This is a genomic window from Nocardia puris (assembly GCF_036051655.1).
Lineage (GTDB): Bacteria > Actinomycetota > Actinomycetes > Mycobacteriales > Mycobacteriaceae > Nocardia > Nocardia puris.
In genome coordinates this window covers 516,503-631,158 of the sequence record NZ_CP107943.1, presented here as the reverse complement: position 1 = coordinate 631,158, position 114,656 = coordinate 516,503, and the positions used below count along the sequence as shown (strand labels likewise).

Genomic DNA, 114,656 nt, shown 5'->3' with positions numbered 1-114,656 from the left:
CGTGAAGAGGGCGCCCGGAAACAGCCGGGCCGCAGCCGATCTCCACGGGAGGTCGGCTTTTTCGTGTCGGTGTGCGCGAGCCGGGATCAGCTGTCGAAACCGTCGAACCCGTCGCCGTGGAAGGCCTCGTTCATGGACGCGTCCGCGTAACCGCGGCAGTAGTCCCAGGTGACGTACGCCTCCGGCGTCGGGTCGTAGGCGGGCTCGTGCGGGCGCACCGTGCCGTCGACCAGCAGTTGGAGCAGGTTGGCGCGCAACATGTCCCAATCGTGGTAGTGATCCTGCCTGCAGTCCTCGCAGCTCACGACGAGCCCGCGGATACCGCGGTGCGCCAATAGGGCCTCGTACACCGCGAGGTCGGCGAGATCCTCCTCGACCGCAAGGCGCTCGTGGGGATCCAGCGGTTCGCCGGGCTCGATGGCATCGAGTGCGGCGGACGGGTCGGAGGGGTCTCCGGCGAACGGATCCGGCGGCAAGCCAGGTGGTAGATGGTCACGCACACACCCACGGTACGCAGAACAGGGCGGTCTGCGCCAGCGATGGCGGGTGCCAGTTTCGCGAAGCGCCCGGCTCGGCCCGTCGTCGGCGGGGTTTGCGGGACAGATACCATGGACGGCAGGCGCCGGACAGTTCCCGACACGCTGACCTCGCCGCCACCGTCCATCCCATCAGTTGTGCGCGACGCCGGTTCGCCGGCGTCTCTCGCTTTCGACGTCCAGGAGGGGTCGATCCGAATGAGTAATCCCGTATCGGGCGAACGGCTCGCAGTCCGCCCCCCTACGGGTGGCGACGACCCGAACAAGGTCGCCATGCTCGGGCTCACGTTCGACGACGTGTTGTTGCTGCCCGCCGCCTCGGATCTGATCCCCAGCTCCGTGGAGACCTCGAGCCTGCTCACCAAGGAGATCCGGTTGCGGACCCCCCTGGTGAGTTCGGCGATGGACACCGTCACCGAGGCCAGGATGGCCATCGCGATGGCGCGCGCCGGCGGGATGGGCGTGCTGCACCGCAACCTGTCGGCGGCCGATCAGGCGGCCCAGGTGGAGACGGTGAAGCGGTCCGAGGCGGGCATGGTGACCGATCCGGTGACCTGTCGCCCCTCCGACACCCTCGCCGAGGTGGATGCGATGTGCGCCCGCTTCCGCATCTCCGGACTGCCGGTGGTGGACGAGACCGGCGCGCTGGTGGGCATCATCACCAACCGCGACATGCGCTTCGAGGTCGACCAAGAGCGCCGGGTCGCCGACGTGATGACCAAGGCCCCGCTGATCACCGCCCAGGAGGGCGTCACCGCGGAGGCCGCGCTGGGCTTGCTGCGCCGCCACAAGGTCGAGAAGCTGCCGATCGTGGACGGCAACGGCCGCCTGCGCGGGCTCATCACCGTCAAGGATTTCGTCAAGACCGACCAGTACCCCGACGCCACCAAGGACCGCGACGGCCGCCTGCTGGTCGGCGCCGCGGTCGGCGTGGGCGCGGACGCCTGGTCGCGCGCCATGTCGCTGGCCGACGCCGGTGTCGACGTGCTGGTGGTCGACACCGCGCACGGCCACCAGGCGCAGGTGCTGCAGATGGTCGCCAAGGTCAAGGCCGAGGTCGGCGACCGCATCCAGGTGGTGGGCGGCAATATCGCCACCCGCGCGGGTGCCGCGGCGCTGGTCGAGGCGGGCGCCGACGCGGTCAAGGTGGGTGTGGGCCCCGGCTCGATCTGCACCACCCGCGTGGTGGCCGGTGTCGGCGCGCCGCAGATCACCGCGATTCTCGAGGCCGTGGCCGCGTGCAAGCCGCACGGTGTGCCGGTCATCGCCGACGGCGGCATCCAGTTCTCCGGTGACATCGCCAAGGCCATCGCGGCGGGCGCGTCCACCGTCATGCTGGGTTCGCTGCTGGCGGGCACCGCCGAATCGCCGGGCGAGCTGATCCTGGTGGGCGGCAAGCAGTTCAAGAGCTACCGCGGCATGGGGTCGCTGGGCGCGATGCAGGGCCGCGGCCAGGCCAAGTCGTTCTCCAAGGACCGCTACTTCCAGGACGACGTGCTCGCCGAGGACAAGCTGGTCCCCGAGGGCATCGAGGGCCGGGTGCCGTTCCGCGGCCCGGTCAACCAGGTCATCCACCAGCTGGTCGGCGGCCTGCGCGCGGGCATGGGCTACACGGGCGCGCAGAGCATCGCCGACCTGCAGCAGGCGCAGTTCGTGCAGATCACGGCGGCGGGTCTCAAGGAGAGCCACCCGCACGACATCACGATGACCGTCGAGGCCCCGAACTACACCGGCCGCAACTGAGCGCGGGCCTGCGCGGGCCGGAGGACCCCGGCTCGCGCAGACCTGTGGCCCTTCTCCATCGGACGACAGGCGACTAGGTTCGTAGTCGGGTTTCCGCCTGCCCGGAACAGGGCCGATCTCCCATGACTTTCGCGTTCGGCGCACATCCGCCAGACGAACGCGTCCAACTCACCCGGGGCAGGGTGAACAACAGAACACATCGAACGCTCTCACCCTCGCCACCACGCACGGAGCGAGCCCGACGAGCGACCGTTCGCGGCCCGTCTCGTGGCCCGGCGATCGAAGCGCACGCGCGTCAGCGCGAGTCTCGATCGCCGGGACGCGAGACAGGAAGGGGCGCGAACACGCGCGCCCCGGCGCGCCAACCACACAGGAGGATCACGTGCGCGACATGGTCGAGATCGGCATGGGCCGGACGGCCCGGCGTACCTACGAACTGGACGACGTCGACATCGTGCCGTCGCGGCGGACCCGGTCGTCGAAGCAGGTGTCGCTGGCGTGGCAGCTGGACGCCTACCGCTTCGAGATCCCGTGCCTGGCCCATCCCACCGACGCGCTGGTCTCGCCGAAGTTCGCCATCGAGCTGGGGCGCCTCGGCGGCTTGGGCGTGATCAACGGCGAGGGCCTGTGGGCCAGGCACGCCGATGTGGAGTCCAAGATCGAGCAGCTGCTGGAGCTGGTCGGCAAGGGCGGTTACGAGCGCGCGGTGGCGCTGCTGCAGGAGCTGCACGCCGCGCCGATGCAGCCGGATCTGCTGGCGGCGGCGGTCGCGGAGGTGCGCGCGGCCGGGGTGACGGTGGCGGTGCGGGTGAGCCCGCAGAACGCGCGCGCCGTGACGCCCGGACTGTTGCAGGCGGGTGTGGACCTGCTGGTGGTGCACGGCACGATCATCTCCGCCGAGCACGTGGGCGACGGTGAGCCGCTGAATCTGAAGACGTTCATCGCCGAGCTGGACGTGCCCGTGGTGGCGGGCGGGGTGAGCGATCACCGCACCGCGCTGCACCTGATGCGCACGGGCGCGGCGGGCGTCATCGTGGGCTACGGCTCGTATCCCGGTGCGACCACCACCGGCGAGGTGCTGGGCATCGGGGTGCCGATGGCCACGGCGATCGCCGACGCGGCGGCCGCGCGCCGCGACTACTTGGACGAGACCGGCGGCCGCTACGTGCACGTCATCGCCGACGGCGATATCGCCACCTCGGGCCAGCTCGCGAAGGCCATCGCGTGCGGTGCCGACGCGGCGGTGCTCGGTGTGCCGCTCGCCGTATCGGCCGAGGCGCCCGGTCGTGGCTGGTACTGGCCGTCGGCCGCCGCGCACCCGTCGGTGCCGCGCGGCTCGCTGCTGCACGTGGCCGATCCGTGGGATCTGGGTGGCGAGCCCGTCGAGCAGGTGCGTCCGAGCCTGGAGCGCGTGCTGTATGGCCCGTCCGATGATCCGTTCGGCTCGCTGAACCTGGTCGGCGGCCTGCGCCGCTCGATGGCGAAGGCCGGGTACTCGGATCTGAAGGAGTTCCAGAAGGTCGGGCTCAGCGTCCGCGCCTGAGCGGCTGACCTGGTGCGCCGCAGTTTCGCTGGGGGAGCGGCTTCGGCGGGCACGGCCTGCGAGCCGACCCGCTCAGCGCACCCGCAGCGGTGACACCCGTTCGCGCAGGAATCGGCGGATGGTGTGGTTCACCGATTCCGCGTGGGTCATCGTGACGGCCAGGCGCGCGCCGTCGATCTCCGCGTAGGTCGAGTCGGTCAGGGCGTCGGCGAGCTGGGTGGTGCGGTCGCGGCCGATACCGCTGCGGGTGGCGTGGATGACCAGGGCCGGGCAAGTGATCTCGGCCAGCCGCTCGTGCACGGAGTCGCGGGCCAGCAGCGCGCCGGCGGCGGCGTCGAGGCCGCGGCGGTCGCTGGTCAGCCAGCGCCTGGTCCAGACGCCGCGGTGGTGTTCGTCGTCGCCGATGAGCCAGGTGGCCAGCCGGTGCACGGCGCGTTCCTTCGCGTCGTCGTCGCACCACTCGTCCAGGAACTGCTGGGTGGCGCTGGCCTGGTGCGGCGTGGGTCCGTGCGCCTCGGTGGAGATGAGGATGAGCGCGGCCACCCGCTCGGGCGCGATGAGCGCGGTGCGCAGCGCGGTGAACCCGCCCTGGGCGGTGCCGCCGACCACAGCCCGTTCGGCGCCGACGTGGTCGAGCACGGTGAGCGCGTCGCGCGCGGAGGTCCAGTAGGTGAAGGGCAGCCCCTGGTCGGTGGTGCGGCCGTGGCCGCGCGCGTCCCAGGCGACGACACGGAATTCCGGTGCCAGCGCGGCGATCTGTGAAGCGAACATGGTGTGGTCCATGAGAAATTCGTGCGCGAGTAGCACCACCGGTCCGCCGCCCCCGCTGTCCTCGTAGTGGATGTCGGCGTCTACCGCGTGGGCGAAGGGCACGAGCAAGAGGATAACCAGCGGTGGCGGGGTGCGAAGGGGGTTTGGCGGGCTCACTAGACTGTGGCGGTGGCAGAATCCCAGAGACCGGTCCTCGTCGTCGACTTCGGTGCCCAATACGCTCAGCTGATCGCCCGGCGCGTGCGCGAGGCGAGCGTGTACTCCGAGGTGATTCCGCATACCACCACGGTCGAGGAGATCGCGGCGCGCGAGCCGCTCGCGGTGATCCTGTCCGGCGGTCCGTCCAGCGTGTACGCCGAGGGCGCGCCGCAGCTGGACGCGCGGCTGTTCGATCTGGAACTGCCCGTCTTCGGCATCTGCTACGGCTTCCAGGCGATGGCCCAGGCGCTGGGCGGCACGGTCGCGCACACCGGCACCCGCGAATACGGCCGCACCGAACTGAACATCGACGGCGGTCTGCTGCACGGCGGCCTGCCCACCATCCAGCCGGTCTGGATGAGCCACGGCGACGCGGTGACCGACGCGCCCAAGGGTTTCGAGGTCACCGGCACCACGGCGGGCGCGCCGGTCGCCGCGTTCGAGGACAAGCGGCGCCGCCTGGCCGGCGTCCAGTACCACCCCGAGGTGCTGCACTCCCCGCACGGTCAGCAGGTGCTGAGCCGCTTCCTGCACGAGCTGGCGGGCATCCCGGCCACCTGGACGCCGGCGAGCATCGCCGAGTCGCTGGTGCAGCGGGTGCGCGAGCAGGTCGGTGACGGGCACGCGATCTGCGGACTGTCGGGCGGCGTGGACAGCGCCGTGGCCGCCGCGCTCGTGCAGCGCGCCATCGGCGACCGGTTGACCTGTGTGTTCGTCGATCACGGCCTGTTGCGTTCGGGCGAGCGCGAGCAGGTGCAGCAGGACTTCGTGGCCGCGACGGGCGCGAAGCTGGTGACCGTGGACGCGGTGGACAAGTTCCTGGGCGAGCTGAAGGGCGTCACCGACCCGGAGGAGAAGCGCAAGATCATCGGCCGGGAGTTCATCCGCTCCTTCGAGGACGCGGTGAGCGAGGTCGTGGCCGAGCACGGCGCCGAGGACGGCGCGGCGCCCGAGGTCGAGTTCCTGGTGCAGGGCACGCTCTACCCCGACGTGGTGGAGTCCGGCGGCGGCAGCGGTACCGCGAACATCAAGTCGCACCACAATGTCGGCGGCCTGCCGGAGGATCTCGAGTTCGAGTTGGTGGAGCCGCTGCGCCTGCTGTTCAAGGACGAGGTGCGCGCCGTCGGTCGCGAACTGGGCCTGCCCGAGGAAATCGTGGCCCGCCAACCTTTCCCGGGTCCGGGTCTGGCGATCCGCATCGTCGGCGAGGTGACCGCCGACCGTCTGGCCACGCTGCGCCAGGCCGACGCGATCGCCCGCGAGGAGCTCACCGCCGCCGGTCTGGACCGCCAGATCTGGCAGTGCCCGGTGGTGCTGCTGGCCGATGTCCGCAGCGTCGGCGTGCAGGGTGACGGCCGCACCTACGGCCACCCCATCGTGCTGCGCCCGGTCTCCAGCGAGGACGCCATGACCGCCGACTGGACCCGCTTGCCCTACGAAGTGCTGGAACGCATTTCGACGCGCATCACCAACGAGGTGGCGGAAGTGAACCGCGTGGTCCTCGACGTCACCAGCAAGCCGCCGGGCACCATCGAGTGGGAGTGAGCGGCGCGGGATGTCGCTGTGGCATGCCATGATTCGGCCATGTCCGCGCCCGCGGTGCTGTCCGGTTCCACGCTCTACCTCGACTGGGTGCGGGGTGCCGAGCCCGGTGCGGTAGCGCGCGCCGAGCGGGTCGTGGCCGAGATCGCGGACGGGTTGCGCCGCGGCGGGGAGAAGCCCGCCCGGTACGTGGGTGATATCGCGGCGTCGGCGCGCGGGCTGCCCGCCGGGCATCTGCCCTGGTTCTGGGACACGGTCGCACACCGGCTCGCCGCGAACGCGGACGGTTCCCGGCTGGGCGGGCGCTTCCGCAAGGCGGCGGGTGCGGCGTATTCCCGTGCGCGGCAAGCCGAACGGGAGCACGACCTGCCGATCGACGCGGATTTCCGCGTGCGCAACGCGCTGCTGATGGCCCGGCACGGGGCGATCCCGGTCAAAGAGCTGGCACCGCAGCAGAAATGGCTGGCCCAGCTATTTCCACCCGGCGACGCGCACACCGAGTTCGTGCGACTGCTCGAGGCGTGGTCGGCGGGTGGCGGACCGCTGGGCGCGGACTGGCACCGCCGGGTGCGGGCGTCGGCGAAGGCGGCCGGGCTGCCGGTGGACGAGGACGCCCGCGTGCTGGCGTCCGTCCTCGGCGTAGGCCGGGGCGGGGAGGTGCCCGACGGTCTACTCGACGGTGCCGCAGCCGTTTTCGCCTCGGCGAAGCCCGCGCCGGCCACCGGCCTGCTATCGCTGTTCCCGGAGACGAACACCGACGGCGGTGCGCTCCTGCGCATGCTGGACGCGGCGGGCACGGTCGACGCGATGGCCGATGCGGAGAGCACGCCCGACCTCGATCCCGCCGAGTGGTTGGGCAGGTTCTATCACCTGTACTGCTACCGGAAGGTCCCGTACGGCGGCATCATCGCACAGCCCATGCCCGCCGAGCTTTTCGACGCCGTGCGGCGCTGGGCGCCGAGACTGCGCGCGAATGGTGCGCCGGTTCGGTTGCGCGAGAGCCGATTCACGCACAGCCACGTGGACGCCGACCTGGCCGATGCCCTGCTCGCCGAGGGCATCCCGCTCGACACCGGACGGTCGAAACTGTCCTACCGGGGCGGTAACTCGCGCCGTGACCTGCACGCGCTCGCCGCGCACCCCGAGTACGGCCCGCAGCTCGAGCGCCTGATCCACGCCCACCGTGGCACGCACGGTTCGGCGATCGGAAAGCTGCCCGACAACCCCGGCATCGAGGCGAGTGTGCACGCGCGCGTACTCGCCGTCCTGGAGCGGGTCCGCGGCGGCGGACTGCTCACCGCCGAGCACGCGATCGAGGAATTGGACGGCCTGCTCGACGCGCCGACGGTGCGCGCGCTCGACGGTATCGACGGTGCGCTGGCCGGGCTGGACGGGACCGGGCCGCTGCTGCGCACGGTGCGCGCGGGCATCCCTGCCGAATTCCACTGGCCCGCACTGGAAGAAGCGCTCACCGAGGTGGGCGAGGTGGTCGGTGCGACGGCGACCTGGCCCGCGCTCACCGTGTTCGGTGTGGACCGCGCCGTCACCGTCGGTGCCGAGAAGGTGCTCGCGCGCACCGAGTTCCGGCTGCCGCCGGAGGCGGCGTGGCACCTGGTGCTCGGCGTCGGCGGCGATTTCCTCGTCGCGTACGCCACCGCTGGTTGGCGACACAGCGCGCCCTACGCGTTCTGGGCTTCGGCGCCGGGCGAGGTTTTCGAACCCGACGAGGACAATGGACTGATCTGTCGCGGTTCCGGCGGCGGCGCGCTCGGCTACCAGTTCGCCACCGGCGACGGCCGCCACGACGGCGATCACGTGCTGCGGCCCGGCGATCAGCACGGCGTCGGACGATACGACATGCAGCTCAGCGACGGTGTGCGCCTGTGGAGTGCGCAGTACAGCGTCGGGGGTAGGAACGAATGGTCGGAGGTCGATCCGGTCACCGGGGAACGCACCGATACCTTCTCGCTCCCCAAATTCTTCGCGCCCGACGACGTTCCGGAAGGGCGACAGCTCGCGTGGACGCAGCTGTCGTATGCGCCGCTGCCCGACGGGGTCGACTCCCCATTGGGTTCGGCGAACGGGCTCACCGGGTTTCGTGTCACGCGGGACCGTGCGTCGGAACGCGAGTATGTCCTCGAAGGGATGGACGGCCGGACCGCGACGTTCGCGGGCGGGGCGCACCGGGACCTACCGTGGGGTGTGGTCCGGATGCCGGGCGGCGATACCGGCGTGGTCGTCACTCACGACGTCGTCGATGTCTTCGCCCCGATGCGCGCGCACGTGGACGATTCGCCGCTGTGGGAGGTGCGTTCGTTCCCCGACCCGCGCGCGTACCGCGAGCCGGACCCGCTCGGGCGAGCGATGATGCCGCCGCCCGCGTTCTGGCACTTCCTCCGTCCGCGCGATCCCGCCGGTTCCCGGGCTTTGCGGCGGTTCGACAGCACCGCCGCGTCCGCGCTGATCAGCGACGGCGTGGTCCCCGCGGAGGTCACCGATCCCGTGCTCGCCGACGCGATCCGCGCCTTCGGTGCGCGAGCGGCGGCGGTGCTGCGGCACCGGGAACAGCTTTCCGTTCGGGTGGCGACGATGCGGTCGGAAGCGCGTTCGGATCGGGGATAGTTCGGACGGCCCCGCGCGGGAGGGGCGCGTGTGCTCGAACGCCGACGGCCGCACAGGAATTCGGGCTCCACGCGGCGGATGTCGTGCCCGGCCGAAAACGCCGAGAGGCCCGTCCGCGCGGACGGGCCTCTCGGCGTCACATCTTCAGGAGCGTTTGCGGGGCGAGATCACCAGGATCAGGCCGATGATGATCGCCGCGATCACCACCACCCAGCCGAAGGAGATGGCGCCGCCCAGCGTCGCCGCGGATCCGATCAGTCCCACGGTGCTCACCGTGAGTGCGAGCAGACCCACGATGAGCAGCGAGGCCGAGGGGCCGCGCTCCCGGGTGCGTTCGAGTTCACCATGCTCAGCCATGCCGCACCTCCACACTGCCCATCCGGACGTTCATATCGAGATCGAGCACCGGGGCGCCCGGGGTGTTGGGGCCGACCACGCCCTCCGGGCACAGGGCGTCGCCCATATTGGCGGTGCAGTCGGCGCGTACGGTCATGCCCTCGGGCACCAGCACGCGCCCTTCGCCGAGGTGCACGTCGACGGTCACCGCGCGGTTCTCGGTGAGGTTCAGCGAGCGCAGATCCAGCGTGCCCGAACCCATCGTCACGCGGTATTCGTCCTGCAGGTCGGCCATGGTGGCGGGCGTCCAGAGCTGTTCGCCCATGGTGGTGCGGTCGAACTCGATCGGGCCCACCATCGAGGCCAGCAGCACGAACCCGGCCAGCGGGGCGGTCACCACCAGCAGTCCGTATCCGCGCCGCAGGAACGCGCCGAGCACCAGTCCGAAGCCGACCACCGCCAGCGCCACCGCCGCGATCCGGCTCGCCGTCATCCACTCCGCGCCCGCCGCGGCGATCGCGCCCGCACCGGCCGCGGCCAGGATGGCCAGGCCGAGCACGACCGGCGTGAACCGGGAGCGCGGACGCTTCGGCGGGGGAGCGACCACCGTGTGGGTGGGTGTGGGCTCGGGCAGATCCCAGGCCAGCGGGGCCACACCGAGCGGGTCCCACGAGGGCGGGGTGCGGTCGGCGAACACGGAGACGGGCTTGTCCACGGACGGTTCCTTGGTCAGCGAGGTAGGAGCCTTCGCGGCATCGGACCTCGGGGATGCCACGGAGGCCGGGTCCGCCGCCCCGGGCTCGGACTTCGTGAACTCCGACGATGACCCGGCCGAGGCGGGCTCGGTCAGGGGGAACGACCGGGGCGATGACGAGGAGACGGCGGCTTCGGACACGGTCGCTGCGGCTTGGGACGAAGATGCGGGCGAGGCGGACCCGGCCGACGCGTCCGGTGACGAGGTCCGGAGCACGTCGGTGGGCTGATCGACCGGCACGTGCGGTGCCGGTACATACGCGTCGGGCAGCTTCGTGTACGGCGTGTACATGGTGTCGGGGTAGTAGCCCGCCGAGCGCACCGGACCGGTCGGGAACACCGCGCCGGGGTAGCCGGTGGCGGCGAGCCCGTCGGCGAAGCCGAGGTCGGCCGCGCTGGTGCCGGGCGGCGGCTGCGGGCACCGCATGAACAGCATCCACCAGCCTGCCAGCATCAGCGCCAGGCTGATCATCCCCGACCCGGCCAGCCCGACCCCGATCGGACCGACCGTGGTGAGCGCGATGGCCAGCGCCACCATCAGCACGACCGTCTTGGTCTGCGACTGCGAACTCTGCCCGCGCCCGAACAGCGATTCGGCGGCCGAGGACCGGTCGCCCGCCTCGTTGAACAGCAGCCAGGCGAGCAGGTACAGCACGATGCCGGCCCCACCGAAGAAGGTGGACACCACGAACGCCACCCGCACCAGCACCGGATCGACGTTGTAGCGCTGCCCGAATCCCGCGGCGACGCCCGCGATCGGGCCGTGCCGCGACAACCGCACCGGGCGGGTGTGCCACATCTGCTGAAGCTGCTCGCCGAAGCTCGTTCTCGTCATGGTTCCCATGGTGGGCCGGATCGGTGCCCCGGCGCATCGGGGGGAACCCTGAAAATCGACCCGATCATCGTGTCGGGGCCGCTCAGAGCACGAACGGATCCCCGAACACCGCGCCCTCGGCGGTCACGTCCATCGTGTCGACCGTGATCAGCGCGTACGCCTGCACGGTCAGCGGGCCTGCGCAGTCCTGGACCTGGATTCTCCGGTCCCGGCTGACGACGTATCCGGTGCTCCCGGGAAACAGCTCCCGCTCGCCGACCGGCACGTCGACCACCTCGCCCGGCGCCATCGACAGGTCGACGCCGACGCCCGCGCCCAGACTCGGGCCGATGCTCACATCGAGGCCGGGCAGCAGGCCCGCCGGGGTGAGCCCGACGTGCGCACCCGACCCGGCATCGATCCCGATCCCCGCGTCCACGTTCAGCGACGCCGACAGATCCACCGCGCACGCCACGAAGTACCCGGTCTTCAACCAGCCGGTGCCGTCGGAGACCTCCCCGTACACCGTGTTGTCGAGGTACACCACCCGGTTCGTCGGCATCCCGTTCGGCGATCCCACCGGCCGGGCCGCGTGCTCGGTGTGCCCGACCGTGTACTCCAGCCCGCCGGGCGCCGAGTAGGTCTTCTCGTGCCCGGCCCCGTCGACGGCCACCGCTTGCCCGGCCGCCGACACCCATCCCATGCCGATCGCGACAGCGACCAACCCGGACTTCCACATCATCGGGCTTCCCCCTCACTCACCCTCGCGCTCCCTACGCGAGGCCGCCGCGCACTGCCCGCGCGGCGATGGACTCATCCTGTCAAGAGGGACTGATAGGAACCTTGGAAAGTCCCTGCGGGGGACTGAGTTTCGGCGTTGAGTTCGGTGAGTCGCTGAGGGAGAGGGGAATTCAGTCGCAGGGCGGGGCGTAGGGAAGGCCGGGGAGGTGGCGCTGCCAGATCTCGGGGGTGAGCAGGTCGCCGGTGACGTCGCAGATTCGGGCGATCACGGTGTCCACGTTCAGATCCCAGAGATGGAGAGTGTCTCCTGAGATCAGGAGACCATCGCTACCGGGCAGGAGCTGCGCATTGAGGATCGCGTCGTAGGCGGGTACGGTCAATTCGGACCCGATGCGTCGTGGTGCTTCGGTGCTTCGCATGTCCCACAGCGATATTCGATTGTCGTGACCGACGATCACCGCCCTACCCGACTGCGCGGAATACCGGACGTGCTTGATCAGCGTGCTGTCCATGGCGACCGGATCGCTGAGGATCCGCATCCGTCGGGGGTCACCGACATCCCAGAATTGGGCGATCTCGTTGTTCGTCACCACCATGGTGTGGTCGTCCGCGAATACGAGGCTGTTCCTCCCGTTCGACAGCTGCGGGATCTCGGTGTCCAACCGGTACGGGCGTTCCGGGTCCTCGAGATCCCATAACTCCTGTGCGAAATCAGAGTTCTCGCCGTCGAGGAGGTAGGTCGTCACGACCAGGAGTCTGCCGTCGATACTGAACTGCATCCGCAGTGGTTGTCCATGCGGTTCAATCGGTTTCCCTTCGGGCTCGGGGTTGTCCGGATCGGACATGTCCCACAGCCGGACCACGGTGTCGTCGTTGGTGGCCGCGATCGTCCAATCGGAGGCTATGGCGAAGCTGTTGCCGCCGAGCGCTGTACGCCAATCGCCGAGGGGGCGCGGGGCACGCGGGTCCGTCAAGTCGAACGCCGCCAAGCTGAGGTCGTAGTGACCGATGGCCAACAGAGTGTTCCCATCCGGACTGAGCAGTGGCATCGTGCGGGTGGTGTTCACGGCGACAGCGCCGATCCGCTTCCAGGAGCCGGGTACGCCGGTATCGAAGAGGTCTACGCGGTCCGGGCTCGCGACGACGGCCATTCTCTTGCCGTGCGCGTCGAACAAGGGCGGTAAACCGTTCTCCACGGTGCTCGGTACGAGCGCGGGCGGCAACGACCATACTCGGAGGGCGCCATCCATTCCGCCGGCGTATAGGGCAGTCGTGTGGGGGTCGATAGCAAGGGAGGTGGGGCCGCCGCCGCAGGGGGTCGAGCTCTCGTAGATCGAACGGCACATGACCGGAGAGACGGCCAGCGGTGCGCCGATCTGCTCCGGCCGCGATGGTTCGTCGATATTCCACAGCGTTGCGCTGTCATCCGTACCGACCACCATGGTGCGGCCGTCCGCGCCGAACTCGAGCGACTCCAGCGCGGTCCGGCCCACGGTCACCGGACCGCTGATCGGTGTGGGTCCTTGTGCCGTAACACGCCACAGTTGCACGGTCGCCACGTGTGTCCTGCCGTCGGTGGAGACGGAGCCGTGTCCGCTTCCGATGGCCAGGATCTCGCCGTCCGGGCTGAACGTCGTGGCTTGGACCAGCTCTGTGGCAGCGCTCAGCGGCGGGCCGACCTGCGTGGCATTCTGGTGGCTGTCGATCTCCCACAGCTGTACCCACTCAGCCGCAGTCGAACTGTCGAACGTCGTGACGGCCAGCATCCTCCCGGCCGTGCTGAATCGCGGGTTGCTCGCCCTGTTTTCCCCTGCGGCCAGCGTCACCCCGGGTTTCGGCTCTTGCGGAGTGCTTACGTCCCAGAGGGTGATACCGCGATCCCCGCCTGCGGCCAGCACCCGGCCATCGGCGCTGATGCTGATGTTGTAGTGCGGCCCCTCGCCGGGTAGTGCGGACAAGGTCTTCGGTGCGTCGATATCGCGAATGTCCACCAAACGCACGTCGTCCCTGGACGATACGGCGAGGATTCCGTCTCCTGGTCCGAATTCCGCGTCGGCGACGACTCCTGGCAGGTCTGTGATCCGTGCCGGATGCAGCGGTGCCGAGGTATCCCACAGTGTCGCTCGGTCCTGGAAGTCGATTGTCAGAAGCAGTGTTCCACCGGGTTTGCGGACGACCTCCCGGATGGCTTCCGTGTGACCCGCGACGGATCTCGCCAGCGGCCAGCTCTGCGTCCCCAGCAGATTCGTATACACCGTCTCGTCCCCGGGTTTCATCCGTTCGGCGACCATGAGCAATTGGGCCGCCAGGGACGGGTCGCTCTCGCGCAACCGCTGCGCCTCCACCAGGACCGCCGCGAAATTCCGTTCGTTCCTTTGCTGTTCGGCGATCCGCGTCTGCGTGTACGCGGCGAGGCCGAACACGAGCAGGATCACCCCGGCCAGGGCGAGCAGGGCTTTCGTGGACGAGTTGCGCAGGCGGGAGCGGCGGTGGGCGGAGCGGGAGGCGTGCAGGAAGTCGTGCACCTGCCCTTCGGTGGCGGGGCCCGCGTGGTCGGCGGCCGTTTGCAGACGAGCGCCCCCGTACAGCAGCTCTGGATCGCGGCCAGCGGAATCCCATTCGGCGGCATCGCTTTCCAGGCGTTGGCGCACCAGATAGCCGACGCGGTTCTCCTCGATCCAGGTGCGCAGGCGCGGCCAGGCGTCGAGGACGATCTCGTGGGTGAGGAAGACCGAGTCGGCGTCCAGCGTGACCAGCCGGGCGCGCGAGAGCACCTCCAGCGCCGCCGCGGCCGCGTCCGGATCGCCGCCGCGTCGCAGCAGGGCCGGGCGGGAGGCGATGCGACGGGTGTCGCGCGAATCCTTCGCCACCGTGACCAATCCCAGCAGCAGGTCCTTGGCGGCTTCCTGCTGCGCGTCGGACAGTTCGCTCCACGCCTGTTCGGCGGTGGCGGCGACCGAACCCACCACGCCGCCGGCCTTGCGGTATCCGCCGAGGGTGAGTTTGCGGCGCTCCCGGTGCTGCCAGGTGGCGGCCATGACGTGGGAGAGCAGCGGCAGGGCGCCCGGGTCGTAGCTCTGGCGGGCTTCGTGATCGCCCAGGCCGCACAGTTCGGTGATCACGAGTTCGTCGAGCCCGGGTTCGAGTTCGAGGCCCGCGTGCTCGGCGGGACCCGTGACGGCGGCGGCCAATTCGTCGATCCGCATCGGGCCGAGCAGATAGCTGCGCTTCTCCAGCGACTCCTGCAGGACCGGGTAGTCGAGGCAGCGGGCGTAGAAGTCGGCGCGCAGCGCCAGGACGACCGCGCGGTCGGTGGCGAGGCGGTCGAGGTCGGCGAGGAAGGCGTCGCGCTCGTGTTCGTCGGCGCAGACGGTGAACAGTTCCTCGAACTGGTCCACGATCAGCAGCCGCGCGGTGCCCTCCTGCGCAGCCAGGGCCTCGGCCAGGGTGTCGCGTGGACGGCTGCCCGGCGTGATCGACAGCACGCCCCAGTTGTCCGGCGGCGCAGCGAGAGTCGCGGCGAGCCCGGCCGCCAGCAGCGAGGACTTCCCCGCCCCCGACGCGCCGACCAGGACCACGATGCCCTCGACGGTGCGGACCAGATCGACGAGTTCCTCGGTGGCGCGCCGCCTTCCGAAGAACGAGTCACGCTCGGTGCTCCGGTAGGGCTGCAATCCCGGGTAGGGGCAGGCGATGTCCTCGGGGTCGGCGGGTGTCCACGAGTTCGACGCGGTCCACAGCCGCCGCCACTCCTGCGGGTCGAGCAATACCGCGGGCGCGGCGTTCCCGCGCTTCTTGGTCAGGTCGGCGAGCGTGAGCACCACGGGCAGCAGGGATTCGAAGCGCGCGGGCACATTGCGCCCCGCCTTCCAATCGCTGATCCGCTGGGCGGACGGCGAATTCGGGTTCTTGCCCGCGGCGGCGCGCATCCGCTGTTCGGCGAGGGTGGCGACCCGGCGCAGGGTCGGGTTCCCCGCCGCCGCGTGGAGCTGGGCGAAACGTTCGGCGAAAACCGCACGCGGCGACCGGATCTCCCCCCGGCTCGCAGCCGTGACGTCCCCGCTCACCCCGTGTGCCCGCCGAATCCGGGCAATGCGAACACCCGCCCAATCTACCGCCCGCCCACCGGAAACGCGGTGGCGGTGCGGTTTTCGGCCGCACCGCCACCTCCCCTCCGTCACAGGAAGATCGGGTCCCCGTAGACCGCCTCCCTGCCGCTCACCTCCGGCGAATCGACCTCGAGGATCGTGTACGACCGGATGGTGAGAGGTCCTCCGCACCGGTGCACCGAGACGTGGAAGTCCCGGCTGACCAGATAGCCGGTGCCGCCCGGCGCCAGTTCCTTGACGCCCACCTCGAACGGCTGCACTTCGCCCGGCGCGATCGACAGATCGATCCCGGCGCCCGCGCTCAGGTCGGGGCCGAAGCCGGCGTGCAGGGTCGGCTCGGTCGCACCGCCGAGGCCGACCTGGAATCCGGCGTCGAAGCCGACGCCCGCGCCCAGGGTGATGCCGACGGTGAGGTCGACGGCGCACGCCACCAGGTAGCCGGCCTTCAGCGTGCCCGTGCCGCCGGCATCGACCCGGCCGTAGAAGGTGTCGTCGAGGAACACCTCGCGGTTGGTCGGCATGCCGTTGAGCGGCGCGATCGGACGGAACGCCTGATCGGTGTGCCCGACGGTGAAGGTGAACCCGGTGGGGGCCTGCACCGTCTTCTCGTGCGGCGCCATGGGAGCGGCGCCGGCCTGGGTGACGGCGGTGAGGCCGAGTGCGAGGGCGATGGTGCCCAGCGCCTTGCGGACTGTCGATGTGTTCATGCGTTCCTCCCCTGGATCTGCTGGCCGCCGGGTGGCGGGTGCCGGGCTGTCGGGGTCCGGCGGGGCGTTCTCGGCCCACCGAAAACGTAGGAGCGGGGCGGTGCCGCGGCCGAGCCGCCGGAGGGCTCGAATCGGGGAAAAGCCCTGGTGGAGCGGGGTGAGGGCAAATGTCCGGTCCGGCGGCGACCGGCCAGTTCCTCGGGGCCGGAGCGCGGCAGGTCCAGGATTCATCCGTGCAGTTCAGGAGGGTTTTCTGTCCGGACCGGACGGCGTTTCGCCGGTTGGGGGCGCTCCGGGGCGAGATCAGGGTGATTCCTGATGGCCGGGTGCGGGGGCAGCGTGCCAGTATCGAAAGCATGTACCCGACTGGCCCCGCGTTCGACGTCGCCCGTGGGCCCTCGGTCGCGCCGGGATTCACCGGCGGGCCCGGACTCGGCGGGCCCGCGCCCGTCCTCGACATCGGCCACCACCCCCGGCTGCGGCTGACCCGGCGGTCCGGTGGCCGGATCGTCGGCGGCGTCGCGGGCGGCTTGGCCGACCACCTCGGCGTCGACGTGTTCAAGGTGCGCATCGCGTTCGTGCTGCTGTCGGCGCTGGCGGGCACGGGCATCCTCGCCTACGGGCTGCTGTGGGTGTTCACCCCGGGCGGCGGCGACTCCACCGAGGCGTCCGCCGCCGAGCGCAGGCAGGCCATCGGCCTGGCGATGCTCGGGCTGGGGCTCGCGGTCGCGGTGTCCTGGTTGATGAACGGCACCGTGGCGGCCAAGGTGATCGTGCCGATCGTCGTCGTCGCGGTCGGCGCCGCGCTGGTCTGGCGCGAATACGACACCGACGGCCCGCGCTCGCTGCTCGGCCTGCCCGCCCGCCCGACGGTGGTGACGTGGGCGCGCATCGTCGCGGGCACCACGATGGTGGTGCTCGGGCTCGGCGTGGTGGTGCTGGCCAGGATCGACCTGGGTTCGCTGGGGTCGGCGCTGATCGCGGTCGCGGTCACGCTGGTCGGCGCGGGCCTGCTCACGGTGCCGCTGTGGTTGCGCATGATGCGCGCGCTGAACACCGAGCGTGCCGCCCGCATCCGCAACGAGGAGCGCGAGGAGATCGCCTCGCACCTGCACGATTCGGTGTTGCAGACGCTGGCCCTCATCCAGCGCCAGGCGCACGACCCGCAGGAGGTGACGCGCCTGGCCCGCAGCCAGGAGCGGGAACTGCGCCGCTGGCTGTTCGAAGACACCGGGCCCGCGCAGTCCAGCCTGGCCGCCGCCCTGCGCACCATCGCGGGCGAGGTGGAGGACCAGCACGGCGTGAAGGTCACACCGGTCACGGTGGGCGACGTGTCGATGGATGTCGACGACACCGGCGCGGGCCTGCCCAAGGAACATTTCACGGCGCTGCTCGGCGCGAGCCGGGAGGCGATGGTGAACGCCGCCAAACACGCGGGCGTGCCGACCGTGGATCTGTTCGCCGAAGTGGAACCGCACCAGGTGAGCGTCTTCGTGCGCGACCGGGGCGCGGGGTTCGACGTCGCCGCCGTCGCCGCCGACCGGCAGGGCCTGGCCAAGTCCATTCGCGGGCGCATCGAGCGCCGGGGCGGACAGGTGGAGATCATCTCGAATCCGGGGCGCGGGACCGAGGTGCGGATCGTCATGCCCCGCAACGACTCCGAGACCGAAGCCGTCGACGAGGCCGAGGAGGCCGACACCGAGGTGCTGCGGCAGTCGGTGTCGACGGGGAAGTAGGGGTGCGCGGGGTTGATGCGCGCGGTTCCGAGCGGGATCGGCGTGGCGGCGTTGGGCGCGGTGCCGGTTATCGGCGATGCGGGCGGCGTGCTCCGAGTCGGGAGGCGCGGGTTTCCCCTCCTCGATCGGTTCGCGGAACGGGCGCGCCCGAGGTGCGCGGCGTCCGGGGCACGGATGTGGTACCGATGGGGGACGGTCGGTGTGTACTCGAGGTCCACCGAGTGGTGAGGAGAAGTAGGTGAGCGTGCGGGTCTTTCTCGTCGATGATCACGCGGTGTTCCGGTCGGGGGTACGCGCGGAGCTGAGCAGGGAACCCGATATGGAGGTGGTCGGCGAGGCGGGCGGTGTCGCCGAGGCCATCGCCGGGATCAAGGCCGCGAAACCCGATGTGGTGCTGCTCGACGTGCACATGCCCGACGGGGGCGGCGTCGCGGTGCTGGCGGGGATCGAGGACGGCCCGGTGTGCTTGGCGCTCAGCGTCTCCGACGCCGCCGAGGACGTGATCGCCGTGATCCGAGCCGGCGCGCGCGGATACGTCACCAAGACGATCTCCGGCGCCGAACTGGCCGACGGCATCCGCCGCGTGGCGGGCGGCGACGCGGTGTTCAGCCCGCGGCTGGCCGGTTTCGTGCTCGACTCCTTCACCGGGCGCTCACCCGTGCCGGAACCGCCGCTGGACCCCGAACTCGACTCCCTCACCCCGCGCGAACTGGAGGTGCTGCGCCTGCTCGCCCGCGGCTACACCTACCGCGAGATCGCCGAAAACCTGTTCATCTCCGTGAAAACCGTGGAAACCCACGCCTCCAACGTCCTCCGCAAGACCCAGCAGTCCAATCGCAACGCGCTCACCCGCTGGGCGCACCGCCGCCGCATCGACTGAGAAGTGTTGCGGCGCAGCACTTCTCACATAGCGACGACGATGACCGCGATGATGATGAGCAACCCGATCAGCAGGCCGACGGCGATGGCGAGCGGGGCGTTGCTCGGCTGCTGGGGTGCGGGGCGCTGCGGGGCCGCGGGGGTGGCGACCGGGCCCGCGACGGGGCGGTGCGGGCGCGGCAGGGGCGCGGAGTGCGGGCTGCGCAGTCCGGCGGCGGAATTGCGGGCCGCCCAGGCGGGGATGGTGCCGTCCTCGGTGCGCACCGGTGCACCGAGGATGTAGGGGGCGGTGCCGGGACCGAAAGCGGCGGTGAGGATTTCGTCGCGCGCCTCGGCCATGGTCGGCCTGCGCTGCGGGGCGGGTTCCATCATGTGCAGCAGGGCGTTGGTGAGGGCGCCGCTGCGCTCCGGCGGGATGATCTGCGCCATCGCGGCCCGCTGCACCAGGATGTCGCTGTCCTCTTCCATGCCGAACGGCGGCTGCCCCTCGATGGCCGTGTAGAGCGTGGCGCCGAGGGAGAACACGTCGCTGGCCTCGGTGGGCTGCGCGCCGCGCGCCACCTCCGGCGGCAGGTAGGCGGGGGTGCCGGTGATGATGCCATCGGGCTCGTCGGAGGATTCGCCCGCGCCGCGCGAGATGCCGAAGTCGCTGAGTTTGGCCATGCCGACGGCGGGTCCACGGTCGGCGACCAGGATGTTGCCCGGCTTGATGTCGCGGTGCACGATGCCCGCGGCGTGCGCGGCGGCCAGCGCGTCGGCGACCTGCGCGCCGATCTGGGCGACCTCGATCACCGGCAGCGTGTCGGCCAGCGAGAGCGCCCGCGCGACGCTGCGCGAGGGTAAGTGCTCCATCACCAACCAGGGTTCGCCCGCCTCCAGCACCACGTCGTACACGGCGATGGCGTGCTCATGGGACAGTTTCGCGGCGACCCGCCCCTCGTGCAGGATCCGGTTGCGGATCTCGGTGGCCTCCGCCTCGGGCAGGCCCGCCGTGGAGAGCACCTGCTTGATGGCGACGTCTCTGTCCAGCAACCGGTCGTGCGCCAGCCACACCGCGCCCATACCGCCCCCGCCGATCTTCGACTGGAGACGGTAGCGGCCTGCGACCAGATAGTCCGGGCCGACGATGGGACGGGGGCGATCGATCATGCTGTGCAGGGTATCCGAATATCTCGCCACACCTCCGCGAACTCGATCGGCTCGAGGAGGTCTCCCAGCGAATCCCCCTGCGGCACTCGCCCGATCACGCGGAGGACGGTCGGCCGTGACGGGCAGCGTTCGGCCGAGGACTGGGACCGCTGGGTGGAGGGGGCGGTGCCGCTCGGGCTCGCGCCGACCGTGTTCGCCGATACGAGCCGGCCGGTCGACTGTGCGGCACTCGCGGCGCGGGTGAAGCGGGTGGCTGGGCCGCCACGCCGGGGGTGATCGACCGCGTCTTGACGGGGTTCGGGGGGCGGGGTCTACTGGAGCGACAATCGAACGTATATTCGATTGCAGATCGATAGCTGGATGGGTGCCGGGTCCGCTCGCTTCGCCTCGGAGTCGATCGCGGGAAGTAGGTGGTTGTGATGGGTTCGGACGTGTGGCCGGCGGCGGAAAAGCGGCGTGAGCTGGAGGAACTGCGCGCCGCGATGGCCGCCGTCCCGGCGCGGGGTGAACGTGCCGCGCGCTCCCCGCTCGCCGACGACCCCGGTCGCGCGCCGTTGCCGGTGCCCGCGCCGCTCGCCGAATTGCTGCCGGGCGGCGGGCTCGGCAAGGGGTCGGTGGTGGTGCACACGGGTGCGCGGTCGCTGCTGGCCGGCCTGCTCGCCAGCGTGACCGAGCGGGGCGGGCACGCGGCGCTGGTCGGGATGCCGGGGTTCGGCCTGCTCGCGGCGGCGGAGATGGGGGCCGCGCTGGAGCGGCTGGCCGTGGTCGCCGACCCCGGACCCGACCCCGTCGAGGTGGCCGCGGTCCTGCTGGACGGCCTCGACCTGGTGGTGCTCGGCCTGCGCGGCGCGGCGGTGCCCCCGGCGCGCACCCGGGTGCTCGCCGCCCGCGCCCGCGCGAAGGGCTCGGCGCTGGTGGTCACCGAGGGGTCCTGGCCCAACCCCACCCTGCGCGTGGATGCCCGCGTCACCGGGCAGGAGGGGCTCGGGCGCGGCCACGGGCGGTTGCGCTCGCTCGGGTTGGAGATCGCGGTGCGGCACCGAGCCGGCGCCGCCCGCCGCGCCCGCGTCGAACTGCGACCGGAGCGCGGGCGGGTGGAGTGGGTCGCCCCGGGTGCGGCGGTGAGTTCGATCGCGCGGGAGGTGGCGTCGTGAGCTGGGCGGGTTGTGCCGGTCGGCGGCGTCGGAGTGTGGCCTCGCCCGGCACGGTCGGCTGCCGGTGCTCCAGCGACATGCGCCGCGATCCGGCTGCGGCCGGGCATCGGGTTCGGGCGGTGATCACGCCGTTGGGTGCGGTCGTCAGGGTGCCCGGAGTTCATCAGCTGCCGACCGGTGTGTCGTGAAGCGGGGCGCGGCGCAGGGTGCCGGGCCGGCTGGTGTGTTCGGCCGGTGCCGGAATCCGCCGGCTGCGGACCCGTTCGGGGGCGCGGTGATGGGCCGGGTGTCCCGCTCGGCGGCGTGTCCGTCGGGCCCCGGCCATGCGCTGCCGGCCCGCGGGAGATGTGCGCCGTGAGCCGGTCGCGGAGCCGGGTGGTCGCGGTGTGGTGCCGGGACTGGCCCGCGGTCGCGGCGGCGGTGCTGGCGGAGTTGCCGTCGACGCGGCCGGTGGCGGTGCTGGCGGGGAGCCGGGTGGTGGCGAGTTCGGCGGTCGCGCGGTTCGAAGGGGTGCGGCGGGGCCTGCGGCGACGCGAGGCGCAGGCGGTGTGCCCGGATCTGTTTCTGGCGCAAGATGATCCGGATCGAGACGCCCGGCTGTTCGAACCGGTGGTCGCGGCGGTCGACGAGACGGTGCCCGGGGTGGAAGTGCTGCGCCCGGGGCTCTTGGTGCTCGGCGCGCGCGGTGCGGCGCGGTTCTTCGGCTCCGAGGAGGTGGCCGCCGAACGGCTCGTCGACGCGGTCGCGGCGCTGGGTGTGGAGGCGCAGATCGGTGTCGCCGACGAACTCGCCACGGCGGTGATCGCGGCCCGGCGCGGCGCGCTGGTCCCGCCCGGTGGCGACGCCCGCTTCCTCGCCCCGCTCCCGGTGGGCGAGCTGGCCCTCGAACCGGCACTCGCCCCGCCGGAACGTGAAGAACTCGCGGACCTGTTGCACCGCTTGGGATTGCGCCGCATCGGCGATTTCGCGGCGGTGTCCGCGGCCGACGTCGCCTCTCGTTTCGGCGCCGACGCCGTCGCCGCGCACCGCATCGCCCGCGCGCTGCCGGGCCGCCCGCCCTCGGCGCGCCGCCCCCCGCCCGACCTGGCGGTCGAGCAGCACTGCGACCCGCCCGTAGACCGCGTCGACGCCGCCGCTTTCGCGGGCCGCATGCTCGCCGTGCGCCTGCACGAACGGCTCGCCGCCGCCGGACTGGCCTGCACGCGTCTGGCGGTGTCGGCGAAAACCGAATCCGGCGAAGAACTCTCGCGGGTCTGGCGCTGCGCCGAACCCCTCACCCCCGACGGCACCGCCGACCGGGTGCGCTGGCAACTCGACGGTTGGCTGACCCACCGCGCTCGCCCCACCGCCCCCGTGACGCTGCTGCGCCTCGAGCCCGTCGAGGTGGTGCGGGCCGGTGCGCTCCAGCTCGGCCTGTGGGGCGGCGTCGGAGAGGGGGACGAACGCGCCCGCCGCGCCCTGATCCGGGTGCAGGGCCTGCTGGGCGGGGAAGCGGTGCGGGTGGGCGTGCTCAGCGGCGGTCGCGGCCCCGCCGAACGCGTCACCCTGGTCGCGCTCGGCGACGAACACGTCCCCACCGCCGACCCCGCTCTCCCGTGGCCGGGCCGCCTCCCCGAGCCCTCCCCGGTCGTCCTGTTTCCCGAGTATCCCCCCGTCTTCCTCGAAACCGCCGACGGCACAACGGTTTTCGTGGACGAGCGTGGCCTGTTCAGCGCCGACCCCGCCCTCCTGCGCTGGGGACGCCGCACCTGGCCCCTGCTCGGCTGGGCCGGCCCCTGGCCCGTGGACGACCACTGGTGGTCGCCGGGCGCCACCCCGGTCGCCCGCGTCCAAGTACACCTCGAATCCCCGGAAAGCCGCACCCTGCTCCTGCTGTACCGCGCCGAGGGCTGGCACGCCGAAGGGCTCTACGACTGAAGCGTTCTTCGCCTGGATCGCCTCGGACATGCGGGGCAGCGCGGCGCAGGTCGGGGACTGTGGGCGCGGGGCCGACGAACGCGTCCGCTACGGACTCACCAAGAACATCCGCGCGTTCAACCCGCCGGATCAACGCTCCGACCGGGCGATCGTGGCCCGTCCGTCCCGGGCACCCTGTGATCCTCCCGACAGACCCCGGGCGGGACCCCGGTGCCGGTCGGTACTCTCGAACATCGTGGATCTGACGTTTTCCGAGGTTACGGTGGGGGCGGTGCGGGTCGCCTACCGGGACTCGGGGGTGGCCGGGGGGACGCCCGTCGTGCTCGTGCACGGCATGGGCGGGGATGGGCATACGTGGAACCGGTTCGCGCGCAGGCTGATTCGGGACGGGCGGCGGGTGATCGTGCCGGACCTGCGCGGGCACGGCAAGAGTGCGCACACCGACTCGTACCTGTTCGGGGAGTTCGGGGAGGACGTGCTGCGGCTGTGTGAGCGGCTGGAGCTGGACCGGGTGGACCTGGTGGGGCATTCGCTCGGTGGGTACGCGGTGTCGTGTGTGGCGCAGGAGCGGCCCGATCTGGTGCGGCGGCTGGTCATCGAGGAGTGCCCGCTCCCATTGCGGTCCGGCACCGAAGAACTGCGGCTGACCAGGCGCTTCCCGACCGTCCCCGAACTGTGGCACGCCACGTCGAGCCTGATCCGTCACCCGCGCGCGGTACTCGCCTTCGACCGTTCCATGACCGGGACCGCGCTCGAACAGTTCCGCAAACCGAACCCGGAATGGTGGGACCGCCTCGCCGACATCACCGCACCCACCCTGATCCTGCGCGGCGGCCCCGGCGGCATGGTCGACCCGGACAAGCTCGCCGTGCTGCTCGACGCGATCCCCGACGTCACCGCCGTCCCGTTCACCTGCGGCCACAGCATCCACCGCGACCGCTACCGCGAGTTCGAGGCCACGGTCCTGCCGTTCCTCGCCGAACCGTGAGCGCCTTCGACGGACTGCCCTGCTCGACCGCCGCGGCCGAGGTGCCGCTGCCCGGGTCCGCGACCCGGATCGGCGCGTGGTTGTGCGTCGAACACCCCGGCGCGTGGGGGCGCGACGTGATCGGCGATGAAGTGCTCGGCCCGGAACTCACCGCCGAACTCGCGGCGCGCACGTCGGCGGCGAAGGTGCGCCCCACCCTGATCCGCAGGCCGGGACGGTACGAATTCACCGGCGCGCGAACGGTTCTGCTCGTCAACTCGCACGCCGAGGGCGGCTGGTGCGAACGCCTGGAGATCACCGACCTCGCCCAGCTCCTGGATCTGGACCCGCACCTGATCAACGGCGCGCCACCGGGTCTCGGTGAGCGCGTCGAGGAACCTCCGGTGCTGGTGTGCGCGCACGGCAAGCGCGATCAGTGCTGCGCGCGCCTCGGGCGGCCCATCGCGGCGACGCTGGCGCGGCGCTATCCGGGGCGGGTGTGGGAGTGCTCGCACACCGGTGGGCACCGGTTCGCGCCCGCCATGGTGGTGCTGCCCTCCGGGCTTACCTACGGTCGCGTGGACGCGGCGGAAGCGATCGCCGCTGTCGAAGCCGTTGCGCGCGAAGAGGTTTCCCTGGCCGGGCTGCGTGGACGCGCCGGTCGCAAACCCGTCGAGCAGGTCGCCGAACTCGCCGTGCGCGCCGAGATCACCGCGAACCTCGACGATCTCACCGTCCGTTCGGAGCACATCGACGCCACGGGCGACCCCACCTACGCCGGCGCGGCACTCGTCCACCACCGCGACGGTCGCGTCTGGCGCGTCACCGCCCGCACGGTGCCGTTCGCCCCGCGCCAAGCCAGCTGCGGCGCCGCGCCGAAACCCGCCACCGCCCTGGTCGCCGACAGTGTGGAGCAGCTGACCGCGCAAGCCGTCGGCGCCTGAGCGGCAGTTGGGCGTCCGAGCCCGTGCGATCCCGTCGGTGCGTGGCCGATTGCGGGCGCTGCGTGCTAGCAATAACTAGATGCGAGGCCGACCGCGGGCGCCGCGCTCCTCAGCCCAGCACCGCGCGCGGTTCGGGCAGGTAGATGCGGGCCTGGCTGCGCACCGCACCCCAGGTCGCCATGCCGACGAACGGCGTGTTGGAGGCGACGTGCAGTTGGCGCGTGCCGAGGTCGACGACGGCGGGGACGATCACCGAGCCGAAACTCATGGGCCGGTTCGTCACCGCTTGCAGGGCCGCCGGGTGCACGCGCGGCGCCACCAGGGCGGCGACGCCGAACGCGCCGCCCTTCACGATGAACGCGCTCTGCCTGCGCAGCGTTTTGGCGAACGCGTCGACGTGGCGGGGGAAGGCGTTGACCGCGTCGGGCGTGATCTCGTCCAGCGCCGTGACGCACACCGCCAGCTCGATGGGGTTCAACGCGTTCGCGATGACCGAACCCACGCCGATCAATCCCCACAGCGGGCCGAGCCAGTTCTGCGAGATCTGGAGCTGCCCCCGCATCATGTGGTGGGTGACGGCTGCCAGATAGCGCTGTGACAGTTCGTCTTTCGGGCTGCCCGGCTGGGGTGCGGCGGATTGTTGCGGGGCGCCGTGGTATTGGGGCGCGGCCTGCGGGTGCGGGGCGCTCGGGTGCTGTGGCGCAGCCGGATACGGGGCGTTCGGATACTGCGGAGCCGGGTACCCGGGATGCTGGGGAGCGGGGTAGTGCGGCTGCTGGGGATAGTGCGGCTGCTGCGGCGTACCCGGATACTGCGGTGGGTACTGGGGTCCACCACCGGGGTACTGCGGACCACCGGGATACTGCGGCCCACCCGGGTAATGCGCGCCGATCGGCGTCTGCGGTGCGAATGACGCTCCCGCCGAAGGACTCACGTGCCCGGGGTGCGCGCCGGGTGCCGGCGGAACGGCATGTCCTCCCGAGGCGCCCGGCACCTGTCCGCCCGCTCCGGCATGCGCTCCGCCCGCATACCCCGGCGAACCCGGATGCTGGGGCGAACCCCACGAAGGTGTCGACATCGGCGCTCCCTCCCTGACACGGCCGCGATTGTGGTGACCAGGGCACCCTACGCCCTCCGCCGGAATCACCGCGCGCCCGTGGCACCGGGTGCCGCCCGATGCAGGGGCTTGTCGTCCGTTCCGCGGCGGAGGATCGTGAAATCCGGCACCCCACCCGAGGAGGACCCGATGGTTCCCTACACCACCGCGCCGCCCGCTCCGGTCGACACCCTGCATCACGCGCACCTGTCCGGCGTGTTCACCCCGCAGCGCGAGGAGGTGGACGTGGACGGACTCGAGGTTGTCGGCGAACTGCCCGCCGACCTGAACGGCACCTACTACCGCAACGGTCCCAATCCGCGCTTCGACCCGATCGGGCGCTACCTGTACCCGATCGACGGCGACGCCATGGTGCATCGCGTCCACCTCGAGGACGGACGCGTCCGCTACACCAACCGCTTCGTCCGCACCCCGATGGTGCTGGCCGAGGAACGCGCCGGTCGCGCGCTGTGGGCGGGCGTCACCGACCCGTACACGCCCGGCGCGGACGAGGTGGGCCCCGAACTCGCGGGCACCACCCGCGAACTGCCCGACATCAACGTGGTGGCGCACGGCGGGAAACTCCTCGCCATGGCCGAGAGCGATCTGCCGTACCGGATCGACCCCGGCGATCTGGCGACCCTCGGCCGCGACGACTGCGGGGGCGCGATGGCGCTCGGCAGCACCGCGCACCCCAAGGTCGATCCGCGCACCGGCGAGCTGGTGCTGTTCACCTACCGGCTGGAACCGCCGTACCTGGCCTGGTCGGTGGTCGCTCCGGACGGCACCGAGCGTCGCGCCCCGACTCCGCTCGACGGTGTCGACGAACCCGTGATGGTGCACGACATGGCGCTCACCGCGCGCTGGATAGTGCTGTTCCTGTGCCCGCTGGTGTTCGACATCCCCGGTCTGCTGCGGGGCGGGTCGCTGCTGGACTGGCGCCCGGCGCGGGGGACCCGGATCGCGCTCATTCCCCGCGACGGCGGGCCGGTGCGCTGGACCGAGACCGACCCGTTCTGGGTGTGGCACTTCGCGAACGCCTTCGACGGGGAGCACGGCGAGGTTGTTGTGGACTATGTGCAGTGGGCGTACCCCGGCGGGCTCGCCGACGTCGACACCCCGCAGCGCGGCGCTCTGGTGCGCGCGGTCATCGACCCCGCGACCGGCGCGGCAGATCGCACCGATCTCGCGGTGGCCTCGATCGAGTTCCCCCGGATCGACGACCGCAGGCTCACGGGCGACCACGGCGTGATCGCCACCGTGGGCGGAACGGGTGCGTCCGGGCCGGGCAAGAACGCCCTGATGTTCCTCGACACCCACGCCGGTACCGAAACATGGTGGAACGCCGGAGAGTTCGCCGTCGGCGAGCCCGTCTTCCTCCCCGGAACCGACCGCGCCTACTGGGGCACCCTCGGCACCGACCCGACCGACATGACGTCCTGGTTCCACATCCTCCCCGCCGACGACCCCGCCTCGGGCCCCCTCGCCTCGATCCGCATGCCCCTCCGAGTCCCCGCCGGCCTCCACGGCACCTGGCTCCCCACCGACAGTGACCTGTTGTCGCCGCGCGAGTGAGCGAGGGAATCAGCGACGCGCTCCTCGTAGCGGCCGTTCCGGCCCGGAGTGTCAGTTCAGGACGGCGCCGGGTTCGGGTAGGTAGCGGTGGGCCTGGTCACGGGCCGGGCCCCATCACACTGTTGCTCGGCTGATTTCGTTGCTGCATGAGAAGCGGAACCGGCCGAGGTTCACCAATGGGTCCCCGGGACCCAGCGGGCGGCGCGGCGGAGGGCGGCGCCGGTGGCTTTGCGGACGGGGGATTGGGGGCGGGGTCGGGGTTGGGGGGCAACGGGTTTCGGGGGTTCCGTGGATTCGTCGCCCGGTTCGCCCTTGGCGGCGGGGGAGTCAGGGAGGGCGCGGTAGTAGCGGTGCAGGATGCGGTCGCGGATCTTCGGGGTGAGCAGCGCGCCGTATTCGGCGATGGTGCCGATCGGGACGTCGATGCGCTTGGGGCGCTCGGTGAGGGCGCGCACGATGGTGGCCGCCGCCCACTCCGGCGACTCCGCGGGCCCCTGATCGCCGCTGGGCGTGATCATCGGGGTGCGCACCAGCGGCATATGGATGGTCGTGAAGGTGACGCCGTCGGCGAGCGTCTCCACGGCCGCCACCTCGGTGAACTTGTCCAGCGCCGCCTTGCTGGCCAGGTAGGCGGAGAAGCGCGGCGTGGCGACCTGCACCCCCGCGCTGCTGATCTGCACGATGTGGCCGAACTTGCGCTCGCGCATCTGCGGCAGCAGCGCCAGCGTCATGCGCAGCGCGCCGAAGTAGTTCACCGCCATGGTGCGCTCGTAGTCGTGCAGGCGGTCGGTGGAGCGGTGGATGGCGCGGCGGATGGAACGGCCCGCGTTGTTCACCAGCATGTCCACGTGACCGTGCTCGTCGAGGATGGTCTTCACGGTGTGGTCGACGGAATCGGAATCGGTGACGTCGCACTGGTATCCGTACGCCGAACCGCCCGCCGCCCGGATCTCCGCGACCACGGCGTCGAGTTCCTCCCCGCGCCGCGCCAGCAGGAACACGGTGGCGCCCTTCTCGGCGACGGCGATCGCGGCGGCCCGGCCGATGCCGGAGGACGCGCCGGTGATGACGACGTGCCTGCCGGTGAGATCGCGACGGTCGCGCCGCCCGCGGGCGGCCTCGTCGGAAGCCTGGGTCATCTCGCTGCTCCTTCGGTCGGCGGCACTGCCCGGATGGCACGAACTTACTCCGAAGTAAGTTTACCTGCCAAGTGGCGATCGTCACATACTCGAGGGGTCATTCCGGTGTGCGAATCGACCTCGAAACAATCGAACATATGTGCGATACTCGTGCGCATGGCGGACGATCGGATGGCGGACATCTTTGCCGCGGTGCGGCTCGGCGGCGTGAACCCGGAAGCGGCCCGGCGGGCGCTGCGCGCGCTCTGGGACGAACTCGACCCCTCCGGTTACCCGCTACAGCGGTGCGTGGTGGCCCACCATCTGGCCGTCCTGCAAGAGAACGACGCGGAGGCGCTGGCCTGGGATCAGCGCGCGCTCGCCGCCGTCTTCGGCCCCGGTATCCCGCTCGACGAGGGGCTGCGCTGCTTCCTGCCCTCGCTCTACCTGAACCTGGCCGACAGTCACCGCAGGCTCGGCGAATTCGACTCGGCCCGCATGCAATTGGCGATCGCGCGCGGACACCTGCGGATCCTGGCCGACGACGCCTACGGCGAGATGATCCGCTCCGGCCTGGACCGGGTGGATGCGGCGGTCGGGAGCGGATCGACCGAGCGGTTCACCGATTGAGCGGAGGTGGCGACGCGTGGGCTGGGGCAACGGCCCGCCCTCCTGGGCGGAGATGGAACGGGTGCTCTCGGGCCGGCCGGGCCGGACGAACCCCGACATCATGTACCCCGGCGACGGCGGCGACAGTCCCGCGTGGACGCGCAAACGTGAACCGTACGAAGCGGATCCGGTGCGCCGCCCCGACGGCCCGGTCGTGCCCTACGCCGAGCTGCACGCCCATTCGGCCTACAGCTTCCTCGACGGCGCCTGTCAGCCGGAGGAGTTGGTGGAGGAGGCGGTGCGGCTCGGCCTGGAGGCGATCGCGCTCACCGATCACGACGGCTTCTACGGCACCGTGCGGTTCGCCGAGGCCGCGAAGGAATGGGGGATGCCGACGGTCTTCGGGGCGGAACTGTCACTGGGCGAGGGTGTTTCGGGGGAGCGCAAGGCCGGTGCGCAGAGCCGGTTCACCTCCGGTGTGAACAGTTCCGCCGCAACGGGTTTCCTGTCCGGTGGTCTCACCGATCTCGAGGTGCACGCCGCCGCGCCGGATTCCGCGCCGCGCACCGGCGAGCCCGACCCGTCCGGCCCGCACCTGCTGGTGCTGGCTCGCGGCCAGGAGGGGTATCGCCGTCTGTCCCGCGAGATCTCCGCCGCGCACCTGGCGGCGGGGGAGAAGGGCGTGCTGCGCTACGACCTGGACGCGCTCACCGCCGCCGCGGGCGGGCACTGGCACATCCTGACCGGTTGCCGCAAAGGACATCTGCGCCGGGCGCTGGCGCGGGACCTGGCCGAGGGCGCCGCCCGGTTGCCGCGCGCCGAGGCGGCGCTGCGCGAGCTCACCGAGCGGTTCGGCCTCGACCGCGTCGCGGTGGAACTCACCCACCACGGCATCCCCGAGGACGACGAACGCAACGCCCTGCTGCTCGCCCTGGCCGGGCGGCTCGGCCTGCCCACCGTCGCCACCACCGGCGCGCATTTCGCGAGTCCCGCGCAGCGCCGCCGCGCGATGGCGCTGGCCGCGATCCGGGCCCGGCGCGGCCTGGACGACATCGCGGGCTGGCTCGCGCCCACCGGCGGCGCGCACCTGCGGTCGGGCGCGGAGATGGCGCGGCTGTTCGCGGCCGCGCCGCACGCGGTGGCCGACGCCGCGGCCCTGGCCCGCGAATGCGCGTTCGATTTGCGGCTCATCGCGCCGCAGCTGCCGCCGTTCGACGTGCCGGAGGGGTACGACGAGGACTCCTGGCTGCGCGATCTCGCTTACAAGGGCGCGGCCCGTCGCTACGGACCGCCGTCCGGAAACCCCGTGGCCTACCGGCAGATCGACTACGAACTCCGCGTCATCGCCGAGCTCGGCTTCCCCGGCTACTTCCTGGTGGTGCACGACATCGTCGAGTTCTGCCGGGAGAACGACATCCTGTGCCAGGGCCGGGGTTCGGCGGCCAACTCCGCCGTCTGCTTCGCCATCGGCATCACCAACGTCGACCCGGTGCGCAACGAGCTGCTGTTCGAGCGGTTTCTCTCGCCCGAGCGCGACGGCCCGCCCGACATCGATATCGACATCGAATCCGACCGCCGGGAAGAAGCGATCCAGCACGTCTACGCCAAGTACGGCCGCGCCTACGCCGCGCAGGTGGCCAATGTGATCACCTATCGCGGTAAGTCCGCGGTGCGTGATGCCGCACGCGCACTGGGCTTTTCGCCCGGCCAGCAGGACGCGTGGAGCAAGCAGGTGAGTCGCTGGACCGGTGTCGAGACCGAGGCCGGCACCGACATCCCCACCCCGGTGCTCGAACTGGCCGCCGAATTGGAGGGCCTGCCAAGGCATCTCGGCATCCATTCGGGCGGCATGGTGATCTGTGACCGGCCCGTGGCCGATGTGTGCCCGGTGGAGTGGGCGCGCATGGCGGGGCGCAGCGTATTGCAGTGGGACAAGGACGATTGCGCCGCCGCGGGCCTGGTGAAGTTCGACCTGCTCGGGCTGGGCATGCTCTCCGCGCTGCACTACATGATCGATCTGGTGCGCGAGCACGAGGGCGTCGAGGTGGATCTGCACGCCCTCGACCTGGCCGAACCCGCTGTCTACGAGATGCTTTCGCGCGCCGATTCGGTGGGCGTGTTCCAGGTGGAGTCGCGCGCGCAGATGGCGACGTTGCCCCGGTTGCGGCCCACCAAGTTCTACGACTTGGTGGTGGAGGTGGCGCTGATCCGGCCGGGTCCGATCCAGGGCGGTTCGGTGCACCCCTACATCCGCCGCCTCAACAAACAGGAGAAGGTGCACTACGACCATCCGTCGCTGATCAACGCGCTCGGCCGCACCCTCGGCGTGCCGCTGTTCCAGGAGCAACTCATGCAGATCGCCGTCGACGTGGCCGGTTTCAGCGCCGCCGAAGCCGACCAGCTGCGCCGCGCCATGGGCTCCAAACGCTCGCCCGAACGCATGGAGCGGCTCAAAGCCCGCCTCTACGAAGGGATGAAGGAGCGGCACGGCATCGAAGGAGAGGTCGCCGACCGCATCTACGAGAAGCTCTATGCCTTCGCGAATTTCGGCTTCCCGGAAAGCCATTCGCAGAGCTTCGCCGCGCTGGTGTACTACTCGGCCTGGTTCAAACTGCACCATCCCGCCGCGTTCCTCGCCGGGCTGCTGCGCGCGCAGCCGATGGGGTTCTACTCGCCGCAGTCGCTGGTGGCCGACGCGCGCAGGCACGGGGTGGTGGTGCACGGCCCCGATATCAACGCCAGCCTCGCCGAGGCCACCCTCGAAGGGGGCGGGAAGCAGGTGCGGCTGGGACTTGCCGCCGTTCGTCACATCGGATCCGACCTGGCCGAACGCATTGTCGCGGCGCGCGACCGCAGCCTCTACACCTCGTTCCTCGACCTCACCGGACGCGTGGAACTCAGTGTCGCCCAAGCGGAATCGCTGGCCACGGCGGGCGCGCTCGGCAGCCTCGGCCTCACCCGGCGTGAGGCGCTGTGGGCGGCGGGCGCGGCCGCGGGGGAGCGCGCGGGCCTGCTGCCCGGCACCGGCGCCGCGACCACCGCGCCCACCCTGCCCGGCATGAGCGATCTGGAGATGGCCGCCGCCGACGTGTGGGCCACCGGCGTCTCCCCGGACAGCTATCCCACCGAATTCCTGCGCGCCCGCCTCGACGCGCTCGGCGTGGTGCCCGCGTCCGGACTGCTCGCGGTGCGCGACGGGTCCCGCGTGCTGGTCGGCGGCGCGGTCACGCACCGGCAGCGGCCCGCCACCGCCGCGGGCGTCACCTTCCTCAACCTGGAGGATGAGACCGGCATGGTGAACGTCGTCTGCTCGGTCGGCCTGTGGGCGCGCCACCGCCGCCTCGCCCAGCACGCCCCCGCCCTGCTCATCCGCGGCCGCGTCCAGAACGCCGAGGGCGCGGTGAGCGTCCTCGCCGAACACCTCCAGCCCCTCGACCTGCGCATCCACTCCAAATCTCGCGACTTCCAGTGATGCGGACGGGATTGCGCGCGGATCGGTGACCGGGTTCGCCGGGGCGGTTACCCTGCGAGTATGCGAACGCTTGCGGTGGTGTGTGCCGGACTGCTCGGGATGGGGCTGCTGGTCGGGTGCGGTGGGGACGACGAGCGGTCCGACGGGAGCGCGCCGGGGCTCGCCACGGTCGCGCCCGTCGCACCGCCCGGGTTGCGCGAGCAGGGGGTGCCGGACCAGCGGCAGCAGGCGCCCGAGACCGTGGACCGCAAGGAGGTGGTGAGCGGCAACGTCGAGATCACCTCGGGTGATCCGATCGGCGCCGCCGCGCAGGTGATCGACCAGGTGCGGCGGGCGGGCGGGCGAGTGGACAGCCGCACCGAACAGCCGGGCACCGACGACCTCGATCCCAGCGCCTCGCTCACCGTGCGCGTGCCCGCCGACAAGACCGACGAGTTCCTCGACGGGCTCGGCGGCCTCGGCACGCTCACCAGCGTGACCGTCAACCGCGACGACGTCACCATGCAGTGGGAAGATCTGGACGCCAGGATCGCCGCGCTGCGCGCCTCGGTGGACCGCTTGCGCGCCCTCATCGAAACCGCCGCCGACACCGCCGATCTCCTCGCCGCCGAGGAGGCGCTGTCGGATCGGCAGGGTGAACTCGACAGTCTCGTCGCGCAGAAGCGCCGCCTCGACGACCAGGTCGCGCTGTCCACCCTCACGATTCAGATCACCACCGACGCCGAGACCTCCTCCGACGATCCGAGCAACTTCTTCGAAGGCCTCGCCGCGGGCTGGAACTCGTTCGTGGACTGGGGCAAGGACGCGATCGTGTTCGTGGGCAAGGCGATTCCGTGGGTCGGTTTCCTCGCGGTCCTCGGCGCGATCGGGTACGCCCTCGTCCGCGTGATCCGCCGCAAGTCGCGGTCGTCGCGTGGTGCTCATGCGCAGGGTGCGGGCGCCCCGGCCTCCGCGCCCACCGAAACCGGTGCCCCTGCCGGATCAGGCACGGCGACGCCTACCGGGTCGGGGACCGCGCCTGCCGAGTCCGGCACCGCCCCCGCCGAATCCGGCACTGCCGCAGGTGATGCGGCGGGTTCCGGCGCGGACCAGGAGAACGGCGAGAACCGCACCGAAAAGTCTTGACGTGCCGAAGACGCCCCACCGGCACCGACGTGCCGACGCCGAAATCGCCACCATGCCGGTCGAATCCGGCAGCCGCACGGTCTGGCATGCCGCGGACGCGCACCACGCCAACGGCGGCGCCGACGCGGGCACACGGCGGTTCAGGCCGCTGCCCCGCCGGCCCGCCGACGCCGGCTTCGAGAAGGCGCCTCACCTGCCGGAGCACCGACCGCAACGGCGGCGACCGCACCGAAATGCGGACGCGCTGAATCACGGGCGCGCTGAATCACGGGCGCACCCGCCGATTCCCCCTGTGCGAGCACGAATCAAGGAGCCCCTGGTGCCGACCGTAGTGCGGGTGACGATCAAGCCGAACAGTCGCAAGGGTCCGCTGATCGAGACGCAACCCGACGGCACCCTCCAGCTCTATGTTCGCGCCCCGGCCGTGGAGGGCAAGGCCAACAAGGCCGCCATCGAACTCCTCGCCGAGCACTTCGGCGTGCCCAAGTCGTCCATCCGGCTCGCGGCGGGCGCCACCTCCCGCTTCAAACGTTTCGAGATCGCCGACTGACGGGCCCCCGGCGGGGCCGCCACAACCCGCGCGACGATGTCGAGTCCGGCTTTCGCGGAAGCCCTTGACGCGCGGCACCGGACCGGGCGGTAGAAGCCAGGCACCGTGCAGCGCACGAGGAGCACGCGTCGGGGCGACGGAGATCGTCCGCCGTTCACACCGCGCCGGGGAACCCGAACTGCCGCCACGCCTCGTACACGGCGACCGATGCGGCATTGGCCAGATTCATGGACCGCCGCCCCGGCAGCATCGGGATGCGCACTTCGTCGGTGATGTGCGGGTCGGCGAGCACGTGATCGGGCAGGCCGGAGGGCTCGGCGCCGAACAGCAGCACGTCACCGCGCCGGTAGGCGATATCGGTGTAGCGGGTCGTGGCCTTGGTGGTGAAGGCGAACACGCGGTCGGGGCGCAGCGCCGCCCACGCGGCCTCGAGGTCCTTGTGCACGGTGACCGAGGCCAGGTCGTGGTAGTCCAGGCCCGCGCGGCGCAGCTTCGACTCCGAGAGGTCGAACCCCAGCGGCTCCACCAGGTGCAACTCGCACCCGGTGCCCGCGGCCAGCCGGATCGCGTTACCGGTGTTGCCCGGGATGCACGGCTCGTGGAACATCAGCTTCAGCACAGCACATCAGCTTGTCATGCGGGGCGGGACGGGTCTCGGGTGGGCGTCTGCGAGAATCGGTGCCGTGACCGATCTCGACGCGCCGGCCGGGCGCAACACGGGCGGCGGACGGGCCGCGCACTTCCTGCGCTGTCACCTGCCGATGGTCGTGGTCTCGCTCGTCATCGTGGTCGCGATCGTCTTCGTCGCCTCCGACCGCTGGCGGCGCGGCGCGCTGTTCTTCGGCGGCGCGGCCCTGCTCGCCGCGGCCTTCCGGCTCTGCCTGCCGACCGTGCGGGTGGGCCTGCTCGCGGTGCGCAGCAAGCCCTTCGACGTGGCGGCTCTGAGCCTGCTCGGCTCTTCGATCGTCTTCCTCGCGGCGACGATCAACACTCTCGGCGTCGGCTGAATCCGGGCGTCAGCGCCCACGCCAGGTATCGCCACCCACCATCGGCGGGTACGTCGGTCTCGGGAAACCATCGTGCGCCGAACGGAACTCGCGCGACGAGCTGACGAAAACGTCCGGCGCTCAGCGGTTCTCGCGCGCCAGCCGCATGGTCTCGGTGAGCAGCTTCGACACGGCGGCGGCCTCGGTGAGGAATCCGTCGTGGCCGTCGCGGGAGTGCACCACCTCGAGGCCGGCGCAGCCGGGGAGCAGATCGGCCAGCTCCTGCTGGGTGTGCAGCGGGTAGAGGCGGTCGGAGTCGACACCGCCCACCACGCACGGCACGGGGGTGCCGGCGAGCGCGGTCTCGATACCGCCGCGCCCGCGCCCCACGTCGTGGCGGTTCATGGCCTCACTCAGCAACACGTAGGTGGCGGGATCGAAACGCCTGCACAGCTTTTCGGCCTGGTACTCCAGGTAGCTCTGCACCGCGTACCGGCCGCCCGCCAGGGGATCCTCCCCCTCCTGCGCCTGGTTGGCGAAGCGGTGGTCGAGCTCGCCCTCGGTGCGGTAGGTGAGGTGCGCGATGCGCCGCGCGATGCCCATACCGGTCGTCGGCGCGCGATCGGTGTGGTGGTAGTCGCCGCCCTGCCAGTCCGGATCGGCCTTGATGGCGGCGATCTGGGTGGTCTGGGTGCCGATCTGGTCGGCCGTGGCGCGCGCGCCGACGGCCAGCACCAGCGCGGCGGCCACGCGCTCGGGCGCGCCGATCATCCACTCCAGCACCCGCATCCCGCCCATCGAGCCGCCGACCACCGCGGCCAGCCGCTCGACGCCCAGCCGGTCCATGAGCGCCGCCTCGGCACGCACCTGATCGCGGATGGAGATGGACGGGAAACGCGAACCCCACGGAGTGCCGTCGGGCGCGAGCGAAGACGGGCCGGTGCTGCCCTTGCAGCCGCCCAGGACGTTCGCCGCGATGACGCACCACTCGCCGGTGTCCATGGGCGCGCCCGGCCCGACCATGCCGTCCCACCAGCCGGGCTGCTGGTGGACACCGCCGGGCGGGCCGACCACGTGCGAGTCACCGGTCAGGGCGTGCTCGACGAGCACCACGTTGTCCAGCGTGGGCGACAGCTCGCCCCACCGCTGCACCGCGAGATGCACATCGGGGATGACCGCGCCGCTCTCCAGCCGCACGTCCCCGATCTCGACGAGACCCAGCCTGCCGTCGGGCGGCGGCAGCAGTTCCGCACCCGAAGGCGCGGAACCGTCCGCCGGCCGCGACGGCCGGGCGTAGCCCTGATCGGTGCTCACGGTCACGTCGTGGCCGCTTCGAAACCGGCTCGCAGGTCGGCCAGGATGTCGTCGATCCCCTCGATGCCCACGGCCAGGCGCACCAGGCCGGGCGTGACGCCCGTGGTGACCTGCTCCTCGGGCGTGAGCTGGGAATGCGTGGTCGACGCCGGGTGGATCACCAGCGAGCGCACGTCGCCGATATTGGCGACGTGGCTGTGCAGGGTGAGCGCGTTGACGAACTTCTTGCCCGCGTCCACGCCGCCGCGCAGCTCGAACGACACGATCGAACCGACACCCTTGGGCGCCAGCTGCTGCCCGCGCTCGTACCACGGCGAGGACGGCAGGCCCGCGTAGTGGACCTTCTCCACGGCGGGGTGCTCGCTGAGGAACTCGGCCACGGCCTTGGCGTTCTGCACGTGGCGCTCGATGCGCAGGCTCAGCGTCTCGATGCCCTGGCTGATCAGGAAGGCGTTGAACGGCGACACGGCCGAACCCAGATCGCGCAGCAGCTGCACCCGCGCCTTGAGCGCGAACGCCGGCGCGCCGAGGTCGGCGAACACCACACCGTGGTAGCTGGGGTCGGCGGTGGTGAAGCCGGGGAAGCGGGCGTCGCCCTGCTCGTCGGTGACCGTCCAGTCGAAGGTGCCGCCGTCCACGATCACGCCCGCGATGGCCGTGCCGTGCCCGCCGAGGTACTTGGTGGCCGAGTGGACCACGATGTCGGCGCCGTGCTTCAGCGGCTGGATCAGGTACGGGGTGGCGGCGGTGTTGTCCACGATGAGCGGGATGCCCGCGGCGTGCGCGACACCGGCGATGCCGGGAATGTCGAGGACCGAGCTGCTCGGGTTGGCGACCGTCTCGCCGAAGAAGGCCTTGGTGTTCGGCCGGATCGCGGCCTTCCACTGCTCCAGATCATCGGGATCCTCGACGAAGGACACCTCGATGCCGAGCTTGGGCAGCGAGTAGTGGAAGAGGTTGTAGGTGCCGCCGTAGAGGTGCGGGCTGGAGACGATGTGGTCGCCCGAGTTCGCCAGGTTCAGGATGGCGAAGGTCTCCGCGGCCTGGCCGGAGGCCAGCAGCAGCGCCGCGACGCCGCCCTCGAGCGCGTTGATGCGCTGCTCCACCACGTCCTGGGTGGGGTTGACGATGCGGGTGTAGATGTTGCCCGGTTCGGCCAGGCCGAACAGCGCCGCCGCGTGATCGGTGTCGCGGAAGGTGTAGGACGTCGTCTGGTAGATCGGCAGCGCCCTGGCGTTGGTGGCGGCGTCGGGGGCCTGGCCCGCATGGATCTGCTTGGTCTCGAAGGACCACTGGGCAGGGTCGAACTCGGCCGATGCGTTGTCGGTCATGGTGTTGGTCTCCACGGAGTTTCGCCGGAATTCAAGGGAATCGAGGATGCGGTCTATCGACTACAGCAACACATTTCCGGGAACCTCCTGCTGGTGCGCTTGCCACCCGGCCGTCGGGTGGCCAGGTCCTCACCCGGAGCACCCCACCGCAGCTGGAGGGTTGCCGGCCAACGAGCCGGGGCTTGGCGTTGGCACTCATGACCTGACCGACATGTTAGCTGGCGCCCGCCGTCGGCCGAAATCCCTCCCCGGAGAGGCCGCGCACCGGCCGCACCCGCGACGCGCAGGTCGCGGCCGGATGTCATGATGGTGAAAGTGGTGCGGATCACAGGTGATCCGCGGGTCGGAGGTTCGTCACAGTCCGCACAACGGGCCCTCCCCGAGCGGTGAGGACTCCGACAGCAGTACGCTTGTCTTGTTTGCACCACGCGTCCCGCAAACACCGCGGGGCATATACGTTGTCTGTTGAACAGCTGGGGTCCGCTCACAAGCGTGTTCGCCTGGCCGTGCAATGAGGGCACCATCCTAGGAGGACACGAAGATCCATGTCCAAGATCAAGGTTGAAGGCACCGTCGTAGAACTCGACGGCGACGAGATGACCCGGATCATCTGGCAGTTCATCAAGGACAAGCTGATCCACCCGTACCTCGACGTGAACCTCGAGTACTACGACCTGGGGATCGAGTACCGGGACAAGACAGACGACCAGGTCACCATCGATGCGGCCGAGGCCATCAAGCGCCACGGCGTGGGCGTCAAGTGCGCCACCATCACCCCGGACGAGGCCAGGGTCGAGGAATTCGGCCTCAAGAAGATGTGGCGCTCGCCCAACGGCACCATCCGCAACATTCTCGGCGGGACCATCTTCCGCGCGCCGATCATCATCTCGAACGTGCCGCGCCTGGTGCCCGGATGGACCAAGCCGATCATCATCGGTCGTCACGCCTTCGGCGACCAGTACCGCGCCACCGACTTCAAGGTGTTCCAGGCCGGCACGGTCACGCTGACCTTCACCCCCGAGGACGGCAGCGAGCCGATCGTGCACGAGGTCGTGAAGATGCCCGAGGACGGCGGCGTCGTCATGGGCATGTACAACTTCAAGAAGTCGATCGTGGACTTCGCGCGGGCGTCGTTCAACTACGGCCTGCAGCAGAACTACCCGGTCTACATGTCGACCAAGAACACCATCCTGAAGGCCTACGACGGCATGTTCAAGGACACCTTCCAGGAGATCTTCGACGCCGAGTTCAAGACCCAGTTCGACGCCGCGGGCCTGACCTACGAGCACCGCCTCATCGACGACATGGTCGCCTCCTCCATGAAGTGGGAGGGCGGCTACGTGTGGGCCTGCAAGAACTACGACGGCGACGTGCAGTCGGACACGGTCGCGCAGGGCTTCGGCTCGCTGGGCCTGATGACCTCGGTGCTGCTCACCCCGGACGGCAAGACCTGTGAGGCGGAGGCCGCGCACGGCACCGTCACCCGGCACTACCGCCAGCACCAGCAGGGCAAGCCCACCTCGACCAACCCGATCGCGTCGATCTTCGCCTGGACCCGCGGTCTCGAGCACCGCGGCAAGCTGGACAACACCCCCGAGGTGATCGGCTTCGCGCAGACGCTCGAGGACGTTGTCATCAAGACCGTCGAGGGCGGCCAGATGACCAAGGACCTCGCGCTGCTCGTCGGCGGCGACCAGGGGTACCTGACCACCGAGGAGTTCCTCGGCGCGCTCGACGCGAACCTGGCGCGCGCACTGCGCTGATCTGTGCACCGGGGCCGGGCCGTGCGCCCGACCCCGGGTGAACCGGGCACCCGCCCGCCCTTGCGGCGAACGGGTGCCCGACGTGTTTTCGGGGGTGGAGCGGTTGCCGGTTGATCAGAGTGCGGGGTGGACGCCGATGCGGTGGTCCGGGTCGATGGTGTTCGCGATATCGCGCAGGCGGGCGTGGTTACCGGCCAGATAGCGGTGCGCGGGGTGGCCCACTTCCGGGTAGTTGAGGTATCCGCCCGCCGAGTGGGGGCCGACTCTGTGATGCGCTCGCGCTATCCATTCGGTGGCCGCGGCGTGGTCGGTGGGGTTGTAGACGATCCACTGGACCAGGGCGGTGTGGGTGCGCCAAGGGAAGGCGGTGGCGTTCGCCGGAATGTCGCGGACCGCGCCGTCGAGGGGGTCGACCAGCGCGCCGCCGGAGCCGCCGGTGCGGGAGCGGTCGGTCACGGCGGCGACGAGAGCGTCCGCCGCGTCGGGGGTGAGGTCGGTCAGGACGTCCGATCCGGCGGCGAGGCTGGTGCGCGACGGGGTGCGGGTGCCGCCGGCCAATTCGAGTGCGGTGGCCGCGTGTTCGAGGGTGCGCGTTTCGGCGGTAGTCGGCTGGGCACCGATCGCTCGGGCCAGGCCCGCCGCCGCGCCGGAGCCCGTTCCCGCTGGGCCGACCAGCAGGACGACACACGCCACGCCGCCGTGCCCGTCGGCGCGGACCTCCACGTTGGCCCACTGTGCGCGGCTCGCCGTCGCGAGCCAGTTCGCCCAGCCGAGCAGCGTCCGCGCGGCCGCTTCACCCGGAAAGCTCAGGCGCGTCAGGTCTTTCGATTCGGCGGGATGGGTGGCGACGGTGAGTTCGGTGACGACTGCGCAGCGGCCGCCGCCGCGCAACGCCCAGAACAGGTCAGGATGGTCGGTCGCGGACACCTCGGCCTTGGTCCCGTCGGGTAGTACCACCCGCGCGCCGAGCAGTCGGTCGCAGGTGAGGCCGCGCGCCCGGGAATCGACGCCGATGCCGCCGCCGAGCGCCAGCCCGGTCACGCCGACCGTCGGGCAGGTGCCGAGCGGGATCGTGCGCCCGTGCGCGCCGAGGGCGTCCTGCGCCTGGGCGATGAGCGCGCCGCCGCCGAGGTGCGCGTTCCCGGAGTCGAGACGAACGGCGTTCAGGTCACGCAGGTCGAGGACGAGCGTCCGGTCGGCGGCCGACGCGCCCACATACGAGTGGCCGCCGCCGCGCGGCGCGACCGTGAGGTGGTGGGCGGCGGCGAAGGATACGGCCGCCGACACGTCATCCTCGTCGGCAGCGCGCACGACGGCGGCGGGCAGCATGGCGTCGAATCGGGTGTCGTGCAGCAGTTTCGCGGGGAAGTAGTCCGGCTCCCACGGCAGCAGCAACCGTCCACGCAGTCCGCGCCGCAGGCCCTCCCAGTCCGGCATGCCGCCCGACCCGGAGGTGACCGGATCGCCCGCCGCGGGCGCGCCGAGCACCGAGCCGACCGCCGTGGCCGCCCCGGCTCCGAGCGCCGCGCGCAGGAACACGCCGCGAGAGAATCGAGTGACGATGGGCGGGAGTCTAGGGGCGCGCGGCGCAGGATCGCGTCATTCCGAGGGGAATCCGGAGGGGTGTCCGGTCGGTGAGGGTGGATTCTTGTGTGGGGGCACGGAGCGTGGGGCGGCGCGGATACGGGCCCGTCGGCCCGGATGCTGGAAACCGTGCCCGCCGTGGTGTGCCGATGTCGTCGAGTCGCCTCGACGGTTCAGCTGGGTTGGGAGTGGCCGCCGGCGGTGGCCGACAGTGTCGCGGTCTCGTCCGGTTTGCCGGATATGTCGGTGAGCTGCGGGAATGATCTTGGTCGGCGGTGTCGGAACTCACGTCGATCCGGGGATGCGGACGCGAGGGCGGGGTGGTTGTAAGAACCCGTGACGAGTCCGGCAGCCACCACCCAGCCCACCGCCCCGCCCGAGCTCGAGCGCACCTCCTGGCACATCCCCGCGATGCTGGCGTTGGCGCTCGGCGGCTTCGGCATCGGCACCACCGAGTTCGTCACCATGGGTTTGCTGCCGGATATCGCGTCGGCCATGAGCGTCTCCGAGCCCACCGCGGGGCATGCCGTCTCCGCGTACGCGCTGGGCGTGGTGATCGGCGCGCCGCTGCTGGCCGCGCTGTGCGCGCGGGTGCCGCGCAAGCGGTTGCTGATCGCACTGATGGTGGCGTTCACCCTGGGTAACGCGGCCACCGTGCTGGCCCCGACGTTCGAGTCCCTCATCGCGGCGCGGTTCGTCTCCGGGCTGCCGCACGGCGCGTACTTCGGTGTCGCCTCCCTGGCTGCGGCCTCTCTGGCACCGGCGGGTCAGCGCGCGAAAGCGGTTGCCGCGGTTATGCTGGGGTTGAGCGCCGCCAACGTTGTCGGCGTTCCCGCCGCCACCTGGCTCGGTCAGCACCTCGGCTGGCGGGACGCGTTCGTGGTGGTCGCGGTGATCGGCGTCGCCACGGTAGCGGCGCTCGTTCGCTACGTGCCCGACCTCACCGGCCTGCGTACTTCCGACCCGCGCACCGAACTCGGCGCGCTGCGCCGCCCGCAGGTGCTGCTCACCCTGGGCGTCGGCGCCATCGGCTTCGGCGGCATGTTCGCCGTGTACACCTACATCACCACCACCCTCACCGATGTGGCGGGCATGTCCCTCGGCTTGGTGCCGGTGGTGCTCATGCTGTTCGGGCTGGGCATGGTCGCGGGCAATATCGTCGGCGGCGTGCTGGCCGACCGCGGCGTCGACCGCGCGGTGTTCTACGCCATGATCGCCATGGCCGTGGTGCTCGCCGGCTTCATCGCCGCCGCGCACCACCCGGTCACCGCCGGGATCGGCGCGTTCCTGGTGGGCGCGACCGGCGCGTCGCTCGCGCCGGGGTTGCAGACCCGTCTGATGGACGTGGCCGCCGATGCCCAGACCCTTGCCGCCGCGCTCAACCACGCCGCCCTCAATATCGCCAACGCGGCAGGGGCCTGGCTGGGCGGCGTGGTGATCGCCGCCGGACTCGGCTACACCGCGCCCGCCGCCGTGGGCGCCGCTCTGGCGGTGGCCGGGCTGGCGCTGTTCGCCGTGACCGTGCTGGCCGCGCGCCGCCCAACACATACAGCTGTGCATGTAAGCGTAGAATCGTCGGAATGACCAGGACCGCGGCGGACCGGCCGCAGCGCCGGACCCAGGAGCAGCGCAGCAGCGAGATGCGCACGCGCCTGCTCGACGCCACCATCGACTGCCTGGTCGAGTACGGATACGCGGGCACCACCACGCCGCGCGTGGCCGAACGCGCCGGCGTCACCCGCGGTGCCCAGGTGCACCATTTCGGTTCCAAGACCGACCTGGTGATCGCCGCCATCAGCCACCTCGCGCAGCGGCGCGCGGAATCCGCGATGCGCGAGATGTCGCGGGTGCAGGACGGCGCCGACCCGGTGGGCGCGGCACTGGACTTCCTGTGGGAACTGCACCAGGGGCCCTTGTACATCGCGACGGTCGAGCTGTGGGTGGCGGGCCGAACCGACCCGGCGCTCGCCTCGGCGATGGAGAAGGTCGAGCCGTTCGTCAATAACGCGGTGCTCATGGCGGTCGCCCGGTTCGTCCCCGACGAGGTGCGCCGCAAGGACGCCCGCGACTTCGTGTACACCGCCATGGACGCCCTGCGCGGCATCCTCATCTCCAACTTCATCGAACCCGATCCCGACCGCGCCCGCCGCCGCTGGTCCCGCGCCTGCGCCAACCTCCGCGCGGCCGCCGACGCGGCCTTCGTCCGGGTGACGGACTGAGCTACCACTCGCTGCTGCCCGCCGGCTCGGGTTGCCTGTCCCGCCCGATCGGGCGGGCGCTTCCGCCGCATCGGGCAGATCGCCGAAGTTCGGCATCCCGGCGTGGATCGTGATCGAGTCCGATCGAGGCAGGCCCGAGATCGGTTGCGGCCTTTCGTGATTCGTTCGATGCTCTGACCCGGCATCGAGGAGTACCTCTCGACCGAGTACATCGCGCTGACCTGATCTCGCCCGCGAAATGGAAGAACCGGCCCGGAGAACTTCACCCGGCCGCAGCGGACGCCCTTGCGCGCGGTGGCCCCGCAGCTGATGGACGCCCTCTGCGCCCGGTCGCACCGGATCCGGCGGTGGGCGCTCCGGTGCGCGCGGGATAGCGCTCGGCCGAGCCCATTCCTGAACGCGTACGTGATGCGGGTGCCCGTCGCTGGAACGTGCCGGCCGCGTCCACGGCCATGTGTGCGCGACGGTACCTGTCGATCCCTCCGCCCCGTCGACGAACTCGGTGCCATCGCGCACGGAAGCCGATTCCGTCGACGATCTCGGCGCAAGCCTCGAGGATGCGGGACATAGTGCAACGGTGGCCGTACCGGCCCACCGGGACTCGGACGCTCGGGCGAAATCTGCTTCGGGAGTGGGCCGGGCGGGTGGCGAGATGCGGACGGCGGCGTCCTGCGCCTGAGCCTGCGCCCGCGAGGACTCGCCCCGCGGGCGATCGGCGCGGCGGCGGTTTCGATTGCGGCGAGCGTCGCGCGCGTCGCAGGGGTCGCGAGTCGGGGCCGTGGTGGAAGCCGGTGGCGCCCGGCTGAAGGTCGCATCCGGTCGGCGCGTTGCTTGACTCCGGCCGATGGTTTCCAGAACAAGGTCATCTGTACGTCGTGTCGGTCCAGCAACTCGCAGGATGCTCGCGATCTCGGGCGTGTGTCGGCCGCGCACCCTTGCGCACTTACATACATCTCCGTATGTTTGTTTTCAGTCGATCCGGTCGGGATCGGGCAGCGATCTCCGCCTGCGGCAGGGCGCGCGGGCGGGAAATGAGGAGTTCGATGGCGAACAAGGTCTACGTCGTCGGCGTCGGCATGACGAAGTTCGAGAAGCCGGGCCGCCGCAAGAACGAGGACGGCAGCGACTGGGACTACCCGGATATGGCGCGCGAGTCGGGGACCAAGGCCCTGGCCGACGCGGGCATCGACTATCGCGAGGTGGAACAGGCCTACGTCGGGTACGTCTACGGTGAGTCCACCTCCGGGCAGCGCGCCGTCTACGAGCTGGGCATGACCGGCATCCCCGTGGTGAACGTGAACAACAACTGTTCCACCGGATCCACCGCGCTCTATCTCGCGGCGCAGGCCGTGCGCGGCGGGCTCGCCGACTGCACGCTGGCGCTCGGTTTCGAGAAGATGCAGCCAGGGTCGCTCGGGTCCACCTGGGACGACCGAGAACAGCCGATGGCCAAGCACATCATGGCGCTGGCCGAGATCTCCGAGGTGCTGTTCCCCGTGGCGCCGTGGATGTTCGGCGCGGCGGGCCGCGAGCATATGAAGGAATTCGGCACCACCGCCGAGCATTTCGCCAAGATCGGGTTCAAGAACCACAAGCATTCGGTGAACAATCCGTACTCGCAGTTCCAGGACGAGTACAGCCTCGACGACATCCTCGGCTCGCGGATGATCTACGACCCGCTCACCAAGCTGCAGTGCTCGCCCACCTCGGACGGATCGGGCGCGGTGATCCTCGCGAGCGAGGCCTTCGTGGACCGGCACGGCCTGGCCGGGCAGGCCGTGGAGATCGTCGGACAGACGATGACCACCGACTTCGGCTCCACCTTCGACGGTACCGCCAAGAACCTCATCGGCTACGACATGAACGTCCAGGCCGCGCGCAAGGTCTACGACCAGGCCGGCCTCGGCCCCGAGGACTTCCAGGTCATCGAGCTGCACGACTGCTTCTCCGCCAACGAGCTGCTGCTCTACGAGGCGCTGGGCCTGTGCGCCGAGGGCGAGGCCGGCAAGCTCATCGACGAGGGGCAGACCACCTACGGCGGCCGCTGGGTCGTCAACCCGTCCGGCGGGCTCATCTCCAAGGGGCACCCGCTCGGCGCGACGGGCCTGGCCCAGTGCAGCGAACTCACCTGGCAGCTGCGCGGCGCCGCGGACAAGCGGCAGGTCGAGGGCGTCACCGCCGCGCTCCAGCACAACATCGGCCTCGGCGGCGCCGCCGTCGTCACCGCCTACCAGCGCGCCGAGCGCTGAAACCTCCAGTACCCCAGCATCGTTCGACACAGGAGTCACGCCATGGGACACATCGAAGCCACCAAGGACGTCAGCGCCACCCCCGAGGCCCTGTGGGCCGTCGTCGCCGACCCGCAGACCTGGGACAAGTGGTTCACCATCCACGAACGGTTCATGGAGGAGCCGCCCGCCACGCTCACCGAGGGCTCGAAGCTGGTCGCCAAGATCGTGATGCTCGGAATGGCCAACAAGCTGGAGTGGACCATCAAGTCGGTGGACGCGCCGAGCAAGCTGACCCTCGGCGGCACCGGCATGGCCGGGGTGAAGACCGAATTCACCTTCGATATCCAGCCCAAGGGCGACGGCAGCGTGATCGTGGTGTCCGGCGACTTCGAGGGCGCCCTCATCAAGGGCGCGCTCGGCAAGGCGGTCGAGAAGGACGGCATCCGGCAGCTGGACCGCTCGCTCGAGCAACTCGACGCGCTGGCCTCGGCGTAGGGGCGCGCGATGACCGCCGAAACCACCGCCCGCGTCGTCGAATTCGACGACGCGGGATTGAACACCTGGTCCGACGACGAGAGTTTCGAGGTGACCGCCGAGCGCATCGCCGAATACGCCGCCGCCACCAACGACCCGATCGAGGCGCACCGCGCGGGCGCGATCGCCTCCCCGGTGTTCGCGATCGTCCCGGTCTTCGAGGCCATGATGATGCCGGTGATCGAGGTCGCGCCGATGGACATCTTCGGCCGGGTCGTGCACGGCGAGCAGGACTTCCATTTCCACCGCCCGATCCGGCCCGGTGACAAGCTGGTGTCGCGGGCCAGGGCCATCGGCTACGCGGCGCGGTCCAACGGCAGCACCATCACCATCCACATCGAATGCCGCGCCGAGGACGGCGAACTCGTCAACGAGCAGTACCTCACGGCGTTCTTCCGCGGGATCGACGCGGGCAAGTCCGTCGGCGAGGCCGCACCGCCGCACAAGTTCGACGAGGCGCTGCGGGAGCGGGAACCGCTCGCCGCGGTGGCCCAGCACGTGGACGACGACCAGACGTTCCGGTACTCGCCCGCCTCGGGCGATCCGGTGCCGATCCACCTGGACGAGCAGGTCGCCAAGGACGCCGGGCTGCCCGGCATCATCGCGCACGGGCTGTGCACCATGGCGTTCGCGTCGTGGGCGGTGCTCACCGAGGTGGCCGGGTCCGACGTGTCCAGGCTGCGCCGGTTCACGGTGCGCTTCGCCGGCCTGGTCTTCCCCGGTGACGATCTCGAGACCCGCGTGTGGCGGGCGGGCTCGGCCGACGGCGTGACCACCTACGCCTTCGAGACCGTGCGCGGCACGGACGTGGTCCTGAGCGACGGACTCGCCGAGATCGCCGACTGACCGGGCCGGGCCCGACGGCGGTAGTGCGGCGTGACCACACAGGGCCCCCGACCTTCCCCCGTTCCGCTCCGCTCGTCGCGCGGAGGGCGGACAGTAGACAGCACAAGAGGAGCAACACACATGGGCGCATTGGCAGGACGTGTCGCCGTCATCACGGGCGCGGGCCGCGGCATCGGACGCGAGCACGCCCTTCTGTTCGCGCGGGAGGGCGCCTCGGTCGTGGTCAACGACCTGGGCGGCAGCAACGCGGGGGAGGGGGCGGACAGCGGCCCGGCGCAGGAGGTGGTGGACGAGATCAGGGCCGCGGGCGGCACCGCGGTGGCCAACACCGACAACGTCGCCACCTGGGAGGGCGCGCGGAACCTGGTGCAGCAGGCCGTCTCCGACCTGGGCGGGCTCGACGTGGTGGTGAACAACGCGGGCATCCTGCGCGACGCGTTCATCGCCGGTATGGACGAAGCCCAATGGGACGCGGTGATCGCCGTGCACCTCAAGGGTCACGCCGCGGTGCTGCACCATGCCGCCGCCTACTGGAAGGCGCAGAGCAAGGCGGGCAACCAGCCCGACGCGTCGGTGATCAACACCGCCTCGGCCTCCGGCACCACCATCCCCAACGCGGGCCAGGCCAACTACGGCGCCGCCAAGGCGGGCATCGCCGCGCTGACCCTGGTGGCCGCCGACGAGCTCGCCCGCTACGGCGTGCGGGTGAACGCGATCGCGCCGATCGCGCGGACCCGGCTCACGTTGGCCACGCCCGGTATGGGCGAGATGATGGCGGCCGAGGCCGAGTCGGTGGACGAGGGCGGGTTCGACGCGTTCAGCCCGGCCAACATCTCCCCGCTGGTGGCCTACCTGGCCGGCGCCAAGTGCGAGATCACCGGCAAGGTGTTCGCCGTGCAGGGCGGCGCCATCTCCGAACTGGCCGGCTGGCACGACGTGAAGACCATCGAGACCGAAGGGCCGTGGGAGATCGACGACATCGCCGCGCGGCTGCCCTGATCGTCCGGAAAGGCTGGGAGGACAACGATGTTCGAATGGTCCGAAACCGATGTGATGATCCGCGACGCGGTGCAGGCGTTCATCGACAAGGAGGTCCGGCCGCACCTGGACGCCCTCGACAGCGGTGAGATGCTGCCGTACCCGATCATCCGGAAGCTGTTCGCGGAGTTCGGGATCGACGCCCTCGGCGCGGAAGCGGTGGAGAAACTGCTGGCGCGCAAACGCGCCAAGGAGGCGGGGGAGCCGCGCGCGGAGAAGAAGGAGAAGTCTTCCGGCGCCAGCCCGTTCGCGGGCCAGGAATCGCTGATGGCGGTGCTGGTCGGCGAATTGTCCGGCGTGTGTATGGGTTTGGTCACCGCGATGGGCGTGAGCATCGGTCTCGGCGCCACCACCATCCTCTCGCGCGGCACGCTCGCGCAGCAGGAGCGGTGGCTCGCCGACATCGTGACGATGAAGAAGGTCGCCGCCTGGGCGATCACCGAACCCGATTCGGGCTCGGACGCGTTCGGCGGCATGAAGACCTACGTGCGGCGCGACGGTGAGGATTACATCCTCAACGGCCAGAAGACCTTCATCACCAACGGCCCGTACGCGGACGTGATGATCGTGTACGCGAAGCTGGACGAGGGCGACGGCGCCGACAAGCGCGAGCGCAAGGTGCTGACCTTCGTGCTGGACAAGGGCCTGGAGGGGCTCACCCAGGGCAAGCCGTTCAAGAAGATGGGCCTGCACGCCTCGCCGACCGGCGAGCTGTTCTTCGACAACGTCCGCCTCGGCCGCGACCGGCTGCTCGGCGAGACCGAGGAGCACAAGGGCGGTGACGGGCGCGAGAGCGCGCGGTCGAGTTTCACCGCCGAGCGCATCGGTGTGGCGTTCATGGCGCTGGGCATCATCAACGAATGTCACCGGCTCTGCGTGGAGTACGCGAAGAGCCGCAAGCTGTGGGGGCAGGAGATCGGTCGCTTCCAGTTGGTGCAGCTGAAGCTGGCCGAGATGGAGATCGCGCGGATCAACGTGCAGAACATGGTCTTCAACGCCCTCGAGCGTGGCCGCGCGGGCAAACCGCCCACGCTGGCCGAGGCGTCGGCGATGAAGCTGTACTGCTCGGAGGCCGCGACCGACGTGGCGATGGAGGCGGTGCAGCTGTTCGGCGGCAACGGCTACATGACCGAGTACCGCGTGGAGCAGCTGGCCCGCGACGCGAAGTCGCTGATGATCTACGCGGGCAGCAACGAGATCCAGGTCACCCACATCGCCAAAGCGCTGCTGGCCTAGCCGACGTGCGCCCAGGTGGGCGGGGTGGCGCGCCGGGAGCGCGGCCCGTGGCCGGGACGGCACCCGTACGGACGTTCGCGGACCGTGCGGGTGCCGCTCGTCTGTGCTGGTCATGCCACCGACGGTAGGCCGCCGCGACCGCGGCGATGCCCGCCCGACCGGCGGATGTGGACAACTCGCGGCCTGGGGATAACAGCCGGTCGGGGCCGTGCGCGACTCAGTGGACTTTCAGGTGCGGTCGTTAGGCTCGGGCGAATGGACGCACAAGCGGACACGCTGATCACGGTCGCCGACGACCTCGACGCGGTGACCACGCGCGGGCACGAGGACGAGCCCGCCGCGGCCGGGTTGGACCGGGCCGGGGTCGAGGCGGTGTGGGAATCCGTGCGGGACTGGTACCGGCTGGGGACCACCCCGGCGATCCAGCTCTGCGTACGGCGCGACGGGGCGGTCGTCCTGAACCGCGCCATCGGGCACGGGTGGGGTAACGCGCCCGGTGACGGGCCGGAGACCGAGAAGGTGCTCGCCACGCCCGATACGCCGTTCTGCGGCTTCTCCACCGCCAAGGGCGTCTCCGCGACGGTGCTGGCGATGCTCGCCGAACAGGGCGCGTTCGGCATGAACGACCCTGTGTGCGAGTATATCCCGGAGTTCGCGGCCAACGGCAAGGCCGCGATCACCATCGGCGACGTGCTCTCGCACTCGGCGGGCATCCCGTTTCTGCCACCGCCCTACCGGGCGCTCGACGTGATCACCGACGAGGAGTTGGCGGTGCGGGCGCTGGCCGACCTGAAACCCAGCTGGCCGCCGCGCCGCTTCCGCGTCTACCACGCGCTCACGGGCGGGCTCATCCAGCGCTCGCTGGTCCGCCGGGCCACCGGCAAACCCCTGCGCGCGCACCTGGCCGAACAGGTCCTCGAGCCACTCGGCTTCCGCTGGAACAACTTCGGCGTCCGGCCCGAGGACGTGGACAAGGTGATCCCGAGCGTCAAGACCGGCCCCGGTCCCTCGCGGATCTCGAAGTTCTTGGCGCGCAAGGCGCTCGGCGGCGGCATGGGCCGAGCCATGTCCGACGAGGCGCTGACGGCATTCCTCACCGCGGAACTCCCGTCCGGGAACCTGGTGACCACGGCCGCCGAGCTCTCCCGCTTCTACGAAATACTCGCGCGCGGAGGCGAACTGGACGGCGTACGGATCCTCTCACCCGAAGCGCTGCGCGACGCGGTGGCACCGGCGCCGCGCATCCCCGGTGCGGCGGGGCGGGTCTCGCGCGCCGGCTTCGAATTGGGCGGGCGCCGCTCGAAATTCGGCCGCGACACCCGCGCGCACTTCGGTCGCAGCGGCCTCACCACGCAGTACGGCTGGGCCGACCAGGAAAGGGGCCTGTCGGGCGCGGTACTCACCAGCGGCAAGGCGACCATCGACACCGACCGACCCTGGCGGCTCGTCGCCCAGATCTCCGACCTCACCCGCCGGACATGATTCCGCGGGCCGAATACCCGATCGACGGCGCACTTGATCGATGGAGCGCCCCCGGCGAGCTGATCACCTCGGGCCGCCCGATGAGGCTACCGGCTACCGGCTACCGGCCGCCGGACGTGACAACGGGACGACTATCCGCCCGGTGACCGAGTCCGGTCTCGGAGATCCGAGGTGCACGCAGCTGTCCGGGCGGTGGAACTTCCGCCCACGTACTGGCGGTACTTCTCCGCCGACGGCGTGGCGTTCTCCAGGAGACAGTCCGACACGATCACGCGGCGTCCGAACTCCGTGCTCGATCGGCGTTGCGGTGCAACGACTTCCCTACACCGCGCGCAAGCGGGTGCGGCTGGCGTAGACGTGTTCGGCGATGAGCGTCGCGATCCGGTCGGGGGCCTCGAGCATCGGCACGTGGCCGACGCCGTTGACCAGGATGCGGTCGGCGGAGTCGGGGAGTTCGCGCAGGTAGCGGCGAGCGTAGACGCGGTTGGGGATGATGCGGTCGGTTTCGGCGAGCAGCAGGCGGACCGGGGTGGTGAGGGTGGACAGGTCCGGCATGGCGTCGGCGAACAGGCCGCCGACGATCAGCGGCAGCATGGCCTGGCAGTGCAGGGCGGCGCGAATGGTGGTGGCGGCCTCGTGGCGCGGCACCGCCGACGCGTTCTTGTTCAGCAGGAACAACACCAGCCGCCGCACGGCCGGATTGTCGGTGGCGAACGAGCCCAGCCGTTTCCCCAGCTCGACGGCCGGCACCAGGGACAGGAACTTCGCCCCGATGCGGAACTGGGCGAACGACGGACAATGCCAGCCGCCCGCGGGCGCGATCAACGTCAGCGTGCGCGCCCGGCCGCGGCGCGCCAGCTCCACGCCGATCCAGCCGCCGAGCGAGTTGCCCGCGATATGGCAGGTGCGCCAACCCATTTCGTCGAGCTGCCGCTCGATCGCGTCGGCGAGGGCATGGGGGTCGGTGGTGCGGCCGGTGAGCGGTGCGCCACCCCAATGTCCCGGCAGCGCGGGCGCGTACACCTCGCAGTGCGAGGCGAGCCGGGCGGCCGTGCGCTCCCAGACATGCGGCGACAGCATGAACGGGTGCAGCAACAGCAGCGGATCACCGGAACCCAGGTGCAGGGCGCGGGTCGGCCGGGCGACTTCGGCCGGGGCGCGGTGTGCGCGGGCGGCCGGGGACTTGGAGGCGTCGGACTTCATCGTCGGCACCCCTTCCTGGACGGCGGTGTCCGGGGGCGGTATGTCTGACCAGCATTGTACGGTCGATACGTGCCGCACATCATCTCTACAGTGAACGTCAACGGCGTCCGCGCCGCCGCGGGGAAGGGCATGCTCGCCTGGCTCGCGGACACCGAGGCCGACGTCGTCTGCGTGCAGGAGACCCGCGCGACCGACGACCAGACCCGTGCCGCGCTGGCTCCCGCGCTCGCCGACGGCTGGTTTCTGACCAACGCCGAACCGGAGTCGAAGGGCCGCGCCGGTGTCGCGCTGCTCTCGCGGCGCGAACCCACCGCCGTGCGAATCGGATTCGGCAGCAAGGAGTTCGACGCCGCGGGCCGCTACGTGGAGGCCGAATTCGGCGAGGTGACCGTGGCCAGCGTCTACGTGCACTCCGGTGACGCGGGCACGCCGCGCCAGGACGAGAAGTACCGGTTCATGGCCGAACTCGGCGCCTACCTGAAGGCGCGCCCCGGCGACGTCGTGGTGTGTGGCGACTGGAACATCGCCCACACCGAACTCGATCTGAAGAACTGGAAGGGCAACCTGAAGTCGGCGGGTTTCCTGCCCGAGGAGCGCGCCTGGATCGATGAATTGCTGGCCGCGGGCTACGCCGACGTGGTGCGGCGGTTGCACCCCGGCGTGGACGGTCCGTACAGCTGGTGGTCCTACCGCGGCCGCGCCTTCGACAACGATTCGGGCTGGCGCATCGATTACCACCTGGCGCGCGGTGCGATCGCGGACCGGGCCAAGCAGGCGGTGGTGGAGCGGGCCGCCTCCTACGATCAGCGCTGGTCCGACCACGCGCCCGTCACGGTGCAGTACCGATGAGCCCGAAGACCTGGCGGCTGGTGTCCGCCCTCGGCGTCCTGGTGGTGGCGGTGGTCGCCGGGCTGCTGTTCGGCCGCGGGGACTCCGGCACGGACACGGCCGCGCCGACTACCGCGAAACCGGCCGCCACCTCTGCGCCCCGCCCCGCCGACAGTCCCGCCGCCACCCCGACCAAGGTCGCGGGCGTACCCGATCGCGCCTGGGCCACGCTCGCCGAGATCGATGCGGGCCGCTGGCCGGATTCGGCGAACTCGCCGGGCACCAAGGGTGGTGAGCGCTGGATGAACCGCGACGGCGACCTGCCGCGCACCGACAGCTCCGGCAGGCAGATCACCTATCAGGAGTGGGACGTCAATCCCAAGCAGCGCAACCGCTCCCGCGACGCCGAACGCATCGTCACCGGCAGCGACGGCTCGGCTTGGTACACCGGCGACCACTACGAGACCTTCACGAGGATGCGCTGATGACCCGCACGGTTCCGCTCTCGCAGTTCTTGGCCCGCGAAACGGCGCCGGAGGCGCCCGCCGCCCCGGCCGACGCCGTCGTCGGCGCGCTGCCGGTCGCCGCGCCGGAGCTGAGCGAGGTGCGTTACCGTGCGCCCACCGGGTACGTGGTGCGGGAATTGCGCGGGCCGAAGATGCGCGACACCGCGGGGGTCTTCGACGAATGGGCCGCCGCCTTCCAGTTCCCGTACTACTTCGGCGCGAACAAGGACGCGTTCGACGAATGCCTGCGCGACCTGGACGATTTCGTCGGCGACGCGGCCGGATACGTGGCGGTGATCCGTGATTCGGCGGATCTGCTCACCGAACAGCCAGACGAGCGCGGCTGGTTCACCGAAGCCATGCGCGACTGCGCGGACTACTGGCGCCGCCGCGACGTGCTGTTCCGCGTGGTCTGCCAGGGGCCCGCGGCCTCGCCGCATGTGGTGCCGCTGAGCCTGGACTGAGCCCTTCGCGACCGCGGCCGAGCTGGTCAGCATCCACGGCAGGCGGCGTGACCGGCTTCGCGCGCGACGACGCGCTGGGCGACCACGCCCTGGACGGTCGCCGCGAATGTCTACGCCCTCGCGCATGGGCCGAGAGGGCTCCGACTCCACTCCACGAGGCGACCCTGCACCGGTCCTGCTCCAAGCACTGGGAACTCGCCCGCCACCTCAGCCCAGCCGGCGCGCCAGATCCTCGCCCAGCAGCACGAAGACGTCCGTCGTGTGCTCGACCAGTTCGTCTCGCGTGAGCGGTAATTCGCCCTGGACCCAGCTGGTGAGGGTCTGGACGAGGCCGCCCACCAGGTAGGTGGCGCGGAAGTCGATGGCGGGATCGGGCTGCTCGTCGGTGATGCCGTAGAAGTCGATGCCCTCGGCGGCGACCATGCGTGCGAAGGCGCGGATGGTGTCGGTGGTGCGGGTGCGCAGTTCCGGCGTCGCCATGCCCGCGACGAGCGCGACCTTCGCCTTGCGCGGATCGTCGGTGAGCACGTGGATGCCCGCGGAGATGGCGGCGTGCGCCATGCCCCGGGAATCGGCGGGCGCGGTGCGCAGCGCGTCGACGATGGCGGCCGCCAGTTCCTCGGCGATCCGGTCGACCAGCCCGGCGAGCACCGCCTCCCGGCTGTCGAAACTCTCGTAGTAGTAGCGCTCGTTGAGTCCCGCCGCCGCGCACAGCCCGGAGACGGTGAGCTTGGGCAGGCCGTCGGTGCCGATGATGTCCAGCGCGGCGTCCAGCAGCGCGGTCCGGCGCTGCGCCTTGCGTTCGTCGGCGGAGATGCCGCCGTAGGTCCGCTGCGCTGTCACACCGACGATTCTGGCACGGTCTGAATTCTGACATGGGGTGTTGCCAGAAAGAAGAATCTGGTGGATGCTGTTGCCAGATGATCCGAACCGGTCGCGACCGGCCCGTGAGCAGGGAGACAACGATGTCCGGATACTTCGCCGACGACTCCGTCGTGCGGCGCGTGATGCGCAAGCGGGCGGTGGGAGTCACCTACGGTCAGCGCGCGCTGGTCATAGGCGCCGTGCATCCGCGCCTCTATGTCGGGACCGCCGAGAACACCGAACACCGGGCGACGCCATACACCCGGCTCGCGCTCACCGGAAAGCTCTTCGAAGCCGTCTTCCTCGGCACCAAAGAAGAAGCCGATCGGGCGTTGGCGTTCACCGCGAAGAAGCACGCGACGGTTCGCGGCGCGCTCCCGGAGGACGCCGGGCCGCACCACCCCGCGGGCACGCCGTACTCTGCGTTCGATCCGCACCTGATGTTCATGACCATGGCCTTCACCTTCGATTCCGCCGAGGTCATGCACGACTTGCTCGTTCGTCCGCTCACCGCGGGGGAGCGTGCGGGCCTGTACGGCGACTACGTCCGCTGGGCTGAGCTGTTCGGCATGCCGCGCGAGGCCGCGCCCGCCGATTACCCCGCCTTCCGTGCGTATTTCGACGCCTACCTCGGCTCGGACGAACTGTTCCTCACCGACGAGGCGAAGCTGGTGGGCTCCTACCTCGCCGGACAGCGCGTGCCCTATCCGCAGCGGATGCCCCTGCGGCATGTCACTTCGGCGTACTACCTGCTCATCCAGGGCAGCCTGCCGCCGAGGATCCGCGAGATGTACGGAATCCGCTGGGGCGCGGCCGAAGAACTCGCCTTCCGCACTCTGGCGCGCGGCGTGCGCACCGCCCACCTCGCGCCGCCGCTGGCGCCCCGTGTCCTGCGCGACAAGCTCGCCGGGCCCAGCGCGCCGCTGTACCGGCTGGTCTCCGACCGCGAACGCGCCCTCGCGCGCACCGGCCGGCCCAGCATGCCCGGTGTGGACACCCGGGCGCGGGCGGCACGGAAATCCGTTTGAACGGCATGGAAAGATCGGGGGCATGTCGAGCCCCGCACCAGCCCCGGCCGCCGAACGCAAGCAGCGCGTGCTGTCCGGGATCCAGCCCACCAGCTCCTCGTTCCACCTCGGCAATTACCTGGGGGCGCTGCAGTACTGGGTGACGATGCAGGACGACTACGACGCCCTCTATTTCATCCCCGACATGCACGCCATCACCGTGTCGCAGGACCCCAAGCAACTGCGCCAGCGCACCAAGGCGGCCGCTGCCCAGTTGCTGGCGCTGGGCATAGACCCGAAGAAGTCGACGCTGTTCGTGCAGAGCCAGGTGCCCGAACACGCGGAGCTGGCGTGGGTGCTCAGCTGCATCACCGGCTTCGGCGAGGCGAGCCGGATGACGCAGTTCAAGGACAAGTCCGCCAAGCAGGGCGCGGAGAACGCGACCGTCGGCCTGTTCACCTACCCGGTGCTGATGGCCGCCGACATCCTGCTCTACCGCCCGCACCAGGTGCCGGTCGGCGAGGATCAGCGCCAGCACCTCGAGCTCACGCGAAACCTGGCGCAGCGCTTCAACACCCGCTTCAAGAAGACCTTCGTGGTGCCCGAGCCGCACATTGTGAAGGGCACCGCCAAGATCTACGACCTGCAGGATCCGACCGCGAAGATGAGCAAGTCCGCGTCCACCGACGCGGGCCTGATCAACCTGCTCGACGATCCGAAGATCACGGCGAAGAAGATCCGCTCGGCGGTCACCGACACCGAGCGCGAGATCCGCTACGACCCGGAGGCCAAACCGGGCATCAGCAACCTTCTGGTGATCCTCAGCTCGCTGACCGGCACGCCGATCGTCACGCTCGAGCGGGATTACGCCGGTAAGGGCTACGGCGACCTGAAAGCCGATGTGGCCGACGCGCTGGTGGAATTTGTCACGCCTTTGCGCACGAAGGTGGAAGAGTATCTCGCGGATCAAGGCGAACTCGACCGCATCCTCGCCGCCGGGGCCGAGCGTGCGCGGGAGATCGCCGGCAACACTCTCGCACAGGTTTACGACCGGGTGGGTTTCCTGACCCGCTAGGCCGGGTACGACGCGTGCGGGGGCAGGCGTCGAAGGGGCGAGCGGGTGCAGGTGATCGACAACATCAAAGCGGCGGTCGAGCGGCGGGTGCAGGCCCGCCCGTGGCTGGATCACCTGGTCCGCGCCGGCGGGCGCTACCAGAGTCAGCGCGGTGACTACTACGCGGCGGGCATCACGTATTTCACCGTGCTCTCCCTGTTCCCGCTGCTCATGGTGGCCTTCGCGATCGCGGGTTTCGTGCTGGCCGGTAACCCCGAGCTGTTCCGGGAGTTGCAGGACAAGATCGTCGAGCTCATCCCGGGCGAGTTCGGCGATCAGGTCAACCAGCTCGTGGACCAGGCCGTCAGTTCTCGCGGCACGGTCGGCGTGCTGGGCCTGCTCGGCGGCCTCTACACCGGGCTCGGGTGGATGGCGAACCTGCGGGCCGCCCTCACCGAACAGTGGGAGCAGAAGACCGAGGACGGCAACTGGTTCGTCACCAAGCTCTCCGACCTCGGCGCGCTCCTCGGTCTCGGCGTGGCGTTCGTGGTGTCGTTCGGGCTCTCGGCGGTGGGCTCGAGCACCTTGGGCGCGCGGCTGCTCGTCTCCCTCGGACTGTCGGGCATGCCCGGCGCGCGCGTGCTGCTGACGGTGCTGTCCATCGTGCTCGCGGTGATCGCGACCTGGGCGGTGTTCGCGTGGATCATCGCGCGGCTGCCCCGCGAACCCGTCACGCTGGCCAGCGCCGCGAAGGCCGCGCTGCTGGCGGCGGTGGCGTTCGAGGTGTTCAAGTACCTCGCGTCGTTCTATTTGCAGACGGTGCTGCGCAGCCCGGCGGGCGCCACCTTCGGCTCCATCATCGGCCTGATGGTGTTCAGCTACATCACCTATCGGATCCTGCTGTTCGCGACGGCGTGGGCGGCGACGGCGTCGGACAACCTGCGCGCGGCCGAGGTCGAGCCGCCCCCGCCCGCCGTCATCCAGCCGCGCGTGGTGACGCAGGCGGCGTCGTTCGGTTCGGCGGCCACGTACTTCGGCGCGGGCGCATTGGCGGCGCTGGGGCTGGGCCTGTTCCGCCGCCGGCACTGACAGGCCGGAAGACTCGCCGAACTTCGTGGAACCGGAGCGCACCTCGCCGCGTCCTATATGTTGACGCGACATCACCGCTGGGTGCGGGTGTCGGGTCGGGGATCGCGACGCGATCCATCGTGGCGGCCGCCCGGTGCCCAGCGAGGGGTGGGCACCGGCGTCGCGTCAGCGCTTGCGCCGGTTGACCGAGCGCGCGCCCAGCAGGAGAACCAGGATCGCGATGATGCCGCCCACCACCAGCATGGTGCGCAGGCCCGCGTGCTCGCGCTCCCGCGGCGGGCCGGCCAGGATGTCGGCGGTGTCCTTCGGCGGGGGAGAGGCCAGCACCACGTCGGCCTCGGTGGGTGCGTCGGGCCCCGGCAGGGTCCCCACCGAGGTCGCCGCCGGGAGGGCAAAGGCGTAGTCGAGGAGGTCGGCGGCCTGGCGCCACGGGCGCGACGGCTCCACCTCGGCCTGCAACAGGGTGACCACCAGCCTGCGCCCGTCGCGCTGCGCGGCGGCCACGAAGGTCTGTCTGGCGTCGTCGGTGAACCCGGTCTTGCCGCCCAGCGCGCCCTCGTAGTTGTACAGCAGCTGGTTGTCGTTGCCGATGGGAAAACCCGGGTGGTCGGTGTCGTCGAGGATGGTGGGGTTCTTCGGATAGCCGGGGAAGTCGACCTGCTCGGTGCGGATCAGTTCGGCGAACAGCGGCAGGGTCATGGCGTCGCGGAACAGCACCGCCAGGTCGTAGGCCGAGGTGCTCATGCCGGGCCCGTCCAGTCCCGACGGGGTCGCGGCGCGGGTGTCCAGCGCCGACAGCGACTTCGCCCGCTCGTTCATCAGCCGCACGGTCGCCTCGTCGCCGCCGAGCTGCGCGGCGATCGCGTGCGCGGCGTCGTTGCCCGACGCCATGATCAGGGCCTGCATGAGCTGGCGATTCGTGTAGCGCCCGCCGGGGCCGATGCCCACCCGGGTGCCCTCCATATCGGCGTCGGCCTGGGTGCCGACGACCTCGGTATTCATATCGAGTTCCCGCAAGGCCACCGCCGCCAGCAGCACCTTGATCGTGCTCGCCGGGCGGTAGCGCCCGTGCGGGTCCTTGGCCGCGAGCACTTCGCCGGTGTCCAGATCGGCCACCAGCCACGCGGTCGCGGACAGGTCGCGCGGCGCGGACGGCGCGCCGTCGGGCAGCACCACGCCGCACTCGCCCATCCGCGGGCCGCCGATCGGCGTGGCCGGAACGGGCAGCGGACTCGGCGTCGGCTGCCCGGGGCGCGGCACCTCGGAGGAGTCGACCGGCGCGGGTGGCTGGGTGCGCTGCGGGCACGCGTCGGTGTTCGGCGTGGTGAACGGCGTCGTGGTGGTGGTCGACGGCGTCGCGAAGGCGGGCGCGGCGCCGCCGAGCACGGCGACGACGGCGAGCACGCTCGCGAGGCGGCGCGCCGTGCGGCGGTGCGTGGGCGGGATCGTCATCACCGGCGAGCCTAACGGGCGCGCCGTTGTATCACGCTGTGAGTCAAGCGATCTTGGTGTCGCGCAGCGCACGCAAGGGGGTGTCGTCGTCCATGGACTCGAAGAATCCGCCGATCACGTCCTCGATCTGGGCGATCGACTCCGCGCAGTACAGCACCGGTTGATAGTGGGTGATGTCGTAGACGGCGGTGCCCATCGCGACCACGTCCAGCGGGCGCAGCTCCGCGTGGCGGAACTCCTCGATCTCGCCGTAGGAGGACAGCAGGCCCGCGCCGTAGCAGCGGACCTCACCGCCCTCGCGCACCACACCGAACTCCAAGGAGAACCAGAAGACGTCGGCGAGGAACTTCAACGCCGTCTCCGTGGTGAGCCGGGTGACGGCGTTGCCCACCGTCTCGTAGAGGGCGGCGAAGCGCGGGCTGGCGATCTGGTTCGCGTGGCCCACGATCTCGTGGATGGCATCCGGCTCCGGGGTGTACAGCGGCGCGGAGTGGTGCCGGATGTATTGGGTGGAGTGGAACACCCGCTCGGCGAACGAACCGAAGAACTCGCGCAGCGGCACCAGGCCGGCGGCGGGCACGTAGCGGAAGCCGGTCAGCGGGGCCAGCGCCGCCGACACCTCGTCCAGCTGCGGGATGCGGTCGGCGGGCAGGGCGAGCCGCTCGGCGGCCGCCAGCACCTCGGCACACGCGTACTCGCGATGTTTGCGGGCGAGTTCGGCGGACGCGATGCGCCACACCCGCTGTTCGTCGTCGGTGTAGGCGATCCTCGGCGCGGGTTCGCCCGGCGTGTAGGCCAGCGCCATGGCGGCGATCGCGTTGCGGCGAGCGCGGTACGCGGAGTCGTGCACGCCGGGATGCTCGTCGCTCAGGTGCACCGTCACGTCGCCGTCGACGCGGCGGGTCACCGGCGAATACAACTGCGCCTCGGTGAACATACTTCGATGCAAGCACCGCCGGTCCGATTCGACAACGAAGGCGCGCCCAGCTGCGCAAACTGCCTAGCTGACCGGCCGGCTCCGGCCCTCATCCGGCGCCGTGGCCGGAAACCCGGGCACGGCCGCGCGAGTGCCGAGAACGCGATTTGCCGGACATGAGCCAGGGTCATGACGCAAGATGGCGAAAGCGTGAAGGAGGACGCATGCGAACCGTGCGGATCGATCTCGACCAGAAACTGCTGGCGGCCGCCGCCGCGATCATGGGGACGTCCACCAGCAACGCCACCGTGAACGAGGCGCTGCGCCGCATCGTCGTGCACGAGCGGCAGCTGCACCACATCGAGAAACTGGCCGCGGGCGCCCTGGTCGGGCTGCCCGCCCCGGTCATCGACGCCGACCGCTGACCGGCCTAGCGATCACGGTGTCGCGCAGCGGGTGTCGGACGGCAGGGTGAGCTCGACCAGGTAGTCGAGTACCGGTTCGTCCACGCAGGTGAGCCCCAGGAACGACACACCGTGCTGGGTGCCCTCCACGGTGATCAGCGGGGAGTCGAACGACCGGGCCAGCCGCACCCCGCCCTCGTACGGTGTGGCGGGATCGCCCGTCGAGGCGACGACCACGACCTTCGGCAGACCGGGCGTCTCGGGCACGTGCGGCTGCCAGTTGGGCGGCACCGGCCAGAACGCGCACTCGTCGAGCGCCTTGGTGTCGAACTCCGGGCCGGGATCGAAGATCGGCGCCGCCTCCCGGCCGCGGCGTTCCCGCGCGGCGGCCACGGCCCGGTCGGTGACGCGCGTGTCTTCCAGACAGCGCACCGCCTGGTACACATCCCAGCTCACGCCCTCGTCGTAGTCGTCGGACAGCGTGGTCACCCCTGCCATGCCCGTGGCGCCGCCGTCGCGCAACGTGGTGAGCGCCGCGGTGAGGTCGGGCCAGTAGAGCGGGGAGTACAGCGCGGCCGTCACGGCCGACGTCACGGTGGCGTAGTCGGCGAGGCCACGCGCGGGGTCGCGCAGGATCGGCCGCACCAGCGCCAGGTAGTTCTCGGTGGCGCGGGACGGGTCGGTGCCGAGCGGGCAGTCCGGCGCGCGGGCGCAGTCGGTGGCGTACTCCTCGAACGCGCGCTGGAACGCGGCGTTGCTCGCCACCGGGTCGTCGATGTCGGAGGCGGGGTCGATCGGGCCGTCGAGCACCATGGCGCGCACCCGGTCGGGGAACATCTGGGCGAAGGTGGAGCCGAGCCGGGTGCCGTAGGAGAAGCCCAGGTAAGTCAGCTTCTCGTCGCCCAGCACCGCGCGGATGACGTCGAAATCCCTGGCCACGTCGACGGTGCCGATATTGGCGAGCAGCGTGCGCCCGGACCCGTGCACGCAGGACATGGCGTAGTCCTCGCTCTCCTCCTCGAGCTGGTCGACCTCCCCGAACACCCAGGTGGAGCTCGCGCCGATCGCGTCCTCGCGCATCTGCTCCTCCGACCGGCACACCAGGCGCGGCGAGGAGGCGCCGACACCGCGCACGTCCACGCCGATCACGTCGAAGTGCCGCGGCAGCGGGGTGTCCTTCAGCGTGCTCGGCAGCGACAGCCCGGCGCCGCCGGGGCCGCCGGGATTGGTGAGCAGCGAGCCGAGGCGCGCGCCCTCGGCGGGCAGCCGCGAGATCGCGATGCGCGCGACCTCGCCGTCGGGGTCGGCGTAGTCGAGCGGGACGTCGATCCGCGCGCAGTCCAGACCCTCGGCCGACAGTCCCTCGCCGCCGGCGTAGTCGTCGCAGCTCTCCCACGTGACCTGCTGCGCGTAGAACCGGTCGAGCGTGGGCGCGGGCGGGGCGGCGGGTTCCGCGCCGCCGCACCCCGCGATCGCCAGCAGTAGCGCGGCAATCGCCGCGCCCCTCCCGCGCCGGCCGTCGATTCTCCTGCGCTCCAGCACCATTCGCCTCCCCGTGATCCGGCTCGCGACCAGTCTGCCCGATGGCCCCGTCGCGGCGCGCGCCGGTGGGTCGCGTTCGTCCGGTTCACCCGGCCTGTCGGTGGCCACTGGCATGATTCGGGGACCACACCGCACGCGAGGGGGACTGATGCCGGTATCGATCGCCGAGCTGCCCGTCGGCCAGCGTCCGAGGGAGCGGCTGCTCTCCCTCGGACCGCACGCGTTGAGCGACAGCGAGCTGCTCGCGTTGCTGTTGCGGCATGGGCGGCGCGGCACCAGCGCGCTGGACGTGGCCGCCGAACTGCTCGCCGAACACGGCGGTGTCGCGGGGCTGGCGGCGGCGCGCCCCGAGGAACTGTCGCGCTGGGCCGGGGTGGGTGTGGCCAAGGCGGCCGCCATCATCGCGGCCTTCCAGCTGGCCAGTCGGGCCGACAGCGTGCGCGACGCGCCGCCGCTGCTGTCCCGCTCCGCCGATGTGGCGCGGGTGGCGCGGCCCCTGTTCGCGGGCGCGCGGTCCGAACGGCTGCTGGTGCTGGTGTGCGATGCGGGAAACCGGGTGCGCCGCAGCGTCTTCGTGGCCGAGGGCGCGGTGGACCGGGTGGCGGTCCCGGTGCGGGAGATCCTCAACACCGTGCTGCGCCACGACGGCCGCGCCTTCGCCCTGGTGCACAACCACCCGTCCGGCGGTGCCGACCCGAGTCCGGCCGACCGGGCGGCCACCGCCCTGGTGCGCGCCGCGGCCGACACCGTGGGCCTGCGGTTCCTCGACCATGTCGTCGTCGCGGGCGCGCGGTGGTCGGTCGCCGACCCATACGACTGAGCGGCGTGAACGACGCAGGCCGCCCGCGTCTTTCGACGGGGCGGCCTGCGCGGGAACCGGGTGGGTCAGCGGGTGAAGAGCAGGGCCCGCTTGACTTCCTGGATGGCCTTGGTGACCTCGATGCCACGGGGGCACGCGTCGGTGCAGTTGAAGGTGGTGCGGCAGCGCCACACGCCCTCCATGTCGTTGAGGATGTCCAGGCGCTCCCTGGCGCCCTCGTCGCGGCTGTCGAAGATGAAGCGGTGCGCGTTCACGATCGCGGCCGGGCCGAAGTAGCTGCCGTCGGCCCAGTACACCGGGCACGAGGTGGTGCAGCAGGCGCACAGGATGCACTTGGTGGTGTCGTCGAACCGCGCGCGGTCGGACTGGCTCTGGATGCGCTCGCGGGTCGGTTCGTTGCCGGAGGTGATCAGGTACGGCTTCACCGCGCGGAACGCGTCGAAGAACGGCTCCATGTTCACCACGAGGTCCTTCTCCACGGGCAGGCCGCGGATCGGCTCGACGGTGACGGTGAGCTCCTTGTCGCCCTTGGGCAGCATGTCCTTCATCAGGAGCTTGCAGGCCAGCCGGTTCACACCGTTGATGCGCATCGCGTCCGACCCACACACGCCGTGTGCGCAGGACCGGCGGAAGGTGAGCGTGCCGTCCAGGTAGGACTTGATGTACATCAGCACGTTCAGGAACCGGTCGGTGGGCAGCACGGGCACCTGGAACGACTCCCAGTGCTGGCCCAGCTCGTCCTCCGGGTTGAACCGCGCGATCTTGACCGTGATCATGGTCGAGCCCTCGGGGACCGGTGCGGCCTTCTGGGGCGTTTCGGCAACGGCAGTCATCAGTACTTACGCTCCATCGGCTCGTAACGGGTCTGCACGACCGGCTTGTAGTCGAGGCGGATGTCGGAGTTGAGCTCCGGTCCCGTCTTGTACGCCATGGTGTGGCGCATGTAGTTGACGTCGTCGCGGTCCGGGTAGTCCTCGCGGGCGTGGCCGCCGCGCGATTCCTTCCGGTTCAGCGCGCCCGCCACCGTGACCTCCGCCAGCTCCAGCAGGAAGCCGAGCTCGACGGCCTCGAGCAGATCGCTGTTGTAGCGACGGCCCTTGTCCTGCACCGTGATCCGCGAGTACCGCTCCTTGAGCACGTGGATCTCGGTGAGCATCTCCTTGAGGCTGTCCTCGGTGCGGTACACACCGGCCTTGTCGTCCATCGCGGCCTGCAGCTCGGTGCGGATGTCGGCGACGCGCTCGTTGCCGTGATCCGACAGGATCAGCGCCAGCCAGTCCTGCACCATCCGCGCCGGGTTCTCCGGCATCTCCACGAACTCGGCGCGCTGCGCGTACTCGGCGGCGGCGATGCCCGCGCGGCGGCCGAACACGTTGATGTCGAGCAGCGAGTTGGTGCCGAGGCGGTTCGCGCCGTGCACCGACACGCACGCGCACTCGCCCGCGGCGTACAGACCGGGGACGATGTCGGTGTTGTTGCGCAGCACCTCACCGCGGATGCGGGTCGGGATGCCACCCATGACGTAGTGACAGGTCGGCATCACCGGCACCGGCTCCACCACCGGGTCCACGCCCAGGTAGGTGCGGGAGAACTCGGTGATGTCGGGCAGCTTCTCTTCGAGCACGTCCTCGCCGAGGTGGGTCACGTCGATGAGCACGTAGTCCTTGTTCGGACCGGCGCCGCGGCCCTCGCGCACCTCCTGGACCATCGAGCGGGCGACGATGTCGCGCGGCGCGAGGTCCTTGATGGTGGGGGCGTAGCGCTCCATGAACCGCTCGCCGTCGGCGTTGCGCAGGATGCCGCCCTCGCCGCGGACCGCCTCGGAGATGAGGATGCCCAGGCCGGCCAGGCCCGTCGGATGGAACTGGTGGAACTCCATGTCCTCGAGCGGCAGGCCCTTGCGGAACACGATGGCCATGCCGTCACCGGTCAGGGTGTGGGCGTTGGAGGTGGTCTTGTACATCCGGCCCGAGCCGCCCGTCGCGAAGACGATCGACTTGGCGTGGAAGACGTGCAGCTCACCGGTGGCCAGCTCGTAGGCGACCACGCCGGTGGCGACCGGACCGCGCTCGGTCTCGGTGAGCACCAGGTCCAGGACGTAGAACTCGTTGAAGAACTCCACGTCGTGCTTGACGCAGTTCTGGTACAGCGTCTGCAGGATCATGTGGCCGGTGCGGTCGGCGGCGTAGCACGCGCGCCGGACCGGGGCCTTGCCGTGGTCGCGGGTGTGGCCGCCGAAGCGCCGCTGGTCGATGCGGCCCTCGGGCGTGCGGTTGAACGGCAGACCCATCTTCTCCAGGTCGAGCACCGCGTCGATGGCCTCCTTGGCCATGATCTCGGCGGCGTCCTGGTCGACGATGTAGTCACCACCCTTGACGGTGTCGAAGGTGTGCCACTCCCAGTTGTCCTCTTCCACGTTCGCCAGCGCGGCGCACATGCCGCCCTGGGCCGCGCCGGTGTGGCTGCGGGTGGGGTAGAGCTTGGTCAGCACGGCGGTTCGCACCCGGGGACCCGCCTCGATCGCGGCGCGCATCCCCGCGCCGCCGGCACCGACGATCACGACGTCGTAGCGATGCTCTTGAATCGGTCGAGAGTCACTCATCGAGGTCGCCTGTTCCTAACTGATGTTGGGGTCGAAGGTGAAGATGACGTAGGTGCCGACGCCCATGACCAGGATCATCGAGATGACCAGCGCGGTCTTGAGCCAGAACCGGGTCGAGTCCTTGCGGGAGTAGTCATCGATGATGGTGCGCAGGCCGTTGCCGCCGTGCAGCTGGGCCAGCCACAGCATGGTGAGGTCCCAGATCTGCCAGAAGGGGCTGGCCCAGCGACCGGCCACGAAGGCGAAGTTGAGGCGCTTCACGCCGCCGTCGAGCAGCAGCATGATCGTCATGTGGCCGAGCACGAGCACGATCAGCAGCAGGCCGGAGAAGCGCATGAACAGCCACGCGTACTTCTCGAAGTTGTTATTGGACCTGGCGCGCGGAGTGCGGGGCAGATCCAGGCTGGCGGGCCGATCGTAGGACTTGCCGAGAACGGGTGCAGACATAGGGATCAGTGCTCCGTCAGCAGGTAGAAGAACATGCGGCCGATGGCGCCCGCGGCGACGACCGCGGTGATGGCGAGGACGATCCACAGCATCAGGCGCTGGTGGCGCGGGCCCTCGGACCAGAAGTCGACGAGGATCACGCGGACGCCGTTGAGCGCGTGGAACAGGACGGCGACGACCAGGCCCATCTCCATCAGCGCGACGACGGGGGTCTTGTAGACCTCGATGACCTGGTCGTACATGTCCGGACTGACGCGGACCAGCGCGGTGTCCAGAACGTGCACGAAAAGGAAGAAGAAGAGGGTGGCGCCGGTGATCCGGTGCAGGGCCCAGGACCACATTCCGGGGTCGCCTCGGTACAGCGTCTTCCGCTTCGGCTGGGCCGGAGCTTCGATCGTGGTCATAGAGTGCGGTGCCTCCAACGTCGTTGATGGACCCGGTGTCAGGTCCTGGGCCGACCGCATGGAGGTGGCGAATGCCCAGGTGGCTGTGCTGAGCTGTTCCATCGACCCGCCGCCGGGAACCTGAACCGATCTGTTGTGGACTCTAATCCCCTCGCATTCGCGGAACTAATTCGGCGTGCCGTGCGTTGCGCGACAATGGGCCGGGTTAGGTTTACCTTTCTCGACGCGAAAAGGGGTGTGCGGTGGGTTCCGCACGGCCCGGTGACGGTGCTGGCGCGGAAGGTGCGCGATGTCGGAAATTGATTGGAAAGACCTGCGCGACAACGCTATTCGTGTTATGCGCAATGCCTATGCTCCGTACTCGCGCTTCCCGGTGGGCGCCGCTGCTCTCACCGCGGAAGGCGCCATTGTGAGCGGGTGCAATGTGGAGAATGTCTCACTCGGATTAGGCCTCTGCGCCGAAACTGTACTCGTCGGTAACCTATTCGCGCGTGGTGGCGGGCGTCTGCTCGCGGTCTCCGTCAGCGATTCCCGCGGCGAAATCCTGATGCCCTGCGGCCGCTGTCGCCAGGTCCTCTACGAACACGGCGGACCCGGACTCCTCGTCGACCACCGGTCGGGCCCCACCACCCTGAGCGCACTGCTGCCCGACGCCTTCGGCCCCGACGACCTCGCCGCCGGGCAGCGGTAGGGCCTCAGCAGTCGGCTTCGAACGACTCGTCGATCTCGGCCTCGGTGGGCATCGCGACGGCGCCGACCGTGATGGGTGGTAGTCCCAGGTGCCGCATGATCTGAGCGATGCCATAGCCGAGGGTCGTGTTCTGCTCGGCCAGGCGGGTGGTGAAGATCGTGACCCGCCTGATGTCGCGGAGCACGGTCTCTTCGAAATCGGACACCGGGTGCTCGAGTTTCGTGAGGTGGCGGTCGAGGCCGGTGACGCGATGGTCGATGCCGAGGTAGCTCATGATTCCCTCTTGCTTCGAATGATGCCGCGAGGCTATCGGAAGGTTCCGACAGGAACCAGGGACGACGGAGTGTCGTGACAGACTTGCCGATGTGACGGCACTGGACGCGGTTTCGATCATCAGGGCCAAGCGTGACGGCGGGGAGCTGTCGGACGCGCAGATCGACTGGGTGGTGGACGCGTTCACCCGCGGCGCGGTGGCCGACGAGCAGATGGCGGCGCTGGCCATGGCGGTGGTGTGGCGGGGGATGTCGCGGCGCGAGACGGCCCGGTGGACGGCGGCCATGATCGCCTCGGGGCGGCGGATGGACTTCACCGATCTGCCGCGGCCGACGGTGGACAAGCATTCGACGGGCGGGGTGGGCGACAAGATCACCTTGCCGCTCGCGCCGCTGGTGGCGGCGTGCGGCGCGGCGGTGCCGCAGCTGTCCGGGCGCGGGCTCGGCCACACCGGCGGCACCCTGGACAAGCTGGAGTCCCTGGCGGGCTGGCGGGCCGACGTGCCGGTGGACCGGATGCGCGAGATCCTGGCCGACCCCGCGATCGGCGCGGTGGTGTGCGCGGCGGGCGCCGACCTCGCGCCCGCCGACAAGCGGCTCTACGCGCTGCGCGATGTGACCGGGACGGTCGAATCGATCCCGCTCATCGCCAGTTCGATCATGAGCAAGAAGATCGCCGAGGGCACGGCGGCGCTGGTGCTGGACGTGAAGGTGGGTGCGGGCGCGTTCATGAAGGACGCGGCCGCGGCGCGCGAACTGGCCGCCGCCATGGTCGATCTGGGCGCCGACGCGGGGGTGCGCACCGTCGCGCTGCTCACCGCGATGGACACCCCGCTCGGGCGCACCGCGGGCAACGCGCTCGAGGTGGCGGAGTCGGTGGAGGTGCTGGCCGGCGGCGGCCCGGCCGACGTCGTGGAGCTCACGCTCGCGCTGGCGCGGGAGATGGTGGCGCTGGCGGGCGTGGACGCCGACCCAGCGCGGGTGCTGGCCGACGGGCGCGCCATGGACCACTGGCGCGCGATGGTCCGGGCGCAGGGCGGCGATCCGGACGCACCGCTGCCGCGCGCCGAGCACACCGAGATCGTTCGCGCTTCCGCCGACGGTGTGGTCACCCGCCTCGACGCGATGGGCGTGGGCCTGGCGGCCTGGCGCCTCGGTGCCGGTCGCGCCCGCCAAGGCGACCCGGTGCAGGCCGGGGCGGGCGTCGAGATGCACGCCAAACCCGGCGATCCGGTCCGCGCGGGCGAACCGCTGCTCACCCTGCACACCGACACCCCGGGGGCCTTCGCGCCCGCGCTCGCCGCGCTGGAGGACGCGGTGGAGATCGGCGCCGTGGCGCCACCGCCCGCGCCGCTGATTCTCGACCGCATCGGCTGAGCGACCTGGGAACCACACGGCGGGCGGGCGTGCCACACGCACGCCCCGAGGAGGCGGCGGTCACTCGCACGGTGCGGAGGACGAAGGGGCCGCGGTGACCACGCCCGAATAGAAGTTCGGCCATTTCCGACGGGAGAACCGCGCGAACCGGGTGATCAATGTGGGCGTATTTCTTTGCATCGCAGTGTATTTCGCTGAATGCGCCCGATGCACCGCGCCACCCCGAGTGACTCGCCCGCGACGGATTCTGGACCGTTCGGTGGTGGTTCGGCAACGAGATGGTTGCCACGGGGAGAGTCCCCTGCCGATTCGGCGCGGCGCGGCTAACGTGTGGTCATGACAGGACCGATGCCCCTCACTCTCGCCTCGATCCGCCAGGCTCCCAAGGCGCTGCTGCACGACCACCTCGACGGTGGCCTGCGGCCCGCGACCGTGCTGGAGCTAGCCGCCGACTGCGGTTACGACGACCTACCCGCCGCCGACGAGGCCGCGCTGGCGGCGTGGTTCCGCGACGCCGCCGACAGCGGATCGCTGGAGCTCTACCTGGAGACCTTCGCCCACACCGTCGCCGTCATGCAGACGCCGGAGGGGCTGCGCCGGGTGGCGCGCGAATGCGCCCAGGACCTCGCCGCCGACGGTGTGGTCTACGCCGAGGTGCGCTTCGCGCCGGAACAGCACCTCGAGCGCGGGCTCACGCTGGACGAGGTGGTCGAGCACACCCTCGCCGGTTTCCGGGAGGGCGAGGCCGCCGCCGCGGCGGCAGGGCACCCGATCCTGGTGACCTGCCTGCTCACCGCCATGCGGCACGCCGCGCGCTCGCGCGAGATCGCCGAACTCGCGGTGCGCTGGCGCGACCGCGGCGTCGGCGGCTTCGACATCGCGGGCGCCGAGGCGGGCTTCCCGCCCAGCAGGCACTTGGACGCCTTCGAATACATGCGCGCCAGCAGCGCCCACTTCACCATCCACGCGGGGGAGGCGTTCGGGCTGCCGTCGATCCACGAGGCGCTGGCCTTCTGCGGCGCCGACCGCCTCGGCCACGGCGTGCGCATCACCGACGACATCGTGGTGCCCGGCGCGGTGGAGGATGCCCAGCTCGGCTTGGTCGCGAACTACGTGCGGGACATGCGGATCCCGCTGGAGCTGTGTCCGTCGTCGAACGTGCAGACCGGCGCGGTGCCCTCGCTGGACAAACATCCGTTCGACCTGCTGGCCCGGCTGCGCTTCCGCGTCACCGTCAACACCGACAACCGCCTGATGAGCGACACCTCCATGAGCGAGGAGATGCTCAAGCTGGTGGAGACCTTCGGGTACGGGTGGAGCGATCTGGAGCGTTTCACCATCAACGCGATGAAGTCGGCGTTCATCCCGTTCCCCGACCGGCTGCGCATCATCGACGACATCATCAAGCCGGGCTACGCCGTGCTGCTCGGCTGACCGGCCGGATTATCGTGGGATCTTGTGACGATTGTGCAGATCCCCGCCCGCTTCAACGGCCCGCCCGACTCCGGCAACGGAGGTTACGTGGCGGGCCGCGTCGCGGCAGCGCGCGACGAACCCGAGGTCACCGTGATGCTGCGCAGCCCGGTGCCGTTGGAGACGTCGCTGCGGTTACACGAGGGGCGACTTTTCGACGGTGAGCGCCTGATCGCGGAGTCGCGACCCGGCACGTTCGAGCGGGAGGCGCCGAAGCCGGTCGCGCTCGACGTCGCGAAACGCGCGGCGGGCACCTACGAGACCAACGACATGTTCGCGCACTGCTTCGTGTGCGGCAACGCCCGCCCCGACGGACTGCGCATCGAACCGGGACGCGTCGCCGAAGGTGTGGTGGCCTCGCCGTGGACCCCGGACGCCTCGCTGCCGGTGGACGCCACGCTGCTCTGGGCGGCGCTGGACTGCCCCGGCGGCTGGGCCGTGCCCGGGATGCTGGAGTCGCCCGCGCTGCTCGGGTCGATCACCGGCGCCGTCTACGCGCTGCCGGAGGTGGGGGAGACCTGCGTCGTGGTGGGCGAGAGTCACGGCACGCAGGGGCGTAAGCGCTACTCGTCGACCGCGGTGTACGGCGCGGACGAGCGGCTGCTGGGGCGCGCCGAGCACATCTGGATCCAGCTGCGCTGAAAAGCCTTGGGGCCGTGCGGAACACGGCCCCAAGGGGAATCGCTACTGCGGAGTGAGCCGCGCTTCGAAGGCGCGTTCCAGTTCCCGCCAGGACTGGGCCTCCGCCTGGAACGGCGGGTTCGGCGCCATCCGCGCCGGGTCCGGCTCCAGCAGGTAGGAGACGTACCAGCCGAGCGGGGTGGACTTGGCCAGCGCCACCTCCACACCGTCGTCCTCGGCGTAGTCGGCGGCGTCGGTGAACAGCTCGACCGCCAGGTCCAGCTGTTCGGTGTCCACCGCCTCGGGGCCCTCGGCCAAGTCGTCGGCGAGGCCGGGCAGCACGTAGACGTTCTCGTCGTCGACCTCGATCTCGAGCGAACCGTCCACGGCGGCGGTCTGCACCTCGCCGTAGGTGCTCACCCGGGCCAGGTCGTGGTCGTGATCGTCGGCCAGGTAGCGGGCCAGCGCGCGCTCGGAGGTGAACACCGTGATCTCGCCGTCGGAGCCGAGGAAGACCGGCTCGTCGTCGAGGTAGCAGCGCAGCGTGAAGAAGGTGCCGTCGGAGGTGATGATCTTGACGGGGTCGATGCCGACCTCGTGCCAGAACGACTCGTCCTCTTCCTCCTCGTCGTCCTCGTCCAGGTCGACGGGCTCGAACTCGTCCTCGTCGCTCTCGGCCGCGTCGTCGGCGTCGACCACGTTCTCCTCGGCCGCCAGCAGCTCGGCCTCGGCCACCGAGACGGCCGCCGCGTCCACCTCGGGCGTGGCGACCACGCCGTCGATGGCGTCGATGACGGCGTCCCAGTCCTTGGCGATGGCCGCGCCGATCTGGTCCCACAGCTCCTCGCCGTCCCGGCCGACGAACGCGCTCACCCCGCCGGGCAGCGCGCCGAGCACCGGATGCGAGCCGAAAAACTTGGTGACGACCTCCAGCTCGCACACCTCGCCGATATTGCGCACCATGCCGAGGGTGTCCTCGAGCTCGGCGATGGTGTCGACATCGGGATCGCCCGCCGCCAGCTCGGGCACGCCGATCAGGTCGAAGGTGAAGTTCTCCTCCGGCTCCAGCTCCACCGCCGACAGACCCACGACGACCTTCCACGCGGGGTGGTCGATCAGATCGTTGTCGGAGTCGGTCCGGATGAACGCGGCCAGCTCGGCGACGGTCTCGAAACCATAGAGCGAATCCTCGTGTCCGAGGAACGCCATCCACTCGTCGTCACCGTCGCGCCAGCGCGGTGCCCACAGGGTGACGAGATCGCCGTCGGTCAGGCCGAGCTCGATCGGGACGATGTCTCCAGAAGCCATGTGCGGAAGCCTATCGACCTTCCGCGTCGGGCACTATCCGGCCCCGCCGGGCGCGGTCTTCGCCTCCGGGGCGAACGACTCGTTCAGTGTCGCAACGACCTTCGAGCGCTGTGCGCCCGCGTCCTCGGAGGCCTGACGGCAGGCCCACACGATGAGCTGACTCACCTCGGCGGGCGCCATCGATGTGACCGACTCCGCCAAGGTCAGACCCACCAGCGCGCCCTCGCTGTTCACCTCGACGGTGACGGACTCGTCCTCGGTGGTGAACCGCCCGCGGACCTGCTTGAGCCCGAACAGCGCGGCCTCCAGGGCCTCCAGTTTCTGGGTCGCGTTCGCGACGAGCGCGTCCATCTCCGCACTCATGCCTGTGCCCTCCGCTCGCTCATACCGGCTTCATCCAGCTCGTCGGACCCGTATCCGCGTCGTCGATACGGTCCAGCTCGTCGACCGCCTGCTGCCGGGTGGGCAGCCCGAGCCGGTCCAGGATGTCGGCGGGCATCCCGGATTCGGCGAGGATCTCGCGGCGGCGGGCCCGCGCGGCGATCGCGGAGCGCTGCGTGAGGCGCAGGATCTCGTTCGCGAGAGCCTGTGCGCCGTAACGGTATTCGCTGCGCTCGAACTTGATCTCGACGGGCATGCCCTGGTCGGTGGCGCGCACCGCGATGGTGCCCGACCGGTTCTGGCTGACCGCGAGGGTGACGTTGGGGATCTGGCCGTTGGATTGTTCGGTCATGACGTCGGCCTGTAGAACCCGTAGAACTCCATACCCATGTTCTCCGTTCGGATGGAACTGACCGAGACCGGGTCGCCGGCCTCGACGAGCTGCCCGTTGCCGACGACCATGGCGACGTGGCCATCCCAGACGACCAGGTCGCCGGGCATCAGGTCACCCGGCGACACCTGTTGGTGGCCGATGTGCTGTTCCTGGGCCAGGCGCGGCAGTTCGACGCCCGCCTCGCCGTAGGCCCACTTGGTCAGGCCGGAGCAGTCGATGCCCTGGCCGGGGGTGTTGCCGCCCCACACGTACGGCGTGCCGACCGCGCTGAGCGCCTTCTCGACGGCGGTGGCGGCCTGTTCGTTCGGGGCCTCCACGACGCTGCCGTCGGGCAGCGTGACCTTGACGCCGTCCTTGGTGACGCCGGACGAGTTGTTGTCGCTCTTGAGTTTCGAGCTGGGGGAACTCTGGTTGCCGCTCGGGGTGCTGGTCTTGGACGCGCTCTGCACCGCCGTGCTGCCCACGGACGAGAGCAGTGAACCGGCCTGACCGACCATGCCCGTGAGGCCTTGCAGGCCCGAGTTGCCGAGGTTGGTGACCGCGCCGGGAAGCGAGGAGACCGCCGGCGTGGACGGTGCCGGGGTGAGCTGGTTCATCGAGGCCGTGTGGGTGTCCAGCTCGCTGCGCACCCGGCCGACCACGCCGAGGCCCTGGTTCAGGTGGTCGATGGCGCTGCCGACCAGGACCGTGAATCCGGCGGGCGTCGCGATGGTGGGCCCGAGCGCGGTCGCCTGGCTCACGAACGACTGCACGATGGTGTTCAGGTCCTTCTGGCCGGTCTCCACCTCGGCGGCGGCCGCGTCGACCACGGTGGCCATCTCGTTGCCGCGGTCGGAGATGGTGGCCGAGGAGGTCTGCACGCGTAGCGCCTTGGAGGTGGCCGAGTCGGCGGCGACGCCGTCCCACGCGGAGTTCATCTGGTTGATGCTGTTCTTGCCCAGCTGGTGCAACTGGTCGAGCACCGAGGAGGTGGAGGTGAGCGAGGCCGAGGGACCGTCGCTGGGCATCACGCCCGTCCCGAAGCTGCTCAACAGGTCCAGCAAGGGTTTGACGAGGAGGTTGACGTCGATCACGCCGATCACCCGTCCACGTCGGCGGAACGCAGGGCGGCCGCGTTGTTCAGGTCGGTCTCGCTGAGGACCGTCGCGGCGCCCGCCGCCGCCCCGCCCATGCTGGACAGCACCGCCGACAGCTGCGCGATCGAGGCCACGTGGCCGGCGTGCGCGGCCGAGTAGGCGGCCAGGAAATCCCCGCCGATGAGCCCCATGATCGGGCCGAGCAGCGCGGGAGAGGCGCCCGCGGCGTTCGCGGCGGCGCCGGCCATCTCACCGGCCATCGTCCCGGCGGTAGCGGCATAGGCGGCGATACCTTCGGTATCGGCCGAAAACTTCACCATTGTGCTTCCCCCATCTGTTCGTTCCCAGGCAGAGTACGTCATCCAACTGATTCGACGCGCGGCCTTCCCGTTCGGTTCCCTCGCATCGGAAAAATTCTGCGGTGGTCCGGCATCCGGCTCGCCGACGACCTTATCGTTCCCTCATGCGCACGCACACCGTGGACCATCCGCTCGCCGCCGCCCTGCTGACGACGATGCGCGACGCCCGCACACCGAATCCGGTCTTCCGCTCCGCCCTGCGCGACCTGACCGGCCTGCTCGTCTACGAGGCCTTGCGGGACGCCCCGATCACCCGCTACGAGATCGCCACCCCGGTTGCCGTGACCGAGGGTGTGCGCCTGGCGCAACCGCCGCTGCTGGTCCCGGTGCTGCGCGCCGGGCTCGGCATGGTGGACGCGGCGGCCGAACTCGTGCCCAACGCCCAGGTCGGCTTCGTCGGCATCGCCCGCGACGAGACCACCCACCAGCCCGTGCCGTACCTGGAGTCGCTGCCCGCCGACCTCGCGGGCATCCCCGTCTACGTGCTCGACCCGATGCTCGCCACGGGCGGCTCCATGCGCCACACGCTGGAACTGCTCGCGGCCCGCGGCGCCACCGACATCACCGCCGTCTGCGTGGTCGCCGCGCCGGAAGGCATTGCCGCGCTGGAGAACTCGGGGCTGCCGGTGCGCCTGGTGACGGCGGCCGTGGACGCGGGACTCAACGAGAACGCCTACATCGTGCCCGGACTGGGCGACGCGGGGGACCGTCAGTTCGGTCCGCGCTGAGTGCGCGCTACAGCGCCCGGCAGAACTCCGCGAGCGCCGAGAGGCGTTGGGCGGCGGCTCGTCTCGCCTCGGGGAGCGCCGCGTGGCCGTCGACCGGGACCACGACCTCCAGGTAGCACTTGAGCTTCGGTTCGGTGCCCGAGGGACGGATCACCACGCGCGAGGTGTCGCCCTCGAAGATCAGCGCGTCGGTGCGCATCCGGCCGCGCACGGTGAGCAGATCGGTGCACTTCATCGGCTCGCCCGCGATATCGGCGGGCGGGTCGGTACGCAGGCGGGCCACCACGGCGGCGGCCGCGTCGGCGTCGGCCAGGCGCAGGGAGACCTGGTCGCCCGCGTGCAGGCCGAACTCGACCGCGTAGTCGGCGAGGTCGTCGTGGAGCGTGCGGCCGCGCGCCTTCAGCCGGGCGACCAGGTCGACCGCCAGCACGGCGGCGGAGATGCCGTCCTTGTCGCGCACCGTCGCCGGATCGACGCAGTGGCCGATCGCTTCCTCATAGGCGTAGACCAGGCCGTCACCCGCGCGGGCCAGCCACTTGAACCCGGTCAGCGTCTCGGCATAGCGAGCGCCACGGGCAGGGGCCAGCTTCGATAGCAGTCGCGAGGACACGACTGTGGTCGCAACCAGCGAGTCCGGCGGCGCTGTGCGCAAGACATAGTCGCCGAGCAGGACGCCCGTATCGTCGCCCCGCAACATGCGCCAGCCGTCGGGGCCGCGCACACCGACCGCACAACGGTCCGCGTCGGGATCGAGGGCGATGGCGATATCCGCGTCCACCCGATCCGCAAGGGCCAGAAGCAGATCCGCCGCGCCCGGCTCCTCGGGATTCGGGAAAGCGACCGTCGGGAAGTCCGGGTCCGGCGCGAACTGCTCGTCCACCACGTGCACATCGGTGAACCCGGCCGCTACGAGCGCGCCCACCGCGAGCTCGCCGCCGACCCCGTGCAGCGGGGTGAGCGCGACACGGACCTCGGCCCGCTCGCCGGGACCACCGATCGCGGCGGGCAGTCCCGCCACGCGGTCGAGATAGCGCGCCGCGAGGCCGTCACCGGCGGGTTCGACCGGCGCGCGGTCGATCGGCTCGGCGACGGCCTCGATGCACCGCTCGATCTCGGTGTCGGCGGGCGCGATCAGCTGCGAGCCGCCGTCCAAGTACAGCTTGTAGCCGTTGTCGGCGGGCGGGTTGTGCGAGGCCGTGATCTGCACCCCCGCCACCGCGCCCAGCTCGCGCACCGCGAACGCCACCACCGGCGTGGGCAGCGGACGCGGCAGCAGCGTCACGTCGAAACCGGCCGCCGCGAAGATCTCCGCGGTGGCCGTGGCGAAATCGTGCGAACCGTGCCGGGCGTCGCGGCCCACCACCACGCGGCCACCGCCCAGGCAGCGCCCGCGCAGCCACTCGACCACACCGGCCGTCGCGCGCGACACGGTGGTGACGTTCATCCCGTCGGGGCCCTCGCGCAACGGGCCGCGCAGGCCCGCCGTCCCGAACCGCAGCATCTACAGCCGTTCCAGCACGCCGCGCAGCAGCTTGCCCAGGCGCGGCGCCGCCGCCTGGCCCTCGGCCAGCACCTCCGCGTGCGACAGGTGCTCACCCGTCACGCCCGCGGCCAGATTCGTCACCAGCGAGATGCCGAGCACCCGGGCGCCCAGCGCGCGGCACGCGATGGCCTCCAGCACCGTCGACATGCCGACCAGATCGGCGCCGACGGTGCGCAGCATGCGGATCTCGGCGGGCGTCTCGTACTGCGGACCGATGAGACCCGCGTACACACCCTCGGTCAAGCTCGGATCGACCTCGCGGGCCAGGGCGCGCAGCTCCGGATCCCAGGCGTCGACCAGGTCCACGAACGTCGCGCCGGTCAGCGGGGAGCGCGCCGTGAGGTTCAGGTGATCGTTGATCAGCACGGCCTCGCCGACCCGCAGGCCGGGACGGATACCGCCCGCCGCGTTCGTCAGCACCACGACCTCCGCGCCCGCGGCCACCGCTGCCGCCACCGGGTGCACCACCTGCGCGGGCTCGTAGCCCTCGTACAGGTGCTGGCGGCCCATCAGCAGCAGCACCGGGGTGGCGCCGACCGCGACCGAATGCACCACGCCCACATGGCCTTGCGCGCTCGGCGTCCCGAACCCGGGCAGCTCCGGCATCGGCACCGACGCGGTGGGCGCGCCGATCTCCGCCGCCGCCTCCTGCCACCCCGACCCCAGCACCACCGCGACCCGGTGACGCGGCACTCCAGTACGTTCGGCGATCGCCTCCGCGGCCTGTTCGGCAAGCATGCCGCCACACTACTGCGTTGGTGCCCCCGGCGGCTGCGTTGGTGCCCCCGGCGGCGGGTGGACGGCGATGGGCGGGTCAAGCCTCTGCGCACGGGTGACGCGGACGGTAGGGCGAGCCCGGGGGCGGGTGTGCCCGGTGTTTTTGGCGCGAGACGGCCGCGAACGGTCGGTCGTCGGGCTCCCTCCCCGGGGTGGCGGGGAGAGCGCGGATCTTGCGTTTTCGCAGCAGGTCGGGGCGCGTCCGGGGTTGCTGTGCCGAGGTGTTGCCGAGTGCCGCCCGGCCGGGGCTACCCGCGAGTAGGGGTTGGTCCGGCGGGGTTATACGCTGCACGCATGCCGTATCTGGATCGTCAGGGAGATGTGTTCGTGCTGCACCTCGGGAACGAGGGGCAGACCGACAGCGAGAACCGTTTCCACCCGGACTGGATCGACGAACTGCACGGGCTGCTCGACACCGTGGAGGCCTCCGAGGGGCCCGCGGCGCTGGTGACGACGGCGACCGGCAAGTTCTACAGCAACGGCCTCGACACCGACTGGCTGTTCGGCAACCTCGGCGAGATGCACGGCTACCTGGACAAGGTGCACTCGGTCTACACGCGGCTGCTGACCTTCCCGCTGCCCACCGTCGCCGCCGTCAACGGGCACGCGTTCGGCGCGGGCGCCATGCTCGCCACCTCGCACGACTTCCGCGTGATGCGCGCCGACCGCGGCTTCTGGTGCCTGCCGGAGGTGCACCTCGGGATGCCGTTCACCGTCGGCATGAACGCCCTGCTCACCCATCGCCTGAGCAACCAGGTGTGTGTGCAGGCTATGACCACCGGCCACCGCTTCCCGGCCGATCAGGCCATCGCGGCGGGCATCGTGGACGAGGCCGCCGACGCCGAGGCGTTGCTGCCCGCCGCCGTCGCGCGGGCCGCGGCACTGGTGGGCAACCGCAAGCCGAACCTGCCCATCATCAAGCGCGCGCTGCACGCCGACGCGCTCGCCGGACTCGCGGTGCCGACCAGCCCGGAGAACCTGGCGTTCGCCGTGGGCTGAGCCCGGCCACGCCCGCGCCGGGCGACACCGATGCGACGGGCGCGCGGCGCAGTGCCAGACTGTGTGCCATGCCACCACCGCGCAGCGGGCCACCGGAGACGAGCGGCGCGACGCGCGCCGTCCGCGCCGACGACGCCGCCGCGACCTCGGACGCCGCCGTGTGGGCGGCGCGTGACCGGCTCGTCGACCTGTCGCACGCCATCCACGCCGAACCGGAGCTGGCTTTCGAGGAGACGCGCAGCGTCGCCAAGACCATCGCGCCGCTGGCCGAACGCGGCTTCGAGATCGAGACCGGTGTCGCCGAGCTGCCCACGGCGTTTCGAGCACGCTTCGGCAGCGGCGCGCTGACCGTCGGGATCTGCGCCGAATACGACGCGCTGCCCGAGATCGGCCACGCCTGCGGGCACAACATCATCGCGGCGTCGGCGGTGGGCGCGGCGCTCGGCCTGGCCGAGGTGGCCGACGCGCTGGGACTCACTGTCGTGGTGCTGGGCACGCCCGCCGAGGAGAGCGGCGGCGGCAAGGTGCTCATGCTCGAGCGCGGCGCGTTCGACGACATCGCCATGGCGATGATGGTGCACCCCGGTCCCTACGACATCGCGGGCGCGCGATCGCTGGCGCTGGCCGATCTGGGCGTGGTCTTCCACGGGCGCGAGGCGCACGCCAGCGCGGCGCCGGAGATGGGCCGCAATGCGGGCGACGCCGTCACCGTCGCGCAGGTGGCGCTGGGTTTGCTGCGTCAACACCTCCAGCCCGGCCAGCAACTTCACGGTATAGTCGGCGACGGCGGCGTAGCCCCCAACATCGTGCCCGGCCGTGCGGAACTGCTCTACTACCTGCGCGCAGTCGACTCCGCGGCCCTCGACGATCTGATGCGACGCGCATCGGCTTGTTTCGAGGCGGGTGCGCTCGCGACCGGATGCACCCACGAAATCCGGACGCTGGCACCCACATATACCGAGCTGACGCCCGATCCGGCACTACTGTGTGCCTATCGCGAGCAGATCGCCGGCCTGGGACGGGTGCCGATCGCACCGGAACTCGAGGCGCGGCGCCCGCTCGGCAGCACCGATATGGGCAACGTCACCAACGTCATCCCGGGCATCCATCCGGTCATCGGCATCGACGCCGGTGCAGCGGTGACGCATCAGCCCGAGTTCGCCGCGGCGAGCGTCAACGCCTCGGCGGATCGTGCGGTCATCGATGGGGCGATCGCGCTCGCGCGTACCGCCGTGGCCGTCGCCCGCGATGAAGAACACAGAGACAGGTTGTTGCAACGACTGCTCCAACGACAGGAGGACATTCGGTGAGCACTTCCGGCCGATCGGGGGCGCGAGGCATGGGCCCCGAGGCGTCGGCACGCGGTATCGCGGAGGGTCCCGCGAGCGCCGCGCTGTCGAACGCCTCGGCACGGGCGACGGGACCCAAGGCCGCGGCCTGTCTCGTCCCCGACGCTCCCGGCAGGGCCGACTCCGCGACGACGGCGCGCCGCCTGGTGGACGGCTGGCTGGTCGAGCACGCCGACGACCTGGTGCAGTGGCGCAGGCACATCCACGCCAACCCGGAACTGTCGCGCACCGAGTTCGCCACCACCGAGTTCGTCGCCACCTGGCTCACCAAGGCCGGCCTGAACCCGCAGCGCATGCCGGGCGGCACCGGCCTGATCTGCGATATCGGCCCGGAGGGTCCGCGCATCGGCCTGCGCGCCGATATGGACGCGCTGCCGTTGCAGGAGTTCACCGGGCTCAGCTTCGCCTCGACCGTGCCCGGCGTCTCGCACGCGTGCGGCCACGACGCGCACACCACCATCCTGCTCGGCACCGCGCTGGCGCTGGCGGAGGTGCCCGACCTGCCCGTCGGCGTGCGGCTGGTGTTCCAGCCCGCCGAGGAGGTCATGCCTGGCGGCGCCATCGATATGGTCGCCGCGGGTGCGATGGAGGGTGTGGAGCGGATCTTCGCGCTGCACTGCGATCCGCGCCTCGAGGTGGGCCGGGTGGGCGTGCGGGTCGGTGCGATCACCTCGGCCGCCGACACGGTGGAACTCGTGCTGGACTCGCCGGGCGGCCACACCTCGCGCCCGCACCTGACCAGCGATCTGGTGTACGCGATCGGCACCGTGATCACCGGGCTGCCCGGCTTGCTGAGTCGCCGCATCGACCCGCGCACCAGCACGGTGATGGTGTGGGGTGCGGTGTCGGCGGGCAAGGCGCCCAACGCGATTCCGCAGACCGGCATGCTCACCGGTACGGTGCGCACCGGCGATCACGCGACGTGGTCGCTGCTGGAGCCGATGGTGCACGAGATCGTCGACGGCCTGCTCGCCCCCACCGGCGTGCGCTACCAGCTCAACTACCGCCGCGGCGTGCCGCCGGTGGTCAACGACGAGCACTCGACCCGCGTGTTCGAGGACGCCATCCGCGCCCTCGGCCCCGACGCGCTGGCCGACACTCCGCAGTCCGGCGGCGGCGAGGACTTCTCCTGGTACCTGGAGGAGGTCCCCGGCGCCATGGCGCGCCTGGGCGTCTGGTCCGGCCACGGCGACCAGCTCGACCTGCACCAGCCGACTTTCGACATCGACGAACGCGCCCTCGCGGTAGGCGTACGAGTCCTGACGAACATCGTGCTGCAACAGCCGCCGCGCTAGCCGGTTTGCCGCTCCCCGGGCTCGTCCCGGGGAGCGCCCCTACCCCGAGAAGTTCCCCGGTCCCACGTTCCGGCTGTTGCGCGTGCGCAAACCGTGCACGTATTCCTCTGGCGCGCCTGCCTTTTCGGCGGCGTCGGCGATCACGCCGAGGTAGCGGGCCGAGGGGTGCCCGCCCTCGTAGGCGTCCAGGACGTAGAGCCAGGCCAGGCGGGGTTCGGTGCCGCTGCCGGGGCTGGGGGTGACGCGCAGGCGGATCTTCTTGTGGATGCCGAAATCCGAACCCTCCCAGCGGTCCAGGCGCTGTTCGTCCTCGGGGGACACGTCGTAGAGCACCACGAACACGCGCGAGCCCGGGTCCTCGACGACCGTGGCCAGCGGCCCTTCCCACCCGATGTCGTCGCCGGCGAAGGTGAGTCGCCAGCCCTCCAGCCATCCGGTCCCGTTCATGGGGGAGTGCGGGCAGCGCTCGAGCATCTGGGACGGATCCATGTTGGACCCGTAGGCGGCGTAGATCGGCACGTGCAAGAGCGTAGCCAATAACCGCGCGGGATCTTCCGTATCCCGCCCATATGACGCCGTGTTCGCCGGGCACGGTGCGGCTCACGACGCCGCGACCACTAACGTTGTGCCCGGTACCGGAGATCCCGGTCGACAGCCCGAGCGGAGGTATCCATGACCCGCATTGCGATCATCGGCGGCGGACCGGCCGGTTACGAAGCGGCTCTCGTCGCGGCCCAGCACGGCGCGGAGGTGACGCTGATCGACCGCGACGGCATCGGTGGCGCGTGTGTGCTGTGGGACTGCGTCCCCTCCAAGACCTTCATCGCCTCGACCGGAGTGCGCACGGATCTGCGCCGGGCCAAGGATCTGGGCATCACGCTCGACCCGAGCCAGGCCGCGGTGCGGCTGCCCGAGGTGAACGCCCGCGTGAAGGCGCTGGCGCTGGCCCAGTCCTCCGACATCCGGTCCAAGCTGCAGTCGGCCGGGGTGACGGTGGTGTCGGGCCGGGCCGAGTTCACCGGCGCCGCGCAGGGCCGTGGCCCGCACCGCCTGCTGGTGCGCGCCGATGGCGGCGCGGAACGCGAGCGGGTGCTCGAGGCCGAGGTGGTGCTGATCGCGACGGGCGCGAGCCCGCGGGTGCTGCCGGGCGCGGAGCCCGACGGTGAGCGCATCCTGACCTGGCGCCAGCTCTACGACCTGCGCGAACTGCCGGAGACCCTGGTGGTGGTCGGTTCCGGTGTCACGGGCGCCGAATTCGTCTCGGCCTACACGGAATTGGGCGTGCGGGTGAAGCTGGTGTCCAGCCGCGACCGGGTGCTGCCCGGCGAGGACGCCGACGCGGCGCTGGTGCTGGAGGAGGCGCTGGCCGAGCGCGGCGTGGAACTGGTCAAGCACGCGCGCGCCGACGCGGTGGAGCGCACCGCCGAGGGCATCGTGGTGAAACTGTCCGACGGCCGCACGGTGAGCGGCACGCACGCGCTGATGACGGTCGGCTCCACTCCCAATACGAGTGATCTCGGTCTCGCGGAAGTGGGCATCGAACTCGACCGCGGCGGCTACCTGCGGGTGGACCGCGTCTCGCGCACTTCGGTGTCGGGCGTCTACGCCGCGGGCGACTGCACGGGCCTGCTGCCGCTGGCCTCGGTGGCCGCCATGCAGGGCCGCATCGCGATGTATCACGCGCTGGGCGAGGGCGTGAGCCCGATCCGTCTGAAGACGGTGGCCTCGGCGGTGTTCACCCGCCCGGAGATCGCGACCGTCGGCGTGAGCCAGACCGCGATCGACAACGGTGAGGTGCCCGCGCGCACCGTCATGCTGCCGCTGAACACCAATCCGCGGGCCAAGATGTCGGGGCTGCGGCGCGGCTTCGTCAAGATCTTCTGCCGCCCCGCGACCGGCGTGGTGATCGGTGGTGTGGTGGTCGCGCCGATCGCCTCGGAGCTGATCCTGCCCATCGCGCTGGCGGTGCAGAACAACCTCACGGTCAACGACTTGGCGCAGACGTTCTCGGTGTACCCGTCGCTGACCGGATCGGTGACCGAGGCGGCGCGCCTGCTCATGCGCCACGACGACCTCGATTGAGTGATGTTGCCTGCACGGGGATTTCACCGCGTTGCCCCGGGGGCGTAGTTGTGGTTGACTCCCCGGCAGAGATGCGATCGGCGGGCGGTCGCGTGTACTGGTGTGGGGGGATGTTTCTTTCCCGAACCGGACAGCGGACGACCTCACGGTTGTCCGGCGATCGAGTGCCGTCTCGCAGGGACAGGCTGAGTGTGACCGCCACGGTCACACCCGGGAAGGAATTGGCGGAAAAGTGAAACATCGTAAGCCGAGTCGGGCGCAGCGAGCGATGGCGAGCACCTCGTTGCCACTGGCCGCAGCGGCCGCGGTGGCGACGCTGCTGGCGGCTCCGGCGGGGGCGGTTCCGAACGATCCGACCACGCCGACCACTCCCGCTCCGGCCCAGCCGGGCACCGGCGAGAGTGACGAGAACCCCCAGGGTAGTCAGCTTCCGGGCGAGGGCGGGCAGGACAATCCGACCCCGAGCCAGCCGGGTGTGAGCACCCCGGACCCCAACCAGGTCATGCCGGAGCAGCCGCAGGATCCGCGACTGGCCACGCCGACGCAGCCGGGTGTCACCCCGCCGCGCGTCGCGCCGCTGCCGGTGCCGGGCCAGCCGGCCGCGAACACCGAGAACGAGGGTGCCGAGCCCACGCCGGTGCAGCCGGGCACCACCTCGCCGGACGCGCCGGAGGGCGAGCAGCCCGAGAATCCGGACGCCCCCGCCGCGGGTGCGGACGAGGACGACGAGGCGAGCGCCGCGCAGCCGGAGCAGCCGTCGGGCACCGACACCCTGGTGCAGGAGCCGCGCTGGGAGGCCCCGCGCCACGAGGCCGCCCCCGCCGCGCCGGTCGTCGAGATGACCGGTCCGCACCAGGAGATCGGCGCGAGCGTCGACGGCGGCACGCTGCTGCCGGGCCACGTCGCCAACACCCACCACTTCAGCAACGAAGCGGGCTACGTCGGCACCATCGGCTACAGCACCCCCTCCGGTCGCGGTGAGGCGGGCGTCTCGGTCGAGTTCGTCGACGTCAACACCATCAAGGTCGCCAGCTTCACCGGTGGCGAGGGCCTGCCCGACAACCAGAGCTCCTTCGTGGTCGACACCACCCAGGTGAACCTGGCGAAGGCCGCGGTCGAGCAGTGGATCGCCGCGCAGCCGGGCGGAGCGGCCGCGCTGGAGGCCGCCTCGCAGGTTAAACTGCCGACGATCGTGCCCGCGGGTGATCTGGCGCCGCAGACGGTCAACGTCGCTGGTGTGACCACCCAGTGGGGTGGTTCGTTCCAGTACTGAGATGAGCTGTCGGCGGGTGGGGCGGTCGTTCGCGACCGCCCCACCCGTGTGTTCAGGGGAAAGGATTGGCAGTGGGCTCCGAGGACGACGCCAGGGACAAAGACGCCGGGTCGGCGTTCGGCCCGCCGGTGAACGACTTCGGGCCGCCGGTGCGCGATTTCGGCGGTCCCGAGTTGGGCGAGGCCGGTGCGCAGTGGCCCGGTGATCACCCGGAGGTGGGCTGGCGTCCCGCCGACGGTGGCGCTCCGCCGGTGCCCCCGCCTCCGCCGCAGTACCGCGCGCCCGAGACCACGGTCTTCCCCGACAATCCACCGCCGCGACCGGCACCGCCGCCCGCGCCCGAGGCGGACAACGCCACCGACGCCACGGTGCGCTACTCCACGGGCACGCCCCCGCCTCCGACGCCCCCGGCCGGTGGTGGTTCGGAGCGCTGGTGGAGCCCCACCGATTCGGGCGACGTACCGAAGCCGCCCGCGGAGTCGCGTGCCGCCGGCTCCGGTCTCTCCTGGGTCGACGACCCGATCGCCAAGCGTCTCGCGCCGAGCGCGCCCGTCGCGCCGCCGAGCAGCGGGTCGAACGGCAATATGCGCTGGATCGTGACCGGTGTGGCGGCCGCGCTGGCCGTGGTGATCGCGCTCGTCGTGATCGTGGTCGCCCTCGGCGGCGGTGACGACGAGCCGGGCGACGCCACGGCCGCGCCCCCGCCCCCGTCGACCACCGCGGCTGCGCTGAGCTGCCCCGCCAGCCGGGAGGGCAACGTCGTGGTCGGCAACGGCAAGGGCGGCACCAGCAACGGGCCGGACGCGATCTTGGGCTTCCAGTATGCGTTCTACGTGGACCGCAGTGGTGAGCGGGTGCGCCAGTTCGTGGCTCCGGACGGGCGTTTCTCCCCGGCCGCCGAGATCCAGAAGGCGATCGACGAGAGCATCCCGCAGGGCACCACGCACTGCCTGCGCATCACGGAGACCGCGCCCGACACCTACGACGTCGCGCTCACCCAGCACAACCCCGACGGCATTACCACGGTGTACCCGCAGATCGTGACCACGGTGACCAGGGACGGACAGACGCTGCTCACCGCCATTCTCACCAAGAGCGCCAGCTAGTCTCATATCGTGGGAATGTAATTTCATATCGTGGTCACACTGTGCGACAGTGGGGTATCGCTGACCGAGGCGTACCCCCGGAGGTTTCCCATGTCGCCGACCCTGCCGCCGCTGGCGGGCAAACTCGCCACGCTGAAGAGCTCGGCGATCCGCGACCTGCTGAAGCTGACCACCCGCGCCGAGGTGGTCAGCCTGGCGGGCGGGCTGCCCGATGCGGCGCTCATGCCGCGCGAGCGCATCGCCGCGGCCGCCGACGCGGCGCTCGCCGGGGCCGGGTGCCTCCAGTACACCGAGTCGCCCGGCTGGGGTCCGCTGCGCGACGTGCTGGCCGCCCGCGAATCCGCGCGGCTCGGGCGGCCGGTGCCGGTCTCGGAGGTGTTCGTCACGCACGGGTCGCAGCAGGCGCTCTCGCTGCTCGCCGAGGTGCTGCTCGATCCCGGCGCGCTGGCCGTGGTGGAGGACCCGGCGTATGTCGGTGCGCTGCAAGTGTTCCGGGCGGCGGGCGCGCGGATCGTCGCGGTGCCGCTGGACGGTGAGGGCATGCGCGTGGACGCGCTGCGCGAGCTGCTGGCGCGTGGGGAACGTCCCGCGGTGGTTCACACGGTGAGCAATTTCCACAACCCGGGCGGGGTCACCATGAGCCCGCGCCGCCGCCGCGAACTCGCGGAACTGGCTGTCGCCCATGGTTTCTGGGTGATCGAGGACGACCCGTACGGCGAGCTGTGGTTCGACGAACCCACACCGGAACCGGTGGCGATGTTCTCGCCCACCGTGATTCGCCTCTCCAGCGTGTCCAAGATCCTCGCGCCCACCCTGCGCGTGGGCTGGATGGTGGCGCCCGATGCGGTGTGCCGCGCGGTCGAGTTGCTGAAACAGGGTGCGGACCTGTGCGGTTCGGCGCTCACCCAGCAGATCGCCACCGAATTGCTCTCGGACGACGCGTGGTTGAGCGCGCACGTCGATCGCGTGCGCGCCGCCTACGGCGAGCGGGCCAAGGCGCTCGTGCACGCGGTGCGCACCCGTTTCGGCGACCGGATCACCTGCACCGACGCCACCGGCGGCATGTTCGTGTGGGCCGACTTCACCGACGGCACCGATACCGGCGCCCTGCTGCCCCGAGCGCTGGAGGCGGGCGTCGCGTTCGTGCCCGGTTCGGCGTTCGCGGTCGGCGAGGGCTACCGGCACTCGCTGCGCATGTGCTTCACGACCTCCGACGCACAGACGCTGGAGACGGCGATCGACCGCCTCGCCCTGGCGCACGCGGGGTAGCGCGGTCCCAGCGGTTCATACGCCTCGGCGCTGGACGAATCAGCGGCACGTGCCTGGACTCGGCGGTTCGCGCGTGGGTTGGGTGGTGGCAGGCACCTGGGTTGAGCGGTCGGCGCGTGGGTTGAGCGGTAGGCGTGTGGGTTGGGCGGCAGCGGCTGTGGGTTGGGCGGCGCGCACTCCAGGTTGGGCGGAAGGCGCGTGCGTTGGGCGGAAGGCGCGTGCGTTGGGCGGCGGGCGTGTGGGTTGAGCGGCAGGCACGTGAGTTGGGCCGCAGGCGCTTGGGTTGAGCGGCGCGCACTCCGGGTTCGGCGGCAGGCGCTCGGACAGCGCAACGCGTCCGCGGATCGGCCGCTTGAACGCCGGTGCGCGGCGAGTGCGGCCGCACGCCGTCTCGGCCCTGCGCTCAGTCCACCCAGTCGTACGTGCGCTCCACCGCCTTGTTCCACGCCGCGATGCGGCGCGCGCGGTCCTCGGCCGCCATGGTCGGCCGCCACGTGGTGTCGGCGGCCCAGTTGGCGCGGATCTCGTCGGTGCTCGGCCAGTAGCCCACGGCCAGGCCCGCGGCGTAGGCGGCGCCGAGTGCGGTGGTCTCGGTGACGACCGGGCGCACCACGGGCACGTCGAGCACGTCGGACTGGAACTGCATGAGCAGGTCGTTGCCGGTCATGCCGCCGTCCACCTTCAGCGTGGTCAGTTCCAGGTCCAGGTGCTGGGATTCGGCGTCGGCGCGCATCGCGTCCACCACCTCCAGGGTCTGGAAGGCGGTGGATTCCAGCACGGCGCGGGCCAGGTGCGCGCGGTTGACGAAACGGGTGAGCCCCGCGATGACGCCGCGCGCGTCCGAGCGCCAGCGCGGCGCGAACAGCCCGGAGAAGGCGGGCACGATATAGGCGCCGCCGTTGTCCTCGACGCTGCGGGCGAGCGGTTCGATCTCGTCGGCGGAGGCGATGATGCCCAGGTTGTCGCGCAACCATTGCACCAGCGAGCCGGTCACCGCGATGGAGCCTTCCAGCGCGTACACCGCGGGCTGGTCGCCGAGCCGATAGCAGACGGTGGTGAGCAGGCCGTGCTTGCTGAACACCGGCGTGGTGCCGGTGTTGAGCAGCATGAAATTGCCTGTGCCGTACGTGTTCTTGGCCTCGCCGGGCAACAGGCAGGCCTGCCCGAAGGTGGCGGCCTGTTGATCGCCGAGGATGCCGGCCACCGGAACGCCCGCCAGCGGGCCGGAGGTGATCTCCCCGTACACCTCGGAGGAACTGCGGATCTCGGGGAGCATCGCCTCCGGGATGCCGAACTCGGCGCAGATCCGCGGATCCCAGCTCGAGGTGCGCAGATCCATCAGCATGGTGCGCGAGGCGTTGGTGACATCGGTGACGTGCAGGCCGGTGAGGTTCCACAGCACCCACGAGTCGATGGTGCCGAAGCACAGTTCCCCGGCCTCGGCCCGTTCCCGCGAGCCGGGCACGTGATCGAGGATCCACCGCAGCTTGGGGCCCGCGAAGTAGGTGGACAGCGGCAGTCCGGTGCGGTCGGCGTAGCGGGTGGGGCCGTGCTCGCCGCCGAGTTCGCCGACGAGCCGGTCGGTGCGGGTGTCCTGCCAGACGATGGCGTTGTGGATCGGCTCGCCGGTCGCGCGCTCCCACACCACGGTGGTCTCGCGCTGGTTGGTGATGCCGACGGCGGCGATGTCGGCCGCGCTCAGCGACTGCCGGCCGAGCACCTCGCCGAGGACGAGTTCGGTGTTGCGCCAGAGGGTTTCGGGGTCGTGCTCGACCCAGCCGGGCTTCGGGAAGAGCTGCTCGTGTTCGCGCTGGGCCACCCCGATCACGCGGCCGCCCTGGTCGAAGACGATGCACCTGCTCGATGTCGTGCCCTGATCGATGGCGGCCACATAGCGACGCATTGCAGCAGGTTACTAAACGCCGCCCCGACCGTGGGCCGCATCGCGCGCGGTGACCACCGCGACACACCTGGACCCGCCGACGGGGACGAGACCCGGCGGTTCGCATAGCCTGTAACCCGAGCACGTGCCAGGCGATACCCGCGACATGAGGGCGCTGGGTGTGGAGGTGTCGAGCATGACCAAGAAACCGGATTCGCAGTTCCTCGGCCCCGAGCAGCGGCGCGCGGCCTGGGAACGGCTCGGCAAGGAGCACTTCGACGTGCTCGTCATAGGCGGCGGCGTGGTGGGCGCCGGTGTCGCGCTGGACGCGGCGACCCGTGGCCTGTCGGTGGCCCTGGTGGAGGCGCGCGATCTCGCGTCGGGCACCTCGAGCAGGTCGTCGAAGATGTTCCACGGCGGCCTGCGCTACCTCGAACAGCTGGAGTTCGGGCTGGTCCGCGAGGCCCTGCGCGAACGGGAGCTGGCGCTCTCGACGCTCTCGCCGCACCTGGTGAAACCGCTGCGGTTCCTCTACCCGCTCACCCGCCGGGTCTGGGAGCGGCCGTACGTGGCCTCGGGCCTGGTGCTCTACGACACCATGGGCGGCGCGAAATCCGTTCCGGGACAGCATCATCTGACCAGGGCGGGCGCGCTGCGACTGGCGCCCGGCATGCGCAGGGATTCGCTGGTCGGCGGCGTGAGCTACTACGACACCGTGGTCGACGACGCCCGCCACACCATGACGGTGGCGCGCACGGCCGCCCACTACGGCGCGGTGATCCGCACGTCCACGCAGGTCGTGGGATTCCTGCGGGAGGCCGACCGCATCGTGGGCGCCAAGCTGCGCGACAGCGAGGACGGTCGTTCGGGCGAGGTGCGCGCGCACGTGGTGATCAACGCGACCGGTGTGTGGACCGACGAGGTGCAGGCGCTCTCGCACAATCGCGGCCGCTTCCACGTGCGCGCGTCCAAGGGCGTGCACATCGTGGTGCCGCGCGACCGGATCGTCAGCGACGCCGCGATCATCCTGCGTACCGCGACGTCGGTGCTGTTCGTCATCCCGTGGGGCGCGCACTGGATCGTCGGGACCACCGACACCGACTGGAACCTCGACCTCGCGCACCCGGCCGCCACCAAAGCCGATATCGACTACCTGCTGGAACGGGTGAACGAGGTGCTGGTCACCCCGCTCACCCCCGCCGACATCACCGGCGTGTACGCGGGGCTGCGGCCGCTGCTGGCGGGGGAGAGCGATTCGACCTCGAAGCTCTCGCGGGAGCACGCCGTCGCGCGGATCGCGCCCGGCTTGGTCGCCATCGCGGGCGGCAAGTACACCACCTACCGGGTGATGGCCTACGACGCCGTCGATGAAGCGGCGCAGGACATTCCGGCGCGGGTGTCGCCGTCGATCACCGAGAAGGTGCCGCTGCTCGGCGCGGACGGGTACTTCGCGCTGGTGAACCAGACCGTGCAGCTGGCCGAGTCCTACGGCGTGCACCCGTACCGCGTGAAGCATCTGCTGGACCGCTACGGCTCGCTCATCGACGAGGTGATGGCGATGGCGCAGGGCAAACCCGAACTGCTGCAACCGATCACCGACGCGCCGTCCTACCTCCAGGTGGAGGCGGTGTACGCGGCGGCGGCCGAGGGCGCGCTGCACCTGGACGACATCCTGGCCCGGCGCACCCGCATCTCCATCGAGTACTCGCACCGGGGTGCGGACTGCGCCGAACAGGTGGCGCGGCTGGTCGCCCCGGTGCTCGGCTGGGACGAGGCCGAGATCGACCGCGAGATCAGCACCTACCGCGCCCGCGTGGACGCCGAGATCCGCTCCCAGACCCAGCCTGACGACGCCTCCGCCGACGCCCTGCGCGTGGCGGCACCGGAACCCCGCCCCGAGATTCTGGAGCCGGTGCCCGCTGACGGGTAGGGGCGCGCTGGCCCGCGCGGTGTGATGGGCTACGGACACGTCGGAGAGAGGCTGTCACCGCGCTCCCCGGCGGTCCAATGCTGTGTTGTCCTGTGCGCCAACGTAATGCCTCACATTGATGTGAAAGTCGAGTCGGGATCCTGAGATCGGCTCGCGCGGCGGGGATCATGAGGTGGCCGGAGCGGTCTGGAAGGCGTGGAATTCGGCGGCGTTGTGGGCGGAGAAGATTCGCACCTCGTCCCCGTGGTCGCGGACGAATTCGCGTAGGCGGTGCTGGTTTGCGCGGCGCGGGCCCGGCAGGGTTTCCACGCCGCGCTCGAACAGGGTGATGCCGAGGGGCTGGCGCGGGGTGGGGAGCAGTTGTCCGGGGTGGAAGTAGGCGTCGCCCGCGTTGAACAGCCAGCCCGCACCGGTGTCGACGGCGATGCCCGCGTGCCCGCGCGTGTGGCCGGCGAGCGGGACCAGCAGCACGCCGGGCAGGCTCTCGAGGTCGCGCACGGCCTCGAATCCGAACCATTCGGTGCCGGTGTCGGCGTAGGAACGCCAGCGCGGCCCGTGCTCGAATTGTGCCGCGCGGTAACGGAATCGCTCCTGCGCGGTGTGCGCGCCCTGGAACGCGCGCAGTTCCTCGTCGTAGACGTGCACGGTGGCGCGCGGGAAGTCGGCCAGCCCGCCCGCGTGGTCGAGGTCGAGGTGGGTGAGCACGATGTCGCGCACGTCCTCGCGGCGGTAGCCCAGCGCTTCGATCTGCCGCACGAGGGTGCGGTCCGGGTCCAGCACGGGCCTGGTCAGCGTCACGAACCGGCGGCCGAGCCAGTCCGCCGGACGGTGCACGCTCTGCTCGCCCATGCCCGTCTCGAGCAGCGCGAGCCGGTCGTCGAATTCGAGAAGCAGGCAGTGGCACACCATTGCGGCCCGCCGCAGCAGACCGGGCGCGCCGTCGAGCAGGCCGCCGCCGAAGGGACGCATGGTGCCGCCGTCGAGATGATGGATACGCATCAGGGCTGCTCGCTTTCCAAGGTGGTGCGCAGGTGTTCGGCGACGACCCGCAACGGTGTGAGATCGCGCTGGGTCCTGGCCAGCAGCAGCGCGCCTTCGATCATGCTGAGCGCGAGCACGGACAGGGCATCGGCGCGGGCGGCCTCGATGCCCTTGCGGCGCACGAACTCCGCGATCGCCAGGCGCCAGGATTCGAATCCCTCGGCGCACGCCTGCCGGATGGGTTCGCTCGCCGACGAGGCGTCCAGTGCGACGGTGGCCAGCGGGCAGCCGCGCTGGAAGTCGGAGGCGCGCAGGTTCTCGGCCAGCGCCTCGACCACCGCGTCGGTGTCGCCCGCGGCGAGCGCGTCGGCCAGCAGGTCGCGCAACTGTTCGCTCGATCTGGCGAGCGCTTCGGCGGCGAGTTGTTCCTTGCCGCCGGGGAAGTGGAAGTAGAGCGAGCCCTTGGGCGCGCCGCCGGCGCTGACCAGTTGGTTCAGTCCGGTGGCGTGATAGCCCTGGGTGTGGAAGAGGTCGGCGGCGGCGTCGATGAACCGCTGCCGCGAGTCGGTACGAGGAGGCACCGGCCCACCGTACCTCGGATTATGACGACCGGTCTAGTTATCGTGCGGGCTGGTGCCCGACGATGATCCCCGGCCTGGGCGATTCCGGCGTGCCCGCGTAGGGCGGCTGATGCAGGAGCAGATAGCTGAAGGCGAGAGTCGCCGCCGTCGCGGTCAGTGCCGCGCACACGCGCGCCGCAACCGCGAACCGGGGACGCGGGCGCGCCGCCGCCGGGCTCGTCATCGTCGCTGCTCCTGTCGGGTGATCATCGTTCCGCCGCTCAGCCTGTCGTCCCGCGGCGCGCGATTGTTAGCAACTGATCGGCAACTGGCAGTGCGACCGCCCGCACGCAGAGATTTCCGGCCGTCGTGCACGATCGGCGACGGCGTGAACGAGAAACGCGCGCAACAGCTTCGGCGGGCGAACCTCGTGGATCCGGCCGAGGCGGCGGACGTCAGCGGCTGGGGGTTCGGCTGGCTGGACTGGCGCGTGACGGAGGAACGCCCGCCATGGGGCTTCGCGCGTCTGCTGCCGGCCCGGCTGAGTGGGGTGCGCTCGGTGCTGGATCTCGACACCGGCGGGGGTGAGGTCGTCGCCGCGGCTGCGACGCTGCCGGGAGGTATACGGCAGGCGCACCCTGACGTCGCTGTCAGGGTGCGCCCGGTTGGAGTGAGTAACGGCTTGTCAGCCGGGCTGGTCGGTGATCGCGCGCACCTGCTGTTCGTACTCGGTGCGGACCTTCGCGTCGGCCGGGTGCAGGGCGCGGTCGCCGTCGAAGAGGCGGCGGACGAGGTGGACGGCGCGTTCGGGTGCGGCGGCCAGGGCGATGTCGAGCGGGGCGAGATAGTTGGGCACGGCGGTCTCGGCGGCGCGGGTCTGGCAGGTGCGCAGGATGGCGGCGGCCACGTCCTCGGGGTCGACGGTGGGCAGGCCCTTGCCGAGCGTCAGCCCCGACGAGAGCCGGGTGCGCACGGCCGAGGGCAGCACGCAGCTCACGCTCACCCCGCCGCCCGCGAATTCCAGGCGCGTGGCGGCCGAGAGCCCCACGGCCGCGAACTTGCTCGCGTTGTAGACGGCGAGGCCGGGGATCGGGACCTTGCCCGCCAGCGACGCGACGTTCACGATGTGCCCGAATCCGCGCTCGAGCATCCCCGGCGCGACGGCGCGCATCCCGTGGATGAGCCCCCACACGTTGATGTCCACGGTCGCGCGACCGACCGCGTCGGGCTCGTCCAGGAACGCGCCCGCCGGCATCACGCCCGCGTTATTGACCAGCACGTCCACCCGCCCGAGGTCGGCGACCACCGCGTCCCAGCGCTCGCGCTCGCGCACGTCGAGGGCGTAGGCTCGCCCGCCGATCGCGGCGGCCGCGGTCTCGGCGGCGGCGGCGTCCACGTCGGCGATCGCCACCGCGGCGCCCGCGTTCGCGAAGCGCTCGGCGGTGGCGAAGCCGATGCCGCGCCCGCCGCCGGTGATCAGCACGGTGGCCGCGCGCAGGTCGATATCGGGATAACCGTGACCGAGGATTCTCACGCGAACACTCCTTGTTCGAGGGCGCGGCGGGTGCTGCGCAGACTGTGGCGGAAGGTGTCGCGCGCGCGACGGCCGTCCATGAAGTTGGGGCCCATCACCGCGAGATCCTCGGCGGTCGCGCCGAGCACGAGGGTGCGCACGCCCGCCGCGCGCAGCACGGCGAGTTCCTGGTCGAGCCGGGCGCTCATACGGTCGCGCAGTTGGCGTTCCAGGAAGTGGCCGGGGCCGGTGGCGGGGACGGGTTCGGTCGAGGCCATCGGCACCAGCACCACGACCTCGTCGAGTCCGGCCGTGGCGAGCAGGTCGACCGAGGCGGTGGAGCCCGCGCCGCCGTCCACGTAGTGCCGGTCGCCGATCCGGACGGGCGGGAACCAGCCGGGGATCGCCCACGACGCGCGCAGGGCCGCGCCGAGGGTCGCGGGCGGCGCCCAGGACGCGCCGAACGGCACCCGTTCGCCGGACGCGTTGTCCATGCTCACGAGCCAGGTCGCCGGATGCGGCACCCACTCCCGCCCGGGGTTCAGCGCTTCGGTGAGCCGCTGCAACCAGCTCGCGTCACCGCGGCCGGTCGGCAGCAGCCCGCTGCCCGCGGTGAGCACCCGCTGCGCCGAGCCGGCTCCGCGCAGGCTCAGGAGGGGAGACGCGGCCCAGGGGCGCGGCAGCGGCGGGAAGCGGCCTGGCGCGTCGCGCAGGTGCGCGAGCAGCGAGGGACGCGTGGTGCGGCCTTCCTGCATCGCGACGAGTTCGTCCACGGAGATTCCGCTGCCGAGCATGGTGACCAGCTCCGCGCCCGCCGAGGTGCCCAGCAGCACCTCGGCCTCGCGCGGATCCCAGTCGAGCACGTCGCGCACGGCGGCCAGCGCCGCCACGATCCACGCCGCGCCCACCGTGCCGCCGCAGCCGATGGCGAGACCACGCCGCTGTGGCCCATTCTTGTTACCCATGGTTCCGCACACTAGCAGAATTCAAATTCTCCCGGTATCTGAAATCTGACGGTACGTAGAATGTCCGGCATGGCACGACTGACCAGGTCGCAGAGTCAGGCCCGCACCCGGGCCGACCTGCTCGCGACCGCCCGCGACCTGTTCCTCGCCGAGGGCTACGCCAAAACCTCCATGGAGCGCGTCGCCGAGGAGGCCGGCTACTCCAAGGGCGCGGTCTACTCCAACTTCCGCACCAAGAAGGAGCTGTGCCTCGAGGTGCTCGCGCTCATCCACGCCACCAAGTTCGCCGAGGTGACCGACCTGCTCGCCGGGTCCGACGACCTCGAGGCCCGGCTCGCCCGCTTCCAGTCCTGGGCCGAGCGGACGCTGGGCGACGTGGGCTGGACCATGCTCGAATTCGAGTTCGCCACCGTCGCGCGCGACGATCCGGAGCTGCGGGCCGCGCTGGTCTCGGCGCTGGACGTGGTGCGCGGCACGGTCGCGGCCCAATTGCAGACGCTCGCGGACGATCTCGGCCTGTCGTTGCCCCTGTCGCCCGAGGATGCCGCGGCCACGGTGCTGAGTCTCGGGCTCGGCGTCGGCATCCAGCGCGCGATCGACCCCACCGTGTCGGCGCGGGTGGTCACCGACGCGGTGCGGTTGCTGTTGAGCGCGGTGCGCGAACCGGCGCGCTGAGTCAGGGCGTGAAGTGCAGCGTCCACTCGCCGCGATAGTGCAGGCGGGTGACGTGCCCCGGCGGCACATCGATCCGCCAGAACGACTTCGGCGGCGAGTCCAGCGTCACCAGCAGCGCCGCCCGGACCACCGCGGGGTGGGTGACGGCGACGGTGGACATGCCCTCGGAGGCGATCTCGGCCATCCAGTACCTGGTCCGCTCGATCAGCTCGGTCACCGATTCGCCGCCGTGGCCCTTGTAGGACGGGTCGGTGAGCCACCGGTAGAGCTCGTCCTGCGGCACCGTCATCAGGTCGCCGCCCCGCCACGCGCCCGCGTCCAGATCGCGCAGCCGGGCGTCGCGCTCACCCGTCAGCCCCAGCTGCGCGGCGGTCTCGACGGCGCGGCGCTCCGGTCCGGTGAGGACGCGGGCGGCGCCGAGGGGAGCGCACGACGAGAGGGCGCGCCGGCCCGCCTCCGTGAGGGACTCGTCGACCGGGAACCGTGCCTTGCGCGTCGCCTCGGTCATGCCATGGCTGACCAGATCGAGTCTGAGCACCTTCCGCACGCAGGGAAGCGTACGACGCTGCGCGGGCCGAAGGATGGAATTCCGCAGGTGAACAGGGCTGTGCGGGGTGCGGTGTCGGTGGGCGGGTGCACACTGATCCCATGCCCTCGTTCACCACCGCCGAGTTCTCCCGCGCGACGCGCGAGTGGTTCGACGGTGCGTTCCCGGCCCCCACCTCGGCCCAGCTGGGGGCGTGGCGGGCCATCGCGGCGGGGGAGCACACCCTGGTGGTGGCTCCGACCGGGTCGGGCAAGACGCTCTCGGCGTTCCTGTGGGCGATCGACCGGCTCGCCGCGCGGAGTCCGGAGGAGATCGCCGACGGCACCACCGTGCTGTATGTGTCGCCCCTGAAGGCGCTGGCCGTGGACGTGGAACGCAATCTGCGCGCGCCGCTGGTGGGAGTCACACAGACGGCCAAGCGCCTGGGTCTCGAACCGCCCGAGATCACCGTGGGTGTGCGGTCGGGCGACACCGGTCCGTCCGAGCGCCGCGCCATGCAGCGCAAGCCGCCCGACATCCTCATCACCACGCCCGAATCGCTGTTCCTGCTGCTCACCTCGGCCGCGCGGAAGACCTTGCGCACGGTGCGCACCGTGATCGTCGACGAGGTGCACGCCATCGCGGGGTCCAAACGCGGGTCGCACCTGGCGCTCTCGCTGGCCCGGCTGGACGGGCTCACCGAGCGGCCCGCCCAGCGCGTCGGGCTCTCGGCCACCGTGCGGCCGCCGGAGGAGGTGGGCCGGTTCCTGGTGGGGCGCGCACCGATCACCATCGTGTCGCCGCCCGCGCCCAAGACCTTCGACCTGTCGGTGCGCGTGCCGGTGCCCGATATGACCGAGCCCGGCGAGTCCGACCAGCCCGGCTCGATCTGGCCGCACGTGGACGAGGCCATCGTCGATCTGGTGCTGGCGCACCGGTCCTCGATCGTGTTCGCGAACTCGCGCCGGCTCGCCGAGCGGCTCACCGCCCGGCTCAACGAGGAGTACGCCACCCGCCTGGAAACCGACCCCGAGCCGCGCGGCCCGGTCGCGCCGCCCGCGCAGCTCGGTTCCACCACCGAGGTGAATCGCGGGGCCGAGCAGTTGCTGGCTCGCGCGCACCACGGGTCGGTGAGCAAGGAGCAGCGCGCCGTCATCGAGGACGATCTCAAGAGCGGGCGGCTGCGGTGTGTGGTCGCCACCAGCAGTCTCGAGCTCGGCATCGATATGGGCGCGGTGGATCTGGTGGTGCAGGTCGAGGCGCCGCCGTCGGTGGCGAGCGGGTTGCAGCGGATCGGGCGCGCCGGGCACCAGGTCGGCGAGATCTCGCGCGGGGTGCTGTTCCCGAAGCATCGCACCGACGTGATCCACTGCGCGGTGGCGGCGCAGCGGATGGTGTCGGGGCAGATCGAGGAGTTGCGAATTCCCGCGCACCCGTTGGACATTCTGGCCCAGCAGACGGTGGCGGCCTGCGCGCTGGAACCCCTCGACGTCGACGCCTGGTTCACCGTGGTGCGCGGCACGGGCAGTTACGCGGAACTGCCGCGCTCGGCGTACGAATCGGTGCTGGATCTGCTGGCGGGGCGCTACCCGTCCGACGAGTTCGCCGAGCTGCGTCCCCGGCTCGTCTGGGACCGCGACGCGGGCACCCTCACTGGACGCCCCGGCGCGCAGCGGCTGGCCGTCACCTCGGGCGGCGCGATCCCCGACCGCGGCATGTTCGCGGTGTACATGGTGGGCGAACGGCAGTCGCGGGTGGGCGAACTCGACGAGGAGATGGTGTACGAGTCGCGTGTCGGCGACGTGTTCGCTTTGGGCGCGACGAGTTGGCGCATCGAGGAGATCACCTTCGACCGGGTGCTCGTCACCCCGGCGTTCGGACAGCCCGGCCGATTGCCCTTCTGGCACGGGGACGGTCTCGGCCGCCCGGCCGAATTGGGCGCCGCGCTGGGGGAATTCGTGCGGGTGGCGGGGCGGGAGTCGGCGGCGTTCGCGGCGGAGCTGGAGCGCGGCGGAAGTGCGCGGGAGGCAACGGATTCCGGTGGGGTTGAAGAACTGCGGTCCGCCGGTGTTCGGCAGGGTCGGTCGGCGAGTGCTGCTGGGGGCGTGCGCGGTGGGGGCGGGCAGGCGGAGACTGGCGTCGGTGCGGGTGCGGGTGCGGGTGCGGGTGCGGGTGCGGGTGCGGGTGCGGGTGCGGGTGCGGGTGATGCCGGTGGTGCGGGCCGGCCGCCTGGCAAGTCTGGAAAGCGAAGTGGTGCAGGGGGTTCCGCCAAGGGGCTGGCCGGAATCGTCGCGCGGGCGGGGCTGGATGGGAACGCGACCGCGAATCTGGTGACGTTGCTGGAGGATCAGCGCGCCGCGACCGGGCAGCTGCCCACGGATCGGACGCTGCTGGTGGAGCGGTTCCGCGATGAGCTGGGGGATTGGCGGCTGGTGCTGCACTCGCCGTACGGGTTGCCGGTGCACGCGCCGTGGGCGCTGGCGGTGGGGTCGCGGTTGCGGGAACGGTTCGGGGTGGACGCCGCGCCGACCGCCTCCGACGACGGGATCGTGGTGCGCCTGCCCGACACCACCGACGACCCGCCCGGCGCCGAACTGTTCGTCTTCGAGCCCGACGAGATCGACGACGTGGTCACCGAACAGGTCGGCGGCTCCGCGCTGTTCGCGTCGCGGTTCCGGGAGTGCGCGGCGCGGGCGTTGCTGTTGCCGCGCCGCGATCCGGGCAAGCGCGCCCCGCTGTGGCAGCAGCGGCAGCGGTCGGCGCAGCTGCTGGATGTGGCGCGCAAGTTCCCCGACTTCCCGATCCTGCTGGAGACGGTCCGCGAATGCCTGCGCGACGTCTACGACCTGCCGAGCCTGCGCGATCTGCTGGGCCGGGTGGCGCGGCGGCAGGTGCGACTGATCGAAGTGGAGACCGCCACGCCGTCGCCGTTCGCCGGCGCCCTGCTCTTCGACTACATCGGCCAGTTCATGTACGAGGGCGACAGTCCGCTGGCCGAGCGCCGCGCCGCCGCCCTCTCCCTGGACTCGAGCCTGCTCGCCGAACTCCTGGGTCGCGTGGAACTGCGCGAACTGCTCGACCCCGCGGTGCTGGACCAGACCGAACGCGAACTCCAGCGCCTCACCCCCGAACGCCACGCCCGCGACGCCGAAGGTCTGGCCGACCTGCTGCGCCTGCTCGGGCCGCTGACGCCGAAGGAGGCCGCGGCCCGCTGCGTCGTGTCGGGTGCGGCCGCGTGGGCCGACGAAGACCACGCCGGGGTTCAGATTCATCCTGAATCCGGCTCCGCGACAGGGGAATCCGCGAGGGCGGCTGGTTTTGCCGAGCGGGCCGCTCTCGACGCGGCGCACGAGTGGTTCGCGGAACTGGCGAAAGCGAAACGCGCGCTGGAGGTTTCATTCGCCGGGCGCGCCTGGTGGGCGGCGGTGGAGGACGCGTCGCGATTGCGGGATGCGCTCGGCGTGCCGCTGCCGATCGGCACGCCCGCCGCGTTCATCGAGCCGGTGGCCGATCCACTCGGTGACCTGGTGGGCCGATACGCGCGCACGCACGGGCCGTTCACCACCGAGGCGGTGGCGGCGCGGTTCGGGATCGGGCCCGCCGTGGCGGCGACCGCGTTGCTCCGGTTGGTGGCCGAGAAACGCGTCGTGGAGGGCGAATTCACGCCCGGCACGAGCGGTGGGGAGTGGTGCGACGCGCAGGTGCTGCGCCGGTTGCGCCGCCGGTCGCTGGCCGCCGCGCGGCATGAAGTGGAGCCGGTGCCGACGGCGGCGCTGGGCCGGTTCCTGCCCGCCTGGCAGCACGTCGGGACCGGCGAACTGCGCGGCGTGGACGGTGTCGCGGCCGTGGTGGAACAGCTCGCGGGCGTGCCGATTCCGGCGTCGGCCTGGGAGTCGCTGGTGCTGCCCGCGCGGGTCACCGACTACAGCCCCGCCATGCTGGACGAACTCACCGCGACGGGCGAGGTGCTGTGGTCGGGGCACGGGGCGATCACCGCGAAGGACGGGTGGATCGCGCTGCACCTGGCCGACCAGGCCGGGTTCACCCTCCCGCCGCCCGACGAGATCGAACTCTCCGAAACTCACCTGCGCCTGCTGGAGGCGCTGGGCGCCTCGCTCGCGCCGAGCGCCGAAACGGCAAGTCTTCCACCGGTTCTGCACGGCGGCGGTGCGTACTTCTTCCGTCAGCTGTCCGACGCCACCGGCGTGCTGGACGACACCGCCGTGGCCGCCGCGCTATGGGAACTGGTGTGGGCCGGTGTGGTGTCCGGCGACACGTTCGCCCCGGTGCGCGCGCTGCTGTCCGGAACGGCGCGCACCACCACCGCGCACCGCTCACCGCGCCGCACCCCGCGCGGACGCGCGTACCTGCCGCGCCCGAGCATGCCGACCCGCACCGGACCGCCCGCCGTCGCGGGCCGCTGGTCGCTGCTGCCGGACCGCGTCGCCGACAACACGATTCGCGCCCACGCCACCGCCGACACCCTGCTCGAACGCTACGGCGTGCTCACCAGGGGGTCGGTGCAGAGCGAGGGTGTGGCGGGCGGTTTCGCGCTCATATATCGCGTGCTCACCGAGTTCGAGGACCGGGGCCGTTGTCGCCGTGGGTATTTCATCGACTCACTCGGCGGCGCGCAATTCTCCACCACCGATGTGGTCGACCGGTTGCGCTCCTTCGACGACCGCGCCGACGCGCACCGCGCCCCGAAAGCGGTGGCGCTGGCGGCGTGCGATCCGGCCAACCCCTACGGCGCGGCCCTGCCCTGGCCCAAGGGCGACGCCGAGGGCGGGCACCGCCCGGGGCGCAAGGCGGGCGCGCTGGTCGTCCTGGTGGACGGCGACCTGGCGCTGTACCTGGAGCGCGGCGGCAAGACCCTGCTCACCTTCACCGAGGACCCCGACGTGCGCACCGCGGCCGCCGCCGCATTGGCCGGGCTGGTGCGCCACCGCAAGGTGGATTCGCTGGTGATCGATCGCGTCGACGGAGAATCCGTGCATGGCAACACCTTCGCCACATTCCTCACCGAGGCGGGGTTCGCGGCGACACCGCGTGGGTTGCGTTTGCGCAGGCAGGTGTGAGCGGGATGGCGGGGCACGCGAAAGGGGTGAGTGGTGCCCGAAGGTGACACCGTATTCCTGACCGCCGATCGGCTGCGGCTCGCGCTGGCCGGGAAGACGTTGGTGCGCAGTGATTTCCGGGTGCCGAAGTACGCCACGGTGGATCTGGCCGGTGATCTGGTGGAGGAGGTGGGCAGTTATGGCAAGCACCTGTTCATCCGCACCTCCACCGCCAGCATTCATACCCACTTGAAGATGGAGGGCGAGTGGCGCACGTACTGCACCGGGGAGCGCTGGACCAGGCCGCGCGTCACCGCCCGGGTGGTGCTGGGCACCGATGACACCGAGGCCGTCGGCTTCTCGCTCGGCACCGTGGAGGTGCTGCGCCGCGCCGACGAGCACACGGCGGTCGATCACCTCGGCCCGGATCTGCTGGGCCCGAATTGGGATGCGGCCGAGGCGGTCCGGCGGCTGTCGGCCCATCCGGCGCAACCCATCGGCCTGGCCCTGCTCGACCAGCGCAACCTGGCCGGCATCGGCAACATCTACCGCAGCGAGATCTGTTTCCTGCGCAAGGTCCACCCCGCCACCCCCGTCGAGCGGGTCCCGGATCTATTGGCGCTCACGGAGGAAGCCCACCGCGTGCTCAGCAAGGCCGCCCACCAGCCCCCGTGGCGCCCGCTCGTGTACGGCCGCCAGCGCCGCCCCTGCCAACGCTGCGGCACCCGCATCCAGGTCCGCCCCCTCGGCGACACCACCCCGCCCTCGGACCGCATCACCCAACGCGAACGCGGCATCTACTTCTGCCCCCGCTGCCAACCGGAACCGCAGTAGAAGCACTACGGCAGCGAGCCTGGCAGCTTCGGCCCGAACGGTGGACGAGTGCGGCGGCTCGTCTCCCTACGCCGCGCACTCGGCCGACCGGCGTGCGAGCATCCGTTCCACGAACACGCGGATCTCCGCACCGTTCCATAGACGAAACTACGGTCCGGCGGGGATCACAGCGACTGGATGCCCTTGAGGACGGCGCGGAGCATGTCCATCTGCTGGGAGCCGGCGGCGGGGGTGGGGTCGGGATCGCGGTGGTCGAGGACGCCGTCGTCGATGAGGTCGCCCACGAGGATCTTGGTGGCGGTGAGGGGCAGGCCGAGGCGGGCGGAGATCTCGGCGACGGACTGCGGCGTGCGGCTGAGGCGGACGATCTCGGCGTACTCGGGTTCGGTGCGCCGCAGCGCGCGCGACCCCGAATGCGCCACCAGCGTGAGCATGTTCAACTCGTGGCGGACGCCGCCGGACCGGCCGCGCGTGACCGCGTAGAGGCGGACGAGGGGGCCGGCCTCCTCGTCGAACCAGGACTCACGCTCCTCGCTCATGGCCTCGGGAAGCCGGACCCGTCGAGCGAGTGTGGTCGCGGATCGACCGAGAGGTGGGCGCCGACGCGCTGCACCGTCTGGTTCATCTCGTAGGCGACCATGCCCATATTGGCGGTCTCCGCGGTGAGCAGCGCCAGGCACGCGTTATCGCCCGCCGCGGTGATGAACAGCACGGCGCGGTCCAGTTCCACCACGGTCTGGCAGACGCCGCCCGCCTCGAAGTGGTTGCCCGCGCTGCGCGCGACCCCGTGCAGGGTGGAGGCCATGGCGCAGAACCGTTCGGCGTCGGCCCGGTCCATGGCCGAGCCGTGGCCGAGCAGCAGGCCGTCGGTGGAGAGCACGACGGCGTAGCGAACGTCGGGCAGCCGTTCGACGAGGTCGTCGAGCAGCCAGTCGAGACTACGGGGCTTGGAGGTCGTCACCGGCGCCTTCCTGCGGGTTGTGTTCGGTTTCGGTCGGATTCACGTCCACGCGCTTGCGGCGGCCCTGGCGGGTGCCGATCTCGATGGCCGCCATGAGATCCCGGGCCTGCTCGGCCGTGCGCCCCCGCACGCCACCGGGCGCGGTATAGCTCGAGCCGGGTCCGGCCGTCGGGGTCACCGGCACCGCCGGGCCGAACGCGCCACTGCCGCCGATGTTTCCGGCGCGGTGGCGCACCCAGCCCGATTGCGCGGTGGTCTCTCCGGGCTGCGCCAACGTCCAGCCGTCGTCGGTCGCCGCGGCGCCGGAGGGGGCGTCGAGTTGTGCCGGGCCGGATTCGTGATCGGCTGCCGGCGCACCGGAATCCGGGCCGTCGTCCGTCGCGTCCGGGTCGGCGAGCGCCCAGCCGGACCGGAACCCGTCGGCGGCGCCGGTGCCCGGGGCCGACGCGCTGCGCGCCGAATCACTCCCGGCAGGGGCGGATTCACCGACAGCGCGGGCCTCTCGCCCGACCGTGCCAGCCGGATCGGCGGATTCGTGCTCCGGGGTGGTCGTGTTGCCCGTACCAGCCGGATCGACGAACCTGCGCGTTGGGGCGATCGCGTCGCCGATGTTCGCTGGATCAGCGGACCCGAGCGCCGAGGCGGCCGTGTTACCGGTGCCAGCCGGATCGGCGGATTCGCGCGTCGCGTTGGTGCCGGAACGCGCCGGCTCACCCTCGTTGCCGGCGTCTACTCCGGATCCGGCTACAGCACCGTGGCTTTCACCCTCGGCTCCGCTGTGTGTCTCGGACCCGTCCGGTCGGCCGGTGGTCGCGCCGGGCAGGTCGAGGGTGCCGCCGCCGTGGACCGCCGAGGCGGCATCCGTGGTCGAAGCGCCCGATGCGAGCTGGTCGTCCACCTGCGCGGTCTGACGACCGGCGGTCGATGTGGATTCGCCCGTTACCGCCGCGCCGGCCGACGGCCCCGACCCTTCCGAGCCGGCGTCGTCAGCACCGGATACGGAATCGCCCTCGCGGGCCGGAGTGGCCTTCGGATCAGACTCGGCGGCAGACGATTTCGCGTTCCTCCGGGGCAGTGCGGGTCGCGCATCGCCCATCGCGGTGTCCTGGTCGGTCGGCTCGGCCGAGGTACCCGGAGTCGGGGGGATCTGGGCGACCGACTCGATCGACGCGCCTCGGTCCTCCGAACTCACCGAGCCCTGCGCGACCGAATCACCGGCGACGGTCGGCGCGTTGGAACCCGAATCTGCCTCCGGCGCAGACGTTTCCGCATACGCCGCCCCGTACGGTGCGGGCTCCGCCCCCGGCGCACCCTGCCGACGACGGCGGGGCAGTGCGGGCCGCCCGTCCGACGGCGGCGCGGCCTCGACGCGCACTTCGGTCCGCGGCTCCGCGACCGCCGTCGCGGTCCCCGCACCCGACCCCGGACCGTAGCCTCCCGCACCGCCGGGCGGCGTGAGCGGTTCGTCGGGCGTCGACTCGGTGGTGAGCAGCGCCGTCGGCACCAGCACGATCGCCTTCACCCCGCCGTAGTCGGACTCGGTGAGCCGCACCGAGATCCCGTGCCGCACAGCGAGTTTCGCGACCACGAACAACCCGAGGCGCGCGTCGCCCGACAGGGTCGCGACGCTGAAGTCCGGCGGGTCGCCCAGCAGGGCGTTGCGTTCGGCCAGCTCGGCCTCCGACATGCCGAGCCCCTGGTCGATGATCTCCAGCGCGATCCCCTTGCCGACCGGGACACCCGCCACTTCGACCCGCGACTCCGGCGGGGAGAACGCGGTGGCGTTGTCGGTGAGCTCGGCGATGAGGTGGATGAGGTCGGTCACGGCGACGCCGGAGACGCGCACGTCGGGCAGCTTGCCGGTGTGAATCCTGGTGTAGTCCAAGCTTTCCGCCACCGCGCTGCGCACCACGTCGATCAGCGGCACCGGGTTGCGGTAGCGCCTGCCGGGCTGTTCGCCGCCGAGGATGACGAGGTTCTCCGCGTTGCGCCGGGCGCGGGTGGCCAGGTGGTCGAGCTGGAACAGCAGGTCCAGTCGCTCCGGGTTCTCCTCCTGACGCTCGGCCTTGTCCAGCAGCACCAGCTGGCGATGCACCATCACCTGGCTGCGGTGCGCGATATTGAGGAACACCGACGCCACACCCGCGCGGGTCTTGGACTCCGCCACCGCCGCCGCGACGGCCGCGCGGTGGGCGCGGTTGAACGCGTCGGCGACCTGCCCGATCTCGTCGCGCCCGAATTCGAGGCGCGCGATCTCGACGTCCCCCTCGGCCGCGCCGCCCTCACCGAGCTTGCGGATGGTCTCGGGCAGTTGTTCGTCGGCCAGCTCGAGGGTGTCGCGGCGCAGCTTCTGCATGCGGCCGACGAAGCGGTTGGCCAGCAGCAGTGCCGCCAGGAACGCCAGCAGCGCGATCAGCAGCACCACGGCACCGCCCCACAGCGCTTCGCGCTCCAACTCGGCGCCCTCGGCCGCGGCGATCCGGTGCTGGTCGCGGCTCTGGTCCTCCCACAGCTTCAGCAGTTCGGACCGCACGGTGGTGGCGGCCTGCTGCCACTCGGCCGCGCCGAGGGGCAGCGGCTCGGTCTCGGTGCTCTGCGTGGTGCGCGACTGCCTGCCCGCACCCGAGGTGTCGTCGGACTCGACGTCGATGCCGCGCAGCATGATCGCGTCCTCCATCGCGACCAGCTGTCCCCACGCCGGGCTCGCGAGGGTGGCCTGCAACTGTTCCTGCCGGGCGCCGACGAGCACCGATCGCGCGTAGGCGATCTCGCCGCGGCTGTCGCCGATATAGCCGTCGAACTGGACGCGCTCGGCCTCGGTGAAACCGTCGGTGAGCAGCGCGGCCGCGCCGAGCGTGCTGGCGCGCGAGATCGCCTCGGCGGCGCGCAGCGGGTGCATGGCCTTGTACAGCTCGACGGCGAGGTCGGCGTCGGGCGCGACGCCGGAGGCCATCAGCGTGATGTGCACCAGCGTGTCGACGGTCTCGCTGAACAGGGCGAACACCTGGTCGGCGGGCACGGCGCCGCCGTCGATCCCCTCGCGCAGGGCGGGCAACTGGGCGTATTGCGTTTGGTAGCCGACGATTTCGGCTTCCAGATCGGGGCGCAGCGCGGCGGCGACGTCGCCGCGGGCAGTGAGCGCGGCCAGCGCGCGGTCGGTGTTCTGCCGGATCACGGGCAGCGCCGCCGTGGCCTCGGGGTCGCCGGCGAGGTGCAGGACGGTGGCGCGCCGCTCGTCCTGGACGGCCTCCACCATGCGGATGGCCGGGGTGGTGGTGGCGCCCGCCATCTCGGCCCAGTCCTTGGCGGTGCGGCTGTCGGTCACCGACTGCCACGCGGTGACGACGCCGATGGACATGAGCGCGAGGCTGGGGATGAGAACGATCGCCAGCAATCGGGTGCGCACGCCCAGTGGCGCGCGCAGCAATGCCCGTATCCCACCTTCCCGTGCGCCGCTCGGTAATAGCCGTTGGATTCTCTTGCTGATCACCGAAGATCTTGCCTACTTCTGGGCATTGCTGCCCCCCTTGCGAATAACGGCCGGGAAAGGCCGACGACGGCGCCGCACCGGTCGTCGGAAAGCCACCCTAGCCAGTGGAAGATCAGCCACGCAATACAACGGGAACGGTCGCCGACCGGCGGGAAACCGCCGCGGCACCATAGAGCCCCGTATGCACGAGTTATTCGCGTGTGCTACCGAAATCGGGAACAGGTTCCGGTTCGCGCGGCACCGGTTCCGGGTGTTTCGCGTGATTCCGGCGCGGCCGTCGGGAGTCGGTCCGGGCCCGGGGAGTGGTCGCGGTCACAGCGATGTCACATCCTGCGCAGTGGGTGCCCAGTTGATCCCGTCGAAACAGTGCACATTGCGCAAGTTCAAATCCAACTATTGTTCATCTCGCTTACTCGGGACAGGATATCGGCACCAGATGCTCAACGATGTCGGGCGCCCACCGGCGCCGGAATCCAGGAGTGACCGATGACCGAACTCGCCGACCGCGATCTGAGCACCGCGCCCTACGACCTCGCCGACCGCTACCGCGTCGGTTCGGGCACCGTCGTGCTCACCGGCGTGCAGGCGATCGCCCGCCAGCTGGTGGAACAGCACGTGCGCGACCTGCGCGCCGGACGGCGCGTCGGCACCTTCGTGTCCGGCTACCAGGGCAGCCCGCTGGGCGGGGTGGACCGGATGCTGTCGGGGATGCCGAAGGTGCTCGCCGAACACGACATCTCCTTCGTGCCCGGCCTGAACGAGGAATTGGCCGCCACCTCGGTGTGGGGAAGCCAAGGCCGGCTCCCCGCGGGCAATTCGACGCACGACGGCGTGGTCGGCGTGTGGTACGGCAAGGGGCCCGGCCTGGACCGGGCGACCGACGCGCTACGGCACGCGAACATGTACGGCGCCAACGCGGGTGGCGGGGTGCTGCTGCTGGTGGGTGACGATCCCGCGTCGAAGTCCTCGACCGTGCCCGCGGTGAGCGAACGGTCGCTGGCCGCGATGAACATCCCGGTCCTGTTCCCGCGCAACGCCCGCGAGATCATCACCATGGGTCTGCACGGTGTCGCGCTGTCGCGGGCCTCGGGGTGCCTGGTGGCGCTGAAGATCGTGGCCGATGTCGCCGACGGCGCCTGGACCGTGGACGGTTCGGTCGGCGAATTCGACATCGTGGTGCCCGAGATCGAATGGGAGGGAAAGCCGTTCGTCTACCGGCAGCGTCCGATGGCCGCACCGACGGACAGCGTGATCGCCGAGGCCGACCTCTACGGGCCGCGCTGGGAGCTGGTCAAGGCCTACAGCACCCGCAACGAACTCGACGTGATCGAGGTCGATCCGCCGCGCGCGGTGGTGGGCGTCGCCGCCACCGGCACCACCTTCGACGCGGTGCGCCAGGCGCTCACCGACCTCGGGGTGACCGACGACGACCTGATGCGCGCGGGTGTCCGGCTGTTGCGCATCGGCATGCCGTATCCCATTGCCCCGGACTGTGTCCGGCGTTTCGCGCAGGGGCTCGAGCGGCTCGTCGTGGTGGAGGACAAGACCGCGTTCGTGGAAACGCAGATCCGCGAAATCCTTTACGGCACCGCCGACGCGCCCGCCATCCTGGGCAAGCGGGACGCGCGCGGGCGCGAATTGTTCAGCCCGAACGGTGAACTCACCTCCGGCCGGATCGCGGCACCGCTGCGCCGCGTGCTCGGCGATTACCTGGAATTGAAACGCCCGCTGCCGCAACCATTGTCGCTGTCGGTGCTGTCCACGAAACGGGCCGCGTATTTCTGTAGCGGATGCCCTCACAACCGGTCGACCGCCGTGCCGGAGGGTTCGCTCGCGGGCGGCGGCATCGGCTGCCACACCATGGTGACGATGTCGGGACGCACCGACAGCGCCGTCACCGGGCTGACCCAGATGGGCGGCGAGGGCGCGCAGTGGATCGGGCAGGCGCCGTTCACCGACGTGCCGCACCTGTTCCAGAACATCGGCGACGGAACGTATTTTCACTCCGGGCAGCTCGCGGTGCAGGCGTGCGTCGCGGCCGGGGTGAACATCACCTTCAAACTCCTGCACAACGACGTGGTCGCCATGACCGGCGCGCAGGACGCCGAAGGCGCGATCGGCGTGCCGAAGCTGACCCACAAACTGCATCTCGAAGGGGTGCGGCGGATCGTGGTCTGCGCCGACGAGCCCGGCCGCTACCGCAAGCGCGATCTGGCCCCCGGCACGCTGCTGTGGCACCGCGACCGGCTCGACGAGGCGCAGCGCATGCTGCGCGAGATCCCCGGCGTGACCGTGCTCATCTACGACCAGCACTGCGCGGCCGACGCGCGGCGCCAGCGCAAGCGCGGCACCCTGCCCACGCGGCGCACCCGGGTGGTCATCAACGAGGCCGTATGCGAGGGGTGCGGCGACTGCGGTGTGAAGTCGAACTGCCTGTCGGTACAGCCGGTGGAGACCGAGTTCGGGCGCAAGACCCGCATCGACCAGACCTCCTGCAACACCGATTACAGCTGCTTGGACGGCGACTGCCCGTCGTTCGTCACGGTGGAACTGCCCGAGCAGCCGCGCAAGCGCAAGAGCGCCCGCCGCGCCGAGCCGCCGCGCCTGCCCGAACTCGCGCTCGCGCCGCCGACCGGCACGCAGAACGTCTTCCTCGCCGGCATCGGCGGCACCGGCATCGTGACGGTGAACCAGGTGCTGGCCACCGCCGCCATGCGCGCCGGGTACGAGGTGGCGAGCCTGGACCAGATCGGGTTGAGCCAGAAGGCCGGTCCGGTGGTGTCGCACCTGCGGTTCGCCGGGGGCGCGCTCGAACCCGCGAACCGGCTCGCGCCCGCCTCGGCGGACTGCGTGATCGCGTTCGACCTGCTCGCCGCCACCGACAACAAGAACCTCGCCTATGGCAACGCGGACTCGACCATCGCGGTGGCGTCCACCAGCCGCACCCCGACGGGCGCGATGGTCTACGACAAGTCGGTGGCGCACCCCGACGAGTCGCTGCTGCTGGCGCGGCTGGCGAAGGTGTCGCGCTCGCTGCACTCCTTCGACGCGCTCGCCGCGGCCGAGACGCTGTTCGGCAACACCGCCGCCGCCAACCTGATGCTGGTCGGCGCGGCCTACCAGGTGGGCGGGCTGCGGCTGCCCGCCTCGGCGATCGAGGAGGCCATCGAGATCAACGGTGTCGCCGTGGCGGCCAATATCGAGGCGTTCCGCTGGGGACGGCTGGCGATCGCGCGGCCCGAGGAGTTCGCGGCGGCCACCCGTCCTGAGCGGCCGGAGCCGACGCCGATTCCGTTGCCCGCGAACCTGTTCGACGGACTCGCCGCCACGGGCGAGACCCGACGGCTGGTCGAGCTGCGCGCGGCGGAACTGGTCGGCTACCAGAACGCGGCCGTCGCGCGGGAGTACGTGCGCACCGTGCAGCGGGTGTGGGAGGCCGAGCGCGCGGTGACCGAGCGCACCGAGTTCAGCGAGCAGGTGGCGCGCGGGCTCTACAAGTTCACCGCCTACAAGGACGAGTACGAGGTGGCGCGCCGGCTCACCGACCCGGCCTTCCTGGCCGAGGTGGCGGCGCAGGTGCCCGACGGCGCCAACCTCACCTACCGTCTGCACCCGCCGGCGCTGCGGGCGATGGGGCGCACGAAGAAGATCGGCATGGCGCCGCGCAGCCACTTCACGCTGCGGCTGCTGGCGATGGGGAAGCGCCTGCGCGGCACCAAGTTCGACCCCTTCGGCTACGCCCACGTGCGCCGCGTGGAGCGAGAACTGCTGTCCCACTACACCGCGACGATCGAGGATCTGGCCGCGCGTCTCGACACCGCCGGGTACGACCGGGCCGTCGAGGTGGCCGGGCTGCCCGACATGGTGCGCGGGTACGAGGACGTGAAGCTGGCCAACGTGGCGCAGTACCGGGATCGCCTGCGCGAGTTGGGAATCGACCCGCCCGCCTGCTGACCCCAGGACCCGGCTCGGGATCGTGACGCCGCCGAGCCGAGCAAGGAAACGGCCCGGACCTGCATGGTCCGGGCCGTTTCGGGTTGGGTGGGAAGTGCCGCGTCGGCACCCTCAGCGTGCGGTGGCGCGCTCCCTGCGGCGCAATGTGCGCGCGTAGTCCTCGAAGCGGGCCTTGGCGATGACCGAGCGGTCCTCGGTGCGCAGGACGATGCCCTCGGGGTGGCCGCCCGCGGACTGGTCGAGGCCGCAGCGGGTGACCGGCAGGCGGTCGGCCAGCAGTTCGTGGGTCGCCGCGACGTCGCGGGGGAGGTCGGCGGCGTCCACGGTGAACAGCCGGGGCGTGAGTTCGAGGCCCGCCTGTTCCGCGGCCGCGGCGAGGCGGGTTTCGTCCAGGAACGGCTGCCCGCCGGCGTCGTGCCACGCGAAGATGTCGGAGAGCAGGCGGCGCAGCATCGATGCGTAGTCGGCCAGCTCGACCACGTCGAACAGCCGGTAGCCGATCGCCCGGGTGCCGGTGTATTGCTTGCTCGCCGCAGTGACCTTGCCGCCGTACAACTCCAGGTAGTACACGCGCACGAGGTCATCGGCCGGGGCCGCCGCATCGGCGAAGTCCCGAAGCACCGCAACGATGCCTTGCGCTGAGTTGCTGTCCCGCCTCTCCGCGTATAAGGCGGCTGCGCCAGGTGTGGGGTGACTCGAGCTGCCGTCTCTCGGAGGGAAGTGGGTTGGGTCAGCCCGCCCCCGATGAGTTACCCATGTTCTCTCGAGATCACGGGGGAGTCGGCGATCCAGTTCGTTTGGTCGCCCCCCCCGAATCGGCCGTGCGCACATCGAAATTCGCCAACCCATCGTCGGCGATTCCCGAAATCCGGGTTCACCGAAATCCTCTCGGACGGAGCCGAAGCGCGCACGTGCGGTCCGGCGACGGCTGCGTCCGGCCTCGAGCGGGCCGACGATTACCGCCGTTCGGTGGCCGAGTTGCCGGTCGGCTCGCGCGCGGCCCGTCGGACGGCGACGTTCGGGCGCTCATCGACGGGTACGCCGACGCCGTAGATCGCTCCTTGGCCGACGGCCTGACCACGGCATACGGACCGAAACCGCCCGAGAGCGAGCATGACTCAACAAGGTGACGAGAACCGCGCCGGTGTTGTCCTTACGCAGGGGTTTTCACCTGCGGAGCGACCTCCGGGTTCAGCGGCCGAGTTCCCCGTCCGTCGACTCGCGCGTGGTGCGCGGGCGGTTGGGGCTGCTGAAGGTGGGGCGGAAGTCGATGTCCGCGGCGGGGGTGGGGTATTGCTCGGCGGCAGCGGGCACGTGGCTGAAAAGGCTCGGCTGACTGTCGTTCATCTCGATACTCCTTTTGTTCCTTAGAGCATTCGTTCGTGAGCGCGGGGGGCGTCCACGGCCGGAGCGGGTGCTCGACGGGCTGGACGCGGCCGTACCGTTCGGGTTTCGGGGGTGGCAGGCGGCTCGAATTCGCGACGGTCGGTATCAATCTTTCGTGAGTTGCCGAGAACCACAGTACACGTCCGCGTGCGGTTGGGCCCGGCAAATCTCACGCGGACCCACCGCCCGCGCGCGTACGGCAGCCCGGCGCGGGGCGGACCGGCGGCCGGCGACCGTGCGACGCCCGCGCGTGATCGCCGGCACCCGCTCGGCCGCCGCTGCCGGGCGACCATGCCACGTCCGCGCGTGATCGCCCCCGCATCGCTCGGACGCCGCTGCCGAGCGCCGGTGAATCCGCCTCGGCGCCAAACCAATTAGCGTTGCTCAGTTCCTGAAACGGGCGCGCGGGTCCCCGCGATGTGAGGAGTATCTTTTGCCGGTGCGGCCCCTGGAGGTGGGCATGTTCGACGCGGCAGCGATCGCCGGGTATCTCGCGGCGGCGCTCGGGGGAGCGGGATCCCGGTGGGTGGACGAGAATCTGGATCGGGCGTTCGGCGCGCTCACCGAACTGGTCACCGCGAAGCTCGGGGGCCGGGCGGTCGCCGACCTCGCGCGCAACACCGACAGCGTCAGCGCGCGGGCGCGGGTCGCCGCGGCGCTCGAGGAAGCGGCCGAGGACGATCCGGATTTCGCCCGTGACATCTCCGAATTGCGCACCCGGCTGGACGAATTGACCGGCCAGGTCACGATCGAAGGGCAGAACACCTTCGGGCAGCTCGTCATCGGTTCGGGTACCAATGTCGGCCGCGACAACACGGTCACGACCATCACCACGAACGGCGCCCCGCATCCCGACGATTTCAGCGCGGCCCCGATGTGGACCAAAGCCTGCCTTTGGGTAGGCGGTTTCATCGCCGCAGTCGGCTGGTTCATAGGGTTCGCCGCGATCTCCACCCAGAGCTCGCACCAGGACTTCACCAGCGGTTTCGTGGTCTTCGCGATCGGCGGCGTGGTGATGGCCGTCGGTGAACTCGGCGCTCGGACGACTCGCCGCTGAGGATCGGGGCGGTCGGCCGGTCATGCGGTCGGCCGGTCGGGGCGACGATGCCGGTGCCGAGAGCCCCTCGGGCACAAGCAATCGACGAGGGGGGATGCTCTTTCGAGGTTCGAGGTTCGCGGTTCGCGGTTAGCAGCGCACTCCCTCTCACCCCGCGCGGCGCAACTCGTCCACGTACCGATGCGCCTCGCGCGCGATATCGCGCCAGAGCGCCAGGGTCGCGTCGCGGTCGGGGCGGGGCGGGAACTCGATCCATTCGCGCATGGTGCGTTTGCCCATCACCACGCGACGGGCGACGCCGGATGCCACCAGTTCCTCCGTGCGCTCGCGGGGAAGCTTGGCGATGAGTTCGCCCTCGAATCCCAGGAACGCGAAGATCTTTCCACCGACGCGCAGGCCGGGGCTGCGGAACATGGTGCCGGTGGCGACTTCCGGATCGTCCGCGAAGTCCGCGGCGATCCGGTCCAGCAAATCGACATGGGGCACGTCATCTCGGGCGGGCACGGCGTTCACCTCTCTCGGGTAGGACGCGTTCGAGCGCGTCGACGGAACCGCTGACCGTCAGCCCTTCGGCCTGGGCCTTGCGCACCGAGATCTGCCCGGTGAACAGCCGGATCAATACCTGCGGCGGGGCGGTGACGGTGGCGTCGGGCTGCCGGTCGGTCGAGCAGGGGCGCACGTCGACGCGGCCGCCGCCCGCGAGGACATCGCACCCGTCGGACAGATCGCCCAGCCGGACCGTGACCGGGGGTTCGTCCGGGGCCCCGTCGCGGGCGAAATGGCGTAGCGGCAGGGCGAACCAGTGCACCCGGAACTCGTCGTCCTCGGGCGGAGCGGCCATGAGCGGCGCGCCCCACCTGGTCAGCTCGCCGACCACGCCGCCCAGGTCCCGGCCGCGCGCGGTGAGGCGGATCAGCGTCGCCGCGACCGGCGGCGGTTCCTCGGTGCGCACGAGCAGACCGGTCGCCTCCATCTCGCGGAGCCGGTCGGCGAGCAGATTGCTGGCGATGCCGGGCAGGCCGCGCCGCAGATCGGCGAAACGGCACGGGCCCTGAGTGAGCAGTTCCCGCACGATCAACAGGGTCCACCGGTCCCCGACCAGGTCCAGGGCGCGGGCCATCGAGCAGTACTGGTTGTACGAACGCACCCTCCGAGTCTAGCAAGTTGGTTGAGAAAATCTACCAATAGGTTTAAATTCTAAACTATCAACCGAACGGCGAGATCCGAGGAGAAGGTCATGGCTGTTGTCAGCGAGCACGCACCCGAGGTGTTGCGGGACTACTACGACGTCCTGACGGGCGGCATCGAAAAGTACGGCGACGGTGCGCAACTCGCGCCGTTGCTCATCGGTGACCTCGTCTTCGAGGGACCGATCGCCGGGACGGTGGCGGGTGTGGAGCCGTTCCTGCGAGGAGTGAAGGGATTCATCGCGAACGTCGAGAGGATCGACCTGCTCCAGGAAGTCCTCACCCACGACGGCGCCGCGACCCTCTACGACGCGCACATGCCGGGCGGCCCGACCCGCCTCGCCGAGTTCTTCACTTTCGAGGGCGGCCGGATCGCGCGGCTGCGCCTTCAGTACGACCCGGCCGACTATTTGGCCAAGGGTGGCGCCTGACTTTCTGGAAGGCAGGCGCATC

At 70.9% G+C, this 114,656-nt stretch carries 97 protein-coding genes, 2 pseudogenes and 1 riboswitch; of the genes and pseudogenes, 53 read left to right on the top strand and 46 right to left on the bottom strand.

Going from position 1 to position 114,656, the window contains the following annotated elements; genetic code table 11:
* Nucleotides 1-86: 86 nt before the first annotated feature.
* Nucleotides 87-500, bottom strand: a complete 414-nt coding sequence (locus OHB21_RS02785; RefSeq protein WP_011207424.1) for a DUF5319 domain-containing protein — start codon at nt 498-500, stop codon at nt 87-89.
* Nucleotides 501-734: 234 nt separating this feature from the next.
* On the opposite strand from OHB21_RS02785, the gene guaB reads away from it, so the two are divergent.
* The gene (guaB, locus tag OHB21_RS02780; protein ID WP_113975215.1) at nt 735-2,279 is read left to right on the top strand and encodes an IMP dehydrogenase; all 1,545 of its coding nucleotides are present in this window, start codon (nt 735-737) and stop codon (nt 2,277-2,279) included.
* Between the two features lie 382 nt (nt 2,280-2,661).
* The gene (locus OHB21_RS02775) at nt 2,662-3,822 is read left to right on the top strand and encodes a GuaB3 family IMP dehydrogenase-related protein (RefSeq protein ID WP_067512288.1); all 1,161 of its coding nucleotides are present in this window, start codon (nt 2,662-2,664) and stop codon (nt 3,820-3,822) included.
* Nucleotides 3,823-3,894: 72 nt separating this feature from the next.
* Here OHB21_RS02775 and OHB21_RS02770 read toward each other — a convergent pair whose 3' ends face one another.
* Nucleotides 3,895-4,695 carry an alpha/beta fold hydrolase gene (locus OHB21_RS02770; RefSeq protein WP_067512358.1) on the bottom strand — a complete coding sequence of 267 codons (801 nt, stop codon included), beginning with the start codon at nt 4,693-4,695 and terminating at the stop codon, nt 3,895-3,897.
* A gap of 60 nt (nt 4,696-4,755) precedes the next feature.
* Here OHB21_RS02770 and guaA point away from each other — a divergent pair, with 60 nt between their 5' ends.
* A complete protein-coding gene (gene guaA / locus OHB21_RS02765; RefSeq protein ID WP_067512290.1) occupies nt 4,756-6,336 on the top strand; it encodes a glutamine-hydrolyzing GMP synthase in 1,581 nt (526 codons plus the stop codon).
* 39 nt (nt 6,337-6,375) lie between these two features.
* Nucleotides 6,376-8,955: a hypothetical protein gene (locus OHB21_RS02760; RefSeq protein WP_195125497.1), complete on the top strand. Its 2,580-nt coding sequence runs from the start codon at nt 6,376-6,378 to the stop codon at nt 8,953-8,955.
* Nucleotides 8,956-9,099: 144 nt separating this feature from the next.
* On the opposite strand, the gene OHB21_RS02755 is transcribed toward OHB21_RS02760, so the two are convergent.
* The 5 genes from OHB21_RS02755 to OHB21_RS02735 all read right to left on the bottom strand — a co-directional run bounded on the left by OHB21_RS02755 (nt 9,100) and on the right by OHB21_RS02735 (nt 16,415).
* On the bottom strand, nt 9,100-9,312 hold the full coding sequence (locus OHB21_RS02755; RefSeq protein WP_067512295.1) for a hypothetical protein: 213 nt from the start codon (nt 9,310-9,312) through the stop codon (nt 9,100-9,102).
* The gene (locus OHB21_RS02750; protein ID WP_067512297.1) at nt 9,305-10,879 is read right to left on the bottom strand and encodes a PspC domain-containing protein; all 1,575 of its coding nucleotides are present in this window, start codon (nt 10,877-10,879) and stop codon (nt 9,305-9,307) included. The genes OHB21_RS02755 and OHB21_RS02750 overlap by 8 nt, the downstream gene beginning before the upstream one ends.
* 82 nt (nt 10,880-10,961) lie before the next feature.
* Nucleotides 10,962-11,600: an MspA family porin gene (locus tag OHB21_RS02745; protein ID WP_195125495.1), complete on the bottom strand. Its 639-nt coding sequence runs from the start codon at nt 11,598-11,600 to the stop codon at nt 10,962-10,964.
* Between the two features lie 169 nt (nt 11,601-11,769).
* Nucleotides 11,770-15,666: a WD40 repeat domain-containing protein gene (locus tag OHB21_RS02740; protein ID WP_195125494.1), complete on the bottom strand. Its 3,897-nt coding sequence runs from the start codon at nt 15,664-15,666 to the stop codon at nt 11,770-11,772.
* A gap of 110 nt (nt 15,667-15,776) precedes the next feature.
* Entirely contained in the window at nt 15,777-16,415 is a 639-nt protein-coding gene (locus OHB21_RS02735) for an MspA family porin (RefSeq protein ID WP_067512303.1), read from the bottom strand.
* A 356-nt stretch (nt 16,416-16,771) separates the two neighbouring features.
* On the opposite strand from OHB21_RS02735, the gene OHB21_RS02730 reads away from it, so the two are divergent.
* Nucleotides 16,772-18,151, top strand: coding sequence for an ATP-binding protein (locus OHB21_RS02730; RefSeq protein ID WP_084537999.1), 1,380 nt, complete (start codon nt 16,772-16,774; stop codon nt 18,149-18,151).
* 244 nt (nt 18,152-18,395) lie between these two features.
* On the top strand, nt 18,396-19,031 hold the full coding sequence (locus OHB21_RS02725; RefSeq protein ID WP_067512361.1) for a response regulator: 636 nt from the start codon (nt 18,396-18,398) through the stop codon (nt 19,029-19,031).
* Nucleotides 19,032-19,054: 23 nt separating this feature from the next.
* Here OHB21_RS02725 and OHB21_RS02720 read toward each other — a convergent pair whose 3' ends face one another.
* Nucleotides 19,055-20,179 (bottom strand): serine/threonine-protein kinase, encoded by a 1,125-nt coding sequence (locus tag OHB21_RS02720; protein WP_067512308.1) that lies wholly within the window; start codon nt 20,177-20,179, stop codon nt 19,055-19,057.
* A 419-nt stretch (nt 20,180-20,598) separates the two neighbouring features.
* Between OHB21_RS02720 and OHB21_RS02715 the strand changes: the two genes are divergently transcribed.
* The 4 genes from OHB21_RS02715 (at nt 20,599) to OHB21_RS02700 (ending at nt 25,161) form a co-directional block, all read left to right on the top strand.
* Complete coding sequence (locus tag OHB21_RS02715; protein WP_113975214.1) at nt 20,599-21,333, top strand: hypothetical protein; 735 nt, start codon at nt 20,599-20,601, stop codon at nt 21,331-21,333.
* A 354-nt stretch (nt 21,334-21,687) separates the two neighbouring features.
* The gene (locus OHB21_RS02710) at nt 21,688-23,250 is read left to right on the top strand and encodes a DNA polymerase Y family protein (RefSeq protein WP_233444447.1); all 1,563 of its coding nucleotides are present in this window, start codon (nt 21,688-21,690) and stop codon (nt 23,248-23,250) included.
* Between the two features lie 235 nt (nt 23,251-23,485).
* The gene (locus OHB21_RS02705; RefSeq protein ID WP_067512362.1) at nt 23,486-24,238 is read left to right on the top strand and encodes an alpha/beta fold hydrolase; all 753 of its coding nucleotides are present in this window, start codon (nt 23,486-23,488) and stop codon (nt 24,236-24,238) included.
* Nucleotides 24,235-25,161 carry a sucrase ferredoxin gene (locus tag OHB21_RS02700; protein WP_324192060.1) on the top strand — a complete coding sequence of 309 codons (927 nt, stop codon included), beginning with the start codon at nt 24,235-24,237 and terminating at the stop codon, nt 25,159-25,161. The genes OHB21_RS02705 and OHB21_RS02700 overlap by 4 nt, the downstream gene beginning before the upstream one ends.
* Before the next feature lie 109 nt (nt 25,162-25,270).
* Here OHB21_RS02700 and OHB21_RS02695 read toward each other — a convergent pair whose 3' ends face one another.
* A complete protein-coding gene (locus tag OHB21_RS02695) occupies nt 25,271-26,095 on the bottom strand; it encodes a hypothetical protein (protein WP_195125493.1) in 825 nt (274 codons plus the stop codon).
* Between the two features lie 312 nt (nt 26,096-26,407).
* Here OHB21_RS02695 and OHB21_RS02690 point away from each other — a divergent pair, with 312 nt between their 5' ends.
* On the top strand, nt 26,408-27,832 hold the full coding sequence (locus tag OHB21_RS02690) for a carotenoid oxygenase family protein (RefSeq protein WP_195125492.1): 1,425 nt from the start codon (nt 26,408-26,410) through the stop codon (nt 27,830-27,832).
* Nucleotides 27,833-28,002: 170 nt separating this feature from the next.
* Here the strand turns inward: OHB21_RS02690 and OHB21_RS02685 are convergent, their stop codons facing one another.
* A complete protein-coding gene (locus OHB21_RS02685; RefSeq protein ID WP_067512316.1) occupies nt 28,003-28,971 on the bottom strand; it encodes an SDR family NAD(P)-dependent oxidoreductase in 969 nt (322 codons plus the stop codon).
* A 156-nt stretch (nt 28,972-29,127) separates the two neighbouring features.
* Here OHB21_RS02685 and OHB21_RS02680 point away from each other — a divergent pair, with 156 nt between their 5' ends.
* From OHB21_RS02680 to OHB21_RS02665, 4 genes are all read left to right on the top strand, one after another.
* Nucleotides 29,128-29,580 (top strand): hypothetical protein, encoded by a 453-nt coding sequence (locus tag OHB21_RS02680; RefSeq protein WP_067512318.1) that lies wholly within the window; start codon nt 29,128-29,130, stop codon nt 29,578-29,580.
* A 16-nt stretch (nt 29,581-29,596) separates the two neighbouring features.
* The gene (locus OHB21_RS02675) at nt 29,597-33,031 is read left to right on the top strand and encodes an error-prone DNA polymerase (protein WP_324192059.1); all 3,435 of its coding nucleotides are present in this window, start codon (nt 29,597-29,599) and stop codon (nt 33,029-33,031) included.
* Between the two features lie 60 nt (nt 33,032-33,091).
* Nucleotides 33,092-34,156, top strand: a complete 1,065-nt coding sequence (locus tag OHB21_RS02670; RefSeq protein WP_067512323.1) for a DUF4349 domain-containing protein — start codon at nt 33,092-33,094, stop codon at nt 34,154-34,156.
* 319 nt (nt 34,157-34,475) lie between these two features.
* Nucleotides 34,476-34,706, top strand: coding sequence for a DUF167 domain-containing protein (locus OHB21_RS02665; protein ID WP_195125491.1), 231 nt, complete (start codon nt 34,476-34,478; stop codon nt 34,704-34,706).
* A 154-nt stretch (nt 34,707-34,860) separates the two neighbouring features.
* On the opposite strand, the gene OHB21_RS02660 is transcribed toward OHB21_RS02665, so the two are convergent.
* Nucleotides 34,861-35,325, bottom strand: a complete 465-nt coding sequence (locus tag OHB21_RS02660; RefSeq protein ID WP_067512325.1) for a tRNA (cytidine(34)-2'-O)-methyltransferase — start codon at nt 35,323-35,325, stop codon at nt 34,861-34,863.
* 142 nt (nt 35,326-35,467) lie between these two features.
* On the opposite strand from OHB21_RS02660, the gene OHB21_RS02655 reads away from it, so the two are divergent.
* Nucleotides 35,468-35,713, top strand: a complete 246-nt coding sequence (locus OHB21_RS02655; RefSeq protein WP_228790757.1) for a DUF3017 domain-containing protein — start codon at nt 35,468-35,470, stop codon at nt 35,711-35,713.
* 120 nt (nt 35,714-35,833) lie between these two features.
* Here the strand turns inward: OHB21_RS02655 and metX are convergent, their stop codons facing one another.
* Nucleotides 35,834-36,937: a homoserine O-acetyltransferase MetX gene (metX, locus tag OHB21_RS02650; RefSeq protein ID WP_067512368.1), complete on the bottom strand. Its 1,104-nt coding sequence runs from the start codon at nt 36,935-36,937 to the stop codon at nt 35,834-35,836.
* A gap of 71 nt (nt 36,938-37,008) precedes the next feature.
* Nucleotides 37,009-38,337 (bottom strand): bifunctional o-acetylhomoserine/o-acetylserine sulfhydrylase, encoded by a 1,329-nt coding sequence (locus tag OHB21_RS02645; RefSeq protein ID WP_195125490.1) that lies wholly within the window; start codon nt 38,335-38,337, stop codon nt 37,009-37,011.
* A gap of 90 nt (nt 38,338-38,427) precedes the next feature.
* Nucleotides 38,428-38,540: riboswitch (SAM riboswitch) on the bottom strand.
* 342 nt (nt 38,541-38,882) lie between these two features.
* On the opposite strand from OHB21_RS02645, the gene OHB21_RS02640 reads away from it, so the two are divergent.
* Nucleotides 38,883-40,100 (top strand): NADP-dependent isocitrate dehydrogenase, encoded by a 1,218-nt coding sequence (locus OHB21_RS02640; RefSeq protein ID WP_067512329.1) that lies wholly within the window; start codon nt 38,883-38,885, stop codon nt 40,098-40,100.
* 114 nt (nt 40,101-40,214) lie between these two features.
* Here OHB21_RS02640 and OHB21_RS02635 read toward each other — a convergent pair whose 3' ends face one another.
* On the bottom strand, nt 40,215-41,639 hold the full coding sequence (locus tag OHB21_RS02635) for an FAD-binding oxidoreductase (RefSeq protein WP_195125489.1): 1,425 nt from the start codon (nt 41,637-41,639) through the stop codon (nt 40,215-40,217).
* A gap of 456 nt (nt 41,640-42,095) precedes the next feature.
* Here OHB21_RS02635 and OHB21_RS02630 point away from each other — a divergent pair, with 456 nt between their 5' ends.
* The 8 genes from OHB21_RS02630 (at nt 42,096) to OHB21_RS02595 (ending at nt 51,270) form a co-directional block, all read left to right on the top strand.
* Nucleotides 42,096-43,268 (top strand): MFS transporter, encoded by a 1,173-nt coding sequence (locus OHB21_RS02630; protein WP_084538006.1) that lies wholly within the window; start codon nt 42,096-42,098, stop codon nt 43,266-43,268.
* A complete protein-coding gene (locus OHB21_RS02625) occupies nt 43,265-43,903 on the top strand; it encodes a TetR/AcrR family transcriptional regulator (RefSeq protein ID WP_067512336.1) in 639 nt (212 codons plus the stop codon). The genes OHB21_RS02630 and OHB21_RS02625 overlap by 4 nt, the downstream gene beginning before the upstream one ends.
* Nucleotides 43,904-44,946: 1,043 nt before the next feature.
* Nucleotides 44,947-46,152, top strand: coding sequence for a lipid-transfer protein (locus OHB21_RS02620; RefSeq protein ID WP_195125488.1), 1,206 nt, complete (start codon nt 44,947-44,949; stop codon nt 46,150-46,152).
* A gap of 42 nt (nt 46,153-46,194) precedes the next feature.
* Nucleotides 46,195-46,629 (top strand): type II toxin-antitoxin system Rv0910 family toxin, encoded by a 435-nt coding sequence (locus OHB21_RS02615; protein ID WP_067512339.1) that lies wholly within the window; start codon nt 46,195-46,197, stop codon nt 46,627-46,629.
* A 9-nt stretch (nt 46,630-46,638) separates the two neighbouring features.
* A complete protein-coding gene (locus tag OHB21_RS02610) occupies nt 46,639-47,514 on the top strand; it encodes a MaoC/PaaZ C-terminal domain-containing protein (RefSeq protein ID WP_067512341.1) in 876 nt (291 codons plus the stop codon).
* Nucleotides 47,515-47,634: 120 nt separating this feature from the next.
* Nucleotides 47,635-48,513: an SDR family oxidoreductase gene (locus OHB21_RS02605; protein ID WP_067512343.1), complete on the top strand. Its 879-nt coding sequence runs from the start codon at nt 47,635-47,637 to the stop codon at nt 48,511-48,513.
* Between the two features lie 27 nt (nt 48,514-48,540).
* Nucleotides 48,541-49,788: an acyl-CoA dehydrogenase family protein gene (locus OHB21_RS02600; protein WP_195125487.1), complete on the top strand. Its 1,248-nt coding sequence runs from the start codon at nt 48,541-48,543 to the stop codon at nt 49,786-49,788.
* Between the two features lie 255 nt (nt 49,789-50,043).
* A complete protein-coding gene (locus tag OHB21_RS02595) occupies nt 50,044-51,270 on the top strand; it encodes a serine hydrolase (RefSeq protein ID WP_067512347.1) in 1,227 nt (408 codons plus the stop codon).
* A 321-nt stretch (nt 51,271-51,591) separates the two neighbouring features.
* On the opposite strand, the gene OHB21_RS02590 is transcribed toward OHB21_RS02595, so the two are convergent.
* Nucleotides 51,592-52,473: an alpha/beta fold hydrolase gene (locus OHB21_RS02590; RefSeq protein ID WP_195125486.1), complete on the bottom strand. Its 882-nt coding sequence runs from the start codon at nt 52,471-52,473 to the stop codon at nt 51,592-51,594.
* A 69-nt stretch (nt 52,474-52,542) separates the two neighbouring features.
* On the opposite strand from OHB21_RS02590, the gene OHB21_RS02585 reads away from it, so the two are divergent.
* Genes OHB21_RS02585 through OHB21_RS02575 form a run of 3 tightly spaced genes read left to right on the top strand, consistent with a single transcriptional unit; the run spans nt 52,543 to nt 54,271 of the window.
* Nucleotides 52,543-53,322: an exodeoxyribonuclease III gene (locus OHB21_RS02585; RefSeq protein WP_195125485.1), complete on the top strand. Its 780-nt coding sequence runs from the start codon at nt 52,543-52,545 to the stop codon at nt 53,320-53,322.
* Complete coding sequence (locus OHB21_RS02580) at nt 53,319-53,786, top strand: ribonuclease domain-containing protein (protein WP_067510693.1); 468 nt, start codon at nt 53,319-53,321, stop codon at nt 53,784-53,786. The genes OHB21_RS02585 and OHB21_RS02580 overlap by 4 nt, the downstream gene beginning before the upstream one ends.
* Nucleotides 53,786-54,271 (top strand): barstar family protein, encoded by a 486-nt coding sequence (locus OHB21_RS02575; protein ID WP_067510692.1) that lies wholly within the window; start codon nt 53,786-53,788, stop codon nt 54,269-54,271. Before OHB21_RS02580 ends, OHB21_RS02575 begins: the two co-directional genes overlap by 1 nt.
* Nucleotides 54,272-54,478: 207 nt before the next feature.
* Here the strand turns inward: OHB21_RS02575 and OHB21_RS02570 are convergent, their stop codons facing one another.
* Complete coding sequence (locus OHB21_RS02570) at nt 54,479-55,114, bottom strand: TetR/AcrR family transcriptional regulator (protein WP_067510691.1); 636 nt, start codon at nt 55,112-55,114, stop codon at nt 54,479-54,481.
* A 122-nt stretch (nt 55,115-55,236) separates the two neighbouring features.
* Here OHB21_RS02570 and OHB21_RS02565 point away from each other — a divergent pair, with 122 nt between their 5' ends.
* The 3 genes from OHB21_RS02565 to yhjD are packed head-to-tail and all read left to right on the top strand — an operon-like array spanning nt 55,237 to nt 58,285.
* On the top strand, nt 55,237-56,163 hold the full coding sequence (locus tag OHB21_RS02565) for an oxygenase MpaB family protein (protein WP_195125484.1): 927 nt from the start codon (nt 55,237-55,239) through the stop codon (nt 56,161-56,163).
* Between the two features lie 22 nt (nt 56,164-56,185).
* Complete coding sequence (gene trpS / locus OHB21_RS02560) at nt 56,186-57,217, top strand: tryptophan--tRNA ligase (protein WP_067510689.1); 1,032 nt, start codon at nt 56,186-56,188, stop codon at nt 57,215-57,217.
* A 45-nt stretch (nt 57,218-57,262) separates the two neighbouring features.
* Nucleotides 57,263-58,285 (top strand): inner membrane protein YhjD, encoded by a 1,023-nt coding sequence (gene yhjD, locus OHB21_RS02555; protein ID WP_067510688.1) that lies wholly within the window; start codon nt 57,263-57,265, stop codon nt 58,283-58,285.
* Nucleotides 58,286-58,450: 165 nt separating this feature from the next.
* Here the strand turns inward: yhjD and OHB21_RS02550 are convergent, their stop codons facing one another.
* A complete protein-coding gene (locus OHB21_RS02550) occupies nt 58,451-59,737 on the bottom strand; it encodes a D-alanyl-D-alanine carboxypeptidase family protein (RefSeq protein ID WP_067510687.1) in 1,287 nt (428 codons plus the stop codon).
* A gap of 43 nt (nt 59,738-59,780) precedes the next feature.
* Nucleotides 59,781-60,674 carry a phenylalanine 4-monooxygenase gene (locus OHB21_RS02545; RefSeq protein ID WP_067510686.1) on the bottom strand — a complete coding sequence of 298 codons (894 nt, stop codon included), beginning with the start codon at nt 60,672-60,674 and terminating at the stop codon, nt 59,781-59,783.
* A 203-nt stretch (nt 60,675-60,877) separates the two neighbouring features.
* Here OHB21_RS02545 and OHB21_RS02540 point away from each other — a divergent pair, with 203 nt between their 5' ends.
* The gene (locus OHB21_RS02540) at nt 60,878-61,078 is read left to right on the top strand and encodes a type II toxin-antitoxin system VapB family antitoxin (RefSeq protein ID WP_067510685.1); all 201 of its coding nucleotides are present in this window, start codon (nt 60,878-60,880) and stop codon (nt 61,076-61,078) included.
* A 12-nt stretch (nt 61,079-61,090) separates the two neighbouring features.
* Here the strand turns inward: OHB21_RS02540 and OHB21_RS02535 are convergent, their stop codons facing one another.
* The gene (locus tag OHB21_RS02535; protein WP_067510684.1) at nt 61,091-62,602 is read right to left on the bottom strand and encodes an alpha/beta hydrolase; all 1,512 of its coding nucleotides are present in this window, start codon (nt 62,600-62,602) and stop codon (nt 61,091-61,093) included.
* A 145-nt stretch (nt 62,603-62,747) separates the two neighbouring features.
* Here OHB21_RS02535 and OHB21_RS02530 point away from each other — a divergent pair, with 145 nt between their 5' ends.
* Nucleotides 62,748-63,419 (top strand): JAB domain-containing protein, encoded by a 672-nt coding sequence (locus OHB21_RS02530; RefSeq protein WP_195125483.1) that lies wholly within the window; start codon nt 62,748-62,750, stop codon nt 63,417-63,419.
* 65 nt (nt 63,420-63,484) lie between these two features.
* Here OHB21_RS02530 and OHB21_RS02525 read toward each other — a convergent pair whose 3' ends face one another.
* The 4 genes from OHB21_RS02525 to sdhC are packed head-to-tail and all read right to left on the bottom strand — an operon-like array spanning nt 63,485 to nt 66,872.
* Nucleotides 63,485-64,252, bottom strand: a complete 768-nt coding sequence (locus OHB21_RS02525; protein WP_067510683.1) for a succinate dehydrogenase iron-sulfur subunit — start codon at nt 64,250-64,252, stop codon at nt 63,485-63,487.
* Entirely contained in the window at nt 64,252-66,021 is a 1,770-nt protein-coding gene (gene sdhA, locus OHB21_RS02520; RefSeq protein ID WP_113975323.1) for a succinate dehydrogenase flavoprotein subunit, read from the bottom strand. The genes OHB21_RS02525 and sdhA overlap by 1 nt, the downstream gene beginning before the upstream one ends.
* A gap of 15 nt (nt 66,022-66,036) precedes the next feature.
* Entirely contained in the window at nt 66,037-66,468 is a 432-nt protein-coding gene (locus OHB21_RS02515) for a succinate dehydrogenase hydrophobic membrane anchor subunit (RefSeq protein WP_067510682.1), read from the bottom strand.
* Nucleotides 66,469-66,473: 5 nt separating this feature from the next.
* Nucleotides 66,474-66,872, bottom strand: coding sequence for a succinate dehydrogenase, cytochrome b556 subunit (gene sdhC, locus OHB21_RS02510; RefSeq protein ID WP_084537800.1), 399 nt, complete (start codon nt 66,870-66,872; stop codon nt 66,474-66,476).
* Nucleotides 66,873-67,161: 289 nt separating this feature from the next.
* On the opposite strand from sdhC, the gene OHB21_RS02505 reads away from it, so the two are divergent.
* A complete protein-coding gene (locus tag OHB21_RS02505) occupies nt 67,162-67,563 on the top strand; it encodes a cytidine deaminase (protein ID WP_067510681.1) in 402 nt (133 codons plus the stop codon).
* A gap of 4 nt (nt 67,564-67,567) precedes the next feature.
* Here the strand turns inward: OHB21_RS02505 and OHB21_RS02500 are convergent, their stop codons facing one another.
* Entirely contained in the window at nt 67,568-67,837 is a 270-nt protein-coding gene (locus tag OHB21_RS02500) for a hypothetical protein (RefSeq protein ID WP_067510680.1), read from the bottom strand.
* A gap of 91 nt (nt 67,838-67,928) precedes the next feature.
* Between OHB21_RS02500 and OHB21_RS02495 the strand changes: the two genes are divergently transcribed.
* From OHB21_RS02495 to OHB21_RS02485, 3 genes are all read left to right on the top strand, one after another.
* Nucleotides 67,929-69,212 (top strand): thymidine phosphorylase, encoded by a 1,284-nt coding sequence (locus tag OHB21_RS02495; RefSeq protein WP_195125482.1) that lies wholly within the window; start codon nt 67,929-67,931, stop codon nt 69,210-69,212.
* A gap of 336 nt (nt 69,213-69,548) precedes the next feature.
* Nucleotides 69,549-70,646, top strand: a complete 1,098-nt coding sequence (locus OHB21_RS02490) for an adenosine deaminase (protein WP_195125481.1) — start codon at nt 69,549-69,551, stop codon at nt 70,644-70,646.
* 24 nt (nt 70,647-70,670) lie between these two features.
* Nucleotides 70,671-71,327, top strand: coding sequence for a hypothetical protein (locus OHB21_RS02485; RefSeq protein ID WP_195125480.1), 657 nt, complete (start codon nt 70,671-70,673; stop codon nt 71,325-71,327).
* 42 nt (nt 71,328-71,369) lie between these two features.
* On the opposite strand, the gene OHB21_RS02480 is transcribed toward OHB21_RS02485, so the two are convergent.
* From OHB21_RS02480 to OHB21_RS02460, 5 genes are read right to left on the bottom strand one after another with little or no spacing between them, the layout of a single operon-like run.
* Nucleotides 71,370-72,614, bottom strand: coding sequence for a primosomal protein (locus tag OHB21_RS02480; protein WP_067510677.1), 1,245 nt, complete (start codon nt 72,612-72,614; stop codon nt 71,370-71,372).
* Between the two features lie 33 nt (nt 72,615-72,647).
* Entirely contained in the window at nt 72,648-72,977 is a 330-nt protein-coding gene (locus OHB21_RS02475; RefSeq protein ID WP_067510676.1) for a YbaB/EbfC family nucleoid-associated protein, read from the bottom strand.
* Nucleotides 72,978-72,996: 19 nt separating this feature from the next.
* Nucleotides 72,997-73,347, bottom strand: coding sequence for a hypothetical protein (locus tag OHB21_RS02470; RefSeq protein WP_067510675.1), 351 nt, complete (start codon nt 73,345-73,347; stop codon nt 72,997-72,999).
* Entirely contained in the window at nt 73,344-74,462 is a 1,119-nt protein-coding gene (locus OHB21_RS02465; protein WP_067510703.1) for a C40 family peptidase, read from the bottom strand. The genes OHB21_RS02470 and OHB21_RS02465 overlap by 4 nt, the downstream gene beginning before the upstream one ends.
* Nucleotides 74,463-74,467: 5 nt before the next feature.
* Entirely contained in the window at nt 74,468-74,785 is a 318-nt protein-coding gene (locus tag OHB21_RS02460) for a hypothetical protein (RefSeq protein ID WP_195125479.1), read from the bottom strand.
* A gap of 143 nt (nt 74,786-74,928) precedes the next feature.
* Between OHB21_RS02460 and upp the strand changes: the two genes are divergently transcribed.
* The gene (gene upp / locus OHB21_RS02455; protein ID WP_067510673.1) at nt 74,929-75,552 is read left to right on the top strand and encodes a uracil phosphoribosyltransferase; all 624 of its coding nucleotides are present in this window, start codon (nt 74,929-74,931) and stop codon (nt 75,550-75,552) included.
* Nucleotides 75,553-75,559: 7 nt separating this feature from the next.
* On the opposite strand, the gene OHB21_RS02450 is transcribed toward upp, so the two are convergent.
* A complete protein-coding gene (locus OHB21_RS02450) occupies nt 75,560-77,053 on the bottom strand; it encodes a phospho-sugar mutase (RefSeq protein ID WP_067510672.1) in 1,494 nt (497 codons plus the stop codon).
* The gene (locus OHB21_RS02445) at nt 77,054-77,833 is read right to left on the bottom strand and encodes a purine-nucleoside phosphorylase (protein WP_067510671.1); all 780 of its coding nucleotides are present in this window, start codon (nt 77,831-77,833) and stop codon (nt 77,054-77,056) included.
* Nucleotides 77,834-78,166: 333 nt separating this feature from the next.
* Here OHB21_RS02445 and OHB21_RS02440 point away from each other — a divergent pair, with 333 nt between their 5' ends.
* The 3 genes from OHB21_RS02440 to OHB21_RS02430 all read left to right on the top strand — a co-directional run bounded on the left by OHB21_RS02440 (nt 78,167) and on the right by OHB21_RS02430 (nt 81,515).
* Entirely contained in the window at nt 78,167-78,871 is a 705-nt protein-coding gene (locus OHB21_RS02440; protein WP_067510670.1) for an enoyl-CoA hydratase-related protein, read from the top strand.
* Nucleotides 78,872-78,939: 68 nt separating this feature from the next.
* Nucleotides 78,940-80,181, top strand: coding sequence for a M20 family metallopeptidase (locus tag OHB21_RS02435; RefSeq protein ID WP_084537799.1), 1,242 nt, complete (start codon nt 78,940-78,942; stop codon nt 80,179-80,181).
* Between the two features lie 185 nt (nt 80,182-80,366).
* A complete protein-coding gene (locus OHB21_RS02430) occupies nt 80,367-81,515 on the top strand; it encodes a M20 family metallopeptidase (protein ID WP_407675226.1) in 1,149 nt (382 codons plus the stop codon).
* A 39-nt stretch (nt 81,516-81,554) separates the two neighbouring features.
* Here the strand turns inward: OHB21_RS02430 and OHB21_RS02425 are convergent, their stop codons facing one another.
* Entirely contained in the window at nt 81,555-82,034 is a 480-nt protein-coding gene (locus OHB21_RS02425) for a gamma-glutamylcyclotransferase (protein ID WP_067510669.1), read from the bottom strand.
* 153 nt (nt 82,035-82,187) lie between these two features.
* On the opposite strand from OHB21_RS02425, the gene OHB21_RS02420 reads away from it, so the two are divergent.
* From OHB21_RS02420 to OHB21_RS02405, 4 genes are all read left to right on the top strand, one after another.
* The gene (locus tag OHB21_RS02420) at nt 82,188-83,597 is read left to right on the top strand and encodes an NAD(P)H-quinone dehydrogenase (RefSeq protein WP_067510668.1); all 1,410 of its coding nucleotides are present in this window, start codon (nt 82,188-82,190) and stop codon (nt 83,595-83,597) included.
* Between the two features lie 268 nt (nt 83,598-83,865).
* A complete protein-coding gene (locus OHB21_RS02415; protein ID WP_228790598.1) occupies nt 83,866-84,870 on the top strand; it encodes a hypothetical protein in 1,005 nt (334 codons plus the stop codon).
* A gap of 71 nt (nt 84,871-84,941) precedes the next feature.
* Nucleotides 84,942-85,976 (top strand): hypothetical protein, encoded by a 1,035-nt coding sequence (locus OHB21_RS02410; protein WP_232331789.1) that lies wholly within the window; start codon nt 84,942-84,944, stop codon nt 85,974-85,976.
* Nucleotides 85,977-86,066: 90 nt separating this feature from the next.
* The gene (locus OHB21_RS02405; protein ID WP_195125478.1) at nt 86,067-87,245 is read left to right on the top strand and encodes an aminotransferase-like domain-containing protein; all 1,179 of its coding nucleotides are present in this window, start codon (nt 86,067-86,069) and stop codon (nt 87,243-87,245) included.
* Between the two features lie 403 nt (nt 87,246-87,648).
* Here the strand turns inward: OHB21_RS02405 and glpK are convergent, their stop codons facing one another.
* Nucleotides 87,649-89,148 carry a glycerol kinase GlpK gene (glpK, locus tag OHB21_RS02400; RefSeq protein ID WP_195125477.1) on the bottom strand — a complete coding sequence of 500 codons (1,500 nt, stop codon included), beginning with the start codon at nt 89,146-89,148 and terminating at the stop codon, nt 87,649-87,651.
* A gap of 175 nt (nt 89,149-89,323) precedes the next feature.
* On the opposite strand from glpK, the gene OHB21_RS02395 reads away from it, so the two are divergent.
* On the top strand, nt 89,324-91,057 hold the full coding sequence (locus OHB21_RS02395) for a glycerol-3-phosphate dehydrogenase/oxidase (protein WP_067510699.1): 1,734 nt from the start codon (nt 89,324-89,326) through the stop codon (nt 91,055-91,057).
* Between the two features lie 165 nt (nt 91,058-91,222).
* On the opposite strand, the gene OHB21_RS02390 is transcribed toward OHB21_RS02395, so the two are convergent.
* From OHB21_RS02390 to OHB21_RS02370, 5 genes are all read right to left on the bottom strand, one after another.
* Nucleotides 91,223-92,056, bottom strand: coding sequence for an MBL fold metallo-hydrolase (locus tag OHB21_RS02390; RefSeq protein ID WP_195125476.1), 834 nt, complete (start codon nt 92,054-92,056; stop codon nt 91,223-91,225).
* Nucleotides 92,056-92,619, bottom strand: a complete 564-nt coding sequence (locus OHB21_RS02385) for a TetR/AcrR family transcriptional regulator (protein WP_067510663.1) — start codon at nt 92,617-92,619, stop codon at nt 92,056-92,058. Before OHB21_RS02385 ends, OHB21_RS02390 begins: the two co-directional genes overlap by 1 nt.
* Before the next feature lie 37 nt (nt 92,620-92,656).
* On the bottom strand, nt 92,657-92,842 hold the full coding sequence (locus OHB21_RS02380) for a hypothetical protein (RefSeq protein ID WP_067510662.1): 186 nt from the start codon (nt 92,840-92,842) through the stop codon (nt 92,657-92,659).
* A 441-nt stretch (nt 92,843-93,283) separates the two neighbouring features.
* Nucleotides 93,284-94,132, bottom strand: a complete 849-nt coding sequence (locus OHB21_RS02375) for an SDR family NAD(P)-dependent oxidoreductase (protein WP_195125475.1) — start codon at nt 94,130-94,132, stop codon at nt 93,284-93,286.
* Nucleotides 94,129-95,076: a patatin-like phospholipase family protein gene (locus OHB21_RS02370; RefSeq protein WP_195125474.1), complete on the bottom strand. Its 948-nt coding sequence runs from the start codon at nt 95,074-95,076 to the stop codon at nt 94,129-94,131. The genes OHB21_RS02375 and OHB21_RS02370 overlap by 4 nt, the downstream gene beginning before the upstream one ends.
* Nucleotides 95,077-95,145: 69 nt before the next feature.
* Here OHB21_RS02370 and OHB21_RS02365 point away from each other — a divergent pair, with 69 nt between their 5' ends.
* The gene (locus OHB21_RS02365) at nt 95,146-95,751 is read left to right on the top strand and encodes a TetR/AcrR family transcriptional regulator (protein ID WP_067510698.1); all 606 of its coding nucleotides are present in this window, start codon (nt 95,146-95,148) and stop codon (nt 95,749-95,751) included.
* Nucleotide 95,752: 1 nt separating this feature from the next.
* Here OHB21_RS02365 and OHB21_RS02360 read toward each other — a convergent pair whose 3' ends face one another.
* Nucleotides 95,753-96,298 (bottom strand): histidine phosphatase family protein, encoded by a 546-nt coding sequence (locus OHB21_RS02360; RefSeq protein WP_067510659.1) that lies wholly within the window; start codon nt 96,296-96,298, stop codon nt 95,753-95,755.
* A gap of 101 nt (nt 96,299-96,399) precedes the next feature.
* Here OHB21_RS02360 and OHB21_RS37730 point away from each other — a divergent pair.
* From OHB21_RS37730 to OHB21_RS02350, 3 genes and pseudogenes are all read left to right on the top strand, one after another.
* Nucleotides 96,400-98,316 (top strand): annotated as a pseudogene (locus OHB21_RS37730) (DEAD/DEAH box helicase); the annotation flags it as partial.
* Between the two features lie 252 nt (nt 98,317-98,568).
* Nucleotides 98,569-101,355 (top strand): annotated as a pseudogene (locus tag OHB21_RS37725) (Lhr family ATP-dependent helicase); the annotation flags it as partial.
* 33 nt (nt 101,356-101,388) lie between these two features.
* Entirely contained in the window at nt 101,389-102,168 is a 780-nt protein-coding gene (locus OHB21_RS02350) for a DNA-formamidopyrimidine glycosylase family protein (RefSeq protein ID WP_067510697.1), read from the top strand.
* Between the two features lie 164 nt (nt 102,169-102,332).
* Here OHB21_RS02350 and OHB21_RS02345 read toward each other — a convergent pair whose 3' ends face one another.
* The 3 genes from OHB21_RS02345 to OHB21_RS02335 are packed head-to-tail and all read right to left on the bottom strand — an operon-like array spanning nt 102,333 to nt 106,556.
* Nucleotides 102,333-102,707 (bottom strand): DUF742 domain-containing protein, encoded by a 375-nt coding sequence (locus tag OHB21_RS02345; protein WP_067510657.1) that lies wholly within the window; start codon nt 102,705-102,707, stop codon nt 102,333-102,335.
* Complete coding sequence (locus OHB21_RS02340; RefSeq protein WP_195125472.1) at nt 102,704-103,129, bottom strand: roadblock/LC7 domain-containing protein; 426 nt, start codon at nt 103,127-103,129, stop codon at nt 102,704-102,706. The genes OHB21_RS02345 and OHB21_RS02340 overlap by 4 nt, the downstream gene beginning before the upstream one ends.
* A complete protein-coding gene (locus OHB21_RS02335) occupies nt 103,107-106,556 on the bottom strand; it encodes a sensor histidine kinase (RefSeq protein ID WP_228790594.1) in 3,450 nt (1,149 codons plus the stop codon). Before OHB21_RS02335 ends, OHB21_RS02340 begins: the two co-directional genes overlap by 23 nt.
* 549 nt (nt 106,557-107,105) lie before the next feature.
* Here OHB21_RS02335 and OHB21_RS02330 point away from each other — a divergent pair.
* Nucleotides 107,106-110,573, top strand: coding sequence for an indolepyruvate ferredoxin oxidoreductase family protein (locus tag OHB21_RS02330; protein WP_195125471.1), 3,468 nt, complete (start codon nt 107,106-107,108; stop codon nt 110,571-110,573).
* Between the two features lie 111 nt (nt 110,574-110,684).
* Here OHB21_RS02330 and OHB21_RS02325 read toward each other — a convergent pair whose 3' ends face one another.
* Together OHB21_RS02325 and OHB21_RS02320 are read right to left on the bottom strand one after the other, a co-directional pair.
* On the bottom strand, nt 110,685-111,194 hold the full coding sequence (locus OHB21_RS02325) for an RNA ligase family protein (protein WP_195125470.1): 510 nt from the start codon (nt 111,192-111,194) through the stop codon (nt 110,685-110,687).
* Nucleotides 111,195-111,764: 570 nt separating this feature from the next.
* Complete coding sequence (locus OHB21_RS02320; RefSeq protein ID WP_157115843.1) at nt 111,765-111,920, bottom strand: hypothetical protein; 156 nt, start codon at nt 111,918-111,920, stop codon at nt 111,765-111,767.
* A gap of 472 nt (nt 111,921-112,392) precedes the next feature.
* Between OHB21_RS02320 and OHB21_RS02315 the strand changes: the two genes are divergently transcribed.
* A complete protein-coding gene (locus tag OHB21_RS02315) occupies nt 112,393-113,016 on the top strand; it encodes a hypothetical protein (protein ID WP_067510621.1) in 624 nt (207 codons plus the stop codon).
* 147 nt (nt 113,017-113,163) lie between these two features.
* On the opposite strand, the gene OHB21_RS02310 is transcribed toward OHB21_RS02315, so the two are convergent.
* Entirely contained in the window at nt 113,164-113,520 is a 357-nt protein-coding gene (locus OHB21_RS02310) for a hypothetical protein (protein WP_147265952.1), read from the bottom strand.
* On the bottom strand, nt 113,504-114,163 hold the full coding sequence (locus tag OHB21_RS02305) for a winged helix-turn-helix transcriptional regulator (protein WP_195125469.1): 660 nt from the start codon (nt 114,161-114,163) through the stop codon (nt 113,504-113,506). The genes OHB21_RS02310 and OHB21_RS02305 overlap by 17 nt, the downstream gene beginning before the upstream one ends.
* Before the next feature lie 90 nt (nt 114,164-114,253).
* On the opposite strand from OHB21_RS02305, the gene OHB21_RS02300 reads away from it, so the two are divergent.
* A complete protein-coding gene (locus tag OHB21_RS02300) occupies nt 114,254-114,634 on the top strand; it encodes a nuclear transport factor 2 family protein (protein WP_067510617.1) in 381 nt (126 codons plus the stop codon).
* Nucleotides 114,635-114,656 lie beyond the last annotated feature (22 nt).

Bases quoted from the DNA above. Each gene is read 5' to 3' on its own strand.
- OHB21_RS02615 (WP_067512339.1), top strand. From the start codon at position 46,195: ATGGGACACATCGAAGCCACCAAGGACGTCAGCGCCACCCCCGAGGCC.
- OHB21_RS02670 (WP_067512323.1), top strand. From the start codon at position 33,092: ATGCGAACGCTTGCGGTGGTGTGTGCCGGACTGCTCGGGATGGGGCTG.
- OHB21_RS02690 (WP_195125492.1), top strand. From the start codon at position 26,408: ATGGTTCCCTACACCACCGCGCCGCCCGCTCCGGTCGACACCCTGCAT.
- OHB21_RS02490 (WP_195125481.1), top strand. From the start codon at position 69,549: ATGACAGGACCGATGCCCCTCACTCTCGCCTCGATCCGCCAGGCTCCC.
- OHB21_RS02470 (WP_067510675.1), bottom strand. From the start codon at position 73,347: ATGACCGAACAATCCAACGGCCAGATCCCCAACGTCACCCTCGCGGTC.
- OHB21_RS02405 (WP_195125478.1), top strand. From the start codon at position 86,067: ATGTCGCCGACCCTGCCGCCGCTGGCGGGCAAACTCGCCACGCTGAAG.
- OHB21_RS02420 (WP_067510668.1), top strand. From the start codon at position 82,188: ATGACCCGCATTGCGATCATCGGCGGCGGACCGGCCGGTTACGAAGCG.
- OHB21_RS02450 (WP_067510672.1), bottom strand. From the start codon at position 77,053: ATGCTGCGGTTCGGGACGGCGGGCCTGCGCGGCCCGTTGCGCGAGGGC.
- OHB21_RS02540 (WP_067510685.1), top strand. From the start codon at position 60,878: ATGCGAACCGTGCGGATCGATCTCGACCAGAAACTGCTGGCGGCCGCC.
- OHB21_RS02380 (WP_067510662.1), bottom strand. From the start codon at position 92,842: ATGACGAGCCCGGCGGCGGCGCGCCCGCGTCCCCGGTTCGCGGTTGCG.
- OHB21_RS02415 (WP_228790598.1), top strand. From the start codon at position 83,866: ATGGCGAGCACCTCGTTGCCACTGGCCGCAGCGGCCGCGGTGGCGACG.
- OHB21_RS02440 (WP_067510670.1), top strand. From the start codon at position 78,167: ATGCCGTATCTGGATCGTCAGGGAGATGTGTTCGTGCTGCACCTCGGG.
- OHB21_RS02445 (WP_067510671.1), bottom strand. From the start codon at position 77,833: ATGCTTGCCGAACAGGCCGCGGAGGCGATCGCCGAACGTACTGGAGTG.
- OHB21_RS02435 (WP_084537799.1), top strand. From the start codon at position 78,940: ATGCCACCACCGCGCAGCGGGCCACCGGAGACGAGCGGCGCGACGCGC.
- OHB21_RS02720 (WP_067512308.1), bottom strand. From the start codon at position 20,179: ATGATCGATCGCCCCCGTCCCATCGTCGGCCCGGACTATCTGGTCGCA.
- OHB21_RS02600 (WP_195125487.1), top strand. From the start codon at position 48,541: ATGTTCGAATGGTCCGAAACCGATGTGATGATCCGCGACGCGGTGCAG.
- OHB21_RS02590 (WP_195125486.1), bottom strand. From the start codon at position 52,473: ATGAAGTCCGACGCCTCCAAGTCCCCGGCCGCCCGCGCACACCGCGCC.
- OHB21_RS02605 (WP_067512343.1), top strand. From the start codon at position 47,635: ATGGGCGCATTGGCAGGACGTGTCGCCGTCATCACGGGCGCGGGCCGC.
- OHB21_RS02535 (WP_067510684.1), bottom strand. From the start codon at position 62,602: ATGGTGCTGGAGCGCAGGAGAATCGACGGCCGGCGCGGGAGGGGCGCG.
- OHB21_RS02505 (WP_067510681.1), top strand. From the start codon at position 67,162: ATGTCGGAAATTGATTGGAAAGACCTGCGCGACAACGCTATTCGTGTT.
- OHB21_RS02610 (WP_067512341.1), top strand. From the start codon at position 46,639: ATGACCGCCGAAACCACCGCCCGCGTCGTCGAATTCGACGACGCGGGA.
- glpK (WP_195125477.1), bottom strand. From the start codon at position 89,148: ATGCGTCGCTATGTGGCCGCCATCGATCAGGGCACGACATCGAGCAGG.
- OHB21_RS02580 (WP_067510693.1), top strand. From the start codon at position 53,319: ATGAGCCCGAAGACCTGGCGGCTGGTGTCCGCCCTCGGCGTCCTGGTG.
- OHB21_RS02460 (WP_195125479.1), bottom strand. From the start codon at position 74,785: ATGGTGAAGTTTTCGGCCGATACCGAAGGTATCGCCGCCTATGCCGCT.
- OHB21_RS02525 (WP_067510683.1), bottom strand. From the start codon at position 64,252: ATGACTGCCGTTGCCGAAACGCCCCAGAAGGCCGCACCGGTCCCCGAG.
- OHB21_RS02565 (WP_195125484.1), top strand. From the start codon at position 55,237: ATGTCCGGATACTTCGCCGACGACTCCGTCGTGCGGCGCGTGATGCGC.
- OHB21_RS02550 (WP_067510687.1), bottom strand. From the start codon at position 59,737: ATGACGATCCCGCCCACGCACCGCCGCACGGCGCGCCGCCTCGCGAGC.
- OHB21_RS02625 (WP_067512336.1), top strand. From the start codon at position 43,265: ATGACCAGGACCGCGGCGGACCGGCCGCAGCGCCGGACCCAGGAGCAG.
- sdhC (WP_084537800.1), bottom strand. From the start codon at position 66,872: ATGACCACGATCGAAGCTCCGGCCCAGCCGAAGCGGAAGACGCTGTAC.
- OHB21_RS02390 (WP_195125476.1), bottom strand. From the start codon at position 92,056: ATGCGTATCCATCATCTCGACGGCGGCACCATGCGTCCCTTCGGCGGC.
- OHB21_RS02755 (WP_067512295.1), bottom strand. From the start codon at position 9,312: ATGGCTGAGCATGGTGAACTCGAACGCACCCGGGAGCGCGGCCCCTCG.
- OHB21_RS02320 (WP_157115843.1), bottom strand. From the start codon at position 111,920: ATGAACGACAGTCAGCCGAGCCTTTTCAGCCACGTGCCCGCTGCCGCC.
- trpS (WP_067510689.1), top strand. From the start codon at position 56,186: ATGTCGAGCCCCGCACCAGCCCCGGCCGCCGAACGCAAGCAGCGCGTG.
- OHB21_RS02655 (WP_228790757.1), top strand. From the start codon at position 35,468: ATGGTCGTGGTCTCGCTCGTCATCGTGGTCGCGATCGTCTTCGTCGCC.
- OHB21_RS02515 (WP_067510682.1), bottom strand. From the start codon at position 66,468: ATGTCTGCACCCGTTCTCGGCAAGTCCTACGATCGGCCCGCCAGCCTG.
- OHB21_RS02680 (WP_067512318.1), top strand. From the start codon at position 29,128: ATGGCGGACGATCGGATGGCGGACATCTTTGCCGCGGTGCGGCTCGGC.
- guaB (WP_113975215.1), top strand. From the start codon at position 735: ATGAGTAATCCCGTATCGGGCGAACGGCTCGCAGTCCGCCCCCCTACG.
- OHB21_RS02730 (WP_084537999.1), top strand. From the start codon at position 16,772: ATGTACCCGACTGGCCCCGCGTTCGACGTCGCCCGTGGGCCCTCGGTC.
- OHB21_RS02595 (WP_067512347.1), top strand. From the start codon at position 50,044: ATGGACGCACAAGCGGACACGCTGATCACGGTCGCCGACGACCTCGAC.
- OHB21_RS02685 (WP_067512316.1), bottom strand. From the start codon at position 28,971: ATGACCCAGGCTTCCGACGAGGCCGCCCGCGGGCGGCGCGACCGTCGC.
- sdhA (WP_113975323.1), bottom strand. From the start codon at position 66,021: ATGAGTGACTCTCGACCGATTCAAGAGCATCGCTACGACGTCGTGATC.
- OHB21_RS02745 (WP_195125495.1), bottom strand. From the start codon at position 11,600: ATGATGTGGAAGTCCGGGTTGGTCGCTGTCGCGATCGGCATGGGATGG.
- OHB21_RS02475 (WP_067510676.1), bottom strand. From the start codon at position 72,977: ATGAGTGCGGAGATGGACGCGCTCGTCGCGAACGCGACCCAGAAACTG.
- OHB21_RS02370 (WP_195125474.1), bottom strand. From the start codon at position 95,076: ATGGGTAACAAGAATGGGCCACAGCGGCGTGGTCTCGCCATCGGCTGC.
- OHB21_RS02330 (WP_195125471.1), top strand. From the start codon at position 107,106: ATGACCGAACTCGCCGACCGCGATCTGAGCACCGCGCCCTACGACCTC.
- OHB21_RS02620 (WP_195125488.1), top strand. From the start codon at position 44,947: ATGGCGAACAAGGTCTACGTCGTCGGCGTCGGCATGACGAAGTTCGAG.
- OHB21_RS02750 (WP_067512297.1), bottom strand. From the start codon at position 10,879: ATGACGAGAACGAGCTTCGGCGAGCAGCTTCAGCAGATGTGGCACACC.
- OHB21_RS02715 (WP_113975214.1), top strand. From the start codon at position 20,599: ATGGGTTCGGACGTGTGGCCGGCGGCGGAAAAGCGGCGTGAGCTGGAG.
- OHB21_RS02530 (WP_195125483.1), top strand. From the start codon at position 62,748: ATGCCGGTATCGATCGCCGAGCTGCCCGTCGGCCAGCGTCCGAGGGAG.
- OHB21_RS02645 (WP_195125490.1), bottom strand. From the start codon at position 38,337: ATGACCGACAACGCATCGGCCGAGTTCGACCCTGCCCAGTGGTCCTTC.
- upp (WP_067510673.1), top strand. From the start codon at position 74,929: ATGCGCACGCACACCGTGGACCATCCGCTCGCCGCCGCCCTGCTGACG.
- OHB21_RS02345 (WP_067510657.1), bottom strand. From the start codon at position 102,707: ATGAGCGAGGAGCGTGAGTCCTGGTTCGACGAGGAGGCCGGCCCCCTC.
- OHB21_RS02575 (WP_067510692.1), top strand. From the start codon at position 53,786: ATGACCCGCACGGTTCCGCTCTCGCAGTTCTTGGCCCGCGAAACGGCG.
- OHB21_RS02545 (WP_067510686.1), bottom strand. From the start codon at position 60,674: ATGTTCACCGAGGCGCAGTTGTATTCGCCGGTGACCCGCCGCGTCGAC.
- OHB21_RS02365 (WP_067510698.1), top strand. From the start codon at position 95,146: ATGGCACGACTGACCAGGTCGCAGAGTCAGGCCCGCACCCGGGCCGAC.
- OHB21_RS02735 (WP_067512303.1), bottom strand. From the start codon at position 16,415: ATGAACACATCGACAGTCCGCAAGGCGCTGGGCACCATCGCCCTCGCA.
- OHB21_RS02395 (WP_067510699.1), top strand. From the start codon at position 89,324: ATGACCAAGAAACCGGATTCGCAGTTCCTCGGCCCCGAGCAGCGGCGC.
- OHB21_RS02760 (WP_195125497.1), top strand. From the start codon at position 6,376: ATGTCCGCGCCCGCGGTGCTGTCCGGTTCCACGCTCTACCTCGACTGG.
- OHB21_RS02630 (WP_084538006.1), top strand. From the start codon at position 42,096: ATGCTGGCGTTGGCGCTCGGCGGCTTCGGCATCGGCACCACCGAGTTC.
- OHB21_RS02300 (WP_067510617.1), top strand. From the start codon at position 114,254: ATGGCTGTTGTCAGCGAGCACGCACCCGAGGTGTTGCGGGACTACTAC.
- OHB21_RS02480 (WP_067510677.1), bottom strand. From the start codon at position 72,614: ATGGCTTCTGGAGACATCGTCCCGATCGAGCTCGGCCTGACCGACGGC.
- OHB21_RS02500 (WP_067510680.1), bottom strand. From the start codon at position 67,837: ATGAGCTACCTCGGCATCGACCATCGCGTCACCGGCCTCGACCGCCAC.
- OHB21_RS02640 (WP_067512329.1), top strand. From the start codon at position 38,883: ATGTCCAAGATCAAGGTTGAAGGCACCGTCGTAGAACTCGACGGCGAC.